Origin of the sequence: Acinetobacter sp. Swhac1 (assembly GCF_013390985.1) — a bacterium.
Taxonomy (GTDB): domain Bacteria; phylum Pseudomonadota; class Gammaproteobacteria; order Pseudomonadales; family Moraxellaceae; genus Acinetobacter; species Acinetobacter towneri.
The window spans coordinates 1-115343 of record NZ_JACASN010000009.1 but is presented as its reverse complement, the minus strand read 5'-3'; the positions used below and the strand labels follow the sequence as shown (position 1 = coordinate 115343).

Genomic DNA, 115343 nt, shown 5'->3' with positions numbered 1-115343 from the left:
GGAAAAAGGTAAACCCTTTGTGCGCAATATTTGTATGGCCTTTGATTTGCGTTTAAAACGCCGTATGCCGAATAATCGTATTTTTTCGATGACGATTTAAGTAAGTTGAGTAGAAATTATTTAATTCAAAAATTAAAAGGTGACTCAGAAGTCACCTTTATCATACATGTGCGCCATGCGTTCGTGTTTGGTTTGCAAATATTCTTCATTGAATGGATTTAGACCCACAGTTAAAGGCACACGGTCTACCACCGTAATCCCTTGTTCCTGTAATGCTTGAATTTTCAAAGGGTTGTTGGTGATTAAGCGCACAGCTTTAACCTGCAAATGATCTAGCATAATGCTGCACATATCATAGCGACGTGCATCGGCAGGTAAATTCAGCATTAAATTGGCATCCACCGTGTCATGTCCTTGATCTTGCAGGGCATAAGCACGAATTTTATTGGTCAAGCCAATCCCGCGACCTTCTTGGCGTAAATATAAAATCACACCTTGTCCTGCGTCATTAATCAGACGTTGAGTGGCTTGAAGCTGTGGGCCACAGTCGCATTTTAAAGACGCGAAAGCATCGCCAGTTAAACATTCTGAGTGAATCCGTACCAGAACGGGCTGGGTTGGCGCAGTGTCCAAACCTTTGGATAATGCCACGTGTTCTTCGCCAGTTTCAGGATCTTGAAATACCGTAATGTTGAATTCACCAAATGCGGTCGGTAATCGTGAGGTTGCGACAAACTTAATCGGCACTGTTTAACTCGTGAAATAGTCGATAAATTGTTTAAAGTATAGCGTAATGCTCAGACATTAGTAGAATAGCGAACACGAATTTATACAGAAGATTTTCTTTTTTGTATAAAGCGCACGATAATGGTTGATAAATAGTTAGATTATTCAGGATAATCTACCCACCCAACGTGTGCCCAACTGAAATCACTGCTCAAAACTACATCGCTAGAAATGTGGCTGATTGAAGGTAATACCATTCGGTTATATGATCGAGTAATTCCCATTGACCTCGCTTAGGATTTGCCAGGCTTTAGAAGGCTTTGCCACATATGCTGTATACAGAAATTCCAACTCAACGCCCTGTAACACCATTGCTCGATGCGATTGACCATCCGCAGCAATTACGTTTACTCGCGCAAAGCCAGCTTCCTCAGGTGGCAGATGAGTTACGTCAATTCATTTTGTATGCCGCAGGTCAAAGTGGAGGACACTTTGGCGCAAACTTAGGCGTGATCGAACTGACCGTTGCGCTGCATTATTGCTTTAATACCCCACACGACCGCTTAATTTGGGATGTCGGTCATCAGGCTTATCCGCATAAAGCCCTGACAGGACGCCGCGAGCAACTCACCACCATTCGTGCCAAAGATGGTTTGGCTGCATTTCCTGCACGTGAAGAATCTATTTTTGATACCTTTGGCGTTGGTCACTCCTCAACAGCTATTTCTGCTGGTTTGGGGATGGCGTTGGCACGACGTTATCAGCAAAACCCATGTGAGGTTGTTGCCATTATTGGCGATGGTGCTATGACAGCAGGTATGGCTTTTGAAGCCATGAATGATGCAGTGGCTCACCAAGCCGATATGATGGTGGTGCTGAATGACAACGATATGTCAATTTCATGCAGCACAGGCGGCTTTGCTAAACATCTTGCTGCTATTTGGGAACGTGGTGAATCGGTTTATGTCAGTGAAACTGGCGAAGCTTACGTGCAGCCACATCCGAAATGGACGTATAACTCGCGTTTACACTGTGCTGCCACTGAAGCTGCAGACAATTTATTTAAAGCGATTGGGTTTGATTATTTCGGCCCTTTCGATGGACATGATGTTGAACAACTCACACACGTGTTTAATGCGCTGAAAAAACGTAAAGGCCCACGTTTAATTCACGTTTACACTAAAAAAGGCAAAGGCTTTGCGCCTGCAGAAGCTGATCAAATTAAATATCATGCCATTGGTAAAATTCATGCCAAAGCTGCACCAGTTAGCGCACCTAAATATTCTGATGTATTTGGGCAGTGGTTATGTGATCAGGCAGAACAAGATTCACGATTATTGGCAATTACGCCAGCCATGTGCGAAGGTTCGGGCATGGTGCAATTTGCCAAACAATTCCCAGAACGCTATTTTGATGTCGCGATTGCCGAACAGCATGCGGTGACTTTGGCTGCGGGTATGGCCTGTGAAGGTTTGAAGCCTGTGGTGGCGATTTACTCTACCTTCTTGCAGCGTGGTTATGACCAACTGATTCATGATGTCGCTTTGCAAAATCTGGATGTTACTTTTGGTATCGACCGTGCAGGTTTGGTGGGTGAAGATGGCCCGACCCATGCAGGTGCTTACGACTATGCCTATATGCGTACCGTACCGAATATCGTGATTATGGCACCAAAAGACGAAAATGAATGTCGTCAAATGCTGCACACGGCTTATTTATATAACGGCCCTGCAGCAGTGCGTTATCCACGCGGGCATGGTTTGGGTGTCGAAATTCAGCAGCAGATGACTGCAATTCCATTAGGACAAGCTGAAATTGTGGCGCAGTTCAATCCACAATATGATGACTATATTTCAGTGCTGGCTTTTGGTAGCCGTGTGCAAGCGGCAGTTGAAGCGGCTGAAGCGTTTGCTCAGCAGCATGATGTCGCAGTACGTGTGGTGAATATGCGTTTTGTGAAGCCATTGGATGAAAAGCTGTTAGCTGAGATTTCAGACAGTACTGTATTATTTGTTACTGTTGAAGAACATGCGATTATGGGTGGTGCAGGCAGTGCCGTGAGTGAATACTTGGCAAAGGCACAAATTGTTAAACCAATTATTCATTTAGGTTTAGAAGATAGCTTTATGCAACAGGCGACACATGGTCAAATGCTGCAACAGGCAGGTTTAGATGCACAAGGCATTGAAAAATCAATGCAAAATGCTTGGCAAAAACTGCATCAATCTATATTGAATTAATTTTTAGCAACACTTCTTCCCCAAAAGCCTCAATATTTGCTAAAATATTGGGGCTTTCATGCATTATTCTTTATCAATCTCTTCAAATTTGTAGTGGGTGTTCAATGGAACCTATGGTGGTGATGGCTGCGCGTGCGGCTCAAACAGTTGGTCAAGAGCTTTTAAAAGCGCATCAGAATCGTCATAAACTCGATCTACAAGTCGAAGAAAAAGGCATTGATGGTCCTGTAACGCGCGTAGATCGTTACCTCGAGCAATTGACCATTGATACTTTACGTAAAAGTTATAAAAATCACAGCTTCTTGGGCGAAGAATTTGGTATGCAGGAAGGTAAAGGTCACGATGCCGACTGGTGTTGGGTGATTGATCCTTTGGATGGCACTTTAAACTTTGTTCACGGTTTCCCTCATTTTTGTATTTCGATTGCAGTGCAACACAAAGGTGTGACACAGCACGGTGTTATTTACGATCCTGTAAAAGATGAGTTGTTCTCTGCGAGCCGTGGCCGTGGTGCGATGATGAATCAACGTCGTATTCGTGTAAATGTAAAAGACAGTTTAGACAACACCTTCTTGGCAGTGGGTCATGCTTATCGTGCTAAGCGCGATGGCGAAATTGTTTCTTATGCCAAAAACCATTTTGAAAGTTTATTGAATGTGACAGAAGCAGGCGCTCAATACCGCCGTGCAGGTTCTGCTGCATTAGACTTGGCTTATGTGGCTGCAGGTCGTTTAGATGGTTATTTTGAACTTGGCTTAAAACCGTGGGATATTGCTGCGGGTGAGTTAATTGTGAAAGAAGCGGGCGGTACTGTGGTCGATGCACGTGGTGGCAGCGACTCTATGGAAAATGGGCAAGTTTTGGCATGTTCAATGAAAATGTTAAAACCACTTATGAAAGCGGTTGTGCCTGCTTGGGGCGAAGCAGCGAAATAATCAGCTGATCATATTTATACTTAAATAAGACACTTAGCAAAGCTCTCATCCTGAGGGCTTTTCTTTTACCTAACGGTCTAAAACTGCTGGTTTTAAATCTGTTGTTATCGTCCATATACTAGCCATAAAAGCAGAATCTATCACTGTTTACACAAAAAACAGCAAAAGTCGATTAAATAAGGTGACTTTTAAAATAATCCTGCTATAATCCGCGCACGCACTTAATTTCTGTTCATTACCTGAACATTTCTCTTCTAATCATTGTGTATGCGCGTGCGGTCCAAAGAGAGGACGATATCTCGCGCCCCAATCGCTAAAGCGATTCCTTCAGGTTAAGCCGTAATCATGCGTGCGTTATATCACATCGTCGTTACTCGGATCGCCGCTGAATCTTAAATTGTCAGCGATAATTGCTGTACCGCTTTTTGCCGATGTCCATCTGACTTTATTTAATGGAGCACCCATTTTCAGGGTGAAAATCTCTATGAGCAAAACTTTTGCTGATTTTTCTTTACATGAATCTTTACAACAAGCTTTAGAAGGCTTGAACTTTACTACGCCGACTCCTGTTCAAGAACAATCGATCCCAGCGGCACTTGAAGGTAAAGACTTATTGGTATCTAGCCAAACAGGTTCTGGTAAAACTGCTGCATTTTTACTCCCAACTTTAAACGTATTGGCGAGCCAAGACACTTTCGTACCATTTAAAGAGCGTATGAAAGCTATTACTCAGCCTTCAATTTTAGTGCTTTGCCCCACACGTGAATTGGCTCAACAAGTTAGCCAAGACGCGATTGCATTTGTACGTCACATGAAAGGTGTACGTATTGCAGCAATCATGGGTGGTATGCCTTTTGGTAAGCAAATCCAACAATTAAAAGGTGCGCAAGTGGTTGTAGCGACTCCAGGTCGTTTACTTGACTTGGTGAACCGTCGTCAAATCAAACTTGATAAAGTTGATGCCTTAATTGTGGACGAAGCTGACCGTATGCTCGATTTAGGCTTCTCTGAAGACCTAGAAGCGATTAGCGATTTAGCTGCTAACCGTAAGCAAACCTTGATGTTCTCTGCAACTTTTGCAAGCCGTATTATCACACTTGCAGAACGCATGATGAATGAGCCTGTACGTATTGCGATTGAAACAGGTCACTCAACGAATATGGACATCACCCAGACTTTACACTGGACTGATGGTTTCGAGCACAAGAAAAAATTATTGTCACACTGGTTATCTGATGAAGGTGTAGATCAAGCGGTTGTATTCGCATCTACTCAAGAAGATACCGATATGCTGGCTGAAGAATTGGCTGAAGCGGGTCACTCGGTTGTTGCACTACACGGTGCAATGCCACAAACCGTTCGTAACCGTCGTTTACGCAGCATTCGCGAAGGCCGTGCAAAAATCTTGGTTGCAACAGACGTTGCAGCACGTGGTTTAGACGTACCAACTATTTCTCACGTGATTAACTTCGGTTTACCAATGAAAAATGAAGACTATGTACACCGTATTGGTCGTACAGGTCGTGCGGGTCGTACTGGTAACGCGATTACTTTGGCAACTTACCGTGAGCGCGGCAAAATCCGTGCGTTGGAAGATTTCTTAGATGCACGTTTAAGCGTTTCTGAAATTGAAGGCTTAGAGCCATCTCCACCTCCAGCACGTTCTGGTCGTGACGGTGGTCGTGGTCGTCGTGATGGCGGTCGCGGTGGTCGTGGCGGTTTTGGTGGCGGTCGTCGTTTTGAAGGCGAAAGCAACTTTAAACGTCGTGAAGGCGGTGATGAACGTCCACGTCGCAGCTTTGATGACAAACCACGTGGTGAACGTCCTGCATTTGGTGAAGATCGTCCGCGTCGTGAGTTCAACTCAGACCGTCCACGCCGTGAAGGTGGTTTCGGTGACCGTCCACAACGTTCATTTGAAGATCGTCCGCGTCGCGAGTTCAACTCAGACCGTCCGCGCCGTGAAGGTGGTTTCGGTGATCGTCCACAGCGTTCATTTGATGACCGTCCACGTCGTGAATTTAATTCAGACCGTCCGCGTCGCGAAGGTGGCTTCAACGATAAGCCGCGTTTTGATGCGAATGATGACAACCGTGGCAACCGCGTAGACTACAAACCACGTCGTGAAGGTAGCTTCGGTGATCGTCCAAAACGTGATTTTGGTGATCGTCGTGAGGGTGGTTTTGGTGACCGTCAACCACGTTCGTTTGATGATCGTCCTAAGCGTTCTTTTGGTGGTGAAGATCGTCCACGTCGCGAGTTCAATTCAGATCGTCCACGCCGTGAAGGTGGTTTTGATCGCCCACGTCGTAAATTTAACGACTAAGATCGCGATAGCAATTTGTATAAAGAAAAACCAGTGCTCAGCACTGGTTTTTTTATGTTAAATATTTTTGTTTTAGATAAATAAAATGTATAATAAGTCACGTTTTTAACTCTATTTGCTAATTATGAACATCAATAGCTTACGATTGCTCATGCAGACGAGAGAGGGAATGATGCCGTATATTGGTTTAGCACTCATCTTATGCAATTTAATGTATTATATTATTTCTTCTTACTTTTAAATTGTTGCTGTCCTAAAAGTGATTTAAATAACAATAATAAGACTGCTTGAACAATACGTGCACAGTTTTTAAAAATTTGCTAGATAACATTTTGCGCTTCAATCCTTTATAGTATGCGTGCTGAAAAAATGCAGGAAGACCCTCAGCTATGAATAATCCAATGCCTCAACATGAGCCGTCATTGATTGAAGTCAATGAACTGAGCTTTAAACGAGGGAAACGTGTCATTTTCGAAAATGTCAGTTTAAAGATTCGCCGTGGTCAAATTACTGCCATTATGGGACCTTCAGGTACTGGTAAAACCACGTTATTACGTTTGATTGGTGGTCAGTTGACTCCCGATCATGGTGATATTTTTCTGGATGGAAAAAATCTTGCGCAAATGTCGCGTCAGGAGTTGTTTGCTGCGCGCGCACGTATGGGCATGTTATTCCAAAGCGGTGCATTATTTACCGATATGAGCGTATATGAAAACGTCGCGTTTCCATTGCGTGCACATACCCAGTTGCCTGAACATTTAATTGCAGAACTGGTGGCTTTAAAACTTGAAGCAGTCGGTTTGCGTGGTACAGAACAACTTATGCCTGCAGAACTCTCAGGCGGGATGAACCGTCGTGTGGCATTGGCACGTGCGATTGCGTTAGACCCTGAATTGATCATGTATGATGAACCATTTGCAGGGCAAGACCCGATTGTAAAAGGTGTGTTGACCCGTTTAATCCGTTCCTTGCGAGAAGCGTTGGATTTAACCACCATTATCGTCTCGCATGATGTTGGCGAAACTTTATCAATTGCCGACTACATTTATATTATCGCGGAAGGCGTGATTCAGGGCGAAGGTACACCTGCAGAATTAAAACAGCATGAATCGGCATTTGTGCGTCAGTTCTTAACAGGCGCTGCCGAAGGGCCTGTCGATTATCAATTTAGCCATCAGGCTTATTTAAGTGATGAGGTGCGTTCATGAATGCTATTGCCGCATTAGGTCAACGCGTCATTGAGCGTGTTCGTGGCATTGGTGTCGCCACCCAAATGTTGTTGCAAATCTTATTTTCCATGCCAACTTGGCTTGGGGTAAAACTGTTTGTTTACCAGATGTACCGTGTAGGCGTTATGTCCCTACTCATTATTGCGGTCTCGGGTTTATTCATTGGTTTGGTTTTAGGCTTACAAGGTTACTCCATTTTGGTCAATATTGGCTCGGAAGCCATGCTTGGTACCATGGTGTCTTTAACCTTGTTACGTGAACTCGCCCCTGTGGTTGCAGCATTGTTATTTGCAGGACGTGCAGGCTCTGCCTTAACCGCTGAAATTGGTCTGATGAAAGCTACAGAACAATTGGCCAGTATGGAAATGATTGGGGTAGACCCACTCAAGCGTATTGTGTCACCACGTTTATGGGCGGGTATTGTTAGCCTGCCAATGCTATCCATTATTTTTGCTGCGATTGGCATTATGGGCGGCAAAATGGTTGGGGTAGATTTTCTGGGTGTAGATGAAGGTTCTTTCTGGGGTGGCATGCAAAGCAGCGTGCAATTCTATAAAGATATTTTTAATGGCACCATTATTAAAAGTTTTGTTTTTGCATTAATTTGTACCTGGATTGCAGTGTATCAGGGCTATGCCTGTGTGCCGACCTCAGAAGGCATTGCAACGTCGACCACGCGCACCGTGGTGTATTCTTCATTATGTGTTTTAGGTTTTGATTTTGTGTTGACTGCGGTCATGTTCGGAGGTGTTTAATGAAATCACGTACTAGTGAGCTGGCCGTAGGTGTTTTTGTCATTCTGACAGGCATTGCATTGTTTTTCTTGGCGATGAAAGTCAGTGGATTGGTCGGAACCAATTTACGTGACAGCTATAATATGACCGCAACGTTTGACAATGTGAATGGTTTAAAACCACGTGCTAAAGTCACCATGAGCGGTGTGACCATTGGGCGTGTGAATGACATCACCTTAGACCCTGTATCACGTTTGGCCACTGTTGAATTTGAGTTGGATGGTAAACTGACCAGTTTTAATGCTGAGCAATTAAAAACAGTGCAAAATTATGCAGTTGAAGAATTGCGTTACAGTGCTGAATACGAACAGGCAAGTCCTGAGCAACAAAAAGAAATGGAACAACAACTGTTGAGTAACATGAAATCCATCACCAGTATTGATGAAGATGCTTACATAATGGTTGCAACCAATGGTTTGTTGGGTGAGAAGTATCTCAAAGTTGTTCCAGGTGGTGGTTTGAACTTTGTGAAACGTGGCGAAAGCATTGCCAATACCCAAGGCACCATGGATTTAGAAGATTTAATCAGTAAGTTTATTACTGGCGGTGCAGCGAAAACATCCAATGCAGCGTCAGACACAGATACAGCGACAGCTGAAACAACAGATGCAGAAGTGTCATTTGTTGAGTAATTGAGGAGATTGTCCGTGAAAACACTTTTAAAGCAAACTCTGGCGGTAAGTGTGCTTTCTACCATGTTGGCAGGTACTGCATTTGCTGCACCCGCAGAAGCGCCACCAGCTTTTGTGAAAAAAGTTGCCGATAGCTTGATTACACGTTTAAAAGCAGATCATGCTAAATTGCAGAACAATCCAGCATTGGTGAAAACCATTGTGCGTCAGAACCTTGACCCGTATGTAGATGCGCAAGCATTTACCCGTATTGTGATGGGGACTTATGCAACCAACCAATACAGCTCAGCGGCACAACGTGCACAGTTTGAGAAAAACTTCCGTGAAACCTTAATTGAGAACTATGGTACAGCGTTTGCGAAATTCAGTAACCAAACCTATACCATGCGTCCTTATAAGGCGACCAACAGCAAGAACCCTGTAGTGACCATCGACTTTGTTCACAATGGTGAAAAAATTCCTGTGTCATTCCAGTTGGCAGATAAAGGCAGCCAATGGAAAATCCGTAACATCAACGTTTCGGGTATTGATCTAGGTTTGCAATTCCGTAACCAGTTTGCGGCAAACGTGAAGCGTAATGGTGGCAATATTGATAAAGCTATTGCAACCTTTAAGCCAGATGCAGAAGCTGCGGTTGAAAAGAAAAAATAGGTTAGGTGTGGCGTGATTGAATTATCAAATCAGGAATTATGCGTTTCTGGAAAAATAGATTTCAGTAATGCTGAGCAATATTACCAAAAAGGCATACAGTTGATTCGTCAACAGCAACTACCTTTGGTAGTGAATTTGGCAAATCTGGAACAAGGCAGCACTTTGGCTTTGGCTGTTTTGGTGCAATGGTTGCGTCAGACACCAGAAGCCAAAGGCTTACAGTTTAAAGCTGTTCCTGAAAAAATGATGAAAATCATTCAAGCGTGTCATTTGCAAGATGATTTAAAACTGATCGCCTAAAACTGAAACCACAAAAAAGCACCTACTTGTAAGGTGCTTTTTTTATTGCGTTAATTTCCTTTCTTTACTAAAGGGAGGTTATGAGTGGTTGCAAACCTCTCTAACCCGCTGCTAAAAGGAGAAGAAAAATTGCAAACCTTTCTAACCCGCTTCTAAAAGGAGAGAAAAGATTGCAAACCTCTCCCTAACCCTCTCCTAAACCTAAAAAGAGAGGGAATAAAAGGCATCAAATCCATTTTTTCCATCTAAAGTAAATTAATGGGCCAATAAAGAAGCCAATTAAAATAATACTGACCACTATAAAACTGGTGGTGCCTTTGGCAAAAGGTAACACGTCGGTGTTCATACCATAAACACTGGCAACTAACATCGGTGGCGCTAACATACTCGGCAAAATCGAGAATCGACGAATCGTGTCGTTCTGTTCGGTGTTAATGAAGCCTGAAGTGGTATCGAGCAAGAAGCGCACTTTTTGGAATAAGAAGGCATCGTGTTCGACCAGTGAGCGTACATCTTCACTGAGTTCTCGAATGTCGGCATCGTAAATATGACTGCCCAACGCACGCGGACGTGCCAAAAAGGTCAGGACACGACGTAAATCAATCAAACACAATTGCGCTTTTCCAAGCATGTCTTCTAATTGTGCCAGTCGGGTAATCATGTCATCGAGGTCTAAAATTTGCTCACGATGACGGTTATTCAGAACTTCTGTGGAATACTTTTCCAAGTCCTTGTGGATATCTTCTAAGATATCCGCAAGTTCGTCCAGTTTGGCTTCAAGCAAGCCTAAAAGCACCCAAGTCGGGTCTTTATAATCAATTTCGTAGTCGTTACGTCGTGCCCGTGCCCGAAATGCCCGAAATGCCACTAATTTTTCACCGCGTAGGGTAAACAGGTGTTCTTTATGTAAGATAAAGGCAACGGTTTGTACTGTGGCTAAAATACTGGAATTGTCTTCAGTTTCACCATCGACTTGATAGTTTTTATTTTTAGTTAAAAAATAGGTGCTAATGTGTAAAATACCGTCATCATCACGGTAGAATCGCGCTGAAGATGAAATATCTTCCAAAGATTTTAAGGTTGGTAAATTTTGTGAGTATGCGTCTAGTACCCATTGCTGTTCTTCTTGTGAAGGGGCAATCAGGTCAATCCAGACCAGATCTGGATGCAAATCAAAACCACCGTTAATGGTGGCATCTTCCAGACTACCGCGCTCTGTGGCATAAAAGGCTTCAAGCATTCGTCTTTTCTCCTTGCGCAGTATGGGTTTTGTGGATGGGTGTATTTTAGACAAGGATCTTACTAAATACACTGCTCAGAATGCTATTTTATTTAAAAATCTCCCTGAAGTTTAATTTTATGGCATGACAGCCAGATAACATGGTGAAAAAATGATGTCGTCAATTGCTATTTTCTGTGGTTCTGCCCCAGGAAAAGATTCAGTTTTTGTTGAAAATGCACGAAAAGTGGGTGAAACATTGGCTGCACAAGGCAAAACTTTAATTTATGGCGGTGGACGCTCAGGCTTAATGGGTGTGGTGGCAGATAGTACTTTGGCCGCAGGTGGGCGTGCAATTGGTGTCATGCCTGAAAGTTTGGCAGAGCATGAATTGGCGCATCCGCATTTGACCGAATTACACATCGTAGAAAACATGCATGCCCGCAAAATAAAAATGTCAGAATTGGCCGAGGGCTTTATTGCTTTGCCGGGTGGTTCTGGAACTTTAGAAGAAATTTTTGAGCAATGGACGTGGGCACAATTAGGAATTCACTCAAAACCCTGTGCCTTTTTTAATGTAGCTGGCTTTTATGATGATTTGCTGAAGTTTTTAAGACAGACCTCTGAAAAAGGTTTTACTCAGCCACGTTTTTGTGAGGCATTGATTGTATCGAATTGTATTGACAATATTTTGCAGCAATTTGAACAATACCGTGTTCCTGAAATGAAATGGTGAGTGCCTGAGCTAGAGTGGGTGCAGCAGGAACTGGCGAAATAAAATGGCTGAGATCAACAACATCATTACCGTTGCAGCTGCAATTATTTTAAATGTCAAACAGCAGTTATTGGTGGTGCGTAAACAGCATACCGCGTGTTTTATGCAGGTCGGTGGCAAATTAGAACCCAATGAAGCGCCTGAAACGACCATGTTGCGAGAAATTGCCGAAGAAATTGGCTGTCAGGCGCAAATTCAACAATTTATTGGACGCTATGAAACAGCAACGGCCAATGAGCCCGACTGCCGTTTGGTCAGTTATGTGTATTGGGTTCAGCTTGATCAGGCACCAAAAATTGCTGCTGAAATTGCCGAAATGAAGTGGGTAGATTTGGATGATCAAGATACTTTGTTGGCACCGCTGACCCGTGAAGTGGTGATGCCGTGGTTAAAACAATATTTACAACAAAATTAAGAGCAGTTGATCATTCTTCTATATTTTAAGTTCAACTTTTTAATGCGTTGAGCATATTCAACCGAATAGTTTTTTTATTCAGCACTGGCGAGACAAACCGCCTCGACTTTTTGACAGCCGAGCTTGAGCAACTGCTGTTTGAGTGCATGAATTGAACTGCCCGTCGTGACCACATCATCCACAATTAAAACCCGACGAAAACGGATTTTAGGCGCATTCTGAATTTGAAATTGCTGTTGGATGTCTTCCAATCGTTCTAAGCGACTTAAGCCTTTTTGCGCGTGCTGTTGTAAGCGGGTCACAGGTTGCCAAATCGGGACATTTAAATGCCGCGCTAGTCCTTTTGCTAACAATAAAGATTGATTGTAGCCGCGTTCAGTCAAGCGGGCAGTGGAAATTGGCATCGGTACAATGGCTTGGATTTTAGGATAAGACAGTTGTTTTAGCGCGCCTACTAAAAGCAGTTGGTAATGTAACTGCTGTTCATATTTAAATTGTTGAATGATGCGATTAATTGGATAGTGATAATCAAAAGTGACTTGAATCTGCATTTCTTGTCGTTGTACCGCTTGGCTACGCCACGGCAATTGTTGCCAACAGGTTTGACAGACCGAATGTTGCCATTGCGTGTCGCTATGGCAGAGCTGACACGGTTGCAGTTGGCGCAGCCATTGTATGCCGCATTGTAGTAGATTGATCGGCTGAGTCATCTTAGGACTGCAATCCGTTTAAACATAGGCATAACGTGGTGCCTCAGGCAGCCAGCGTTTTAGCAAAGCTTCGGCATGTGTAGGATAATCGTTTAAAATTTGCTGTGCCACATGATGCGCCTGTGCCAGCAAATGATCATCCCGTTCTAATTTAGCCACCCGAAAGCCCATATCTCCCGTTTGTTTGGTTCCTAAAAGTTCCCCAGGGCCACGCAGTTCTAAATCTTTTTCTGCAATCACAAAACCATCGTTGGTTTCGCGCATAATCCGCAAGCGTTCTTGTCCATTTTGCGAAAGTGGATTTTTATACAACAAGGCACAAAAACTGGCTTTGGCACCCCGTCCGACTCGTCCACGTAACTGATGCAGCTGTGAAAGTCCTAAACGCTCGGCATTTTCGATCACCATAATTGAAGCATTGGGTACATCGACCCCGACCTCAATTACTGTGGTGGCAATCAGTAATTGTAGTTGATTGTCTTTAAATTGCCGCATGACGGCTTGTTTTTCATCGGCTTTCATTTTGCCGTGTACCAGCCCAATATTCAGTTCAGGAAAGCGTTCTTTAATTTCAGCAAAAGTCGCCTCGGCAGCTTGCGCATCTAAGGTTTCCGACTGTTCCACCAAGGTACAGACCCAATAGGCTTGTTTGCCTTCGGCACAATTGCTGGCAATGCGTTGTAATACTTCTTCACGCCGATCTAGCGGAATGGTTACCGTTTGAATAGGCGTACGTCCTGGCGGTAGTTCATCAATCACCGAAGTATCCAAATCGCCATAGGCGGACATGGCTAAGGTACGTGGAATAGGCGTTGCAGTCATCACCAATTGATGCGGTGTAGTATGATTGGCACCCTTATTGCGCAAAGCCAGACGTTGATCGACCCCAAAACGGTGTTGTTCATCAATAATCACCAAACCCAATTTTGCAAATTGCACATTGTCCTGAAATAACGCATGTGTCCCAACCACCAAATTGGCGCTGCCATCTTGAATACTTAGTTCGGCTGCTGCGCGTGCTTTACCTTTTTGTTTGCCAGACAACCATGCCACCGTTAAGCCCAACGGCTCAAACCATTTTTGAAAGTTCAGATAATGTTGTTCTGCCAAAATTTCAGTGGGTGCCATCAGCGCGACTTGCCAACCTTCTTCTAGCGCATGACACGCTGCGACTGCAGCGACCAAGGTTTTACCTGCACCTACATCACCTTGTACCAAGCGCAGCATGGGTTTATTACGCTGCAAATCCTGCATGATTTCTTGCGAAACCCGTTGCTGTGCGCCTGTCATTTGAAATGGCATGTTACCGAGTAACGCAGGTGCTAGTTTTTGACTTGGGGAAAATGCAGGTGAGGCAATTTGCTGAATATAAGCCCGTCGGGTTAGTAAACTGACTTGATGCGCCACCAATTCTTCAAAAATCAGGCGTTGCTGTGCAGGGTGAGAGCCTTGTGCCAATTGCAGCATATTGGCATTTAAAGGTGGATGGTGAATATAATCCAGCGCCTGTTTGAGTGCGTAGCCATTGGTCATTTTTTCAGGCAAGAGTTCAGGCAAATCATCGCTATGCTGTGCCAAAGCTTGTTTGACGTATTCACGTAATTTGGCTTGGGTCAGCCCATCGGTGCTTGGGTAAATAGCGGTCAGTTGGGTTTTAGGCAGTGGGGTATGTTCAGTAATCAGTTGTAATTCGGGGTGATACATTTCCAGACCACGTGCTCCAACCCGTACTTCGCCAAATACTCTTAAACGATTGCCAAGTTTGGCACGATCTGTAATACCTTTATAAATATGATAAAAACGTAAGGTAATTTTGCCAAATTCATCTTCTAAATTGACAGCCATCGACTTGCGTTTACCTGGTGGAAAATCGACCCCTTTGACCACACCTTCGAGTAAATAGCTACTTCCCACGTTTAATTGGTTCATGGGGATGATCGTGCTACGATCTTCATAGTCACGCGGTAGATGAAACAACAAGTCATCTGTGGTGAAAATATTTAGTTTTTCGAGTAATGCGGCAGAGGCAGAGCCTACCCCTTGCAACTGATGGACTGCAGCCATGTCCCCTCAACTTCAAATGCTATGATTAGGTGCTGAATGCATATTCTATTTATTGGTTATGGTAAAACATCGCAGCGTGTTGCAAAACAACTATTTACGCTCGGTCATCAAATTACCACAATTAGCCGCAGTCCGAAAACAGATCCTGATATGACGCATCTGCTTCAGGATATTCAACAGCTCGATTTATCACAGATTCAACCTGTGGATGCAGTTTATGTATTACTTGCACCATCTCGAAATACGGTTTTGAGTTCTGTAGAAGCGTATCAACAGACTTATGTAGATTCTGTGCAGCCGATTGTTACTGCATTAAAAGATCATCCTGTAAAGCGAATTATTGTGGTGTCATCTACACGGGTTTATGGTGAAAACGCAGGTGAATGTATTGATGATGATACTGTGCCTAAGCCGAGTGATGTGCAAGGTCAGTTGTTGTTGCAGATGGAACACTTGTGGCAACAGGCTTATCCTGAACAATGTGTGATTGTGCGTCCTTCGGGTATTTATGGTACTTCGACAGCACGCATGCTCAAACTTGCGGAAAGCACGCAAAGTTACCCGAATATACATTGGTCAAATCGAATTCATATTGATGATTTGGCGGGCTTTTTGGTACATTTACTTCACGTGGAACATCCAGAACCATCATACATCTGCAGTAATAACCAAGCTCAGCCTTTGCATGAAATGATTTTAAAGATTCAGCGTGAATTAAATTTACCTGAGTTGGTGTTGGAAAGTGAGCGTGAAACAGGGAAAAGGATTTTTGCCCAGAGGATGGTGGCGAGTGGATTTGAATTATTCAATGTGTAATCATTTATCAAATGGAGCGTAAAACTCTGTCCTTCAGGTCAGAGATATAAGCGACACGACATGAAGTGTCGTTTGATTTAACTAAGGACTATTTTCCTTGAGTTTTGATTGTTAATATAAGTACATGAAAACCCTTAAATTACGTATAAAAGACAAACATTGCAAGGTGTTAGACCAACTAGCATCAGAAGTGAACTTCGTCTGGAATTATGTCAATGATTTAGGGTTTAGGCATTTGAAGCGGAAAGGTGAATTTCTCTCTGCTTTTGATATTGCCAAATATACGAAAGGCACATCCAAAGAATGTAATTTACATAGTCAAACCATTCAGGCTGTAACTGAAGAATTAGTCACCCGAAGAAAGCAATTTAAAAAGGCAAAGCTGAAATGGCGTATCAGCAATAAAAAATCAGCAAGGCGCTCTTTGGGATGGGTTCCCTTTAAAAAGGTGGCTATCAAATATGCCACTGGATATGTCCAGTATGGAAAACACCAATTTAAGCTTTGGGATAGCTACGGTTTAAGCAAATACACGTTAAAAACAGGTTCATTTGTAGAGGATAGCCGTGGGCGTTGGTATGTATGTCTTGTTGTTGAATCGCCTAAGCAAGATAAATCGACAGCAACCAAAGCGATTGGTATTGATCTAGGCTTAAAAGATATTGCCACCTGTTCTGATGGCACTGTAATTTCAAATCCAAAATTCTATCGAAAATATGAGCAGACATTAGGTATTGCTCAGAGAGCCAGGAATAAGAAGCGTGTTCGTGCATTACACGCCAAGATTGCAAATAGTCGAAAAGATCATTTGCATAAAGCAAGCACCAAGCTTGTGAATGAAAATGCATTGATTATTGTAGGTGACTTGAGTGCTAAAAAATTAGTAAAAACCAAAATGGCAAAATCTGTTTTGGATACAGGATTTTCGGCACTAAAAACAATGCTCAAGTATAAATGCGAGAACGCAGGCGTATTGTTTGAAGAAGTCCAAGAAGCCTATACCACCCAAATCTGTTCGTGCTGCGGTGAGATCACCTCAAGTAGTCCCAAAGGTAGTACAGATCTTGGAATAAGAGAATGGGAGTGCATGAGCTGTGGTACAGCTCATGATCGAGATATAAACTCAGCTCTAAACATTCTTGCGCTTGGGCATAAGCGTCTAGCTGTAGGAATCACCCTCTTTTAAGGGGGGGAGGATGTCAAAACCTCAAAACCGAGCACATGATTTTACTGCATCGACCTCACCCTGAAAATGAAATCAAAGGTGGGGCATTGAAAGCTGTAAAGCAGGCACTCAAGCAGGAGGGTTTTTTATGAGTTATTTTAAATACAAAGGTTATCTCGGGACGATTGAACCAGACCTTGAAACAGGTGAGTTGTTTGGAAAATTGGCGTTCATTCGAGATCTTATTACTTATGAGGCTGAAACCTTAAAAACACTTGAGCAAGCTTTTCAGGAATCGGTAGATGGATATTTAGATTCTTGTGCAGAATTAGGGAAGAAACCTGATCAGCCATTCAAGGGAACATTTAATGTTCGTATCAGTCCTGAATTACATCGCAAAGCTGTTTTAGCTTCGGAGGAGAGTTCTTTGAATGCATTTGTGAGTGATGCAATTCAAGAGAAATTAATGCGCTTAGGTGTATGATTTTATCAATGCTATAAACTTTATTCTATATTCAATTTAAAGCATAGCGACCTATTGCTATACAGATCGCTATGTTTTTTTGTGTGAAAATTACTTCTTCTTACGTTTTAAGCGTTTCTTCGCCTGTTGTGCAGCAAGAGCCTCTAACGCCTCACGCAATTCTTCATCGCTAAAGGTGGTGATGTGTTGCAGCATCTGTAAAGTCACATCATCCAACACCAAATTGGCGTATTGTGCGACGTTTTTAAAGTTATCATCAAACACAATCGCATTGTCACTGTTGGTGCTGATATAACCTTGCTGAGTTAAGACTTTAATAAAGCTTTGGAACAAGGCTTTGTCAAAGAATTCAGGTGAGTTGAATTCATACAGCACCGACAAACGCTGACCGACCAAATGGCTGAGTTCTTCGACCTGACGTGCCGAAATATTGCCTGAGCCGCGTTGTGTAATCAGCGCCAGTGTCATGTAATAACGCTCTAAACTCTGCATTACAGGTGCAGCCAATACTACCAACTGGTTATGGTCTTCACTATTTGGTGCAGGTGAAATTAAGTTGCCTTCCGCATCTTCAGAAATCAATTTGGCCTGAATTAACGCTTCTACATAGGCACAAATCCGTTCTTTGAGTTCCTGATCTTGCCATTTCAAGAACAACTCAGCTTTCAGGAACGGATATAAAGTACGAATGACGTTGATTAAATCACCACGACGAATCGAACCATTATGTTTCACCAATGCTGCAATTAAAGATGGTAAGACAAAGGCATGCAAAATATTGTTGCGGAAGTAGGTGAGTAACACCGCCTGATGGTCTTCAATCGCGATAATATCGCCCAAAACGTGCTGCACTCGTTTAATCAGTTTGAGTTTTAAGCCGTAGGCAATAATTTCTTTACCTGATAATGGTGTGACTTGAGTGCGCTCATCATAAGGCAGGGCAGTGAGCAGATTACGGTAAGTGTCTAACTGCTTCACACAAATTTCTTCATCCAAGGTATGTTTTGGTGTTGCCAGTAAAATCAGCGATAACAAAGATACCGGGTTAATTACCGCAGCACGGTTAATGTTTTCCAAAATCGCATGTGCTGAAGTATTCACTGCATCTGACACTTGTGGTGGAATAGGATCATCATTTTTTTCAATGCTGATGTGTTCGGCATCGTGTTGTTTTAGAATATCATCTAAAAACACAGGTTCGCCAAAATTGACATGCACCTTGCCAAAAATCCGTTCAATCTTGCGCATGGTTTTTAAAATGCCCATTAGCGATTCAGATTCTTTTGGCTTGCCTTGCATTTCACCGACATAGGTTGAACCTTCCATCAGGCGTTCATAACCAATATAAGTTGGCACAAAAGCAATCGGTTTAGCACGACCACGCAAATGACTGTGAATGGTCATGGCGAGCATGCCTGTTTTTGGTGGCAACAAGCGGCCTGTACGTGAACGTCCACCTTCAATAAAGTATTCAAGCGGCGTGTTACGCGACAAAATACTGAATAAATATTCTTTAAAGACGGTTGTGTATAAGCCGTTGCCACGGAAAGTACGACGGATAAAAAACGCACCGCCACCACGAAGCAATTGACCTACAAATGGCATATTCAGGTTATCGCCCGCAGCAATGTACGGCACCATCATGCCGCGTTTGTAAATCACATAAGACAGCAATAAATAGTCGATATGACTGCGGTGACATGGGGTGTAGATAATTTCATAGTCTTTGGCCAGTTCGCGCACGGTACTAAAATTATGCACTTCCACGCCATCGTACAATTGTGTCCATAAGCGGGTCAGTGCCATATCGGCAAAGCGTACCGCAGCATGAGAATAGTCCGACACAATTTCATTTAAATAACCAATCGCACGACGCTCGGCTTCAATCACGCTAATTTTACTGCGTAAACTTTCACGACGAATAGCATCTTGCACATCGGGAGATTTAATCAGACTGAGCATGACATTGCGACGGTCAGACAAGTCTGGGCCAAGCACGACTTCACGCTGCCCATCTAAGTAATTATTTAGCGTGTTGACAATAAAGGTCGCAGGCGACAGGTTTGGATGCTCAGTTTTGGCATGTTCAATTAAAGCGCGTAATGATTGTGGTTCGTGAAATTCCAAATAAGACTGACGACCATGCACCCCAATATTCATTAACTGCTTGACTGTGCCAGGCGTTGCCCACGTATCGGTAAACAGTAGTTTAAACCACGAATCCTCTTTGTCTGGAGAACGTCCCCACAACACGGTCACAGGTACCAATTCAATATCAAGTTCTGGGTGTTGTTCTAATTGTTCAATTAAACGTAACAAGCGTGGCGGAAAAGCATAAGGTGGTGGATTGAGTAGGTTGTTCTCATCGTGATGCTGTAAAAACAGAATCGAGGCTTTTTCTTTATGTGAACCCATCACCAATGGATCAAGCGCAGGCGTGAGTTTTAAGCGACGTGTTTCGCCATCGACCACCAAGGCATTGCTGCGTGAGTGATTTTGCAATACGTAGCAAGTTATCTTGGTGCGAGTGGCATTTGAGTCTACACTTTGCGCATCCTTGACAGGGACTTCACCCAAAACATGCGGTGTCACCACAAGGTCAAGCAGCTTACCAGAAAGCTGACGATACATTTGACCAAAACCACGCTTGGACATACTCACTCCTACTTCATCACCTAAGTCCCTAGCCAGTAGGGAATTTATTTTGCGTCATTGTATCTAATAATCGCGCTGCATTTTTAGATAATTTGCATGAATATTGTTAGATTTTATCGTTAAAAATCGTATTTTTAGCAAAATTGATCGGCTAAGTTGTGACACAGCGGTCAGTCTTTGATGGGTAAAAGATGCAGAATCTATGGCAAAATAGCAGGCTTAAAATAGTCAGTTTATTTTGACGATTTATTTTTTCATCGACTTCGATCCCGCATCCCCAATTTCCGCCATACATAGGTTAGTTATGAACGCACTCACACAAGAGCTGGTTGAACTTCTTTGTTTAGAAAAGTTAGAAGAAAATATCTACCGAGGTATCAGTCGTAACTTGGTGGGTAAACGTGTTTTTGGTGGACAGGTTTTGGGACAGGCTTTACGTGCTGCATCTTATACCACTGATCGTCCTGCGCACTCATTGCATGCCTATTTCTTGTTTGGTGGCGATGTCAACGCACCTATTATTTATGAAGTTGACCGTTTGCGTGATGGTAAAAGTTTTTCTAGCCGTCAAGTACGTGCCATTCAGCATGGGCGTACCATTTTTACTGCGATGGTGTCCTTTGCGCCGTTGGAAGACGGTCTGAATTATCAAATTTCAGAGCCAAACTATCCTGCAGCAGAAGCTTTAAAAAACGAAGCGGAACTCAAACAGCATATTGTCGAGTTTGTACCTGAAAATGTGCGTGCCAGTTTTATGCGTGATCGCTTGGTGGAGATTCGCCCGATTAATCCGAGCAATCCATTTTTACCGCAGCCTGAAGCACCTGCTTATGCACACTACATTCGTACCCATGACAGCATTTCACCAGAGGTGGATGAAGTGTCTTTGCATCAGGCAATTGCGGCATTTTATTCAGACTTCACGTTAATGACCACAGCACTGCGTCCGCATGGTTTGAGCTATTTATCACCAAGTTTGCAGTGTGCCAGTATTGACCATGCCATGTATTTCCATAAACCGTTCCGTGTGGATGACTGGATGCTGTACGACATGGAAGCCACCATTAGCACTAGTTCGCGTGGTTTGAACTTTGGGCGCATGTGGCAAAATGGTGAATTGGTGTGTAGCACCAGTCAGGAAGGCTTGATTCGTTTACGTGAAATCGAAACGCAATAAAATATAGCCTTTAAAATCTACATTCATCAGCCGACATTCATGTCGGCTTTTTTACATCCTGAAGCACGATCTGAACCTAATCAAAGTGCGCTAGAAAAATAATACTCGATTCAATTTCAGCCACATGGCATAGTCCACACATCACATTAAAAAACTCAATTGCGTATGAGCCTCAATACACAAATTCTAATTGCCGCAATTTTGGGTGTGGTGTTTGGTTTTATTCTGAATCTATTTCCAGACAGCACATTTTTTAGCGCCAGTTTGTATGGCATTGGTTTAATGAGCAGTATTTTTATTGGTTTACTGAAAATGCTGCTGATCCCACTAATTTTTAGCTCAATTGTGGTCGGTGTGTCGAACTTACAGGCTGTAGGGCAATTGAGTCGAGTCTGGAAAATTACGTTGGCGTGTTGTGTCACCACCACGACTTTGGCTTTAATTTTAGGTTTGGCGTGTGCGCATTTATTTGCAGTGGGTAAAGGCGTAGATATTGTGATGTTTCAAGATGCTATGGCGCAGCATCAAAGCCCAGACACGCTTACGCCGTCTTCGTTTTTTACCAATTTCATTCAAAACACCTTAATCAATCCGTTTAAAGCTTTTGCCGAGGGTAATGTTTTGGCAGTGGTGATATTTGCCTTATTGGTGGGTGTGGCGCTGGTCAAAGGCGGGGAGCACTTTAAAACGGTACGTAAACTCAGTCAGCAATTTTTTGAAATTATGATGTTGATGATTGGCTGGGTAATGAAACTGGCACCTTTGGGGATTTTTGCTTTATTGGCTAAGTTGGTTGCAACCGAAGATATTTCAGTCCTGAGTCGTTTGGCAGAGTTTGCTGCAGTGGTCACGGGCACCACGATTTTTCATGGTGTGGTGGTCTTGCCTTTGCTGTTGTGGATATTTGGCAAAATGGATCCGATCACCTTTTTTAAAGGCACACGTGCTGCCTTAATTACGGCTTTTGCCACCAGTTCCAGTTCTGTCACTATGCCACTTTCGATGAAATGTGCGCAGGAAAATTTAGGTGTGCGTTCGCAAACTGCAGGCTTTGTGATCCCGTTAGGTACACAACTGAATATGGATGGAACGGCATTGTATGAAGCTGCAGCGGCTTTGTTTGTTGCCAATTTAATGGGGCTGGATTTAAGTTTAGGACAGCAATTAATTGTCTGTGCCACAGCCATGATCGCTTCTTTGGGCGCGCCTGGTATTCCAAGCGCAGGTATGGTTACGATGATTATGGTATTACAATCTGTGGGCTTGCCTGCAGAAGCGATTGCGATTTTATTGCCCATAGATCGTTTACTAGATACCGTGCGTACCGTGGTGAATGTGCAGGGCGATATGATGATCAGTGTGGTGGTTGATCGGCATACCCGTGAAGACCCTGCATTAAATTCTTAAATACTGTGCTTTACGCAATATTTCACTAAAGGAACGTATTTTTAGTAAAAGGTTTATTCCCAGCAAGGGCTATAAACGACTTCCCAAATATGACCATCTAAGTCCTGAAAATAGCCTGCATAGCCACCGTAAAAGGTGCTCTGTGCAGGTTTTAAAATTTTTGCACCTGCATTTTGTGCTTGCTTTAATACCTGATCTACTTCAAGTGGGCTATGTACATTATGGCCCAAAGTGATTTGTGCTGTGCCTTGTTCGGCAGGGGCGAAGCCAATATCCTGTTGTAAGCTGTGTTTAGACCATAACGCTAGTTTTAGACCCGCTTGCAGTTCAAAAAATACCACAGCACCTTGTTCAAATTCCTGACCGATAATACCTTCAGTGGCAAGCCCTAGACCGTCACGGTAGAACTCAAGTGCACGTTGTAAATCTTCTACCGCAAGGGTAATGACTGAAAGATGTGCCCGCATGTTTGATCTCCTTATCTGCTGTAATTGTTATTACTTTGACAGTAGGGTATTTCTTTATGCGTTGTAAAGTGCAACTTTGGTGGTGTAAGAAATCGCACTGACAGGTGTGAGGAAAAGCACAAACAAAAAGTCCTATTCGATATTGCACAAATAGGACTTTATTTTATAAAGCATTAGTCAGAGATTTAATCGATTATTTGATTTCTGCATCAGATGTGGTTGGATCGTTAGATTCTACAGCTACACACTGATCAACATCAACATCAACATCAACATCAACATCAACATCAACATCAACATCAACATCAACATCAACATCAACATCAACATCAACATCAACATCATCGCCAGTGGCTTCTGGAATGCTGTCTAAATCAAAGTGATGTGCTTGCTCTAAAGTAAAGTTTAAGCGTCCACCCATCACACTTGCCAGCTCTTCCAAGCCTTGCTTGTTGAGTGATGAAAACAATTGAATCGAGAAATCTAGTTTCATCTTTTTCAACTGTTGTTTGACTTCAAGCAATGCTTTGTTGGCAGGGCCACGGTTGAGCTTGTCTGATTTGGTGAGGAGTACATGCACGAATAATTTACGTGAATATGCCCATTCCAGCATCATGACATCAAAGTGTTGTAAAGGATGGCGAATGTCCATAAGCAACACCAAGCCTTGTAAGCTTTTGCGGTGAATCAGATAATTTTCCAATTCTTTTTGCCACACAATTTTCATGGCTTCAGGTACAGCTGCATAACCATAGCCAGGCAAATCGACTAGACGTTGATCAGGGTTGCCCAAACTAAAGAAGTTGATCATTTGGGTACGACCAGGTCTTTTAGAGGCACGAGCCAATTGCTTTTGATTGGTTAAGGCATTAATTGCACTAGATTTACCTGCATTGGAACGACCTGCAAAGGCAATTTCATAGCCTGTATCTTCCACGCAGAGGTTGAGTTTAGGTGCACTCATTAAGAACTCAGCTTTCCGCAACCAGTTCAGGGCGCGAACAGAGTACTCAGTAATGGCTGGATCAACTTTTTTCTCGTAGCTGATTTTTTGCCGTGGCTGTGCCGCTGCCTTACTGTTTTTCGATTTTCCTCTGCTGTGGTGCATAACTTAACTTCAATTCATGGTCTACAAACAGGCATTATAAAGCAAGTCATACAGGCAAGCGAACTTTGCGAATTGAAAGCTCTAAAAAAGCGAGTAGGTTTGCTTAATATCAGTGATTACCTTTTAGAGGTGAATCAGCGGAATAGGGGATTGGGTGCTGAGTTGTATATTTTGAGTGGGTTGTAGTACTTCGCCTAGGCTGTATTGGTCTAGGCTTTGGTAAAACTGTTCCATTGCCCGATTCAATATGCCTTTGAGTCCACACTGTGAGCGGAGTACGCACGGTGGGGTGTTACATTCTACAATCTGATTTTCCCCTTGTAGAACTCTGACCACATAACCTAAACGTAACGGGATTGCATCGGGATGCAGGCGAATTCCACCGCCTTTACCACGAGTGGTAATCAACCAGCCCTGCTTGCCCATAAAGTGGACAATTTTAACCAAATGGTTTTGGGAAACATGCAAATCCTGTGCGATTTCCGCAATGGTATAGGGTACATCTCGTGGTCGTGAGATATACATTAAAATACGCAGTGCATAGTCGGTGAATTTATTTAATTGCATGATCGCACAGATGTTTTTTCAAAAAATGAAGAAATTAAGGCTAGTCTAGCATAACTAGACTAGCCTTACCTATCTGCTTTTTAATGCTTTGGATTAGTGGCGCACACCACCTGTACCAAATGCTTCGCTATGGATTTGCTCATCTTTGATGCCACGCGCAAGTAAAGCTTTACGCTGTTCTGCCATGAATGGCATTGGACCACATAAGTAGTAATCTGCATCGGCTGGTAACAGCGCTGCATCTACAGTGCTGAGGTCTAAACGACCTGCAACATCGTAATCTTGACCCAGTACATCACCTTCGTTCGGGAACTCATACGCAGTCAACGTATGAATACGTGGACATTTTGCAGTTAAGTCTTGGAGATGCTGTTTCATGGCATGTACTTGTTTGCTACGACATGCGTGAATAAATGTCACAGGTTGTGGCACATCTAAAGTCACCAATTGATTCAACATTGCAATCATTGGCGTTAGGCCTACACCACCACTAATGAAGACATTACGTTTGTTGCTGTCGATGAGGAAGAAGTTACCTGTTGGTGCAGATACTTCAACTTCAGAACCTTCTGGTAAGCCATGAAGTGTGTTCGATACCCAACCTGCTACTTTATCTGCGCCATTGCCTGGTTCACGTTTTACAGAAATACGTAAGTAATCTTGTTGTGGGCTAGTCGATAGCGTGTATTGACGTGGTTGCTTCAAGCCAAGTTCTTCTACAAACACACGTACCGAAATATATTGACCTGCTTCGTAATTTGGTAAATCGCCACCATCTACTGGCTCGAAGTAAATAGAGGTGATTTCGTCACTTTCTACCACTTTCTTGGCAATTTTAAAGTTGCGCCAGCCTAACCAGCTACCTTTAGTTTGTTGATGCTGTTCGTAGATTGCACGTTCCGCATTAATAAATACCTCAGCCAATTGACCGTAGGCTGCTGCCCAAGCATCAATCAGTGGATCTTCCATCGAAATATTCAACACTTCACTAATAGAATGCAGCAGGTTTTCGCCCACAATATTATAGTCAGGTGCTTGAATGTTTAAGCTCACGTGTTTGTGGGCAATCAGCTCAATGACAGGAGCAAGTACAGATGGATCTTCAATATTTTCAGCATAAGCCAATACAGCACCTGCAAGCGCTTGAGCCTGCGCACCACTACGTTGGTGACCCATGTTAAAGGTTTCTTTTAGATCAGGATTATTCCCCAACATGCGATTATAGAAATAACCTGTGAGTGCGACACCATTTTCACGCAGTACAGGAACAGTTGCTTTTACAAGGTCAATTTGCTGTGGAGTCATGTTCGATCTCTCATGGCTGTTATTTATAAGATGTATTTAAAATATATCTTATAAGTAAGGATTGCAACCAATTTTTGGAAAAACCTTAAAAAAATTATGTATTATAAAAATATCCCATAATTTTTAAAGTTTTTATGGAGTTTGTAGATGTGACAGCGAGAGGTTTTTAAGTGTTCATTCAGGTTTTGGGTGGTGCATCCATGAATGAAATTTATACAAACCTCATCGTTTATAACATGCTATTTCTTACCAAATAATGACCCTAACAAACCTCGTACAATTTTCTGCCCAGTAGAACCGCCTAAGCTACGTGCTGCACTTTTGGCAAAGGTTCCCACAATATCCTGAGTCAGTTTTTCACGCTGTTTGGCAGCGCGTTCTGCTTCTTTTTGCTGTTCACGGGCTAGACGCTCTTGCTCGCGCGCTTGTTGTTTGGCGAGTGCTTCGGCTTCTTTAGTCTCTTGCTTGGCGCGAGCTTCAGCTTCCTTGGCTTCAATTTTTGCTTGTTCTGCTGCTGCCGCTTGTTGCTGACGTTGCTCAACTTTTTGTTGCAGCATTTCATAAGCACTTTCACGATCTAGCTGCTGCTCATACACGCCTGCAATGACACTTTGGCTGATACAGGCTTGTCGTTCTTCTGTGCTGATTGGGCTAAACGATGAGTAGGGCGGCATTACCCAAGCACGTTCTACAATTTGCGGTGTGCCTTGTTCATCTAAGCAGCTAATTAAGGCTTCACCTACCGCAAGTTCGGTAATGGCTTGTTCAACTTTAAAATCTGGGTTAGCGCGGAATGTATCTGCGGCAGTTTTTACTGCTTTTTGGTCTTTGGGTGTAAAAGCACGTAAGGCATGCTGAACGCGGTTACCCAATTGTCCCAATACGCTTTCAGGCAAGTCCAGCGGGTTTTGGGTCACAAAATAAATCCCCACGCCTTTAGAGCGAATCAGGCGTACCACTTGCTCAATTTTTTCTTGCAGGGCTTTGCTGGCATTGTCAAATAACAAGTGTGCTTCATCAAAAAAGAACACCAGTTTTGGCTTGTCCATATCGCCCACTTCAGGCAATTGCTCAAACAGTTCTGATAACATCCATAATAAAAAGGTGGCGTACAGTTTTTGCGTGTTCATGAGTTTGTCTGCAGCCAAAACATTAATATTGCCGCGTCCCTGACTGTCAGTTTGAATAAAATCCAAAATATCCAAACTCGGCTCACCAAAGAATTTATCACCGCCCTGATCAGCTAAAGCCAGTAAATTGCGCTGAATCGCACCCAAACTGGCTGGAGAAAGATTGCCATACTCAGCTTTAAATTCACTGGCGTGTTCGCTGACATAGGTCAGCATGGCTTTTAAATCTTTAAAATCAATCAGTAATAAACCCTGATCATCGGCAATACGGAATACCGCAGACAACACGCCCTCTTGGGTGTCATTCAGGTTCAGCATTTGCGCCAATAATAACGGGCCAATTTCAGAAATGGTGGTACGAATCGGATGACCTTGTTCGGCAAATAAATCCCAAAACACCACAGGAGATGCTGCAAACGGAATGCTTTCGATACCTAAGCTCTTAATACGTGCATCAAACTTTGGGCTGCTGCTGCCTGCTTTGGCTAGACTGGAAACATCGCCTTTGGCATCGGCTAAAAATACGGGTACACCAATTCGTGAAAAGCTTTCTGCCAAGACTTTTAAGGTGACGGTTTTACCTGTACCTGTTGCACCTGCAATTAAACCGTGGCGGTTGGCAAACTGTGAATGTAAAACCACGTCTTGTTGAACGTCGGCAGTTTTTTTACCAATAACGATTGCTGTACTCATATTTTTATCCTGATTTATATAGCTATTGTTAAAATGATGATCTGTGCTGCATTAGTCGCTGAAGCGTTGTAAGGCATTTTGAATATCGTGAATTAAATCTGCAGGATGTTCTAGCCCAATACAAAAACGCACCAATAATCCTTCAGCCAAGTGAGAGTGCTCTAGGGTACGCATGGACTTGAGATCATAAAGCATCACTAAACTTACAGGGCCGCCCCAGCTAAAGCCGAGCTTAAATAAAGATAAAGCATCGCAGAATTGACGTACAGCGGCTAAATCATATTCAGGCTTAAAAATCACACTGACCAAACCTGCACTGTGTCCATCGCGACAAATTTCTTTCCAATACGCATGCCCCGCAGATGTGGCATCGGCAGGATGCAACACCTGAGCAAATTGTGGTTGTAGTTTCAGCCAGTTGAGTAATTCAATTGTGCTTTTTGCTTGGTGCTCATAACGTAGTTGCATCGAAGCCAAACTGCGTTGTACTTGCGCGACATCATCGCCCGATACGCAAATACCTTGAATGGCATGCATACGAAACAGTTGATGATGTAAGTGTTGATCACGGGTCACGACAGACCCCATTAAAATGTCACCACCACCACTTGGGTATTTGGTCAGGGCATGGACGCTTATATCGACACTTAAATGTTCATCACCAAAATCGAAAGCATTAAACGCAAGTCCTGCACCCCAAGTATTATCTAATGCTGTGAGCATGTGATGTGATTTGGCTTTTTTGACTAATGCAGTTAGGTTTGGAAACTCTAGTGTGACCGAACCTGCCGCTTCTAGCCAAATCAGTTTGGCTTGGGCAGAAGGTTGAAAGCTATCGACATCAATTGGATTGTAGACTTGAACGGTGATGCCGTAACGCTGCTCTAAATTGCGTAAATGCTCCATGTTTGGGCCGTAAATATTGTCAGCCACCCAAACTTCATCGCCTTGACTTAAAAAGCAGGAATTCACCAAATTAATTGCTGATAGTCCGCTTGGTGCGAGTAAGCAGTATTCACCACCTTCTAATTGCGCAATCTGATCAGCGAGTGTGAATGTAGTCGGTGTGCCATGTGTGCCATAGCTATAATCATAAGCATCAGTCCAGTGTCGATTAAACAGTGCATCTGTGTTTTCAAAGATAATGGTCGATGCACGAAATAGGGGAGGCTGTACCGTTTGAATATATTGTGGGGCACGTCTTGGTGCATGAATTAAAGCAGTTTGAGCATTTTTCTTCACAGGTTCACTCAGAAAATAAGCAAATATTGAGTTTAGCTTAAGAGAAATACTGGCTTTAGGCTATAAAAAGCTGCACTACAAGACATGCCTTGAACTTGGCGCTATTTTTGCAGAAGCTGAAGTATAGAAAATACAAAGGATGATTAAGATGCAAGCGCCATTAAGAGTGCATTATTTTCAACATATTGCCGAAGAAGGTTTTGGGAGTTGCTATAGCTACCTGAAACAAATGCAGGCACACATCAGTGCCACCGAATTTTTTGCTTTGCCACCCGAACAAAATATTGAAATTGAAGCTTTGCCACGGGTCGAAGATGTCGATTTATTGATTGTGATGGGCGGCGCCATGAGTGTCAATGATGAGGCGAACTATCCCTGGCTAAAAATTGAAAAGCGCTGGATTCGACGTTATTTGGCTTCAGGCAAGCCTGCTATTGGCTTGTGTTTGGGTGGGCAGTTAATTGCCAATGCGTTGGGTGCAGCGGTCAGTCGTAATCCAGAACAAGAGCGTGGTTGGCATCCAGTCTATAAAGTCGAAAATACACCAGAAACCTGCTTTCAAATACCTGATCAAATCACAGTGATGCAGTGGCATGGTGAAACTTTTGAATTACCAAAGGGCGCGGTAAGACTTGCCAGTAATGCCGCCTGCGCTAATCAACTCTATCAAATTGGGAAAAATGTACTAGGATTCCAATTCCATCCAGAAATTACCCCACAAGCTTTGCAGCTGTTTTTAGGCAATGCAGAAATGAAACCAGCATTTTCGGGCATGTATGCACAACCCGCGCATGAATTAAAACAGATGTCTGCGGCACAATTTCAGGCAGGCAACCAATTAATGAATCGTGCAATAGATTATGTTTTAGCACAAAGCAAACTTCGAGAATAAAGTCATGGATTGTGGCGCAAACACAGAAAAGAAAGTTAGGTCAGGGCGATTACGATTTCTGCTGTCAGGGATGGTTGGAATGGTCAAAATGCAGATTGTCTAAATTTACACTCAATAAATGGATAGGAATGCTGCCTAACTCATATATAAAGTGCTAATCGTATATTTTAAAAAGAGAAATCGGCAGAGCGTGAAAAATAAAGCAATAAAGCCAAAAAGAGATTTGCTTATGCATTAAACAATCGTTATAATGGGCGACCCTTTATGCAAGGGGGTTAACTGCGAAGAAAGTAGTTAACATCGTGACAGTCGTGGCATCGATCATGACCTTAGTGATAATTCACTGCCTTTGACACTTGCCTTAAATTAGTGGGGTGAGATGCGTCAAGGGTGATTCTTTATATATTTGGCTTGGAGTTAACTGGTATGTCTAACCAGAGAATTCGTATCCGTTTGAAGTCTTTTGATCATCGTCTGATCGATCAATCTGCTCAAGAAATCGTAGAAACCGCTAAGCGTACTGGCGCACAAGTTTGTGGTCCAATCCCGATGCCAACTCGCATCGAACGCTTCAACGTTTTAACATCACCACACGTAAACAAAGATGCGCGCGACCAGTATGAAATCCGTACTTACAAGCGTTTGATCGACATTGTTCAACCTACAGATAAAACTGTTGATGCGTTGATGAAATTAGATCTAGCAGCTGGTGTTGATGTTCAGATTGCATTGGGTTAAGGCTTTCGGTTAATTAACACTCTAAGTTAATTAGGCCGCTTTTTTAGAGGTTTATGCACATGGCTATTGGTTTAGTCGGTCGCAAGTGCGGTATGACCCGTATCTTTACAGATGCTGGTGTTTCTGTACCTGTTACAGTGATTGAGGTTGATCCTAACCGCATCACTCAAATCAAAACGCTTGAAACAGATGGTTATCAAGCAATTCAGGTTACTACTGGTGAACGTCGCGAATCTCGCGTAACTAACGCTCAGAAAGGTCACTTCGCTAAAGCGGGTGTTGCTGCTGGTCGTTTAGTTCAAGAATTCCGTGCTACAGAAGCTGACCTTGAAGGTCGTGAAGTTGGCGGAACTATCGGTGTAGATCTGTTTACAGTGGGTCAAATTGTTGACGTTACTGGTCAGTCTAAAGGTAAGGGCTTCCAAGGTGGTGTTAAGCGTTGGAACTTCCGTACTCAAGATGCTACTCACGGTAACTCTGTTTCTCACCGTGTTCTAGGTTCTACAGGTCAAAACCAGACTCCTGGTCGCGTGTTCAAAGGCAAGAAAATGGCTGGTCATTTAGGTGCTGAACGCGTAACTACACAGGGTCTTGAAATCGTTGCTATTGACGCTGAACGTTCAGTTCTAGTTGTTAAAGGTGCGGTTCCTGGTGCTACTGGTGGCGACGTAACTGTTCGTCCTACGATCAAGGCCTGAGGGGAAATAACGTGAATTTAAAAACTGTTTCCGGCTCTGCTGTTGAGTTATCTGAAGTTGCTTTCGGACGTGACTTTAACGAAGCACTTGTACACCAAGTTGTTACAGCTTATTTAGCTGGTGGTCGTCAAGGCTCTAAAGCTCAGAAATCACGTGCAGACGTTGCTGGCGGTGGTAAAAAACCATTCCGTCAAAAAGGTACTGGCCGCGCTCGTGCTGGTTCTATTCGTAGCCCAATCTGGGTTGGTGGTGGTAAAACTTTTGCTGCTCGTCCACAAGATTGGTCTCAAAAAGTTAACCGCAAAATGTACCGCGGTGCAATGCAATGTATCTTAGCTGAACTTGTTCGCCAAGATCGTCTTGTATTGGTTGAAGAGTTTGCTGTTGAAGCTCCTAAAACTAAAGAGTTGCTTGCAAAACTTAACGACTTGAATGCAACTCGCGCATTGATCGTAACTGAAGCTGTAGATGAGAATCTATATCTTGCAGCGCGTAACCTTCCACACGTTGATGTGGTTGATGCTACTGCAATCGATCCTGTTAGCTTGATCGCGTTCGACAAAGTTGTAATGTCTGTTGCTGCTGCTAAGAAAATTGAGGTAGAACTCGGATGAACAACGAACGTTTATATCAAGTCCTACAAGGACCTGTATTTTCAGAAAAAGCACAAGTTTTAGGCGAAACTGCTGGTGTTCAAGTGTTCAAAGTTGCATTAAATGCAAACAAACTTGAAATCAAAAAAGCAGTTGAGCAATTATTTGGTGTGGAAGTTGTTAAAGTTAACACGACTATCACTAAAGGTAAGACTAAGCGCTTTGGTCGTACATTAGGACGCCGTTCTGATGTTAAAAAAGCATACGTCACCCTGAAAGCTGGCCAAGATGTTGAAATGGCTGACTTGGGCGATACCGCTGAAAGCGCAGCGGAATAAGGACGAAATTTATGCCGATTCAAAAATGTAAGCCAACGTCTCCAGGACGTCGCTTTGTAGAGAAAGTCGTTCACGACCATCTTCACAAAGGTGCGCCTTATGCGCCGTTGGTAGAAGCTAAAAAACGTACTGGTGGTCGTAACAACAACGGTCACATTACTACACGTCACGTTGGTGGTGGTCATAAGCAACATTACCGTATCGTAGACTTCAAACGTAACAAAGATGGCATTCCTGCTGTTGTAGAGCGTATTGAATACGATCCAAACCGTACTGCACACATCGCATTGTTGAAGTATGCTGACGGTGAACGTCGTTATATTATTGCGCCTAAAGGTTTACGTGCTGGTGATCAAGTTCAATCTGGTAACGATGCTCCAATTCGTCCAGGTAACTGTTTGCCACTTCGTAACATGCCAATTGGTGCTACTCTTCACAACATCGAACTTAAAATCGGTAAAGGTGCTCAATTAGCGCGTTCTGCTGGTACATCAGTTCAATTGTTGGGTCGTGACGGTTCATACGCTATCGTTCGTCTACGTTCAGGCGAAATGCGTAAAGTGCACGTTGAATGTCGCGCTGTGTTAGGTGAAGTATCTAACTCAGAAAGCAACCTTCGTTCACTTGGTAAAGCAGGTGCTTCGCGCTGGCGTGGTGTTCGTCCTACCGTTCGTGGTATGGCAATGAACCCGGTTGATCACCCGCACGGTGGTGGTGAAGGGCGTACTAAAGGTATCCAACCTGTAAGCCCATGGGGTCAAAAAGCTAAAGGGTACAAGACACGTACCAACAAGCGTACGACTAAGATGATTATTCGCGACCGTCGCGTTAAGTAACAAGTAAAGGAATCTGACAATGCCTCGTTCTCTGAAAAAAGGCCCATTCGTCGATGCGCACTTGTTCGCTAAGGTTGAAGCGGCAATCGCGGCTAATAACCGTAAGCCGATCAAAACTTGGTCGCGTCGTTCGATGATCCTCCCAGATTTTGTTGGTTTAACAATTTCTGTTCACAATGGTCGTAACCATGTTCCAGTGATTATCTCTGAACACATGGTTGGTCATAAACTCGGTGAATTCGCGCCAACTCGTACCTATCGTGGTCACGGTGTTGACAAGAAGTCTAAACGTTAATAGGTGCTATGATGGAAGTAACTGCTAAATTACGCGGTGCCGCTATCTCGGCACAAAAAGCACGTTTGGTTGCAGATCTTATCCGCGGAAAATCTGTTGCGCATGCACTTAACATTTTAAACTTCAGCAACAAAAAAGCTGCTGTTTTAGTTAAGAAAGCATTGGAATCTGCAATTGCAAATGCTGAACACAATAACAGTTTAGATGTAGACGACCTTAAAGTATCTACGATTTACGTTGATGAAGGCATGAGCCTTAAACGTATTATGCCACGTGCTAAAGGCCGTGCAGATCGTATTACTAAGCGTACTTGTCACATCACCGTTAAGGTAGGGGTTTGATATGGGTCAGAAGGTTCATCCAATCGGTATCCGCCTAGGTGTTGTGAAACGTCATAACGCTAACTGGTATGCGAATCCGAAACAATACGCTGAATACTTGCTTAAAGACCTTCAAGTTCGTGAGTTTTTAACTAAAAAACTTAAGAACGCAATGGTAAGCAATATTCTTATCGAACGTCCAACGGGCGCTGCTAAAGTAACAATTAGCACTGCGCGTCCTGGTATCGTAATCGGTAAAAAAGGCGAAGACATTGAGAAATTACAACGCGAATTAACATCTATTATGGGTGTTCCTGCGCAAGTAAGCATCAACGAAATTGACCGTCCAGACTTAGATGCACGTTTAGTTGCTGAAGCAATCGCTTCTCAATTAGAAAAGCGTGTAATGTTCCGTCGTGCTATGAAGCGTGCGGTACAGAACTCTATGCGTGCTGGTGCTAAAGGTATCAAAGTTGAAGTTTCTGGTCGTTTAGGTGGTGCAGAGATTGCACGTACTGAATGGTATCGTGAAGGTCGTGTACCTTTGCATACACTTCGTGCGGACATCGACTATGCAACTATGCGTGCTGAAACTACTTACGGTACGATTGGTGTTAAAGTTTGGGTATTCCGTGGTGAAATCTTGGGTGGCATGAAGCAAGTCATGAACCCAGCACCTGCTGAAGAACGTCCAGCTAAACGCGGTCGCGGTCGTGGTGAAGGTCAAGAGCGTCGTGGTCGTCGCAATGATCGTTCTGCTGAAAAAGGAGAATAATCCATGTTGCAACCTAAACGTACTAAATTCCGTAAGGTGCAAAAAGGCCGTAACACTGGCTTAGCGCACCGTGGTAGCTCAGTATCTTTCGGTACTATCGCTCTTAAATCAGTTGAACGTGGTCAAATGACTGCGCGTCAAATTGAAGCGGCACGTCGTACAATCAGCCGTCGTATTAAGCGTGGTGGTAAGATCTTTATCCGTGTATTCCCAGACAAACCAATTACTTCTAAGCCTCTTGAAGTGCGTATGGGTAAAGGTAAAGGTTCTGTGGAATATTGGGTTTGTCAAATCAAACCAGGTAAAGTCTTGTACGAAATTGATGGTGTGAACGAAGATTTGGCACGTGAGGCATTTACGCTTGCTGCTGCTAAACTTCCGTTTAAAACCACTATCGTGACTCGGACGGTAATGTAATGAAAACTAAAGATCTACGTGAAAAGTCGGTAGAAGAGTTGACAGCTTTGCTTGATGAGCAACAGCTTAACCAATTCCGTCTTCGTATGGCGAAAGCAACTGGTCAATTGGGTAAATCGCATGAAGTTGCGCTTACTCGTAAAACTATTGCACGCATCAAGACCCTCCTTACCGAAAAACAGGGGAACGGGCAATGAGTCAAAATACAGTCCGCACGTTAACTGGCAAAGTTGTAAGCGACAAAATGGAAAAATCTATTGTTGTCCTTATTGAACGCCAAGTTCAACACCCGTTGTATGGCAAATTGATTCGCCGTTCAACCAAATTACACGCTCATGATGAGAACAATACCGCCAAGATTGGTGATGTTGTAACCATCAAAGAAAGCCGCCCAATGTCTAAAACTAAGTCATGGACTTTAGTTGAAGTTGTTGAAGCTGCTGCTGAGTAATTAACGTTCTTGTTGCATCATCGGTCAATTTCGAGTACTCTTTGAGCCTTTCGAAATTGTGACCGGTGATGCTCGGTTTTGGAGTAGGGCAATGATTCAAACCGAAACGATGCTTGACGTAGCTGACAACAGTGGTGCTCGCCGCGTACAATGTATTAAAGTACTAGGTGGTTCACATCGTCGTTATGCTTCTGTTGGCGACATTATTAAAGTTACTGTAAAAGAAGCTATTCCACGCGCACGTGTTAAAAAAGGTGACGTGATGAATGCTGTTGTTGTACGTACAAAGTTCGGTATTCGTCGTCCAGACGGTTCTGTGATCCGTTTTGATGATAACGCTGCTGTTATTTTGAATAACAACAAAGCACCGATTGCAACTCGTATTTTCGGACCAGTGACTCGTGAACTTCGTACTGAACAGTTCATGAAAATCATTTCATTGGCTCCTGAAGTTCTATAAGAGGCAATCATGGCTAAGATTAAAAAAGGCGATCAAGTAATTGTGATCGCAGGTAAAGAAAAAGGCAAACAGGGTACTGTTCTGTCAGTTTCTAATGACCGTGTTAAGGTCGAAGGTCTTAACTTGGTTAAGAAGCACCAGAAGCCAAACCGTGCTACGGGCGCTGAAGGCGGTATCGTAACGCAGGAAGCTTCGCTTCATATCTCAAACGTGGCAATTTTTAATGCTACAACCCAAAAGGCTGACCGTGTTGGTTACCAAACGATTGATGGCGTGAAAACTCGCGTTTATAAATCGAATGGTGAATCAGTGGCGGTGGCGAAGTAATAGGTTGAAATAGGCAATGGCCAGACTTAAAACACGTTACAACGACGAACTTAAGGCTCAATTACAAGAACAATTGGGCGTTAAGAATGTGATGGAGATCCCTCGCATCACTAAAATTACCATCAACATGGGTGTTGGTGCTGCAGCTGCTGACAAGAAATTGTTAGATGGCGCTCTTTCTGATATGCAAGCTATTGCTGGTCAAAAACCAGTTTTAACATTAGCTCGTAAATCAATCGCTGGTTTTAAAATCCGTGATGGTTGGCCGATTGGTTGTAAAGTTACTTTACGCGGCGAACGTATGTACGAATTCTTAGACCGTTTGATCTCTATCGCGATCCCTCGTATCCGTGACTTCCGTGGTTTCTCTTCGAAATCATTTGATGGTCGTGGTAACTACTCTATGGGTCTCAAGGAACAAATCATGTTCCCTGAAATCGATTTCGATAAGATTGATCAAATTCGTGGTATGGACATCACCATCACTACGACTGCTCGCACCGATGACGAAGGCCGTGCGCTTATGCGTGCATTCGGCTTCCCGTTCAAATAAGAGGTCGATATGGCTAAGAAAGGTATGATTAATCGCGAATTGAAACGCGAAGCTACTGTTGCGAAATACGCTGCAAAACGTGCTGAATTAAAAGCAACGATTGCAAACGTAAATGCAAGCGACGAAGAGCGTTTCGAAGCGATGATGAAGTTACAAGCATTACCACGTAATGCGTCTCCAGTACGTCTTCGTAACCGTTGTGGTTTAACTGGTCGTCCTCATGGTTACTTCCGTAAGTTCGGTTTAAGCCGTAACAAATTACGTGACACAGTAATGCAAGGTGATGTACCGGGCGTTGTTAAGGCAAGCTGGTAAGGAGCACTATAAATGAGTATGCAAGATACCGTTGCCGACATGCTAACGCGTGTTCGTAACGCCCAAATGGCAAAGAAACAAACTGTTTCTATGCCTAATTCTAAGTTGAAGGTTGCTATTGCAAACGTACTTCAACAAGAAGGTTATATCGCAAATGTAGAAGTGGCTGACAACGAAGGCAAACCTACATTAACGATTACTTTAAAATACTATGAAGGCAAACCAGTTATCGAAACTGTGAAACGCGTAAGCCGTCCAGGTCTACGTCAGTATCGCGGTAAAGATGCTCTTCCAAGCGTTAAGCAAGGTTTAGGTATTGCAATCGTTTCTACAAGCAAAGGCATCATGACTGATCGCGCTGCACGTGCTGCAGGTATCGGTGGTGAAGTTATTGCTTTTGTTTCTTAATAATAGGTGATTCCTCATGTCTCGTGTGGCTAAAGCCCCAGTAACTGTACCTAACGGTGTTACAGTTACTCAGAACGGCCGGCAGGTCGAAGTGAAAGGCAGCAAAGGTACATTGTCTTTCAACCTGCATGCGCTGGTCGAGCTAAAACAGGAAGACGGTATTTTAGCTATTGCTCCTAAAGCTGAGTCGAAAGACGCTTGGATGCAAGCTGGTACTGCTCGCGCTGTGCTTAACAACCTTGTAAAAGGTGTGAGCGAAGGCTTCGAACGTAAGTTGCAATTGATTGGTGTTGGTTATAAAGCTGCGGTAAAAGGTAACGTTGTTAACCTTAACCTTGGTTTTTCACACCCAATCGATTACACCCTTCCTGAAGGTGTGACTGCAGAAACTCCAACTGCAACTGAAATTATCCTTAAATCTGCTGATAAAGCAGCTTTAGGTCAAGTTGCTGCGGATATCCGTGGATACCGTCCACCAGAGCCATATAAAGGTAAAGGTGTTCGTTATTCGGATGAAGTTGTTCTTCGTAAAGAAGCTAAGAAGAAATAAGGCGCGAGGTTCTTATGAACGAAAAGAAACAATCCCGTTTGCGTCGTGCGAAAAGCACACGCTTGCACATCCGTGCATTGGGTGCGACTCGTTTGTGTGTAAACCGCACGCCGCGTCACATCTATGCTCAAGTTATTTCAGCAGATGGTGGCAAAGTTTTAGCGCAAGCTTCAACTTTAGATGCTACTTTACGTGCTGGTACAACTGGTAACGTTGAAGCAGCTCAAAAAGTAGGTGCTTTAATTGCAGAACGCGCGAAAGCAGCTGGCGTAACTAAAGTTGCGTTTGACCGTTCTGGTTTTAAATATCATGGTCGTATCAAAGCCTTGGCTGATGCTGCTCGTGAAAACGGCTTGGAGTTCTAATCATGGCTAAAGTTGAACAAAACGAAGGTCTTGTTGAAAAGCTGGTTGCCGTTGATCGCGTAGCCAAAGTTGTTAAAGGTGGTCGTATCTTCTCTTTCACAGCATTAACTGTTGTGGGTGATGGTAATGGTCGCGTAGGTTTTGGTCGTGGTAAAGCACGTGAAGTTCCAGCTGCTATTTCTAAAGCACTTGAAGCTGCACGTCGTAACATGATCACTATCGAATTGGCAGATGGTACTTTACAACACCCGATTCATGCGCGTCATGGTGCAAGCCGTGTTTACATGCAGCCAGCATCTGAAGGTACTGGTGTAATTGCGGGTGGTTCTATGCGTGCAGTTTTAGAAGCTGCAGGTGTACGTAACGTATTGACTAAATGCCGTGGTTCTACTAACGCTGCAAACGTAGTGAACGCAACTTTTAACGGTTTGCGTGACATGACAACTCCTGAAAAGGTTGCTGCGAAACGTGGTCTTTCAGTAGAACAAATTCAAGGGTAATCAATCATGAAAACGATTAAAGTTACCCAGACTAAATCTGCATCGCACCGCTTGAAAAATCACAAGCTTAGCCTTAAAGGTTTAGGTCTGCGTCGTATTGGTCATACTGTAGAAGTGCAAGATACGCCTTCTAACCGTGGTATGATCAACCAAGTCTACTATATGGTTAGTGTAGAGGAATAAGCCATGACTCTGCGTTTAAATGAACTTGCACCTGCAGAAGGTGCTAAGCGTGAAGCCCGTCGTCTAGGCCGTGGTATCGGTTCTGGCGTTGGTAAGACTGGTGGTCGTGGTATCAAAGGTCAAAACTCACGTAAGAGCGGTGGTACACGTCCTGGATTCGAAGGTGGTCAAACTGCGTTATATCGTCGTTTACCTAAATTCGGTTTCACTAGCCAAATCGCTTTGAAAACTGCTGAAGTACGTTTATCTGAGCTTGCTAAAGTGGAAGGCGACATCGTTAGCCTTGAAACTTTAAAAGCAGCGAACGTTGTACGTAAAGATATGGCTCGTGCTCGTATCGTACTTTCTGGTGAAATTACTCGCGCATTCACTATTCAAGGTGTTGCTGTGACTAAAGGCGCTAAAGCTGCTGTTGAAGCGGCTGGCGGTAAAGTCGAGGAGTAATCCCCAGTGTCTATGTCTCCTAGTTCTTCAGGTCATGTTCACATGATGAAAGGCCAACCATTTCACGTGAAATACCGTGAAATTATACGCCGAATGATGTTTCTCATTGGTGCGTTGTTGGTATTTCGACTAGGAGCGCATATTCCAGTACCAGGCATTAATAATGCCGCACTTGAACAATTGTTTAATGCAAACCAAGGAACAATCCTTGGTTTGTTTAACATGTTTTCGGGTGGTGCATTAGAGCGGATGTCGATTCTTGCTTTAGGGATCATGCCATACATTTCTGCTTCGATTATCGTACAGTTGATGTCTACCGTGGTTCCTTCGCTTGAAGCTTTGAAAAAAGAAGGCGAGCAAGGTAAACGCAAAATTAATCAATATACGCGCCAAGGCACATTGTTTCTTGCACTTGTGCAAGCGATTGGGATGTGTGCAGGTCTGATTGGTCAAGGTATTACCTTAACGTCAGGTCTGGCTTTTTACGTTCCAGCTGTTACCTCTTTGGTTGCAGGCACAATGTTCCTAATGTGGTTGGGTGAACAAATTACCGAACGCGGAGTGGGCAATGGTATTTCCATGATCATTTTCGCAGGTATTGTTGCAGGCTTGCCTAATTTAATTATGCAATCCTTCACATCTATTGATAGTGGCCAGTCAAGCCTGATTGGTTTGGCAATTTTTGGTTTATTGTCTTTGGGTGTACTTGCAGCAATTGTGTTTATTGAGAAGGCGCAGCGTCGTATTCCAGTAAACTATGCCCAAAAACAACAAGGTCGTCGTGTATTTACTGCTCAGCAAACGCATTTGCCATTAAAAATTAATATGGCAGGTGTGATTCCAGCAATTTTTGCCAGTTCATTGCTTTTGTTCCCAGCGAGCTTAGGTCAATGGGTCGGCAGTGCGGACCCTAATGCTGGATTAATCAAGCGTAGTCTACAAGACTTGGCATTGGTATTGTCGCCTGGACAACCGTTGTATTTGGTGCTCTTTGGTGCGTTAATTATCTTTTTCTGTTACTTCTACACTGCGCTGGTTTTCAGCCCTAAAGAAGTTTCGGAAAACTTGAAACGCAGCGGAGCTTATGTGCCTGGTATTCGCCCAGGTGAGCAAACTGCTCGTTACTTAGATCATATTCTCAGTCGTTTGACCTTTATTGGCGCGATTTACATCACTGTAGTCTGCTTAATGCCGATGATTCTACAAAGCTCATTTGGAATTCCATTTAGCTTAGGTGGTACATCATTATTAATCGTTGTAGTGGTTGTGATGGACTTTATGGCTCAGCTTCAAGCACATCTCACCTCGCACCAGTACGATAATCAAACGTTAATGAGAAAAACGACTGCTCATCCTAAGGGATAAGCGCACTTAGAGGTTTCATCATGAAAGTACAAGCTTCTGTAAAGAAAATTTGTGGTAGCTGCAAAGTTATCCGTCGTAATGGGGTTATTCGCGTAATTTGCAGCGCAGAACCTCGTCATAAGCAGCGTCAAGGTTAATTTGATTAAGACCTGTTGATTTCAGTAGGCTAATTAGGTTATTATCCGCCCCTCAAGATTTTTGTGGGGCGGTTGATTATCTTAACTGCCTTTTTGGAGAAAATTGAATGGCTCGTATTGCCGGTGTAAACATTCCGGATAACAAGCACGCTGTTATCTCTCTCACTTATATCTTTGGTATTGGTCGCCACACTGCTAAGACTATCTTAGCTGCTGCTGGTATCGCACCAACAACAAAGATCCGTGAATTAGATGACGCTCAGCTTGATGCGATTCGTGCAGAAGTTGCTAAGGTTCCGACCGAAGGTGACTTACGTCGCGAAATTTCCATGAACATTAAACGTTTAATGGATTTAGGCTGCTACCGCGGTCTTCGTCATCGTCGCAGCTTGCCTGTCCGTGGTCAACGCACCAAAACTAACGCACGTACCCGTAAAGGTCCGCGCAAACCGATTAAGAAATAAGATTTCTGGAAGCTAAAAGATGGCTAAAGATACTCGCACACGCAAGAAGGTCACTCGTACCGTCTCTGAAGGTGTTGCACACATTCACGCTTCTTTTAATAACACCATTGTGACCATTACCGATCGTCAAGGTAATGCACTGGCTTGGGCTACCTCAGGTGGACAAGGCTTCCGTGGATCACGTAAATCAACTCCGTTCGCTGCTCAGGTAGCTGCTGAAGTTGCTGGTAAAGCTGCTTTAGATTACGGTTTGAAAAACTTGGACGTCCTTGTTAAAGGTCCTGGTCCAGGTCGTGAGTCTGCGGTTCGTGCATTAGGTGCAGTGGGTTATAAAATTAACAGCATTACCGATGTGACTCCAATCCCTCACAACGGTTGCCGTCCACCTAAAAAACGTCGCGTGTAAGGAGAAACATTCATGGCTCGTTATATTGGTCCAAAATGCAAACTCTCTCGCCGCGAAGGGACAGACCTGCAACTAAAATCTGGCGTTAAACCATTTGACGTCAAAACTAAAAAACACGCTAAAGCTCCTGGCCAACATGGCGGGGCTCGTGGTGGTAAGCAATCTGAGTACTCACTACAATTACGTGAAAAACAAAAAGTACGTCGTATGTACGGTGTTTTAGAACGTCAATTTAGTAACTACTATAAAGAAGCTGCTCGTGTGAAAGGCGCAACAGGTGAAAACTTGTTGAAATTGCTCGAAAGCCGTCTTGATAACGTTGTTTATCGCATGGGTTTTGGTTCTACACGTGCAGAAGCTCGTCAGCTTGTATCTCACCGTAGCATTACTTTAAATGGTCGTCGTGTTAACATTGCGTCTATTCAAGTTAAAGCTGGTGATGTAATTGCAGTTCACGAAGGTGCAAAACAACAATTACGTATTAAAAACGCAATTGAATTGGCTGCTCAACGTGGTATCCCTTCATGGATGGAAGTTGACCATTCTAAATTTGAAGGTACGTTTAAAGCTGCACCAGATCGTTCTGATTTACCTGCTGAAATCAACGAAAGCTTGATTGTAGAATTGTATTCTAAATAATCCTTGAGGTAGCAATAATGACGCGTACTGCAAATGAGTTTCTTACTCCGCAAGCGATCAAGGTCGAAGCGGCAAGCGGGACCTCGGCAAAAGTTATTCTAGAACCATTAGAGCGTGGCTTTGGTCATACTCTTGGTAATGCTTTACGTCGCATCCTTCTTTCTTCTTTACCTGGCGCAGCTGTGGTAGAAGTTGAAATTGAAGGTGTCGAGCACGAGTACAGTACTTTGGAAGGCTTGCAGCAGGACATCGTCGAGCTCTTGCTGAACCTGAAAGGATTGTCTATTAAGCTGTTCGATCAAAATGAAGCTTATTTGACATTGGAAAAACAAGGTCCAGGCGATGTAACAGCTGCAGACCTTCGTTTACCGCATAATGTTGAAGTGGTTAACCCTGAACACTTGATTGGCACTTTAAGTGCTACAGGCAATTTAAAAATGCGCCTGAAAGTTGCTCAAGGTCGTGGTTATGAAACATCTGACTCACGTTTCCCAGAAGGCGAAACTCGCCCTGTAGGTCGTTTGCAGTTAGATGCTTCTTATAGCCCAATCAAACGTGTGTCTTACATCGTAGAAAATGCGCGTGTAGAACAACGTACTGACCTTGACAAGTTGATCATTGATCTTGAAACCAATGGTACAGTTGATCCAGAAGAAGCGATCCGCAAAGCGGCAACAATCTTGCAACAACAAATTGCAATTTTTGTTGATCTTCAGAAAGATCAAGCTCCTGTTGCTCAAGAGCCTCGTGAAGAAGTTGACCCAATCTTGCTTCGTCCAGTAGATGATCTAGAGCTTACTGTTCGTTCTGCTAACTGTTTGAAAGCAGAAAATATTTACTACATTGGTGATCTTGTACAGCGTACTGAGGTTGAGCTACTTAAAACGCCTAACTTGGGTAAAAAATCGCTTACAGAGATCAAAGATGTTCTGGCTTCTAAAGGCTTACAGCTCGGCATGCGTTTAGAGAACTGGCCACCGGCTAGTCTCCGTATGGACGATCGTTTCGCCTATCGTAGCCGTTAATTAAGTAGGACTATCACCATGCGTCATCGTAATAGTGGTGTGAAATTAGGCCGTACAAGCAGCCATCGCAAAGCGATGTTCCAAAACTTGGCTAATTCTTTGTTCGAACACGAGTTAATCAAAACAACTGTTCCTAAAGCAAAAGAATTACGTCGTGTTGCTGAGCCTTTAATCACTTTAGCTAAAAACGATACAGTAGCAAACCGTCGTTTAGTGTTTGCTCGTACTCGTTCAGCAGCAACTGTTGGTAAATTATTTACCGTTCTTGGCCCTCGTTACAAAGAGCGTAACGGCGGTTATCTACGTGTTCTTAAAGCGGGCTTCCGTGCGGGTGATGCTGCACCGATGGCTTACGTTGAGCTTGTAGATCGCGAAGTTAAATAATTTCGCCAAGAATAACGCACGTTGTTCAGAAAAAGACCGGTTTTACCGGTCTTTTTTTATGAAAAAAATATATTGAATCTCAATAAATGATGAAATTGTCCCGAATTGATATAAATTTTAGTAACTTTTGCTAAACTTGACATTGTGTATTGTCAAATTTATGATTTAATAAAAAACATCATTCAAGCTGGACAATAAAACATGGATAAGCAGGTTGATATATTAATTATTGGGGCAGGGATTTCGGGCATTGGTGTAGCAGCACATTTAAGTCAAAACTGCCCACAGCGTTCTTTTGAAATTATTGAGCGTCGTCAAAGTTTTGGTGGCACTTGGGATTTATTCCAATATCCGGGCATTCGTTCAGATTCGGATATGTCGACTTTTGGTTATAATTTTAAGCCTTGGAAAAAAACCAATGTACTTGCCGATGGCGCATCTATCAAAGACTATCTAGAAGAAGTCATTCAAGAAAAAGCCTTACACTCAAAAATTCATTTTCAGCATCGTGTGTTATCTGCCAATTATGACTCTCAAACACGTAAGTGGACGTTACGTATAGAAAATGCAGTGCAACAGATTGAAACTTGGGTGGCTAATTTTGTTTTAGGTTGCACAGGCTATTACAATTACGATCAAGGTTTTCAGCCTGACTTTCCGAATCAACATGCGTTTAAAGGTACATTTATTCACCCACAGCATTGGCCTGAAAATTTAGATTATCGTGGTAAAAAGGTCTTAATTATTGGTAGTGGTGCAACCGCCATTACCTTAGTACCTGCTATGTCAAAAGGTGGTGCAGCGCATGTCACCATGCTACAACGCTCGCCGACTTATATTGCTTCAGTGCCTGCAATGGATTTTGTTTATCAGCAAATGCGTAAAGTTTTGCCTGAAGATGTTGCTTACAAAATCACGCGCGCACGTAATATTGGCATGCAACGCGCCATTTATGCTTTAGCACAAAAACAGCCGAAATTACTGCGGACTTTGTTGCTGAAATCTATCCAAATGCAGCTCAAGGGCAAGGTAGATATGAAGCATTTCACGCCACATTATAATCCGTGGGATCAGCGTTTATGTGTTGTGCCTGATGGTGATTTATTTAAGATTTTACGCGAAGGGCATGCCTCGATTGAAACCAATCAAATTGCAAGTTTTACTGAAACAGGTGTGCAATTAAAATCGGGTAAACATTTGGATGCCGATATTATTGTGTCTGCGACTGGTTTGAATATTCAGATCCTAGGCGGTATTCAAGCCACAATTGATGGTGTGCCTTTAGACACCTCCAAACACATGCTATATCAAGGTGTGATGATCAGCGATGTACCGAATATGGCGATGATTATTGGCTATATTAATGCCTCTTGGACGCTTAAAGTGGATGTGGCTGCGGATTATATTTGTCGTTTGCTCAATTATATGGATCGACAAGGTTATGACGAGGTAATTCCTCAAGGTGACCAAACAGAGTTATTGGAAGATACGGTGATGGGCAGTTTGAGTTCGGGCTATATCGCGCGTGCTGCTGATGTGATGCCAAAGCAAGGCAAACATGCGCCATGGCGAGTGACCAACAATTACTTAGAAGATCGCAAAACTTTAAAACAGGCAAGTTTTGAAGATGGTATTTTAAAATTCAAACAAGCTGTGCCTGCACAGCAGCGTAAACCTAAATTAGTGTCTTAAATCGTTGGGTGCAAAAATAATATGGCACAAGAAATTTAAAATTGCTTGCGCCATTTTTATGTTGAGGTGGAAATTTTATAAAGAACGTGAAATCAGCTCTTTCATAATTTCATTGGTGCCTGCATAAATACGATTGGCCCGATTGTCTAAGTAAGCACGTGCAATTGGATACTCAAGCATATAGCCATAACCACCATGCAGTTGTAGACATTCATCCACCACTTTGGAGTACATCTCTGAAATTTTATATTTGGCGGCCGCTGCAGCTTCAACACTGAGCTGATCTTGAAGTTGTAACTGCATACATTGATCTAAAAAAGCACGACAGAAATCAATTTCGGTGCGTAATTCTGCCAGTTTAAAGCGCGTATTTTGAAAGCTATGAATACTTTTGCCAAAGGCTTGACGTTGCTGAGTATATTGCAATGTATGTGCAAAAGCAGCTTCTGCACCTGCTTGGCAAATAATCGCGACAATTAAGCGTTCCCAAGCCAGTTCTTTCATCAGCATGATAAAGCCCATCCCTTCTGCACCCAATAAATTGCTGCGAGGCACGCGGACATTATCAAAAAATAATTCGCAAGTGTCCTGACCTTTCATACCAATTTTATTCAGTGGTTTGCCTTTGCTAAATCCCGCACGGTCTGCTTCTACCAATATTAAAGACAGATTGGCTGAACCTTTGTCTGTGTTCGCTGTTTTACATACCACAATCGCCATGTCGCACAAATAGTCGTTGGTAATAAAAATTTTAGCACCATTAATTACGTATTCATCGCCATCCAATACCGCAGAGGTACGCACAGCTTGTAAGTCTGAACCTGTACCGGGTTCGGTCATGGCAATCGCGGTGATGACTTCACCTGTGGCCATGCGGGGTAACCAGTGTTGTTTTTGTTCAGTTGTGCCAAAGTTATTAATGTAATTGGCGACAATATCTGAATGCAGTGAAAAACCGGTAGCACTGTCACCTGCATAGGCTTGTTCTTCAATCAAAATCATGCTGTATAAGCGGTCTACCCCTGAACCTGCATATTCTTCAGGCATGGTGCTACACAGCAAACCCAAAGTACCTGCTTTACGCCATAGCTCACGGTCTACATGCTGCTGCGCTTCAAATTTTTCAGTATGGGGGATGACTTCCTGCAAATAGAATTTTCGTACCAAATCACGAAAACTGTCGTGTTCAGCACTGAATAAGGTGCGCGGTAACATATTGGCAATGGGGCGAATTGCGGCAGATTGCATGGTTTTATCTTCCTGATGTTGTTATTTTGAATTCACCTTAGAAGAATTTATAGGGGGCAACAAGGTGCAAAAGTTTCAATTGCAAATGAAAGATGATGCTTTTGGTCAATGCTGCATAAAAGTCATCGAAACTTTAAAAGGGGTCGGTTAAACTAGCCTGAGTTTAATTTTAATGGGGAAACCGCATGAGTGATGACATCAGCTTAGAAGAACGCAAAGTGATTTACCGTGCCCGTCGTGGTTTAAAGGAAATTGATGTCTATTTTGACCCGTATGTGAAAAATCATTATTTGACTGCCAGTGCGGAAGAAAAACAAATGTTTGCCGATTTGGTTGAGCAGGAAGACCCAGATTTATTGGATTGGTTTATGGAAGTGTCTGAGCCACCACGTCCTGAGTTGAAAGATTTTATCCGTAAACTAAAGCATTATGTGCATGGCTAAACAGCAGTTTCAGCTGAAACCTAGTGTCATCGCAATAGTGTTTCAGCTGATGATCGCTCTACTCATCGTTTGGCTTTTACTACAAGTGTTAAAGCCATGGCTTAGCGTTGTATGTATTGTCATTATGGGCTGGACATATTTTAAATTTGTTCGTGCAAACCGAATTGTTGGTTTAGATCAATTAGATGACCGTGAATGGTCAATTTCCTATCTCGCGCCTCGTGTAGTATCACAACAGATTAAAAGCACAGCTCGCCAAATTGAAATTCAGCGTGTGCAACTGCGTCAAGTGATAGATCATCAAATTTATATCGTCATGGAATTTCAGCAAGCCTTTAAACCTGTGGTGATTTGGTGTGATCAGGTTTCCAAGGCGGAATGGAAGGCTCTAAAAGTATTGGCGAAAATGCTCTAATTTACAGACAGCTGTATATTTTTATAATAATAAAAAACTATAAGTATCATAAAGATAAAATTATCATCTATTTTTCGTGTCCTGATCAGTCATTTTATATTGGCATAAAAGATTACACATATCCCTATTTTCAGTTATATTCATTCCAGACAAGTGTAGATCAATACAAATCAGATTCCTGAAATGTGCAGATTTAAATTTAGTCGAAAGATTTTTTAAGATAAGCCCGAATTGGGCATCAGTTAATAAGTAGCATGTGCTGAACCGTCGCAATGCTACTTTTTTTTGCCTAAATTTTGTCGGATGACAGATTTCAGTCAATTTTAGTCACTTTAAAACATGGCAAAGTTATCCATCTGAAGCAGCAAGTAGACGCTTTTATTCAGATATTGCTTCTGCTATGTTTGTTGCAATGGACATAAACACAATTATAGAGGACAGGAAAATGTCGCAAGTCCAAAAAATAGGCCAGGGTGTGGCCGTATTTGCAATCACAAGTTTATTATTATCAGGTTGTTCACAAGTGATCAAAACAGGTGCCAATGTCGCACTTGGATTTACTGAAAAACATATTGTGCCGCCAATTTTAGCGATGGAAGATGCTGAAATGGTGTGTAATTCTGGTAACTCCTTAACCCCTGCCATTATGGCGACTAAAGATATGGGCGCAGACCCAACCCGTGTTGCGGTACTAATGTATTCGGCTGCGGGTATTTGTGCCGAAGAAAAAGCTTTGGATGCTGAATTGCGTTATTTACGTGCAGCAAAAGCAGGGCAAGTGGGCGAAGCGCAAGATGCGCGGATTCAGCAAAAACGTTGGGCGGCTTTGGCGGCACAGCGCCAATACACAGGCTATCAATTGTTTCAGCATCGTTGGGAAAAGAAATATCGGAAACCTTTGGGCGAAGGTTGTCCAAAAATGAACAGTGATATTGATCAAACTGTGTATATGTTGGGGATGTTGAGTGGCTTGCAAGCCATGACCAATGATATTAATTCAGGCGGGGCAGTGCATGTGCCTAAAGATATTGCCGCGATTGTTGAACGTGGTATGACCTGTTTAAACAATGAAAAATTCTGGGGCGCACCAGAGGCTACACGTGCCGTAATTTGGACTTTGCTTCCAGGTGCGGGAGATGGCAAACCTGATCCGTATCAAACCTTAAAGCAGTCGATGCAAATTGGTGAAAATAAAGGCGTGCGTTTATCACACGCTTTATATGCGGTTGCTGCCCAAGCCAGTGGTGAAGATGCCAAAATCCGCGATGCACTCAAAGCCTTTTCTAATGCACGCAGTGACGAAAAACCTGTAAATCCACAATTTAAATTGATTGATGCCATGGCAGGAAGCATGGTACAAGGAATTTCAGACCGTTACTGGACTGAACATACAGGTGTGCGTACTGGTGATCAGCAACGTTTCTGGGATGAACAAGATGATTCATCTGAATTAGATGATTTATTTAATGAGGATACGGCAGCTCAATTGTAAAAATATCAAGATTGCCCAATTCAATATAGACAAGAAGTTTTAGGATTGGGCAATCCGTTTGCCGAAGCACATAACAAGAATAATTTGGAGGATGCAAGCGCCTATGCAATATTCATCTCAATTTCTCAGTCGAAAAATTGTGTTTATTGCGGCATGTATGTCGGTTTCGGCATGTTTGCAGATTTTTGCAGAGCATTTTATTTATTGGTCTACACATTTATTGGATGAATTTTGGCGCTTATGGACAGGGCATTGGGTGCATGTGGGCTGGATTCATTATTTACTCAATATGATCGCGTTTGCCTGTTTACCTTTTATTTTTCCGCATGCCAAAGTATGGCACTTTGTGGCGCTTTTGTTGGTACTACCGCCAGCGATTAGTCTGAGTTTCTATTACTTCCTTGCCGATATTGATGCCTATGCAGGACTTTCTGGGGTGTTGCATGGTGCTTATGTGGCGGTGGCATGTGTGCATTTGCTTTATAAAAAAGAACGTGGCTTTGCCACATTGGTCTTGCTGCTTATTTTATCTAAACTGATTTGGGAAAATACCGTGGGCAGTTTGGGTACAGCAGAATTAATCGGGAGTCCTGTATTAGTTGAGGCACATTTATTGGGGGTGATTTGGGGAGTAATTTTTGCACTGGCTTATATTATTTGGGCCTATTGCATTGATCCGTATTAAAATTACATCAAAATGATGGCAAAAAGGGCTCACAAAAAATCTCACAATTGACCATTTTTACTTAAAAGAAAATCTATATTGTCATTTTAAAAATAACGACGCTCATGCACATTTAAACTGAATACAAAAATGCTCAATGGAAGATGGACATTCCGTTGAATAAGGATAGACAGAAATTCGAGAGTCTCGGTTTCTGCGCAGAATAAAAACAGGAAAATATATGCACAATAACGGACAACGCAGGTCTGGCTTGGCTTTGCTCAGACATATATGGACAGAATGGATTTCTACATTCGTTATTTTGATCTTGTTGTTACTGACCCTCATTATTGGTACAGGTGAAATGGTACATGGTCAGTTGTTGCGCATGGGTGAACGCCTATATGGTGACCCTGCAACAGGTATGCAATATTCATTTTTACGTGCCGAACCCACTGCACCTGACTGTGAACGCAACCCCGATGTCGATGCGCAAGTACATGCCCAAATGCAAGCCAATGCTGCTGATGAGTTTGCCGATATTTTTGGTACTGCCTCTGAATCAGATGTCCGCGCTTCCATTTTAGCAGCCAAACAAATTTGTGAAGAAAAATTTCAATTTCATGATCAGGCGATTCAGCATATTCAAGCCCATCCAAGCTTGAAAATGTATCGAACCATTGAAACCTCTTTCTTTGGCATTTTTAAATTTGGTACTGAAAACCGTGCCATTTTATTGGTGTTGATGGTGGTCTTTGCCGCAATCAGTGCCACTTTAAAAACCCATCACATTGGTTTACGTGGCCCTGCGACCAAAATTGACTTCAAGGTGTACTCGACCTTAATGGTGGTGGCGAATGGTTTCTTAACCTCGTCAAGTATCAGTCAATATCGTTCAGTACTCGATTCGGGCGTACCGATGAGTGGCGAAACACAGGTCATTTACTGGATGTGGATGATTCTGTTTGCAACCCTGACTTTGATTAGTTTATTCCAGCTCATTAAGCCACCTGCACCAACCCGTGAAGGCGGCAGTTTAGGTCTTGCGTTCCTGAGCGTGCCTTTGTATGCCTATATGGCAATTAGTACAGGTTTCTCCTTTACTTTCCTAATGGATTATCCGATGGGGCAAGGGATTTACTTGGGGCAACTTGTCGAATTCTCCAGTATTTTCCTGAACTTGGCTTTGTTTGTTTGGGCGGGGATGTTGCTCAAACAAACCCGAATTGTGGATTTGTTCCTGAATATTCTACGTCCGTGGAATTTGGCACCTGAAACCTTAACCTGGCTGATTCTGATTGCCGCTGCATTGCCGACAGCTTATACCGGTGCATCGGGGATTTTTGTTATTGCTGCAGGTGCGATCATTTATAAAGAAGTTTGGAATGCGGGTGGACGACGTCAGTTTGCACTGGCGGCAACAGCTATGTCGGGTTCAATGGGGGTCGTGCTTCGTCCATGCCTATTGATTGTTGTGGTGGCATCGCTGAACAAAGAAGTTACAACAGACATGCTGTATCACTATGGTTTGTATGTGTTCCTCTTGACTTCAACCCTGTTTTTAGTGATTTCGTTGTTCTTTGCTGAAAATAAATTCCGCATTGCTGCACCGCGTATAGCTGCGCCATTGTCCTTACGTGCTTTTGGCCCAGTATTGCCATATATCCTCATTTTTATGTTGATTTGGTTGTTCTATAAATATGCTTTAGACACCAATATGAATGAATTTACTGCACCTGTAATGATGCCAGTTATTTTATTGATGATGGTGTTGTTTGATAAATTGCGCCATGAACCTGCGCCTATTCCAGCGATGGGGCAGTGGGATCAGAGTTTAGATCATAAGCCTGTAGCACAACAGACAGCAGCTTCATCTGAGCGCTCATTATTGACTGCACCTGATTCACCATTGCGTCAGTATGGTTTCTTCAAAGCACTGCATTTATCGACCAGTGAAACGGTGGGACATATTGGGGCATTGGTAATTTTGATGGCACTTTCAGTCAGTGTAGGTGGCTATTTAGAACGCATTGAAATTATGGAAGCGTTCCCAACCGACATTAGCAGCATCTTTATTGTGATTAGCCTGATTGTTGCCCTGATGATTTTTGTGGGCATGATTATGGATCCATTCGGTGCGGTGATTCTAATTTCTGCAACGGTTGCGCCTGTGGCTTATCAATATGGGATTCATCCTGTGCATTTCTGGATGATTACCCTAATTGGTTTTGAACTAGGCTATGTGACGCCACCTGTAGCGCTGAATCACTTATTGGCAAGGCAGTCGATTGGAGATGAAGAAGTCGCTGCAGCCGATGCAGAAGTTCGTCATAAATCGTTCTATTATCGCTTTGAGCGTTGGATTTTGCCTATGATTGTGATGCTTCCTGCGATGTTGATTATTGCCTATGCACCGTATGTGTTTAAGCTATTCGGTTGGTATGAATAAGCATACTTAATCACAGTCATCTTATTGTTTAACAGCACCCTGTAGCTCGCTATGGGGTGTTTTTTTAATAGGTTGATATGCAGGGAATACAAAAACAGCATTAAGAATGCGGGGAGTGATGATTCAGGTGTTTTTGTAACAGTGGACTGCATAAAATAATGGCAAGCAAAATTAGGGCAAAACCAATCAAACTAAATAAGTCTGGCGTTTCATGCCAAAAGCTAAAGCCCCAAATCCCTGCAAAAATAATCGCAATGTAATTTACAGGGCCAATTTGTCCTGCAGGGGCAAGACGGTAGGCATTGGACATAAAGATCTGACTGATATTGGCCAGTAATCCAGCACCAATTAAAAAACTCAATTCTTTTAAGTTGTAGGGGCGCCATGACCAAAACATAGGTACAACAGAAATGAGTGTACCAATCATGCAAAAATAAAACACAATGCGTTCAGGAGGTTCTGTTTGAGTCAGGGCGCGTACTGTGACAAAAGCCATGGCTGCTAAAAAACTGGCACTGAGTCCAATCGCGGACATGCTATTAAACATACCTGCATCGGGTTTGGCGACAAATAACACGCCAAATAAACCAATGAACGCAGCCCATAACATTGGTTTGGTGATTTTTTCTTTAAGGAACAGCCATGCAATTAGGGGAATAAAAATAGGCGATGAATAGGTAAAGACCATTGCATTGGAAAGTTTTAGATTGGCAATTGCGTAGAAAAAACCATACATGGCGGTTAAGCCGACCACCGAACGCCAAGTGTGCATCCATAACTTTTCAGTTTTAAAAAAGCCCAAGCCTTTATTGAAAATGAGCGGGATAAAAATAAACAAACCAATAAAATTACGGAAAAATACCACCGTGGCATTATCTACCGTTTCTGAGGCGTAACGAACGCACACCCCCATGAGCGAAAACAGAAAGGCAGAACAGGTTAGCAGCATAATTGCTTTGAGCAAATTTTGTTGAGCAGAACCAGAAGATGTCATACAAATAAAGCCAGAATAACCTCTGGCTATTCTAGCTTAAATTGGCTACAACACTGACCCTTTATCGTATTTTAAAATGACTGATGTGAAGCAGAGGAGGCTTACTGTGCCAGTTGGGCTTCCAGTATTTTGATTTGTTCTTCTTTCAGTTTAATCAATTCATCGGCATCGTTATGTTGCTGTTTTAATAAGGCACGTTGATCATTCAGCTGATTTTGAATGTCATCTAATTTAGCCACTTCTTCTTTGGCAAGCGCTGCATTCTCAGATATAGGTGCTTTGAGTAAATCTTCTGTGACCAACTGTTTTGGTGCTGCTTCATCTTCTTGCAATGGCGTTGCTTCAGCAGGTACAGCTTTCGCTACAGACGCCGTAGTTGGGGCAGTTTCTATAGGCGCAGTATTGTCGCTATCGCCCATCCATTGAAAGATAAATACGGCAATAATGACAATAATTAACCCACCCGTAATCGCCCATAAAAGCTTAGGGTTATGTCGTTGATCTTCAGTCATGCGTTGTTGAACCTTATTGTTTTACTTTGACTGACGCGGCTTAAACTGGATCACCCCAATTTCATCTGAAACCTCTGGGATTTCAGGTTCATCAATATGTGTTGGACGGTTTTCCGTATAATCACACTCGATACATTCGATCCATTCAGCTTCGTCAGCGGTGAGCATGACAACCCGATCCATCGCCTGACATTTCGGACATTTTGCGCCTGCAATGAAACGACGTTTAATGGTCATCACGACTCCCCTAACTTCATCTAAAGTTCTTAGTTTAAGCGTTTTTGACTATGTTCGTCCAACCTTGATGACGTAATAGTGCGTCTATTTTTGGCTCGCGTCCGCGGAAATTGATAAATGCATCAAGCGCTGAATCTTTTCCGCCAACTGCTAGAATAAACTGTCTAAACTGCTTGCCAGTTTCGGTGTTAAATAGCCCTTCATTTTCAAAGCGATCAAAGGCATCGCTGGCCAAAACCTCTGCCCATTTGTATGAATAATATCCTGCAGCATAGCCGCCTGCGAAAATATGGCTGAAGCTGTGCTGGAAGCGGTTGTAAGCTGTAGTTGGCGCAACGGCATAGTTTTGACGAATATCATCTAGCATGGCTTGAATCTGTTCCGCATTTAAAGCAGGGTTGCTGCGATGAATACTTAAATCGAACAGGGCAAATTCAATTTGGCGCAGGCTCTGCATTCCCGACTGGAAGAAACGTGCATCTAACAGCGCTTTAAGCAGATGTTCAGGCAGGGTGTCTTGGGTTTCAATATGCGCACTCAGCATATCTAAACTGTCTTGATCCCAAGTCCAGAATTCCATGAATTGGCTTGGTAATTCCACCGCATCCCAAGCGACACCGTGTGTACCTGCCACAGCAATATTATCTACTTCAGTCAGCATGTGATGTAAGCCATGTCCAAATTCATGGAATAGGGTGATGACTTCATCATGCGTTAAAAGCGCGGGTTGATCTGCCACAGGCGGGGTAAAGTTACACACCATATAGCAAATTGGTTTTTGTAAACCTTGTGCCAATTGCATGCGTGAACGGAAACCACTCATCCATGCGCCGCCGCGTTTGCCTGTACGGGCATATAGATCAAAGTAAAAACCACCAATCACTTGACCTTGATCTTCAAGTTCAAAATAACGTGCATCAGGATGCCAAACAGGGGCAGCGCGCTCAATAATATCGACATCGTATAAACGCTTGACGATGCTAAATAGACCTTCAACCACTTTCGGTGCAGGGAAATATGGTTTTAACATTTCTTGTGAAAGGTTAAATTGCTGTAATTTTAATTTTTCAGAATAGTAGCCTGTATCCCACGGTTGTAAGGTATCAATCCCATCTTGGGCGGCAATGGCTTTGAGTTCGGCAATTTCTTGTTCTGCAGGTGCTCGCGCATGTTCTGCCAGTTCACGCAGGAATTGATCGACTGCTTCGACACTTGGTGCCATTTTGCTGGCAAGGGATAATTCTGCATAGTTGTTAAAACCGAGCAATTGCGCCATTTCTTGACGTAAACGCAAGATTTCTTCCATGATCGGGGTGTTGTCAAATTCAGACTGGGCTGATTGATCGGACGCGCGAGTAGTGTATGCCTGATACAAGGTTTCGCGCAAAGCACGATGATCGGCATAGGTCATAATGGCTAAATAGGCAGGAATATCCAGTGTTGCCACAGCTTGTTCTAATTCGCGTTGCTGACCATATTGTTTCAGCAATTCAACGCTGCTTGGCGGTAAACCTTTGAGCTGATCTTCGGACAATACTTTGTAATAGGCTTGGGTGGCATCCAACACATGATTGGAAAAGTCTGATGACAGTTGCGATAAACGCGCTGAAATTTCAGCATAGCGTTTTTTAGCTTCACCTTCTAAGGCCACACCTGACAGTTTAAAGTCGCGCAATGCCAGTTGAATTGCGCTTTGTTGTGCAGCAGGCAAATCTTTAAAGGTGTTGGCGTCGTGAATATGTTGATAGCTTTGATACAACACCGTGTGCTGACCCAATTGAGTGTAGTAGTCGCTTAAACTTGGTAACAGCGCTTGATACACTTCGCGGGTTTCAGGATTATTCATGACCGCATTTAAATGTGACAGCACGCCCCATGCTTCGCTCATGTTATTTTCGAGCTGATCAATCTGTTCTAAAACATTTAATTGCGCCGTCGTATTTTCAGGTACTGCAGTCAGATTATTTAAAAAGTTTTGTCCCTGCTGAATGGCATGCTCAATTTTTTGTTTTAAATCTGCCAGTGTAATTTGATCAAATTGGGGAACAGGTAAAGTTGCTTGCTGTAATTTCATTTTTTGAGTGCCATCTAAATTTCTTTCATGATTTATAGATGTAGGGCTTTTGAGGGCTGAAATCAAGGCATAAGCGCAGATTTAGCTAATCAAGGTGATAAATTCAGCACAATACGGCTGTTTGACGCGATCCCCAAAAACAAAAAGAGCCGTAGCTCTTTTTGAAGTTGTTAGAAAGAAGTTGAAAATAGTTGATGCTAGTCCAATTTAGACTTGGCATTGGCTTTTTTCTTTTTCACCTTGGTCTTTTTTTTGGCTTTGTCTTTCGGTTTAGCTTCCGACTTCGCTGAGGTTTTTTTACCGTAAGAGCTCGGTTTGCTTTTTGGCTTTTTCTTCGGCACAGGTTGCTCACCGTTTTCACTTAAAGTCGCCTTGCTTGGACGCTCAGAAAAAACTTCTTCAGTGGCTTCACGGCTGAACGGTTTTGCCACGCGCGGTGCGCGCATACGAATAGCACGACCTGCATGGGTGAGTTGTTGCATAAGTTCAAAATCAATTTTGCGGTCTTCTAAATTCACAGCCGCCACTTTAATTTTGACTTCATCGCCTAAGCTAAAGCTTTGACCACGTGCTTGTCCAATTAGACTTTGACTTGCTTGATCAAATACAAAGAAGTCATCGCCTAACTGGCTGACATGAATCATGCCATCGACATAAAGGTCTTTGAGAGTAACAAATAGACCGAATTCTGCCACTGCAGAAATTATGCCCACAAATTCTTCACCTAAATGCTGCTGCATATAGTGGCATTTTAGCCATGTGGTGACAGAGCGCGAAGCTTCATCGGCACGACGTTCGGTTGCAGAATAATGCTCGCCTGCATTATCTAAAGCTGCGCCCGAAAGTGGGGATGGCTTGTGTTGTAAATGTGCTTTAATGGCACGGTGTAATAACAGGTCAGGGTAGCGGCGAATTGGTGAAGTGAAATGCGTGTAGGCATCATAAGCTAAACCAAAGTGTCCTGCATTGTTGGCACCATAATAGGCCTGCATCATGGAACGTAATAACACCGCGTGAATACTTGGCGCATCAATACGATCTTTAGTGGCTTCAATCACCGCTTGATAGTCGGCCTGAGTTGGTTGTTCTGGGAAATGTAGCCCAAGTAATTTGACAAAATCACGGACTTTTTGAATACGTGAAAACTCTGGCGGTTCATGCACACGGTACAGTATCGGCACATCATGTTTGAGTGCATATTCTGCTGCTGCGACGTTGGCGAGTAACATACATTCTTCAATCAGTTTATGCGCATCGTTACGGGTGCGCGGCAAAATTTCCTTAATTCCACCTAACTCATCAAAGGTCATGTAGGTTTCAACGGTTTCAAACTCCATGGCATGACGTTCAGCACGTAAACCTTTCAGCACTTGATACAGTTGGAACAGGGTATTTAATGATTTGCGCACCTCCCGATTTTCTGGAATTGCCGCACTATCACCCTCAAAATATTGTGCCACTTGGGTATAGGTTAAACGTGCTTTGGAATGCATGACCGATGGATAGAATTCAAAACCTGTGACTCGACCTGCGCGTGACAGTTTTAAATCGCAGACCATACATAAACGGTCAACCTGCGGATTGAGCGAACATAAGCCATTCGATAAAGCTTCAGGCAACATTGGCAATACAAAATGTGGGAAATACACCGAAGTCCCACGTTGCTGAGCTTCATGATCTAATGGTTTGCCTGGGCGGACATAATGGCTGACATCGGCAATGGCGACCACGACACGGTAGCCACCGCCTGGACGTTTTTCGGCGTACACCGCATCGTCAAAGTCGCGGGCATCTTCACCATCAATGGTGACTAAGGGTAAATCGCGTAAATCAATACGTCCTTCACGATCTTGGGCAGTCGGTTCCTGAAAGCTTTCAGCTTCCTGAATGACATCTTCAGGAAATTCATAGGGCAAACCAAACTCTAAAATGGTTTGCGGGATAATAATTTCAGTTTCAGCTTTGTCTGCCATCGACTGAATAATATGTCCTGTGGCAAATTCTTCACGGGTTGGATAGTCGTCAATGGCAATGCGAACAGAATCTCCCAGTTTGACTTGGGCATGTTCAATTAATTCTTTTTCAAGGGTAATGGGTTGATGGCTATTTGGTTGAGCAGGCTGAATAAAATATTCACCATCGTATTCTGACAATTTACCAATGATTTGTTTGACACGACGCTGAGTGACTTCGGTAATAAAGCCCCATGCCTTGCCCTTACGATCTACCGAAGTCTGGCGGACTTTGACTTGATCGCCATTAAACACCAAACGTAGTTCACGTTCAGGCAATAAAATATCTTCATGACCTGCAATATTGGCTGTGCCTAAACCTTTACTGTTGATGTACACCGTGGCGTCATGAGTCGGTTGTTCTGCAGCCAGCTGGAACTTGAATCCATCTTTCATAAGCTGACCATCACGCACCATGGCAATTAAACGATGGCTTAACGCATCAATACTTTTTTGATCGGCAATGGCGAAATGCTCAACCAAGTCTGCATGTGACTGTGCCGCTTGCAGTGTTTCAATGGTTTCTAAGATTAAGGTACGGCTTGGAATAGGATTTTCGTAACGTTCGGCTTCAGCTTTTGCTTCAGGATCGACCCAATTTTTCATCATGGAATAAACTTCGTGTCAGAAGATAGGTTTAGCATAAGTCATGTACGTGAAGACTGCACGTAAATGATTGCAATAATGTGTTTTCTGTCGTTATTTTACGATGTTTCTGGTTTTTGTGTAGTGATTGCCAAAAGTTCAGGCGCAATTCTGGTGATGAATCCTGAAAATTGTTTAAAAAATATTTAATTGAGCAAAAATATGCAAAAATTGTGGTGTCTAAGCTTGCAGTGCTAGCACTTAATTTGTATTATGGCGGCACGTTACGGTGAGATGGGTGAGTGGCTGAAACCACGTCCCTGCTAAGGACGCATACGGGTAACTGTATCGAGGGTTCGAATCCCTCTCTCACCGCCACGCTTTACTTATGTCGCGCTCATAGCTCAGCTGGATAGAGCACTTGGCTACGAACTAAGGGGTCGGGAGTTCGAATCTCTCTGAGCGCACCAATAAGTAAACTGAACAGTAACGTATCGCCTAAATTGGCAAACAAGTAATGCGCTCATAGCTCAGCTGGATAGAGCACTTGGCTACGAACTAAGGGGTCGGGAGTTCGAATCTCTCTGAGCGCACCAACTTGAACAATCAACCGCTTAAATGCGGTTTTTTTGTGCCTGAAATTTAGTAAACTCAAACAATAATCAGTTTATTAAAAAGAATAGCGTACTCATGGTTTTACGTTAAAATTCTTTTGAATCGTCCAATATCTGTGCATTTGATTGCAAAATGATGAATTAATACTTAACAGCCAGAAAAAAACACGTATAATGCACCCCATCAAGTCGTCGCGCTCATAGCTCAGCTGGATAGAGCACTTGGCTACGAACTAAGGGGTCGGGAGTTCGAATCTCTCTGAGCGCACCAACTTGAAATAAAAAACCGCACTTTTGATGCGGTTTTTTTGCATCTACACTATCTAAAAATGATGAAATTTCTGTGTCAAAAGCATGACCATTGTTTTACGTCTGGCTTTGAGCGAATAAACACGAAAAAAATAAGGAAAGTGCTCAATCTAGTGTAAGATTTAGCTCAATTTGAATGACTTGATGATGAGCTTATGTCTGACACGCAGCCAGCATTGTCTTTGCGCTATTTTTTAAATTTAGAAGAATCTCAAGACGGCTTTGCCCTTGCGACTTTTGGTAAAAAACAATTTACCCGTTTTATTACACCGTTGATTAGTGTGGCGATTATTGCTTGGGGCTTTTATTTGGGCTTCGATGGGGTAGGTCGCTATTATGTTGCACTCGGTGCTTTCTTTTTAATCTTGCAAACTTTAATGCGTTATTGGTTTTTGCCAATGATGTTTAAACGCCAGTTTGTAAAATACCAATTTGGAAAAAGCGAGCAAGGCATTGATTTATTTCAGGACTATGCCGAGCTGTATGCCAATGGTCGTAAACAGGTATTTCATTATAACGAGGTGCAAAATTTCGCTGTGGGTAAACTCACCTATATGCTGGAATTAAAAAATCGTACAGTGGTGATTGTACCGAAACGTGCATTTAATCTGCCTGCAGAACAAACGGTTTTTGAAAATACTTTTAAAAAGTAAGTTTTAATTTTCCCAATTTACGAGTTATTTGAGGATGATCATGAGTACACGTCCATCTAAAATTGTCTGTGTCGGTCGCAGTTATGCAGACCATGCCAAAGAATTAGGTAATGCTGTACCTGATCATCCTGTGTTATTTATTAAACCGCCAAGCAGTTTACGCAGTTTAAGTGATGGGATTACGTGGAATAAGGTCTGGGGCAATTGTCACTATGAATGTGAATTGAGTTTACGCATTGACCAGCCTTTAAATGCAGACACAGATCCTGCCAAAGTATTGGATGCTGTAAGTGCAGTGACTTTGGGCTTGGATTTAACTTTGCGTGAATTGCAGGATGAACTCAAGAAAAAAGGACAGCCGTGGGAACGAGCCAAAGCGTTTGACGGTTCTTGTGTGTTGGCAGATTGGGTGGATGTATCGGAAATTCAGGACTGGAAAAACGTGCAATATCGTTTGGACATTAATGATGAATTACGTCAGCAAGGCGATACCAGTTTATTGATTTTTGATATTGCGGCATTGTTGGCAGATATTAGTCAAGTATTTAGTTTAGAACCTGGTGATGTGGTAATGACTGGTACACCTGCAGGGGTGGCAGCATTACAGTCGGGCGATCAGTTGAAGATGACCTTACAAGGACGTACTCAGGCATTTGTCTGGACGACTTTTGTGAAATAAATAGCGGTGTAAACGGTGATGCCCCAAAAGATGAGCATCACCGTTTTATAATTGCTTTTAAATCCGAAGGTTATACTTTGATTAAATGCTGAAATTTACTGCGTAATTTATTCAGTTTCGGTGGTATGGAAAAATTGCAGTAGCCCTGATTTGGATTTTTGGCAAAAAAATTCTGATGATAGTCTTCCGCAGGGTAAAATTCAGGGGCTGCACTGAGTTCAGTCACAACATTCACACCTTCAGCTTGTAAGGCTGCAATCATCTCGGCGGCAGCTTGTTGCTGTGTAGCATCTAAATAATAAATCACAGAGCGGTATTGTGTGCCAACATCATTGCCCTGACGGTTTAATGTGGTTGGGTCGTGTGTGGCAAAAAACACCTCAAGTAATTGTGAATAGCTGATCTGCTGCTCATCAAAATCAATCAAAATGACTTCTGCATGTCCGCTGTCGCCACGGCAAATATCTTCATAGCTTGGGTGTAAGGTATGTCCACCTGCATAACCGCTGGTGACTTTTTCTACGCCTTGCAGTTGTAAAAATACGGCTTCGACACACCAGAAACATCCGCCACCAAACAATGCTTGTTGCATGATTTTGTCCTTATATTTTATGAATAAACCATTTTAAGCCTATTTATGGTTAGACTTAGACATTAACGTACAGCCGTTGGTGTTTCAAATTGAATGAGTAAATTTCCATGACGATCTAGCAATTTTAGAGTTTTGCCATAGACCTGATAATGTGTCACTTTATTGAGGGCTTCATGAAATTTCTGATCTAAGTTGTTGTTATTTAAGCAAGCCATTCGCGTGGTCGCCAATTGACCCAATTGTAGGGTGTCACGTCCTGCGGTATAGCTAGCGTTGATTCGGTTACAACTATCTGAACCTGAGACTGTTTGTGTGGTGGCATCAAAGTTTAAATATGGCAAGTTTTGGCGGTTTGCTTCTGTTTTTAACATGCTGTTGCCCAATTGCGTAGCAGTCCATGTACGTTGTACTAAGTTGGCTTGATTGATTGCGCTAATTTGGCTTGCACTCGTTTGAGTTGGCATAGTTTCACATCCTGATAAAGCAATCATTGCACCCAATAAGGTGATCCCGAAGTATTTTTTTAGCATGGAATGATCTCTAATTTTTTGAAATTGTTGCTATCTAAACAAATTATGCGCCGTGGCTCTAGTTAAATTTGTATGTTTGCTGCAACTTTTTCCAAGATATGGTGGGGTTTTTTCTCTGAATTGATTGTATCTGCGCAAAATGACCAAAATAGGTCAGGGCAGCACTTTGTTCTGATAAGTCGGATGCGAATAAGGCGTGCTGATGTTTGCTGAAGAATCGAGCTGCACGCCTTGTCGAATGAGCGCGGAAAAGTCTTGGCTGTGGATATCTTTTAAGTTTTCCACACGTGGGTTAATGTGGGCACGTTGATACCAAGTTTGCATATCCCAACGATGATCCAGCGCATGCAAATCATATAAATAATTGGGTAAATAACCCGAAGCAAACAGACGATAGTCGGCAGGGAAACGTTTTTGAGATACTGCCTGAATCATGTCAAACAGCAGCGTGGTGCAATTACTGGTCAACGTATTATACCAACGCGCTTTGGCGGCTAAAGCATCGGCTTTATGCAGATATTCCTGAAACAGTGCTTGTGCTTCTTGTGGATTGAGCTGGATCGGGAAAAAATAAACTTGCTCACCCCGAATATTGCTGCGGGTGTAGATGATATCTTTTTCATCGGCAGCGACAAGGCTGAGTTCATATTGCCGAAAGAAGCCACCAATCGCAGAAAACTCTTCGTGTTTTTCTTTGCGAATTTCAATGGAAAAGGTGAGTGGCGCTTGATCGGCAAAGTCAAAACTGACTAAGGTATGCGCAATTTTTGGCCCCATCCAGTAAGAGGTGATGATATTCACCCCCGTAATCTGTTTCAGGTTAAATTGGCGGGTTTCCCAACGTTCGGTATAGCGACCATCGGCATGCCAGTCAAAATTGCGGACATTGTGCAGCGTGACCTGATCTTGTACTTGTTCATAATGCAGCATACGGGCTACTTCAGGGTTCCAGTCACGGTCTTGCTTGGCATCCATCCCAAAATACCAAAACAGCCCCAAGGTAAAACCCAAAAGATAAACCAAAATATCCTGATTGCGACTGAGCAAATGCTGAGTGATATAAATGCCCAAAATGCTGAGGGTGAAGGCTAGCCAAGTCCCAATCAGCACACGGCTCATTAACCAACCCAAAGGCTGATGAATCCATAAGGCCATACTCAGCCAAATAGAAGAAAGAATGACACCTAAACTGAAGATGAAATGCAGCATCCGCCATTCCTGAGACAAGTTAAATTCCGTTTAAGTCATCATAATCAAAGATTGCCAAGGCTGTCAGCATTATTTTTGGTAGCGGGCAAACTCAAAGGCAATGCCTGATTTTTCATCGACATGCTGTTCAGAGGCTACTTTTTTAAATTCGGCAGGAATGGCAGGGTAATGCGCATCTCCCTGCACATCCAGCTCAATATGCGTCAGTTCCAGACGGTCAGCAAGCGGCATGGTTTGGCTAAAAATTTCACCGCCGCCAATAATAAATAAAGTGTTTGGTTTTTCTGAGGCGTGTACATCTGCAACAGCTTGTTGCAACGCATCTTCAATACTGTGTGCGACTTTTGTGCCTTCAAATGACCAGTTTGAATCGCGGGTAATCACCCAATTCACACGCTTAGGGAGAGTGCGTCCCATCGACTCCAAGGTTTTGCGTCCCATAATCACCACGCCACCTTGGGTGATTTCTTTGAAGTGTTTTAAGTCTGCCGAAATATGCCACGGCAATTGGTTACCTTGACCAATGCAGCGTTGTTGATCCATAGCGACCACGTGTACAACTTCTAAATTTTGAAATGACATAATTCGGCTCGTATTTTCTTAGTCTGCAAAGTGTTTTAGGGATGTTCAGATCCTTTAAATGTTGAGATGCTAAATCTAGCAACAGGTAATTAAACTGCGACAGGCGCTTTAATTGCAGGATGTGACTCATAGCCAACAATTTCAATATCTTCAAATTTAAAGTCGAAAATATCCTTGATTTCAGGATTGAGTTTTAACTGACATAAAGCCAATGGTTCACGGCATAGCTGTAACTGTGCCTGTTCAAAGTGGTTGGCATATAAATGCGTATCGCCACCTGTCCATACAAAATCTCCGACTTCTAAATCACAGACTTGTGCGATCATGTGGGTCAGTAAAGCATAGCTGGCAATATTAAAAGGTACACCTAAAAACACATCGGCACTGCGTTGATATAACTGGCATGAGAGTTTGCCGTTGTGCACAAAAAACTGGAATAAAGTATGGCAAGGCGGTAAAGCCACTTGTCCTGCTTCATTCGGGTTCCAGCCTGACACGATTAAACGACGTGAATTTGGATTGGTTTTAATTTCATTGATTAGCCATGCAATTTGATCAAAACCATCTTGCTCATATAACCCATCGGCTTTTTGTGTTGCGCCAAAATTACGCCATTGATGTCCATACACTGGACCAAGTTCACCTTCAGGACGACCAAAGCGTGCGGTTTGTTCTGCGGTAGACCATTCATCCCAAATACTGACTTTATGTTCTTGTAGATATTTGACGTTGGTATCGCCTTTTAAAAACCATAACAGCTCAATCACGATAGAGCGGAAATGCACTTTTTTGGTGGTCAGCAGTGGAAAACCTTGCGCAAGGTTAAAACGCATTTGATGCCCAAATACAGAACGCGTACCTGTTCCGGTACGGTCACCTTTGTCGCCACCATGGTCAAGAATATGTTGGAGTAGGTCTAAATACTGGCGCATAGCGTTCTCTGGTCAAGCAAAAGTGAATATTTTTGGTTGGGCGATTCGATGCCCAGTAAATCAGAAAGAATAATAGCAGAGTTTTTAAAGTTATGACTTTATTGTGAGTCGGAAGTGTGATGTTGATGCAGCAATGACAGTGGTGAAAACAGGCAAATTGCCAAAGCGGTAAAGCCAATGCCTTGTGCACCCGACAGTAAAATTTCACCGTGTTGAATCTGCATAAAAATCAGTGCGAGTAACAACGCTAGCGGAATCCAAGTCAATAATCGTGCTAACCAACCTGTTGGATGTTGGGCAGTAAAATGAATTTTGCAGTAACGACAAATTAAAAAAACAAGACCTGCCGCTAGAAACATTAAAATCGCATCGAGCTTTAAGGGTTCTAAGAAATATAACGCTGCAGTGACCAGCGCGATCAGCATTAGCAGGGCAATTTTCTTTTTGACGGTAATCTGTGGGTTAAACCAAAATTCAAGCATGTGAGATATTGATGTCTGAAAAGTGTAAGTAATAGATAGCACTGTAGCATAAAAAAGGCGAAGATTGACTTCGCCTGAATGGATGAAACCTGCATTTAAATGGGTAGTAGCTTAGCTGTTTTTTTGCGGCCCCCAATCATAAATTTTCTTTTGATAGGCATACCACATCATCCAGAAACCGACCAAAATCATTGGTAAGCTCAGGAATTGTCCCTTACTCATCCATGCAATAAAGAGCTGACCATGATCGGGTTCGCGGAAAAATTCGACAACAAAGCGCGCCAAACCATAACCAATCAGGAATAGGGCAGACACTGCCATGCGTGGACGTGGCTTTGAACTAAACCACCACAGTACAATAAACAGGATTAGACCTTCACATAAGGCTTGATACAATTGCGATGGATGACGTACCAATTGTAAAGGATCGGTCGGGAAAATCATCCCCAATGCAAAGTTAGGATCAGTCACAGGGCGACCATACAACTCGCCCCCAATAAAGTTACCAATACGACCAAACATTAGACCTGTAGGTACACATGGGGCAATAAAATCCAAAGTTTGAAACCACGTCATTTTGTATTTTTTACACCAGAACAGCATGGCTAAAATCACGCCCAGAAAGCCGCCATGGAAACTCATGCCGCCTGTCCAGACTTGGAATAACCACAGTGGATTTTCCAAAAATTGTTCAAAGCCGTAGAAAAACACATAACCGACACGTCCACCAATCACCACGCCCAAAGCGCCGTAAAAAATCAGGTCGGAAACCATGTCTGGTGTCCAGCCACGTTGTTTGGCACGGTAAGTTGCCAAACCCCATGCAAATAAAAATGCCAGTAAATACATCAAGCCATACCAATGGACTTGTAAAGGCCCGAGCGAAATAGCAACGGGGTCAATATTTGGATAGGTGAGCATTCCTGTTCCTTGTGATTCTGTTTTGCACAGATTTTAGCTGAATGTGATGAAAAATGTTGTACATTCAATGTGTAAAGATCAAGAGTTTAAATTATGTGTATTGTGGCATTGGCTTGGCAGGTCTTGACAGACACACCACTGTGTTTGATTTCAAATCGAGATGAGTTCTATCGGCGTCCGACAGCAGCACTGGCAGCATGGTCTGATAGTCCAATTGTTGCAGGGCAAGATTTAGAATCGGGCGGTACGTGGATGGGCATTACCCCATCGGGACGCTGGGCTGTGATTACCAATTATCGTGATGCGAATGATGTTCGTGAATATCCAACTTCACGTGGGCATATTATTCAGGCTTTTTTAGAATCTGAGCAAACACCTATCCGTTTTGCGCAAGCCTTAGAAAAACAGCAATGTGAATATGCAGGTTTTAATTTATTTGTGGGTGACACCACTCAAGCGGTGTACATGAGTAACCGTGGAGAAGCACCGCAGGTTTTAGCTAAAGGCGTTTATGTGGTGTCGAATGGATTGATGAGTGACCCTTGGGAGAAAACTGCACGCTTACGCAAACGCTTTACGCAGGAGTTTTTACCGATGCTGCAATTGCCTGATCTTGCAACGGCAGAGCTAAATGCTGCGGCGTGGGATATTTTGCAAGATGAACGCAAAGTTGCATCTGAATTGTTACCGCAAACAGGGATTTCATTGGAGATGGAAGCGTTGTTGTCATCGACTTTTATTCAAAGTCCACTTTACGGTACACGTTGTTCCAATTTTTTACGTATGCAGGCGCAGCAATTTACATGGCTGGAAAAAACACAATATGGTGAGCAAAAGGGAGATATTGTGCAGCAACAGTTGAACATTGAGGCATAAAAAATGCCGACGTGATGTCGGCATTTTTAATTTATGGATGTTATCCAGCAATTGCTTTGCCGTCTTTACGGGTGATGACAACCGTTGCTGAACGAGGACGTGCAGTTTTATTGTTCATGTCAGTTTGTGTTGCAGGCCAATGGCTGCTTGGCGCATCAAAACTCTTTGAATCTTCACCTGGGTGCTGAACGTTAATAAAGATTGCTTTGTAGTCAGGTGTCATGGTTACACCTGTAATTTCACATTCTTTTGGCCCAACAAGGAAGCGACGTAAGTTTTTATCGGTGACTTGAGCACCAGCAATTGTACTTTGATCACCAACAGTTTTTACAACACCGCCATCACCAACTTGACCAGGTAGTGCTGCTAACATCATACAGTTTGTAACATCTGTATATGCGCCATCATCTGTTTGAATCCAAAGAACACCACGTGGGTCAAACCACATACCATCTGGACTTGAGAAGTCGTTTGCATCGCTTAAATTAGAAAGGTTAATTGTCGGATCCATACTTGCTTCAGCACCAAATAGATAGATATCCCATTCAAATGATGTTGCTGCAGTATTCTCTTCTTTAAAGCGGATAATATGACCATTGACGTTACCTTTACCACCTTCAGGATCGGTGTAGTTACGTGGGTTTGCAGGATCTGTTGCATAGCTTGAACCACGGTTCGAGTTATTGGTTAAAGTCACGTACACTTCACCATTTTCAGGGTTTACAGCAACCCATTCTGGACGATCCATTTTTGTAGCTCCTACAGCATCTGCTGCAAGACGAGCAAAAGTAAGGACATCCGCTTGTGAGCTAAATGGGTAAATAGCGTTTGTTTCGGTTAAGCCATTTTTACCATAAGCCAGTTCAATCCACTCTCCTGTGCCTGATGCATTAAATTTAGCGACATAGAATTTCCCTGAATTCATATATTTGTCGCCAGCTCGATAACCACCATTCACATCTTTAGGATCCCATGTTGCATCTGATACAAATTTGTAGATGTACTCACCGCGCGAGTCATCGCCCATATAGAATGCAAATTTTTGCCCTTCAATTGCGCGGCTGGCGCGACAGTCTTCGTGAGCAAAACGACCTAATGCAGTACGTTTTACTGGGTTTGAGCGGCTATCGAATGGATCAATTTCTACAATCCAGCCAAATGTATTTGGCGCATTACGATAGTCTTGAGTTGCAGACTCTTTGGTTACGTTAGCAGCCCAACGATCATACATGTCTTGAGATTCAAAACCAGCTTCTGCTGTTTCCCAACCATAGCGTGAAGATTTATTCAAATACACGATGCGATCTTGCTCATCGCGTTCTGGAATTTTTTTACCATCAGCATCTAAAATATAAATGATGTTGTTTTTCGCATCACGTTTAACACTACCGTCTGCATTTTTTTCAGTTTGATAAGAGATCTCTAAGCCTAAGCCATAGCGTTTAAGTGCTATTTTTTCAGCTTCACTACGGGCTGAGTATTGGTCTGTACCTGAGCGTTGGAAATAACCAATAAAATTTTCTTCAGCAGTTAAATAAGTGCCCCATGGTGTATAACCATTACCACAGTTATTTTGTGTGCCTCGAGTTTGACGACCAGCGGGAGAGAATGCTGTGTGCAGTAATGGAGAACCAGCTACAGGCCCTGCAAAATCCATGACAGTCGAAGCTGTAATACGACGGTTAAATGGTGATGACTTCACAATCTCTACAGCTTGAGTTTCAGCATTTTTCTTAATATGAACGACTGAAACACCGTGTGCATTTACTTCACGAATCACTTCATCTTCTGGGCGACGTCCATCCTTTTTAGTTGCGCCTTTTGGATGTAAGAAGGTTTGGTTGATATATTCGTGGTTCAAAACCAATAAGCCATGATCTGATGCATTTTCATCATAACGACCAGTTTTAGTACTTAAGCCAAAATAGCTCATGCCATCGTGACAGTCACCAGAGCGGAATTGGAAACTTGGGCCAGATGGAACATCTGCATCTGCATTCCAATTGCTATAAGAAGGATTGATTGAGTCACCTAAAGCATATAATACAGTTGCTTGGTAACCTTCAGGAACAGTAACAATATCATTTAAATTTTTATCTACAGCTTTAAATGTTAATGTTTCAGGCTTGGTATAGGGTTCTTCTTTACTTGTTGGTGGTGTTACATTTGTATCTTCATCATCATCACTACATGCAGATAAAGAAGAAGCTAAAGCTAAAGCTGCTGCACCGCTTGCAGTTTTTTTAATTAAACTGCGACGGCTCATGCGTTGTTCTAGAATGTCACGAAAGTGCGTATTGTCTGAAGTGTTATTATCTAACTCTTGATCTTCATTGTAAGGCATAAAATCAGTCATTTTTTTTCCTAGCAAATTGCTTAGTCGTTTGAAAGTTATATGTAAATTAGTGGCTAAACATGACATGCGGGTTAAGCTTATGTGTCAAACTGATTAAATCCGTTCAGTTGTGATCTACACGCACAAAAAAAGAAGCAACCATGTGCTTCTTTTTAAAATTCAATATTTTAGATTAGCTGTGACTGACTCGGCGCTTCTCAATTAATTTGCCAAAAAACAAACCAATTTCAAACAGCATCCACATCGGAATGGCAAGCATGATCATCGATAAAGCGTCTGGCGGTGTGACAAACATGGCCACAAAAAAACAGCCAACAATAATAAAGCGACGTTTTTCAACCAAAGTTTGCGTAGACACGACACCAATCATAATCAGCAAAAGTGTGACAATTGGAATCTCAAAGGTAAAACCAAAAACCAAAAACAGCTTCAAACAAAACGTAAGATAGCTATTAATGTCGGTCATCGGGGCGACTGTTTCAGGGGAAACGCTAATGAAAAAGTGCAGAATGGATGGCAAGGCGACAAAGTAAGCAAAGCTAATTCCGATATAGAACAAGCAAATACTGCCGATCAGCAAAGGCAGCGCCAAACTTTTTTCTTTTTCATATAACGCTGGTTTTACGAATGCCCAAATCTGATACAAAATAAATGGCATCGCAATGAACAGCGCGACAAAAAAGTTTAGTTTAAACGGCGCCATAAAGGTTGCGGTAACATCAGTCGCAATCATGGTTGATGTATGTGGCAACTGTGCACGTAATGGTTCCGACAATACTTGATAAGTTTTATTGGCAAAGGGCAATAAACAGAAGAATAAGGCAAGAATAAGCCCTACAATTTTAAAAAGATGATTACGCAGCACCATCAAGTGCTTGGTAATTGGCATTTCTTCTAATGCGGCTTGCTCTGCCTTCACAGGCAAATGCGAAAGCTCAGAAGCGTTTGATTGGCTCATACTGCAACCTTCATTTCAGTATAGGGCGCTGTAGTATGTTGTAGCGCAGATAAATTTGAATGTGATGTCATTTTAGTTTTAGGGAGTAACACAGCAGAGGTTTTTTCAGTATTTAAAACCAAGGTGTAATGATGCTGTTGTAAGGTATTTTTTGATACGGCATGCGGGGAATGTGTGCTTTTTGCAGTTATATCTTCAAATATTTTTTCTTGCTGCATTTCATGCATTTGTGCTTGCATCTTTGCTTCAAGTTCCTGAATACGCGCCATTTCTTGCTGCATTTGCTCGCGTAATTCAGATAAACGCAATTCGCGGTCAATGTCATTTTGAACATTACTGACCATACGTTTAATTTTAGCGTACCACTTGCCGACAAAACGCGCTGCTTCAGGGAGTTTTTCAGGACCCAGCACCAATAATGCAATGATGCCGAAAATCAGCAGTTCCGTCATTCCAATATTGAGCATAATCTCAAACCCTCAGCCTTAGTGTTTTACTGTCGAATTGACATCACTGCTGTTGGCCTGATGTTCGATGGTACGCGGTTCTTTGAGTTGAGCGGTTTCAGCTTCATCGTCTTTAATTGATTTTTTAAAATCTTTGACTGCACCACCGACATCTTTACCCAAATTTTTCAGTTTAGATGTACCAAATAATAAAATGACCACAATTGCAAAAATCAGCACGTGCCAAATAGATAATCCTGCCATGATTTAGACCTCTCAATAGTTGAGCCTATCTCAACAGGTCTGTATGACAATGCGGTGACGAATGTGTTGCGATTTAAAGACAGGGGATTAAAGAATATAAATTTGGAAAAAGAAACAGCCTGTACATGACCGCAGGCTGTTGTATTTGAGCAATTAAGATTCGACTTAATAGATGTTCATGCAATTAAGCTTGTAGGCTATCTTTAAACTGTTGCATGGCCTGACCACGATGGCTGATTTTATTTTTTTCTGCTTTCGACATCTCAGCACTCGACACACCCAATTCAGGTAACCAAAACAGTGGGTCATAGCCAAAACCATTTTCACCACGGGTTTCTGCTAAAATTTCCCCTTTCCAAATCCCCTGAAATATTTTAGGGAGTGGGTCATCGGCATGTTCAACCAAGGCTAAAACACAGACAAACATGCCTTCAATGGCTTCACCATCTTGACGTAGTGGTTTGAGTTTATTGAGCAGTTTTTCATTGTTGGCAGCATCATTGCCGTGTTCGCCTGCAAAACGTGCAGAATAAATGCCTGGTGCACCACCTAAAATTGGCACACATAAACCTGAATCATCGGCAATGGCAGGCTTGCCTGAAATTTTTGCGGCATGGCGAGCTTTTAAAATGGCATTTTCAACAAAGCTCAAACCATCTTCAACCGCATCTTCAATATTCAATTGACCTTGCGGAATCACTTGCACAGGCAAGTCTAATTGCGCAAACAGGGTTTCAAATTCTGCAATTTTGCCTTTGTTGTTGCTTGCTAAAACCAAAGTGCCTTGAGCGCGCCAATCAGTTGCAGTCATAATTTAGATCTAAATTGAAAACAATAGGGCATATTTTAACGGATTTTTCAGATTTAAAAGGTTAATCTTGCATAGATTTATTTTTAAAAAGTAGAAGGGGGTAAGTGTGAGCAAGATTTCAGAACTATATCGTGATTCAAGTCAGCATCGCGCATTACTTCAGCAAAGTGAGCGTTGTGGTTGCTTTTATTGTCTTGAAATTTTTAACTATAGTGAAATTGAAGAGTGGTGCGATGACGAGCAAACCGCAATTTGCCCGCATTGTGGTATAGACGCGGTATTGGGTTCTGCATCGGTAGAAGCATTAACCCCTGAACTGTTACAGGCCATGCATCGTGCTTATTTTGAATAAAATATAAAAGCACCCGAAGGTGCTTTTAATGAAATTAAACGCGGTTGGATTTATTGCGCTTGAATCCACTTGTCGGCACGGTCACGTGCTTGACGAATTTGTTCTTGGGTCAAGTTCGCTGCCAATGCAGTTTTCTTACCTTCAGACAAAGAAATCACTTTGTTATCGAGCATGCCATCACGGGTAGATAATTCATACCACTGATATGCGCCCATATAGTTTTTCTTTTGTTCTTCCATCATGGCAAGGTTAAAGCTTGCGCGGTTGTCGCCGCGGCTGGCTGCTTTTTCAAAATATTGACGTGCCAAGACTTCGTCTTTTTTCGTGCCAATGCCATCTGCCAACATACGGCCTACATTCAATTGCGCTGCAGATAAACCTTGATCTGCCGCAGCTTTGTACCAAGCAAACGCTTGACGGCTGTCTTGCTGTACGTCTTTACCTTGTTGATATTTAGTCGCTAAGTAAAATTGTGCGCCTGCTTGACCTGCTTTGGCTGCTTTCGTTAAGCCGTTAATATCCATCACAGAATATTGTGCTGCTTGGCTTGCTACAGACGATGGTGGAACATAATCTGCATGGGCTTGAATGCTCAACAGTCCAACCAATAGCGTGGTGCTTAATAATAGTTTTTTCATAGAGCGCTCACTCGATAAATTGCGACTTCACCAAACAAATTAGGCAGATGCTTACTGAGTAAACTATCTTGTTGATTCCCATTCACGGCAAGTCGGTTAATGATGCGAATATTATTTTCGGCACAAAGTGCCTCAAAATCACGAAACGTACATAAATGAATATTTGGGGTGTTGTACCACATATAAGGTAATGCGTCTGAAACAGGCATTTTTCCTTTTAAGGCGAGAAAAGAGCGAGTCTTCCAATGCGCAAAGTTTGGAAAGGTAATAATTGCCTGTTTAGCCACACGCACCATATCTCTTAATAATACGTCAGGTGCATCTACTGCTTGCAAGGCTTGTGCCATGACCACATAGTCAAAAGACTGGTCGGCAAAGCGGCTAAGCCCCAAATTCAAGTCTTGTTGGATGATATTTAACCCGCGACTGATCGCAATTGCAATCTTTTCTTGATCAATTTCTAATCCGTATGCACGAATATTATGCTGTTTGCTCATGTGTGCCAACAGTTCACCATCGCCACAACCCAAATCGAGTACTTTAGAATTGGGTTTAATCCACTTTTCGGCAAGTTGCTGATCAAGACGCATTACACGGCCTCCTGTGGGGTTGCTTGAAGATGTTCTGTACCACCCAAAAATGCACGCATGGCTTTTACATATAGTGGAATTGGGAACAAGAACGAATCGTGTCCTTGTTCGGCATCAATATCTAAATAGCTGACAGGCTTATGATTGCTAATTAAGGCATCCACAATTTCCTGCGAACGCTCAGGACTAAAACGCCAGTCGGTGGTAAAAGACACCACTAAAAACTTGCATTTTGTGTTCGCCATGGCTTTTTGTAAGGACTGTTCATATTCACGTGCAGGATCAAAATAATCGAGTGCCTTGGTCATAATTAAATAAGTATTGGCATCAAAATTACGGCTAAATTGTTCGCCCTGATAGCGTAAATAGCTTTCGACCTGAAACTCGACATCAAAGCCATACATAAACTTGCCAGATTTTAAGTCACGACCAAATTTCTGTTTCATGGCTTCTTCAGACAAATAAGTGATGTGTCCAACCATGCGCGCCAAAATCAATCCACGTTTTGGATAGCTGTCATGTTCCAAATAACGCCCATGATGAAAATCTGGGTCAGATAAAATCGACTGACGCGCGACTTCGTTAAAAGCAATATTTTGTGCGGAGAGTTTTGGTGCACTGGCAATAATGACGCATTTTTTCAGACGATCAGGATAATCAACCGACCATTGCAAAGCCTGCATGCCACCTAAAGAGCCGCCAATAATTGAATACCAAACCTCAATGCCTAAACGGTCAGACAGCATGGCTTGGGTTTTGACCCAATCTCGCACCGTCACTAAAGGGAAGTCAGGGCCATAAGGACGGTTGTCATTTTCAGGGTTGGGTGATGTGGGCCCCGTAGAGCCGTTGCAGCCACCAATATTGTTTAAGGCCACCACAAAAAAGTGGTTGGTATCAATGGCTTTTCCTGGGCCAATACAGGCATCCCACCAGCCTGCTTTTTTATCGTCGGCATGATGATAACCTGCAGCGTGATGATGCCCTGATAGTGCGTGACAGATTAGAATCGCATTGGATTTATCGGCATTGAGTGTGCCATAAGTTTCGACCATGAGTTCAAAGCGGGGCAGAACACGACCACATTCGAGTTCTAAAGGTTCTTCAAATTGGAATTTTTTTGGAACAACAATGCCTACTGAGTCAGCTGGAAAAGACACGGGAATAATTCGCCTTAAATCCTGAGGATGAATAAATAAAAGGATACCACTTGGGGTATCCTTTTCAAAATGCTTTTACATGTTAGCGCAAGATTATACTGCTGCTGCAACCACTTGATCTGTGCTTAACACACCTTGTTCAATCAAGCGGTTGGTGCAGGCAATAATTGCATCAATAGATGAGGTCACGATGTTGTCATGTACCCCTGCACCAAAGGCAGATTTACCTGTGCCTTTCACTTGCAATTCAATTAAAGCCAACGCTTTTGCATGTGCGCCCGAGCTAATGCTGCGCTCTTCATAGTTCAAGACATCAATTGGCAATTGCAATGCATTCAAAATTGCTGAAATTGGACCATTGCCTTCGCCGCGTAAGCGTTGCGTTTCGCCGTTTACCACAACATCTAGTTCAATGACTTGATTGCCATTTTCATCAGACAATTTGTAGTTTTGCGTTGCATATTGCGCATCTTTTACCGCAACGTAAGTTTCTTTAAACAAGTTCCAGATTTCGCTTGCGCTAATTTCTGTACCTTGTTCATCGGTACGTTGTTGCACAATTTGCGAGAATTCGATTTGTAAACGACGCGGCAAAGTCACGTTGTAGTTCGATTCTAACAAGTAAGCAATACCGCCTTTACCCGATTGTGAGTTGACACGAATCACTGCGTCATAGTCACGACCTAAATCTTTCGGGTCAATTGGTAAGTAAGGCATATCCCAAATTTCTTCGTTTTTCTGGAACTCAAAACCTTTCTTAATTGCGTCTTGGTGTGAACCAGAGAATGCAGTAAAGACTAAGTCACCTGCGTACGGATGACGAGGGTGTACTGGCAAGCCTGTGCATTCTTCAACTGTTGCAATAATTTCGTTGATGTTTGAGAAATCCAACTCAGGTGCAACACCTTGGGTGTACATGTTCAAGGCAATTGCCGCAACGTCTACGTTACCTGTGCGCTCACCGTTACCAAATACACAACCTTCTACACGGTCTGCACCCGCCATGATGGCCAATTCAGAAGCGGCAATACCACAACCACGGTCATTGTGACAGTGTACTGAAATGATCACGCCATCACGACGCGCAATGTTGCGGTGCATCCATTCCACTTGGTCGGCATACACGTTTGGCGTAGACACTTCTACCGTTGCAGGCAAGTTTAAAATCACTTTATTGGTTGGCGATGCTTCCCAAATTTCAGTCACGGCATCACAAACATCTTTAGCCACTTCTAACTCAGTTGCAGTAAAACATTCTGGGCTGTACTGGAATACCCATTCTGTTTCAGGTTGCTTCGCTGCGTATTCTTTGACTTTGCTAGCTGCATTGATCGCCAATTGTTTGGCACCCGCAACATCAACATTCAAGACTTTGTTGCGGAAGGTTGGTGAGTTGGCATTATAAATATGCACAATCGCACGTTTAGCACCTTGTAAAGATTCAAAAGTACGTGCGATTAAATGGTCACGCGCTTGTACCAAGACTTCAATATACACGTCATCTGGAATATGACCTTCTTCAATCAATTTACGGGTGAAATCGAAGTCAACTTGAGATGCCGATGGGAAACCAATTTCGATGTGTTTAAAACCAATTTTCACAAGCATTTGGAACATTTTGAATTTTTGTTCGATGTTCATTGGCTCAAAGATCGCTTGGTTACCGTCACGTAGGTCGGTACTCATCCAGATTGGCGCTTTGGTAATTTCGTTATTTGGCCATTGGCGGTCTGGTAAGTCGACACGCTGGTACATACGACGGTATTTTTTGCTTGGATCTGCCAACATCATGTGAAAACTCCTTGAATAGTAGCGGTTGCATCGGTCGTGGATAACGGCAACTTACTATAAATATAGATTGTGTCTATTCTATCAATTTACAAGCTATTTCAGGAGACTATCGCTAAAAGTCGAATCATGGCACTTGTAAACCAATATCTGTATGTTAATGGATCTGCAAGGGTAATAATTCCCTGTTTTTTACAAATATAGCCTTAGCTGTGAAAATTTTTTCTGTTATTTGTTTTATTTCTGATAAATGTAACTGTTGTTAATCTGTTCGATGCAGCTTGTTCCCATGAGTGCCATACTCACTTCAAATTCTTCTTTTAAGAGCTTGATGCTATGTGCTGCCCCTAGTGCACCTGCAACTGCCAAGCCATAAATATATGGCCGTCCAATTAATACTGCATTTGCCCCTAAGGCCAATGCCTTAAAAATATCTGTGCCACGACGGATACCACTGTCCAATAGAATAGGGAAATCGTGCGGTAAAATTTTTCGCATCGTGCTTAAAACTTGAATTGGACTGACTGAGGTATCTAAAACTCGACCACCGTGATTAGACACAATAATCCCTTGTACGCCGTATTGATAGGCCTGTTGTGCATCGGCAGGGTGTAAAATTCCTTTGAGTAAAATAGGAAGTGGGCTGTGTTGGACTAGCCAAGCAATATCTTCCCATGTGGCGGCTTGCTGCATTAAGCCATCAAATAGAGCATGCTGATTGTCTTTGAGGGTTGCTGTACTCACAGGATGATGATGCACTGCCTGAATATGTGCGGGTAACTGAAAGTAAGCGCGACGTTCCCGATCTCGAATACCCATGTGCGGTGCATCAACCGTGAGTACAATGGCTTGATAGGCATAATGTTGCGCTTGAAAAATCAAATCCAAAGCGGCTTTACGACTGCCTTGCCAATACAGTTGAAACCATTTTGGCGCAGATGAAACCTGATCAAGCGTTGCCACTGAGGTGGTGCTTAAATGACTGAGAATCATGGGCGCTTGCATAGCGGAAGCTGCTTGTGCTGTGGCAATTTCCCCCTGCGGATGAAATAGCTGTTGATAAGCCACGGGGGCTAAAAAAATCGGGTGGGGATAGTGTTCGCCTAAAAGTTGAATCTGCGTATTGGCATCTTTAAAAGAATTTAAGTGACGTGGTAATAATTGAATATTGGCAAAAGCAGTTCGGTTATTATTTAGACTGTATTCATCGCCCGCAGCGCCTTCTAAATTGGCCCATGTGGCTGCATCCAAGTGTAGTTTCGCCTGTTTTTGATAGTCGGCAATCGTTTGTAAATGTGGGGGAATATGGTTTAAGGCTGCCAATGGTGCGGTATTCATAATTGACTCCATTGACGAATCAGATTGTGATAGTGCGCAGTCAGGGACAATACTTCTGCGGTATCACCAAGTTGTTGACGTAATTGCAGAATGGTCATGTCTAAATTGAACAACATACTGCGCTGCCAGTCATCTTTCACCATACTTTGACACCAAGTAAATGCCGCAATTCTTTGGCCTACTGTTACTGGTTCAACCCGATGTAAACTGGTGGCAGGGTATACGATGGCATCGCCTGCATTGAGTTTAACCGCATGGCTACCGTAACTATCTTCAATGATCAGTTCACCGCCCTGATATTCTTCAGGCTCACTTAAAAACAGGGTCATGGACACATCCGTGCGAATCGGACGTTGTACCTGTGCGCAATATTGCACGGCATTATCAACATGATTGCCATAGGCTGCTGTGTTTTGATAACAATTGAACATCGGCTGGAGGATATGCAAAGGGAGCGCGAACGACTGTAATAAAGTCTGTTGTTTCAGTGCGCTGAGGATGTCTTGTGACAGTGTTGCATAGCTCGGATGTTGCAGGTCAAACTGCAAATTCTGTTTAATTTTCTGTGCTTGTGCACCTGCACTGAGTTGACCATTTTGCCATGCAGATGCGGTGTCCAATTCAGCACGAATTTGTTGGACTTGCACTTTGCTGAGGACTTCTGGAATGTGAAGCATCATACCGATTCTTCCTGAAAAAGTTTGAATTCAAACTGCTGAACATTCTACACCGTTGTTCGGCATGCAAAGTTCGAGCAATAGATGGTATGAAAAATAATCTATCGCTCGAATCTAAATCTGTAGCCTGTTTTAAGCGGGCTACTACAGATTTGCTATAACTTAGAACTTGTAGTTTAAGCTGATTGCTGCCGAGCGTGGCTGCCCAAGAACGACGCGACCACCACCATTGTTTAACGTGCTGATGTATTCTTTATCGGCAAGGTTATAAAGGTTTAAATTTAACGAGGCATTTTTGTTGAAGTTGTAGCCTACCAATGCATCAAATACGACATAGCCTGGAATATTTGGCATGTTGGCAGGTGCGTTGCTGTCGGTCACAACTCGTTTTTGTTCATCGACATAACGCGCGCCCAAACCTAATTTAAAGCCCGCCCAGTCGTAGGTTGACCATAAACTTGCAGTCCATTCAGGCGACCAACGTTCCGATAAGGTTGTGGCACTTGATGAGCGTTGATTCAGTTGTTTCACTTTCATGTGTGCAACGCCTGCAGACAAATTCCAGTTATCGGTCATTTGACCAACGGCACTCAACTCAATGCCATCGACCCGTTTTTTACCCTCTTGTACAGCAAGCTGAGAAATTGGATCTATAGTCGATTGATTTTCATTTTCTGTACGATACGCTGCAGCAGCCAAAGCCAGCTTGCCTTGTAGTAACTCCCATTTGCTGCCTACTTCATAATGATGGGTTTCTTGAGGCTTGGCATTGATTGCGTCATTGCCCGATTCAGACAGGGTAAAGTTGGCGCTGCCGGGCGGAGTCAGCGATTTTGCATACGCAGCGTAAATGCTGCTATTTAACGTAGGCTTATACACAGCGCCAAGTTTCCAACTGAACAGCGTATCGTGGGTGCTCAGATCTGTGGCCACCAAAGCATTTCCCCCACGTGGCAGAGTAAGCCCTTGATAATCTGTTTCATAATAATCGACCCGTACGCCACCATTCAGTTGAAAACGCTCTCCAAATTTTAAAGTATCAAATAAATAGGCGGCTGCGGTTTGGGTTTCACCATCGGTATAACCACCGTTGTAAATCAGCTGCGGCATGGCTTGATTGCGGTCTGGGTGATAAAGATTGGCCCACGGTGTATCGGCAGTGGCTTCGCCAGGCATCTGGGTTGCCATGAGTTTGCTAGATTGCTGTTCTTTTAAAAACTCCATGCCTGCAACAACATCATGCTGTACTGCCCCCGTTTTGACACTCCAGTTTAAAGTGCTTTGATTGGCCAGAATCTTATTTTCCTGATCGACGCCTTGGCGGGAGCGATTCACTTCCCATTGTGCTGGGTCAGGTGAACCATTGGTTCTTAAACCACTAGCACCCGTATTGATCCCTGTCAGCACCCGATTCATCTGCGTTTTGCCTACACGGGTGATATTGGTCAGTTTGAGTTGATCGGTTAAATCACTTTCAATTTTTGCGGTGAACATATCAGCATCGACATCTTCATAGTCATTGACATGGCCATAAAAATTCTCCCGATTGACTTTAGGCGCAGTCGCTAACAGCGAGTCTGAGTTATAAAAGCCCTTCATGCCGATTGTTGGAATACCACCATCTGGAATATTGCGCTGTCTGATGTGTTGAGAATATAAATATAAACGAGTGGCCGTGTTTAATCCGAAAGCAAGAGAAGGAGCGATGGCATAACTGTTATTTTCGATATAGTCACGTCCTTCTACACCACCTTCTTGCCCCATCACGTTCAGGCGAAACGCCGTATTGGGGTTGATGACTTGGTTAATGTCTGCAGAGAGTCGGGCATGTTCTGCGGTGTTATAGCTGGCAGAAATTTCCTGACGGTTTTCACTTTGCGGTAATTTACTCACCAAATTGATATAACCCGAAGCCGCACCACGACCTGCTTCTGAACCTGATGGACCTTTGACCACTTCAATTTGATCAAGGTTAAAGACATCACGGCTGATAGCACCTAAATCGCGAATACCATCGACATAGGTTGAGGTTTGGGTAGAAAAACCTCGCATTTGGAAGGCATCGCCTGCACTGGTATTACCATTTTCACCAAGTTGCAGGGTAATGCCTGGGGTGTTACGCAAGGCTTCAACTAACGAGGTTGCACCTTGCTCCTGTAAGATTTCTTTTTTAATTACAGATATGGTTTGTGCAGTATCGAGTAAAGGCTGTGTGTATTTTGCAGAGCTTAAACTGTCTGCCTTGTATTTGCTTTCGGCTTCCGATTTAACCGTAATGGTGGGTAAGTGGGTGACGTCATCTTCAGGGCTTGCGGCATGTGCAAGTAGTGGAAGAGAGGCGGCTAAAGCCATCAGTTGCGCAGAGCGATTGTGTTTGCGGCTTTTGATCTGTACCATTTATGGTATTTCCCTAAATGTAAACCAACAGGAGGCCACGCTTTATTCAGCGTTTTTAGTTCAAAATGAATAAAGTGTGAAGTTGTTGTTATGACGTCTATAACAATTGTTGCTAATTGTATTGAGAATCATTATCAATAACAATGTGCGGAGTGGTGTTTTCTTTAATTCTTATTTGAAAATAATAATCATTATCAATATTATTATTTAATAAAACGATGTGAACGTGAAAGGCTTGGGGGGAGACTAGAAAACCCTGCCGAAGCAGGGTTTGAGATGAAGTTTAAGACTTAGAAGTCATAAGAAACAGAAAGCCAGTAGTTACGGCCTGCTAAATATGTACCTTCAGAACTGCGTCCGATAGATAGATATTTATATGCCTGTTGTGTATCACCATTGATATCGATGTAATCCATATTTTGGGTAAAGTCTTTATCTAGTAAGTTGTTTACTGCAGCATTAATACGAATGTGATCGTTAAATTGATAGCTTGTGCCTAAGTTAAAGAGGTTATACCCAGAGAACTCATTATTTGTTTGTACTTCAATGCTTTGTGAGCCGGCATCTGTTGGTTTGGCAGTAAAGCGAGGGCGACCAGATTGGTACTCATGTTGTAACCAAATATCAAATACATCATTAATATGCCAAGTTGAAGTCAAGTTAAGTAAATGTTTAGCAGTTGATTCTAAAGCATACCCTTTATCATCACCTTTGGTGATTTCTGATTCTGTAAAGGTGTAGGAGGCTTTGATATCCCATTCTGGGATAATTTGGTACTGCAATGAAGTTTCTAATCCGTAAATTTCCGCTTCATCAGCATTAAAGCTTTTACTAAAAGAGGTAACTTTGTTGCTGAAGTTAGAACAGTCATTGGTTTGACAGCTAAAGGTTTTAGAAATAATTTTATCTTCAACTTGGTTGAAGAATGCTGTTGCCGTTAAATTTAAAGCATCAGTCGGTTGATAATTAAAACCAAGTTCATAGTTGACTGAAGTTTCTGGATCTAGATCAGGATTTCCGAGACTTGGTGTTGCACCTTGTCCACTATAACCATTGATACCGTTATACAAATCTTTGGCTGATGGAGTTTTATAGCCTGTGCTGACGCCTCCTTTAATCGTTAAGTCATCGGTTGTATTCCATACCAAATATGCGCGCGGGCTAAACTGTCCGCCGAAACCGCTGTGATCCTCAAAGCGTCCACCAAAGGTGAAATAAAGATTATCTCTTAATTGCCATTCATCTTCAGCATAGAGTGACCATGTATCTTGAGTAAATTCTTTTCCAATACCTGCGATATCATCGGCAATAGTCGTGTCTTTATACTCGGTACCAATAGTCAGTTTGTGATTTGCAATTGGTGCGACTAAGTGTGAATCTATAACTAAATCAGTATTTTCTAATTTACGCGGTTGTCCTGCCAATGCGGGAAATGCATCTGTTGGAATGGTGCGTCCTTTGGTTTCAGTCGTATTGTGGCTGATATAAGTTTTCCATAAACCGAAGTCATATTGTCCATCATGACCTGCAGCAATTTGAACTCTATTAAATTCAAGCTCATCTTTATATCCAGCAATGCCACCACGTGAAATAAAGTTACCTAAACGTTGATCAGAGTTATCATATTTTTGTGTTGATGAAAAACCATCTACCCAAAAAGAGTTTTGATCATCCAGTTTAAAGTCTAATTTCGCGCCAACATCATAGTTATCTGCTTTGTTTGGACGAGGATCACGACCAGTAGATCCATCAACAATACGCTCTGAACGTTGACGGTCTAAATAACTACCACGTAGTTGTAAGCCTAAACGGTCGTTGATCAGTGGGCCATTGACGACAAAACTGGTTTTCCATGAATCGGCTTCGGCATTGTTTTCCATCACATTACCGCTGATAGTAACATTACCATTCCATTCATCTGACACTTTTTTGGTAATGATATTAATCACACCGCCCATTGCCTCTGAGCCGTAGCGCGTCGCCATAGGGCCACGAATTACTTCAATGCGTTCAATTGCGGCAAGTGGTGGCAAAAATCCATTTGATGTTTCACCAAAACCATTCGGGGTGACATCTGAAGATGTACTTTGACGACGTCCATCAATTAGAATCAGGCTGTAATCATTTCCAAGCCCACGCATTTTCACATTTAGCCCCGACGTTTTACCTACGCCTGAGCGAATATCAATTCCAGGTACATCGGCCAATAAGTCAGCAATGCTGGTGGCATTTTTCTTTTCAATATCTTCTTTTGTTACCACACTGATAGAAGCGGGGGCATTTTTTAGTTCTTGTTCAAACCCTGCCGCTGAAACCACAATCGTGGAAAGTTGATGGGTTGAAGTCGCATCGGTAGAGCTATTTGCAAAAACTGAAGTTGATGCTGCCCCAAGTAAAGCAAGACACAGCGGGTGTAGGTTAAACTTAGCCATAAAAATAAAATCTCTAATAATGAATTGATGATGCCAATTGGACCTAGATGGTAATTAGAATCATTCATGAAGAATTTGGCTAATAATAATGATAAGGATTCTTATTTACAACAATAAATATACAAAAGATGAAAAATTACAAAAAATAGCTCGCGAATGAAATAAAATTCAGTCGAGATCAGATCGTATTTTGTATATCCTTAAATGTTGTCATATAATGTGGCACTTTTTTATAAACTGTTATTACTAACTATATCGAGGAAGCCATGCAAGTAACTTCTGAAGCGGTTTCGGGCGTTGCCCGTCGTTTAAATGTATCTGTACCGACGAGCCGTATTAACGAGCAGTTTGAAGCTCGCTTGAAACGCACTGCCAAAACTGTGAAGATCAACGGCTTCCGTCCAGGTAAAGTGCCTGTAAACGTTGTGCGTCGTGAATACGGTGCGGGTATTTATCAAGAAGTGGTGAACGACATTATTCGTGACACCGTGTTTGAAGCAATCCAACAAGAAAAAATCAATGCTGTGGGTATGCCAAACATCGAAAAAACTGAAATGAAAGACGACGCTTTAGTATATGAAGCGACTGTTGAAGTTTACCCAGAAGTTGAAGTGAAATTTGACGGTTTGGAAGTTGAACGCAAGTCTTCTGAAGTAAATGATAGCGATGTTGAACAAATGCTTGAAAACCTTCAAAAGCAACGTGCTTCTTGGGTTGAAACCAAAGGCATGGCGAAAAAAGACATGCAAGTGACTTTTGACTTTGAAGGCACTGTAGATGGCGAGAAGTTTGAAGGCGGTGAAGCTGAAGACTTTAAACTGGTACTTGGTTCTGGTCGCATGATTCCTGGTTTTGAAGATGGTATCGTGGGCATGAAAAAAGGCGAAGAGAAAGTGATTGATGTAACTTTCCCTGAAGACTACCAAGCAGCGAACCTTGCAGGTAAAGCAGCACAATTCAAAATCACATTGAAGCTGGTTGAAAAGCAAAAACTTCCAGAAATTGATGCTGAATTCCTACAAATCTTCGGTATTTCTGAAGAAGAAGGCGTAGAAAAGTTAAAAGCTGACGTTCGTAAAAACATGGAACGTGAAGTGAAAAACGGTTTACGTAACCAAGTAAAAGGTGCAACTTTTGATGCACTCGTTGCGGCAAACGAAGTTGAAATTCCGTCTGCAATGGTTGCTCAAGAAATTGACCGTCAACGTCAACAAATGATTCAGCAATTCACACAGCAGTTTGGTGCGCAAGGTGCAAAAGCATTTGACTCAAGCATGCTTCCAGATGAATTGTTCAAAGAACAAGCTGAAAAATCTGTAAAACTTGGCGTATTGGTTAGCAAAGTATTAGAAAATGCTAAACTTGAAGTTGACCAAGCACGTGTAGATGCTTACATCGAAGATATGGCTTCTTCTTATGAAGATCCAAACGAAGTGATTGAATACTTCAAAAATGACAAACAACAGCGTTCACAAATCGAAGCAGTTGTTTTAGAAGATCAGGTTGTAGATCACATCTTGGCTTCTGCAAAAGTGACTGATACATCTGTAAGCTATGAAGACTTATTGAAAGAGCAACAAGCTCGTCAACAAGGCTAATAGGCTTTAGGTAAAAAAGGCGCTTTGTGCGCCTTTTTTATTGCATCGCAGTTTTTGGGTTTTTCACAGATCGACAACATTTAACTCAAAATATCTACGATTTAAGCTGTGAATATTTTGCAATTTAGACAATTATCCCTCATATTGTGAACATGAGTCGTGTCACAAGAATTTAGGAATAAATAACCATATGTATGTTCCAACAATTGAAAATGCTTTAGTGCCCATGGTGGTTGAACAATCCTCTCGTGGTGAGCGTTCTTTTGATATTTATTCACGTCTTTTACGTGAACGTGTCATTTTTTTGACGGGTGAAGTCGAAGATAATATGGCCAACTTAATTGTGGCGCAGATGTTGTTTTTAGAAGCAGAAAACCCGGATAAAGATATTCACCTATACATTAACTCACCAGGCGGTTCTGTGACTGCAGGTATGGCAATTTACGATACCATGCAATTTATTAAGCCTGACGTTGTGACTTACTGTATGGGACAAGCGGCATCTATGGGTGCTTTTCTGCTCAACGCAGGTGCAAAAGGTAAGCGTTATTGTCTTGAAAATGCACGTGTCATGATTCACCAGCCACTTGGTGGTTTCCGTGGTCAGGCATCTGATATTGAAATTCATGCACGTGAAATTCTATTCATTAAAGAGCGTTTAAACCGTTTAATGGCAGAACATAGTGGTCAGGACTATGAAACTGTCGCAAGAGATACCGACCGTGACAACTTCATGACTGCGCAGGCAGCGAAGGAATACGGTCTTGTGGATGAAGTTTTAACAAAACGTCCATAAGTTTTAAAGATTGAGATATTGGAGTGACTATGTCCGAACATCCTCAGGGACAAAAACATTGTTCATTTTGCGGTAAAACGCAGTCTGAAGTCGGGAAGCTGATTGCAGGCGAGGACGCATACATCTGTAATGAATGTGTGGACGTATGCTTAGACTTGGTTCAGACCAGTCAACAAGTTGAGTCGGGTGATTGGGCAACACGTCCATTGCCAAAACCACATGAAATTCGTGCTGCGCTTGATCAGTATGTAATTGGTCAAGATACTGCGAAAAAAACCTTATCGGTTGCAGTATATAACCATTACAAACGCCTAAAAGTGAGCAATCAGGCGCATAAAGCAGGCGATGCTGTCGAAATCTCAAAAAGTAACATCATGTTGGTAGGTCCAACGGGTTCGGGTAAAACCTTACTTGCACAGACCTTAGCACGTCTATTAGATGTGCCTTTTGCAATGGCAGATGCCACGACTTTAACCGAAGCGGGTTATGTGGGTGAAGATGTCGAAAACATCGTGCAAAAGCTGTTGCAAAAAGCCGATTACGATGTAGAAAAAGCACAAAAAGGCATTATCTACATTGATGAAATTGACAAGATCACGCGTAAGTCTGAAAACCCATCAATTACTCGTGATGTGTCTGGTGAAGGTGTTCAGCAAGCCTTGCTCAAAATGATTGAAGGCACGGTGGCTTCTATTCCGCCTCAAGGTGGACGTAAGCATCCGCAGCAAGAATTCATTCAAATTGATACTTCAAATATCTTGTTTATTTGCGGTGGCGCATTCTCTGGTTTAGAGAAAATTGTGCAGCAACGCCAAGAAAAAGGCGGCATTGGTTTTACGGCAGACGTGAAGAAAAAAGATGAAGGCAAGAAATTGTCTGATTTATTTCGTCAGGTAGAAGCAACCGATTTGGTGAAATTTGGCTTAATTCCAGAGTTCATTGGTCGTTTGCCTGTAATTGCAACGCTAGACGAGCTAGATGAAGATGCATTGATGCAAATTCTGACCGAGCCGAAAAATGCCTTAACCCGTCAATATCAATACTTATTCGAGATGGAAAATGTCGATTTAGTCTTTGAAGATGCGGCATTACGTGCAGTGGCGAAAAAAGCCCTTGAACGTAATACAGGTGCGCGTGGTTTGCGTTCAATTCTGGAAAATGCCTTGCTCGAAACCATGTACGACTTGCCAAGCCGTACCGATGTTGGCACAGTGGTAGTGACTGAAGCGGTGATTGAAGAAGGTGCTAAACCTGAATTTCAGACCGAACGTCAGCCTCAAACAGAAGAACCTGCAGCAGAAAAAATTGACTTAAAAGTATTAGACAGCAAAACTGCTTAATACGCTATTCGTCTGAAACGTGCCGAAACGCTAGGTTTCGGCACGTTTTTTATTGTCAAAAAAATCAAGGCAGTGTTAATCTTAGACCTAGGCGTGGATGCCCATTATTCAAAACAACAATTGCAAAATGAATTTGCAGCGTGATTTCAAAAACGTGATTTACAAAAATAAGAAACGCAGTGAGGGATAGACATGCGTGGTGTCGCAATCTTGGTCGTGACCAGTTTAATGTTGCTGGGATGTCATGGCAAAAAAAACGTGGTGCAACAAACGCAACCACCTAGTACCTTAAAAGTTTTAGATTTAGAACAAAAACCTGGTTTTGTAGAACAACACCGTTTGGGCATGATGACCATTGGTGGTTGGGTCAATCAAAAACTAGGGCAAAATTTTAAACCTGTTCAGGCACAACATGCCGATGCTGCCATCGTGTATTTATATCGTCCAGATTCTAAATGGAACAGACAGGAAATTGTCGCGGCTAGTATGTTTATCAACAAACATCGGATTCCAAGTTTATTGCACAATCATTATTACTGGGTTGAACTGGCACCGGGCGCGTATCGTCTGAGTGTGAGTCGTCCTTTGGGTGCATTACATTTCCAAAAACCAAAGTATTTGGATTTTCAGGTACAGGCAGGGCAGTCGTATTTTATTAAATATGATGAAGAAAACTTGAGTACCCGCAAAGAGGTTTCAGGGCCTTTAATTCTTATGCCTTCAAGTACGGCACAACAGGAAATAGCGTTTACTCAATTGAAAACCGAAAGCTATAACTTTGTCGCGGAAGATCAAACCACAGGTAAGTTGCGTAAAAAGCCACAAAAAATCAAGCATGAGAAATATGACCCTGCGGAAGATGTGCACTTAACCCAACCCTTTAAATTGTGGGATCCGAGAACGTGGTAAGGTTTTGCATCTTTATCTCATGCATTGCTTTTATTTATTTCCAGTAAGCATAAAAAAGCACCCAATGTTGGGTGCTTTTTCGCTTATTACTAAATTGGAATATTATTCTGCTGCAGCATCTACAACGGGAATCTTGCCAATTTTAGCTTGCCAGATTTTTGGTGCAATCGCGTGGATAGATGTACCATTGACATCTACCGCAACAGATACAGGCATATCTTCAACTTTGAATTTGTAGATTGCTTCCATACCTAAGTCTTCAAAAGCAACCACTTCTGCTTCACGTACTGCTTTAGATACGAGGTAAGCCGCACCACCTACTGCCATAAGGTAAGTTGCTTTATGGTCTTTAATAGCTTCAATTGCTGCAGGACCACGATCCGCCTTACCAATCATACCGAACAAACCAGTGTGTTCTAATACTTGGCGTGTGAACTTGTCCATACGTGTTGCTGTTGTTGGACCTGCAGGGCCAACCACTTCATCACCAACAGGATCAACTGGGCCAACGTAGTAAATGAACTTGCCTTTTAAGTCGACTGGTAATTCTTCACCATTGTTGATCATGTCGACCATGCGTTTATGCGCAGCGTCACGACCTGTGTAAATTGTACCGTTTAATAACAACGTGTCGCCCGGCTGCCAAGAGTTCATTTCTTCTTGGGTAATGTTGTCTAAATCTACACGTTTAGATTTAGATGAATCCCAAGTTACTTCTGGGTAGTCCTCAAGTTTAGGCGCTTGAATATGCGCTACACCTGAACCATCTAACTGGAAGTGTGCGTGACGAGTTGCCGCACAGTTTGGAATCATACCCACTGGTTTGCCTGCAGCGTGGCAAGGGTAGTCTTTGATTTTAATATCAAGAACTGTGGTTAAACCACCTAAACCTTGTGCACCAATACCAAGTGCGTTCACTTTCTCGAAGATCTCGATACGGAGTTCTTCCATTTTGTTTTGTGGGCCACGACGTAATAATTCGTCCATGTTGATTTCTTCCATGAGTGCTTCTTTTGCAAGCATCATGGCTTTTTCGGCAGTACCACCAATACCAATACCAAGCATACCCGGTGGACACCAGCCTGCGCCCATAGTCGGAACAGTTTTAAGTACCCAATCTACAATTGAGTCAGATGGGTTCAACATCGCCAATTTAGATTTGTTTTCTGAACCGCCACCTTTGGCAGCAACTGTAATATCTACTTTGTTACCCGGAACGAGTTTGTAGTGAATTACTGCAGGGGTGTTGTCTTTGGTGTTTTTACGACCAAATGCAGGATCAGCCAATACCGATGCACGAAGTACGTTTGAGTTTTCTAGGTAACCTTGACGTACACCTTCGTTGATCGCATCGTCCAAGCTCATCGTTAAATCAAATTTAACGTCTAAACCCACTTCAAGGAATACGTTTACGATACCAGTATCTTGACAGATTGGACGATGACCTTCTGCACACATACGTGAGTTAATTAAGATCTGTGCAATCGCATCTTTCGCAGCTTTGTTTTCTTCACGATCATAAGCACGGCTCATCGCTTGGATGAAGTCTTGTGGATGATAGTAGGAAATGAACTGAAGCGCGTCTTTGATCGAAGTGATCAAGTCATCTTGCTTGATAATAGTTGTCATATCAAAAATCTCTTGAGCGGGCGGATAGCTAGCGGGCTAAATTATAAGATAAAATGCAGCGATTGTGGGCACTTTGATCAAGCTTTGGGCGAAAGTTTAATATCAGTCGTTAGCTTGAGAGAATTTGTGAAATATCCATAAAATTATGTCGTCAAAACGGGCCATGATTTTGCTGTTTTGTTGGTGCAAATTCAGCTATGTTCAAAGACTTCTTTGGAATGATGTTTGGGGTAAATATGAATGATCACACGCATTTAGCTGCTCAGATTATCCCCATTTATCAACGGCATGCAAAAGCGTGGACAGACTTGCGCGGTCAGTTGTTATATGAAAAAACTTGGCTGGATCGTTTTCTTGCTTATTTGCCTGCGCAGGCCAAAATATTAGATTTGGGCTGTGGTTCGGGGCGTCCTATTGCTGCATATCTATTACAGCATGGGCATCAACTTACAGGAGTAGATAGCGCGGACAGCATGCTGGAGATGGCACGTGAACATTTTCCTGAACAGTGCTGGATTGAAGCCGATATGCGCTCAGTGAACTTGAATCGGTGCTTTGATGGTATTTTGGCGTGGGATAGCTTTTTTCATTTAACGCCAAACGATCAGCGCTGCATGTTCGAGAAATTTGCGCAATGGTCTACCGCCAATACAGTTTTAATGTTTAGCAGTGGACCTGCTGCGGGTGAGGCGATTGGGGAAATGTTTGGTGAAGCACTTTATCACGCCAGTTTGTCGCAGGATGAATATCGGCAATTGTTAAAAGATTATGGCTTTAAAGTTGTGAAAATGCTCGCGGAAGATCAGGACTGTGCAGGGCATACGGTGTGGTTGGCGCAGAGGTTGTGATTTAGTCATGCTAAATAATAATGTGGAACAATGATTGAGAATTGAGCGTGGAACGTGAAAAATCATAAAAAAAGCCCATTCGATGGAGAGTGGGCTATAAAATAGGTATTAACATATTGAATTATAACACAATTTCAAAAGCATTGCGTATAAGGTGTATTATGTAAATTGTAGAAGAGCTAATTAATGTTTTTACTCAAACAAATATTTAGAACAGAATAGTAGACCTCTTTCATAAGTCATTTTTCACTCAATTCCATATTATAAATCCCCGCGATTAAATTAAATCTCAGACCAAGTCTTTTACCTCTATTTCGGTAACGGTCAGCCAGAGTTTTAAAGGTCTTAAGGCGACTAAATACGTGCTCAATCCCGATTCTTCTTTTGTTGATCTCTTGGTTATACATTTTAAGTTTAGGATCTAACTTACAGTGTCGTTTAGCTTTTAACGGCAATAGACTATTAGCGTAAACAGCATAAATTCCCTGATAGCCTTTATCTGCAAGGATAAAAGCCCCTTTAGGAATTTGATTTAAATTGCGTTTGAATAGCTCGAAATCATGCACTGCACCGCGACTCGTACACAAGCTTAGGATTTGCTGAGTTCTATAATGAATGATCGCCTGTACCTTGAAAGTGTGACTCTTTCTCTTGCCACTATAGCTTTTCTTCTGTTTTTTTAGGTCTTTGTATTGGAATTTCTGTGGCATCTACGATGACAACATTCCAGTCTATGCCTTCACCTGTAGGTAAATTCTTCGGTAAATTGAACAGGTTTGACTGAATTAAGCAGTCTTCCACATGACGTACAATTCGTGAAGCTGTTGGCTCTGAAACACCATAGCTCGTTGCAACATGAAATAAAGTCCGATACTCCCTCCAATAGCTCAGGCATAGAAGAACCTGATCTTCTAAGCTTAGCTTGGGTGGTCTACCTTTAGCAGGAATTTTCTTCTTTAATTGTTCAACCATTAAATAAAAGGTTGACCATGAGATGCCTGTATATCGCTTAAACTGTGATTCAGAAAGCTTCTTTGAATCGATGTATTTCATCTGTAGATTATGCACCAATATGCAGAAAAATAGAGTGCAAATCTTCAGCGAAGGAGCGGTCTTTTTTTGATTTATGAAAGAATTCTAATGAAAATGTCGGTGAGTTGCATCGGGTGGATGCACAGGGAAATCGGATTAAACAACATTTTGCAACTTTGCTGGCGCAGAGGGTTTCACTGTAATTTATTTCACAATGGAAATTCCCTCTCCTTATTAAGGATGAGCGTAATTACGCGCAAGAGGGAGAGGATGAAATTAAAAAATACCCTTATCCTCAAGCCCCTCTGAAAATTGGTTGATAAATTTTCAATAAAGAGACTATGGTACTTGGTCATTTGGGTTCGTAAATGCCCCACAATTGGTATTGTGAACCCAGAATGATCGTGTCCCGACATAGTAGGTATGATAATCTTCAACTTCAAAATTATAGACATCAGCGAGATATGGAATATATTCACTTTCTCCTTGTTCATTCTCAGAATGATAAGAATTATAAGCAAACTTCCCATTTATCCTTCCTGTTTCTCTAATAGTATTCAAATCAAAAGCTGAACCATAGCCATCGCCTTCAGGGTCTAATGCCCATGCAATATGCGCTTCTTCTGTTTGATATAATTGCGTTGCATGTAACACGACAAAATATTTATTATTTGACTGAACAACATCGCCATTATTTAACTGATCAAGGCGGCTCCATCGTCCTTGAGTTAATACTAAACTATTTAACTCTCCAGCAATTGAAGCAATGCCACATACCCAGAAGGAGTGGTTAGCTGTTGCAATAATTTCGGAAGAAAGAGTTGGGTTGTTAATAAAATCAGCCACTAACTCTAAAGTACGCAGTACCCATACTGGTTTTTTATCTAGTTTAAAAGTATTAACTACAGGCTTATACTCCTGAATATCTGTACCATCTTCAGGTCTTGATAAAACTAAATCTCCGATTTGAATATCTTCAATCTGTTTCCACATTATATGTGGTAAATCAAGATTTCTTTGAACACGGATTAAAGTTCCGGCAATAAAACAACCAGTAAATGTTGTTATTTCTTTCAATTTATCACCCATAAAAATGCCAAAAAAAATACCCTAAGAACAAATGATCTTTTTATGTTAGAGGCTATTGATTATGAAAAAGATGTAGCATTCAAATTGTAACGTAAGCGTGCGCTGAACCCCATAGCTATTTTTTAATTTGAGTTGGATTTCCAGCGGTGTGGCAGTAATTCTTCAATCTGGGTCACTTTATGTGTCGGCAGCCTTTTCAGCACATCACTTAAATAGGCATACGGATCTAGCCCATTCAGCTTTGCTGACTGAATCAGGGTCATGACATTCGCAGCTCGCTGACCACTGCGTAGCGAGCCAGCAAACAACCAGTTCTTACGTCCCAATGCCCAGGGGCGCATTTGATTTTCGATCCAATTGTTGCAAATCGGTAGATTGCCATCATCCAGATAGCGACTTAAAGCTGGCCAACGCTTCAGAGTGTAATTGATAGCCTTGGCGATTGGAGAACTCGACGGCACCGTCAGATAATGTTGGTTGAGCCATTCATACAGTTGTTGCATCACCGGTTGACTATGCTGTTGCCGGTATTCGCAGCGTTGTTGCGCTGTACCATCCGTCTTTTTCCTGAGTTCTGCTTCTATGGCATACAGTTTCTGAATCAGCACTAATGCCTGTTCAGCGATCTGACTTTTCCCGGTCACATGCAATTCATGGAATTTACGACGCGCATGTGCCATGCAGCCCACCTCAATGACCTGGCCTGATTTAAAGCGTGCTTTATAACCACTGTAATCATCACAGACCAGATGGCCCTGCCAGCCATTCAGGAATTCTTCAGCATGCTGACCTGAACGACTATCTTGAAAGTCATAGATTACCGCCTGAATTGGATTATATTGGGTTGTTGCATAAGCCCAGACATAACCTTTCTTCGGTTTTTTATCTTTATCATCCATCCGCATGATGGTGACGGGTGTTTCATCTGTATGAATCACCGCTTGCTGTAGGATCACCTTTCTTAATGCATCGGTTAGGCGTTCTAACTCTACACCACAGCGACCAATCCAGTCAGATAGCGTTGATCTGGACAGATCAACACCTGCGCGTAGAAAGATCTGGCGCTGACGGTACAGCGGTAAATGATCTGCATACTTCGATACCAGTACATGGCTGAGTAATTCAGGACTGGCGATTCCTTTCTCAATCACATATGTCGGCATTGCTTGTTGGGTCAGTGTGTCACATTGATCACACACCCATTTGCCTCGAATATGCTGTTCCTTATAGAACTGTGCCGGTCTGAAATTCAATTTTTCACTGATATCTTCACCGATACGACGCAAGGTGCAGCCACAAGCACATTGGGTTGATGCAGGTTCATGCTCAATACGCAGAGTGAGTAGATGATCGGGTAGCGGTCGACGTGAACAGACACCGATTTTATAGACACTTTTTAGTTAGATAAAGTCTGAAATATGAGCTTATTTAACATAATGGTCGTTATACGAAATCTACATGTAACTCCAAAATAGAAATGTCCGGTTTCTCCAAAGTAAAAATGTCCGCTTTTAGAATATGCACTTTTGCAATTTCGTTAGCGGACGGTTTGATATGTTGGTGTCTATGTCGGATAAAGAACTTAAACGATTGTCGGTTTTGCAGGAAATCTGCGATCAACGCATAACTCAATCCCAGGCTGCTCAGCTACTTCATATCTCAGAACGTCAGATCAGACGCTTACTGCAGAAATACAAAGCTCAAGGCCCAGTTGTATTAGCCCATGCCGGTCGTGGCCGAACCAGCAACTCCAGGCTTCCTGAAGAAATCAGGCTCAAGTGCCTCAATCTTGTCGCTGAGCAACTGCATGGTTTCGGACCCACTTTAGCGCATGAAAAGCTCACCACTGTTCATGGATTTAAGATTTCAGTGGAAACACTGCGTTCCTGGATGATTGCAGCCAATTTATGGATTCCTCGCTCCAAGCGCCTGAAACGTCCATATCAGCCTCGTTACAATCGGGACTGTTATGGTGAACTGGTACAAATCGATGGCTCACACCATGACTGGTTTGAAGGACGCGCTGCTAAATGCTGCCTACTGGTGTTTATTGATGATGCCACAGGAAAATTGCAGCATTTACGCTTCTGTGAATCAGAATCAGCCTTTGACTATATGATTTCGACACGCTTGTATGTTGAACAGCATGGTAAGCCTTTAGCGTTTTACAGCGACAAACATTCAGTCTTTAGGGTGAATCAAAGCAGCAAGAAAGACACCAAGATTACCCAGTTTGGACGCGTACTCAGTACCCTGAATATCGATATCATCTTCGCTAACTCCCCTCAGGCCAAAGGACGTGTGGAACGGGCCAACAGGACACTTCAGGATCGTCTGATTAAGGAGATGCGTCTGGAAGGTATCAGTTCGATTGCCGATGCGAATAAGTGGTTGCCCTGCTTTATTGAGCAGTTCAATCTCAAGTTTGCAAAGATGGCCTTTAATCCTAAGAACTTACACCGCTCTGCCACCGAAACAGCTGAGCAATTAGATGATATTTTTACCTGGCGTGAACCCCGCAGAGTCACCAATAGCCTGACCATTACTTATGATAAATGCGTATATCTCCTAGAGAAGACAGAAGAAAATCAGAGGTTAATCGGTAAATATCTTGAGTTTCTGGAATATCCGGATGGTACTGTAGCCATCATGCATGATGGCCGAAAGATCAATTACAGCCTCTTCGATAAATTAAGTCAGCTGAATCAGCGAGAGATTGTTGAGAATAAACGGTTGGGTGCTGTTCTGAATCATATTCAACAACAGCATGAAGAACTGGAACAACAAAACAAACGCAATCGTTCTCAAAAGATGCCAAGCAGACGTGCACAGAAAACAGCAATCAAAGAACGAAATTTGAATCCTGTGCTTGACTTGGAAATGTCTGTATAGGACATTTCTATTTGGTTATTAGGTAGGACATTTCTACTTGGGAATAACACTACACATAAAAAACCACCCAATTTTTCAATCAGGTGGTTTGTAAAACTTAACTTTACGAATTATTGAGCTGCTTGTTGCTCTGCCTGAATCGCAGTCAATGCAATCGTGAACACAATGTCATCTACCAATGCACCACGTGACAAGTCATTCACTGGCTTGTTCAAGCCTTGTAGCATTGGGCCAACACTCACCACGTTAGCAGAACGCTGTACTGCTTTATACGTCGTGTTACCTGTGTTCAAGTCAGGGAAAATGAACACATTGGCGCGACCTGCAACTTGAGAGTTTGGTGCTTTAGAGCGACCAACACTTTCAACCGATGCTGCATCGTACTGTAATGGGCCATCAATCAGTAAGTCAGGACGACGTTGTTTCGCAATTTCAGTCGCTTTCGCTACTTTTTCTACGTCAGCACCTGCACCCGAAGTACCCGTTGAGTAAGAAATCATGGCAATACGTGGGTCAATACCAAACGCTTTTGCAGAGTCAGCAGATTGAATCGCAATTTCAGCCAATTGTTCTGCATCTGGGTCTGGGTTAATCGCACAGTCACCGTACACATACACTTCATCTGGTAACAACATAAAGAATACTGAAGATACCAATGAATAATCAGGTGCAGTTTTAATGAGCTGGAATGCAGGACGAACTGTATTGGCTGTGGTATGCACAGCACCAGATACCAAACCATCAACCTGATCAAGTGCCAACATCATCGTACCTAATACGACAGTATCTTGTAGCTGATCACGTGCTTGATCATCAGTCAGTTTGCCTTTACGCATCGCAACCATTTTTTCGACATAGTTTTCACGAATCAAGTCAGGATCAATGATTTCTAAGTCGTGTGGAAGCTCAATACCACGTGCTTTGGCAACATCAACTACGGCTTCTGGTTTTGCCAATAATACGCAGTGCGCAATACCACGTGATTGACAAATTGCTGCAGCTTGAACGGTACGTGGCTCATCACCCTCTGGAAGCACGATACGTTTTTTCGCTGCAATAGATTTTTGTACCAATTCATGGCGGAATGCAGAAGGCGATAAACGTGGTTTATGCGTATCGCTGATTAATTGGGTTAACCATTCTGCATTGATGTGACTGGCCACAAAGCGGGTAACTTGTTCTGCACGCTCAGTATCATCTACAGGAATCTCGTTGCTCAGGTTTAATACCTGTTGTGCAGTTTCAAAGGTGCTCAATTTAGTATGTAAAATTGGCAAGCCATTTTTCATTGCTGCTTGGCAGAACTCTAAAGCTTGTGCGCTTGGTGTTTGATGTTCAGTTAACACCAAACCTGCAAGTGGAATACCATTGCTGCTGGCTAAGCTACTGGCAAGCAATACATCGACACGGTCAGAACCACTGATAATCAGCTCGCCTGCAACGAATTTATGCATTTCGTGTTCAATATTCGATGCAATTAAGCTGCTGTGTAATACACGGCGCTGCGCTGCTTCACCTTGGTTAATCCATTCTGCAGAAATGTGTGCAGCCAAGTCCGACATGCGTGGCACACTTAAAGTATTGCTGAATGGCACCAAGCCAATCACTGGCATGCAATCTTTACCAATCATTGGATGTGTAGTTTGAATTTTGCTGACAAACTGGTTGGTGTCGCTAATTAAACGTAAGTTTGGATCAAGCGTAACAGGAATTTGTGCAGAATCTTCTGGTAAACCTTTGGTACGCATAAACAATACGCCCGCAGTACGCTCACAAGTTGCACCACCAAAGAAACGTAATTGATTGTCTACTTTTGACGCTGTTTTAACAGCATTGTTGATGTCGGCATTGCTGACAATAATGACTTTTGCATCAAGTGCTTTAGCCAAATTTGCATTCAATTCAGTTGCAAATGGATCACGTCCGTTTGGCAACACGCCTTCTACAATAATGATATCGTGATGTTTAGAAATTTCACGATGTAAACGAACTGCATCTTCAAGCAATTCGTCATTTTCATCATTTTTTAAACGCTCAGTCAGCGCAGTATAAGAAATCGGCTCAACTGTTTCATGCTTGAACAGGTGACGATACAACGCAGTTGTGCGGTCTGCTTCAGGTTGTAATTCTTGTGAAAAAGGCTTTAAGAAACCTGCTTTTACGCCTTGGCATTCCAAAGCGTAAATTAAACCTAAACATGCTGATGTTAAACCAACACCAATTTCTGTAGGAACCAAAAGTATTGTTTTCATAATTTTTTCTAAATCGTAAAGGGACTGATTGAAAGTGGCTGAGCACTACGATTGCTTAAGCAATCGCAGCGTCACATTCAGACTTTTTTGCAGCTGACTTTAGCTCCTCTGCAACTTGCGCAGTTTCTTTAGCAATACGGCCTTCTTCGTCAGTTGGTACAACCCAAATTTGTGGGCCAGTACCAGCATCAATACGACCTTCAGTACCGCGTTTTAAGCTGTCATTGCGTTCTTTGCTGAAGTTAAAGCCAAAGTGTGGCAAGTAAGATACAGTTTTTTCACGGATGTACGCAGAGTTTTCGCCAATACCACCTGTGAAGAATAAGCCATCTAAGCGTGGTAAACCACAGCTAAGTGCAGCTAAAGATTTAGCTAAACGGTAGCAGAATACTTCAATTGCAAGCGTTGCATCTTCGTTGCCTTGTTCAGATGCTTCAATCAGGGTACGCATGTCGTTCGATAAGCCTGACAAACCAAGTAAACCACTTTGGCTGTTTAGCATTTTGTCAATTTTGTAGATATCCCAACCTAAGTTGCTTGCAAGGAAGCTGTGTAAGCTTGGGTCTACATCACCACTACGAGTACCCATCACCAAACCTTCAAGTGGGGTTAGGCCCATCGATGTGTCTACACTTTGACCATTCCAGATTGCACAAGTCGAGCTACCGTTACCCAAGTGAGCAGTTAACCAGCCACCTTGTTTGAAGCTGCCAGCCAACTCTGAACCGCGCTCTGAAACGTATGCGTGACTTGTACCGTGGAAGCCATAACGACGTACGTTGTGGTCGGTATATAAGAATTTAGGCACTGCATAACGGTAAGCGTGAGAAGGCATCGTTTGGTGGAATGCAGTATCAAATACAGCCACTTGCGGAAGTTCTGGGAACAAACGCATTGTTGCTTCAATACCCACCAAGTGTGCAGGGTTGTGTAAAGGTGCAAGCGGAGTTGCTTCACGAATACGTTGCACGATTTCTTCAGTTAATAATTCTGCTTTGGTTAAAGTACCGCCGTGTACAACGCGGTGACCAATGGCTTGTGGCTTATATTGAGATAAGCGACCAAGAATAGTTTCCAATGCTTTTTCATGGTCAGCATGTGGAATAGAAAGTTCGAGCGGCTCACCACCTGCGGTAATGCCTTTAATGCGCGCATCAGCAGAACCTAGATTTTCTGCCAAACCAAAGATACGATCTCCAACGCTTTCAGATACAAGCGCATATTTGATAGAAGAAGATCCGCAGTTAATCACTAATACTGATGTAGTCACTTTTATGTACCCGAATTCTAATTGAAGTTATCCCTAGTCAATCAAGCTGCATTGCAAGATATGGCAAACGGCAATCTATTGTGTTGCAATCTTGATCATTACGTATGTTTTATCATGGGTTTTTTATTGCTCCTAGATAGACTTTAGGAGATTAGACTTAAGCATTATCGACCATGAAATCAGAAATAATTAAAATTTATCAGCCCGAAACTTTCATTTTTTCATGAAATGATGGTCTAAAATTTCTGCTTAATTCCTGTTGTATTCTCTTAACATAGCACACTTCATTCTGCAGGCGAGTGGCAAACTGTTTTAAATTATTTCCTCAATCTTTGTCGGTTTATTTTGATTTGGCAGCGTATTTAATTTCCGACCAACGGACAATCACATAAGCAATCAGTGCCACCATAAAAAACACCAACATCATCCACGCCAAGCCTTGTAAGGTTTCAATAATGGTGCGGTAAATTTCCAATACCCAGCGTTCTTGCGTCAGTTCAATCACAATTCTTTTGTCATTTTCGGCATAGGTGAGTGGGGTAATGTATTTTTCCATATCGTAAATACGAATGCCTGAAGATGTGCCGACCACCATGCCAGCAAATTTGGTGTACTTTGCCCATGCTTCATGAATTGGGTCGTGGATGATACGCGCCAAAATTGCATTGATGGAGCTGGAAAACAGACGCATGACAATGAACGACACCAACAGTGCTAAAGCAAAGGTACTAATAATCAAATAATAAAACATAAGCATCGCCACTCTTTTTGATGATTTTTCTAATCTTGATGGTGTTTTTATTTTAAGTGAGCGTGAGGCAGAAATGTGTAGTGGAACTGTGTCTTAAAACAATGTCTAAAAAATAGAAGGGAATAATGTTCAGCTTCCTGTGAAACTGAACATTATATTTGGATATTGCAAAATTACAGATGGATTTTATTGGCGGATTTGACCATCGCCAAACACGATCCATTTTTGTGAGGTTAAACCTTCCAAACCGACAGGGCCACGGGTATGAATTTTATCGGTAGAGATTCCAATTTCAGCACCTAAACCATATTCAAAACCATCAGCAAAGCGTGTAGAAGCGTTAATCATGACTGAACTAGAATCTACCGCAGCCAAGAATTGACGCGCCAAACTAAAGTTTTCAGTAATAATGGCATCAGTATGATGTGAACCATATTTATTGATATGTTCAATTGCCTCATCAATTCCTGAAACCACTTTAACTGCCAAAATTGGGCCTAAATATTCGGTGTACCAATCTTCTTCGGTTGCTGTTTTAACACTTGTACCCAAAATCTTTTGGGTTGCAGGACAGCCGCGTAATTCGACTTGTTTTTCTGCATATAGCTCGGCAATACGTGGCAAGAATTGTGCGGCAACAGCCTCATCGACCAACAAGGTTTCCATAGCATTGCAAACACCATAACGATGAGTTTTGGCATTTAGTGCAATTGGTAGCGCTTTTTGTAAATCGGCCTGTGCTTCTACAAATACGTGACAGTTACCATCTAAATGTTTAATCACTGGTATACGTGCTTCATTGCTGATGCGTTCAATCAGGCTTTTACCGCCACGTGGCACAATTACATCCACATATTCAGACATGGTAATCAGTTGCCCGACTGCAGCACGGTCTGAAGTGTTAATCACTTGCACCGAAGTTTCTGGCAAACCTGAAGCTTTTAAACCGTGTTGAATCGCAGTTGCAATGGCTTGATTGGATTCCAATGCTTCAGAACCACCACGTAAAATAATGGCATTGCCTGATTTTAAAGCCAAAGATGCAGCTTCAAGGGTCACGTTCGGACGTGATTCGTAAATCATGCCTACCACACCCAGTGGCACACGCATTTTGCCTAGTTGAATACCAGATGGGCGATAGGCCATATCGGTAATTTCACCAATAGGGTCCATTAAGCCAATCACATCTTTCAGGCCTTGTAACATACCTTTAAAACGTGCGGGGTTGAGTTCTAAGCGATCTAGCAGTGCGCTATCCAAGTTATTGTTACGACCTTTGGTCATATCAATTTGGTTGGCAGCTAAAATAGCAGACTCGCTATTTTCCAATGCCGTATAAATAGCCGATAACGCATTGTTTTTAGATTGGGTAGAAGCGCTTGCTAAGACACGAGAGGCTTGGCGTGCTTGTTGTCCTACCGTTTGCATATATTGTTCAATAGACTCTTGCATAGCGGTTTGATCACTTAGAAATTTCTATCTGATATTAACAGTCTGTGCCTATACAATGAAGCATCTAGGCGGAAAATTGACTAAATTGTTCAATCTTTAAATATTTTGTAATCTATTCATCTTTAAAAGTAGATGAGCGGTCATGGAAATTGTTGCGTATAAAATCAGCACCTGTATAGAATGATGCGATAAGACAATGATGTCATTCACAACAATAAGCAGGATGCCACTTCGGTAAAGATGGCAATCGTTCTATTACGAACACTTGCACAATAAAAATAAAATGCGCATGGAGGTAAGGAATATGAATTCCATGATCCAGATGGACACGGACGTACAGGACTCAGGGTCTCATGTCTGCTTTTTTGATATTTACGATAAACACAGTTTTAAACAACCCGCTCGCACCACTTGGATCAATGGCTGGAAAGTGGAATACATGGCGATTGCACAGCCTGAAACTGCTCATTTAACTCCTATTGTGATTGTTGGCGGGGCATTCCAGAATTTTAATTCTTATAAATACTGCGTAGAGCAACTATTTCGTGCTGGCCCGATTATTTTAATTGATATGCCTTCTATGGGGGCTAATCAGCAAATGACCAATGTTGAAACAGGTGAGTCTGCAGGAACGTTGGAACTGCATGACTTGGGGCACATGCTGGGTGACTGGTTGGATATAGTCGGTTTAGACAAAGTCTCGGTGATGGGCATGTCACTCGGTTCAGTGGTGGCGTCCTGTTTGGCAGATCAGCGCCCTGAATTGATTGACCGCATGATTTTAATGGGGGTGATGCAAAAGACCCGTAAAAGTTGGCGTATGTTGCTTGAAGAATCGCTGCATTTAATGAAAGAACAGCGCATGGATGAGTTTGGTCAGGCGGTGATTTTGTACTTGGTGAATCATGCCAAAATGGAACAAACCCGTATGTCGCCTACCGCAAAGCGTCTGTTTTACCGACAAATGGCAGATTTTACTGCCACTGAGCAAGAACGCTACGATGTGAACTGCAACCGTTTATTGCGCTTGACTGATGTGCCTATTCCTCAATGTAAAGTGCTGGTGGCGTGTGGGCAATATGACAGTTTTACCTTGCCACATGAAAATGCCAACTTTGCCTTACAGTGCCCGAATATGGAATTTGCCATGATTGCCAATGCCGATCATGTGCCGCAATTACAACGCCGTAAAGAAACCATGAATTTATTTGCGACTTTTTTAAGGGATGAGCCTATACAGGAATTAGAGGGTATTATTCCCATGACACGTGCGCAGCTTCTGACAATGGAACGTCGTGGTGAGGCTCGCATTGCTGTACAAAACCCGCATAGTCATTTGCAGCATCGTCATTCTGATTTGAATGTTGCCACACACATTGTCGATTTAAACTTCTTTGGTGTGTTACTTGATTTTGAAAATCCAACGTTGTCTGCACAGGCAGCACAATTTGAACGGGATATGGCCTTGCAGCTACAAGATGAAGAAGGCAGCTTTAGCATAGAGTGTTTAATTTTTGAAAGTGAAGGGTCGCAACTGCGTGCATTGTTTAAGCATGGTAGTTTTGATGTAGCAGAGCGTTTGTTGCGCTATGTAGCGTGTCAAAAAGCGCTTGCCCAAAATTTAGAATATGCCTGCTAGGTATATTGTGATTTCATAGAGCTGAAATTACTTGAATAAGAAAGAATGAAAATAGCGTGCTAAGCCACGCTATTTTTTTTGTAGGCATGAATCATCCAGACTAGATCGCCTAGATGTTCTTCATTTGAATTGTCTAGCGGGGCGCTGGAAAAATATAACTGTGGCTGTTGTACCTTGACTTGCTCAAAACCTGCACTTTGAAAAAACTGTGACAATTGCTGTGGAGATTGAAAATGGAAAGTGAAGGCACTGCGTGACATAAACTTCAGTAAGCGACTCGAACTCCAAATAAAACTGGCCAATTTGTTCTTAATGGGTTCAGGGTAAATGTCAGTTAAATAATGCAGCTCTGGAAAGTTTTGCGTGTAGTTACACATGCCTTGTAATAGCTGTTGCAGCATGTCTAAGTTAAAGTAGTTAATCAAGCCTTCACTAATAATGACCAATGGCTGCGAGTGGTCAAAATTTTCAAAAATGTCTTGGAAAGATTCACTGAAAATGTCACCTGTGAGCACTTTAGGCGCATCGGGATTAATTTGTTGCAAAGCTTGAGTCTTAATTTTTGCCATATCTGGCAAATCAAGTTCACGGTAATTCAATTCAGGAAATTTTTGTCGGAAGTTCCAACTGCGTGGCGACAATCCAGACGCAATTTCGAGTACTTGTAGTTGTGGATGCTGCTGAATCAGTTGGCTCAAATGTGCATCAATCATTTGGTGACGTTGTTTGAGTGTACTGCGCATACTTCCGCCAACATGACGTTCTGCCCAGTTTTCTAGAGGATGCACCAATTTGGCTAAAAATTTGCCTTTGCGGGTTGCAAATACAGGGTGTGATATACCCATTTGATACCAGATATAACCCGTATAATGTGCAGTAAAAGAAATATGGCGATGCTTAGATAGCGGTGGTGCTACAGGGGGAGTATTTGAACTCTGCGAGTGATCTTCTTGGGAAATTACGGTTCTTGTCATACGAATTTGGACCTTAGTTTTTTATATGGTGGTCATGTGGTTTCACAGCTATTTAGAAATAAACTCAGGTCAAAATCCTGAATGTAAGCCATGCTGAAAATATGAGAAATTTTATCATAATCAAAAAGAGACACGCTGTCGTGTCTCTTTATCGTAAAAGTAATGCTCAGATTCTCAAATGAAGTGCAGGTTGAGTTTGGTTTAACTGCACTATTTGTACTGCTTATCTAAATTGTATAAGCGGTTGGGTCTCGACTGGCTTGCGCTGGCAATAAGGCTGCGCTTTGTTCTTTAAAGGTTAAGATGCGATCACGCACTGTACGCCATTCATCACCCAAGTCGAGGGTTTCACGCAACTCAACTGTGTTTAGGGCAGGAATTTTGCCACGCATACGTTCCAATCGAGCTTGATTAGGCAAAGGAAAATCCGTAATCGCATTTAAAGCCAGTTGTTGCGCTGCACGGTTGTTGCAGACCAAGCCCATATCACAGCCTGCAGCTAAGGCTGCACGCAAACGGGCATCGGCATCGCCTGCAACACAGGCTGCTTGCATGCTTAAATCATCTGAAAAGAGTACGCCATCGTAACCCATATCTTGACGCAAGACTTGTTGTAACCAAAATTCAGAAAAACCAGCAGGGTTTGGGTCGACTTGATCATAAATCACATGTGCAGGCATTAAGGCATCTAGCTGATTTTGCAACTGGATAAAGGTTTGCAGGTCATGCCGCTGAATTTCTGCAAAGGTACGTGAATCGATGGCGGCTGCCACGTGAGAATCCGCTTTAACCGAACCATGTCCAGGAAAGTGCTTGCCTGTGGTAGCCATACCTGCACGGTGCATTCCGCGTAAAAAGGCATCTGCCAAAGCAATAATGTCGGCAGGTTGTTGAGCAAAAGCACGATCTCCAATCACATCGCTGATGTCATTTAAATCCAAGACGGGTGCAAAACTAAAATCAATACCTACAGCCAGCACCTCGGTGGCCATTAACCAGCCACACTCTTCGGCAAGTTTCAGCGCACGTTCTGGTTCAGTCTGGTACAGTTCACCAAATCTACCCATAGCAGGCAATAAGGTAAAACCTTGTTTCAAGCGTTGAACTCTGCCACCTTCCTGATCCACTGCAATTAAAATATCTGGACGGACTTGGCGCATGTGATCGGTTAAGGCACGAACTTGAGCAGGTGACTGGATATTTCGGGCAAATAAAATTACGCCACCGACTTGCGGAGCGCGTAATAGTTCAATATCTTCTTGGGTAAGCTCTGTACCTGCAATGTCGAGCATCAATGCGCCAATCATAGTGGGTGTCCGTATTCGATTTTTATCAATAAAAAAACAATACCCGAATTCTGCAATGATTTGCTACATTTTGACAGTACAGATTATGATAAAACTACACGACAGAACCTAATTAAGTTATATAAGATTTTGAATCTGCTCGATTCGCATTGAAAAGCAGAGATTGGTCAAAAACCAAGGACGTAAATATTTTTATGAAACTTCAAACCATCGCTTGTGCGGTTGCTATTGCAACTGGCGGTTTTTTCTTTTCTCACGCCATTAATGAAGCGATTGCAGCCAATAACACCGCTGCAGTGGCCAACAGTATTGTGCCGACGCAGGAACAAGCTTTGGTTTCGCGTCAATTGGCGACCTTGGTCGATCGTCAGCATTATTTAAATCAGCGTTTGGATGCGTCTACATCTCAGCGTATTTTTGATTTTTATATCGACAGTCTAGACCCAGACCACACCTTGTTTTTGGCAAAGGAAGTTGAACAGTACCGTAAACAGTATGCGGCAACTTTTGGTGCATCCTTAAAAGCGGGTAATTTGGCTGGGCCGTATCAAATTCATACGCAGTACCGTGAGCGTTTAAAACAGTTTTATAATTTCATGTTGGCAGAGCTGAAAAAACCACAAAATTTAAAACAGCCAAATGTCAGTATTGAAACAGATAGAGAAAAAGCACCGTTCTTTAAAACAGAAGCAGAAATGCGTGCGCACTGGCAAAAAATGCTGGTATCTCAGCTGATTAACCTCACCATCAGCAAAGAAGAAGAACTGGCAAAACAAAAAGCCATTAAAGACAATCCTGAGTTGACCAATGGGCAAGATTTGGCTAGTCCTGAAGATTTGACTCCAGTGCAAACGCTAACCAAACGTTATACACGTCAGTTAGAGCGCATGAATCGTTTAAAGAGTGATGATGTACTGGACAAAACTTTAAATGCGATGATGCTGACTTACGATCCGCACAGTAACTACTTCCCACCAGTCGATGCGATGGAGCTAAACCGTCAAACGACTTTACAGTTGGAAGGGATTGGGGTGTCGATTCGTCCTGAACGAGGCAATGAAGATTACACCAAAATTGAAACCATTGTTGAGGGTGGCCCTGCCAGTAAAACAGGACAGGTGAAATCGGGTGACCGCATTATTGGTGTGGCGCAAGATGGCGAAAAAATGGTGGATGTTGTGGGTTGGCCGAGCAATGAAATTGTGGGGCTGATTCGCGGTAAACGTGGCACCAAAGTCACTGTGCGTTTGTTGGGTGCGGGTGCGGCGATGAATCAGGCGCGTAATGTGACCATTGTGCGTGATGTGATTCAGGAAGAAGATGCGGGAGTTCGCTCACGAACGATTGACATCAAACGTGATGGTCAAACTTATACCTATGGTGTGATTGAAATTCCATCGTTTTATTTGAATTACCGTGCGCGTCGTGCAGGTAATGAATATCGCTCGGTGTCGGAGGATACCAACAATGCCCTGAAAAGTTTGGCGGCCAAAAATGTCGCAGGGATTATTGTCGATTTGCGTAACAACCCTGGCGGTTCATTGGAAGAAGTGGCACGTATGCTTGGGCAAGTAATCAAATCAGGCCCTGTGGTGCAAATTCGTGATGGCAATGGCAATGTCAGCGTGTTTGAAGATGACGATGGCGGTGCACAGACTTATGCAGGCCCATTGGCGGTGATGATTAACTTAGCTTCAGCCTCTGCTAGTGAAATTTATTCTGCCGCTATTCAGGATTACCAGCGCGGGATTGTGATTGGCAGCACCACCACGGGTAAAGGCACGGCACAAGTGCAACTAGACACTTTAGCTTATGGGCAAGCGACTTTAACACAGCGTAAATTCTACCGAATTACAGGTGGCAGTACCCAAAACAAAGGTGTGATTCCAGATATTAAACTGGTGGATATTTACAATGAGGAGTTTGGTGAGCGTAAAGCTAAAAATGCCTTGAAGTGGGATACCATTCCAACTGCGCCATTTAAGCGTGAAGGTTCAGTACAGCCGTACATCACCAAGTTGGGTCAATTGTCACAGCAACGTGTCACGCTTGATCCACAATTTCAATATTTGGAACAACGTAAGCAAATTGCCAAACAAACTGAAGATCGCAAAAGCATTGTGTTAGATATTGAACAACGCAGAGCAGAGTTGTTAGCTTTGGAGCAACAAACGCTGACTGCGGAAAACAAACGCCGTCAGGAAACAGGTTTGAAACCATTTGCTAATTGGGAAAGCTATCAGGCATCTATTGATGCTTTGGCAGAAGCGCGTGCCAAAATGAAAGCGGCACAACGCCCTGCTTTACCTGAGGAAGAAGCTTTTGTGATTGAAGCAGCGCAGGTGTTGCAAGACTATGCCATGTTACAAAAAGGTGTTTCTGAGCCGAATCAACCTTAAAACAATGTTAGAATCTTAATCAAATAGAACCAGCAGCGAAAAGTTGCTGGTTTTTTTCATCCTAAAGCGAAAAGTAAAGTGACAAGATGCATATAGCTTTGAGTCAGACAGCTATTTTTAGCAGTTTTGAATTGCCATTATTTCATGATGACATATTATATATTTGACTATTGACCAAAGCGGAATAGTATTAGACTCTTAAGTCAATGCAGTCTTTGCTAGATCAATCCGTCGTTCAGGTTGCTTTTTAGTTATTATTTATAAGAGAGTGTGAGATTGAGTAGCCGAAAAACAATAAAATATGACAGAGATGGATACATCTAATGATGCATGTACATTATGATCTGAGCTTGGTAATTGGCTCGGTAGCAATCTCAGTATTGGCCTGCTATTTTGCAGTGTCTGTTGAGCAAATGCTTTTTCAAAATGTACAACAACAACTAAAAAAAATTGCATTAATCATGAGTGGTTTGCTGCTGGGTGCGGCAGTGTGGAGTATGCATTTTGTGGGCATGTTGGCATGCCAGTTACCTGCACCGTATCAATTTGATCTTAGCTTTACGACCCTATCTTTTGTTATTGCATTTATCGCCTCTACGTTTGCTGTTTGGCTGACCACGCAATCGACCTTGCCTGTGGCGCGTTTGATCCTGAGCGGCATTTTAATGGGGTTGGGTATTTCAGGCATGCACTATACGGGCATGATGGGAATTCAGGTAGAAGGCTACCGTAGTTATTATGATCCTACCATTGTTTTGCTGTCTGTATTAGTGGCCATTGGCGGTGCAATACTTACCTTTTGGTTTATGTTTCATTCCAAGTGCAGAATGGGGCGTCAGGCACAATATAAAATTTTCATTGCGGTGCTCATGAGTCTGAGCATTGTTGCCATGCACTATATAGGCATGGAAGCACTGCATTTTTACTCTACAGCAGATTTGCCTCAATCAGGGCACTTCCAGATCGGGCAAGGGCCAGCTCTGTTGGTGGTTATTTTAGTGACCAGTCTGATTTTTGCTGCTGCGGTGGGCGTATCTCTGCTGGAGCTGCGCTTAGAAGAAAAAAGCAGACAATTGTCTTTAGCCAACCGTGAATTGGCCAATCAGGCAGTCAAAGATAACCTGACCAAATTGCCCAACCGTTTATATTTAGCTGAATATGCACAATTGCTTTTTTCTGAGCATCGGCAAAAAAACACTAAAATTGCATTTTTGTATATCGACTTAGACCGCTTTAAAGCGGTGAATGACGTATTTGGGCATCATGTTGGCGATCAATTGCTGATTCAGTTGTCTAAACGTGTGCAATCCCACTTGGGCGAAAATACCCAATTATTAAGAATTGGTGGCGATGAATTTCTTTTGGTGATTGAACATACCGACATTGCAGAAGCCACTGTCATTTCTGAAAAAATATTAGAACTGATTCAGCAAAGTTTCTTAATTGCAGGCAAGGTCATTAATATTTCAGGCAGTATTGGCATTGCGATGTATCCAGAGCATGGCACCAATTTGCAAGATATTTTAATGAATGCTGATGCGGCGATGCTGACCTCTAAATATCAGGGGCGTAACACCAGTTCAATATTTAATTATGATCTGGAGTTACTTGAGGCTAAAAGCCAAAGTAAGTTGATTAATGATTTATATAAAGCAGTTGAACAACAACAATTTGCGTTGTTCTATCAGCCAAAGTTTAAAGCCGCTGACCATAAAATTTGTGGCGTAGAAGCTTTAATTCGTTGGTATCACCCCGTACATGGTTTACTTACCCCAAATATGTTTATTAAAGGAGCTGAAAAGACGGGGTTGATTATTCAAATTGGCTATTGGACGTTAGAGGAAGCCTTTAAACAAATTCAAATTTGGGAAAGATCAGGTGCACCGTTATTTCCTGTGGCTGTGAATTTATCGGCAGTGCAGTTTGAACATAAACACTTATTTTCGACTTTAGAAAACTTGTTTAAACGCTATGAGATTCAACCCCATCACCTGATGATTGAAGTGACTGAAAGTACAGCAATGCATCATATTGAATCGAGTATTCGTAGTTTTGAGCGTTTGCGTCAAATGGGGATTCAATTGGCGATTGATGATTTTGGCACAGGACATTCGAGTTTCTTATATTTGAAAAAATTGCCAGTCGATGAGTTGAAAATTGATCGTGCTTTTATTTTAGATTTGTGTTTGGACAGCAAAGAAGAATTAATTTTAGAAAGTATTATTCAGTTGGCGATTAAACTGGGTTTAACTGTGACCGCTGAAGGGGTGGAAACGCCGTTACAAGCAGAAATTTTAACCCGTTTAGGCTGTCAGCAGTTGCAAGGTTATTTATTAGGCTTACCTATGGATGTTGAGCGTTTAGAAGAGTTGTTTAAACATTCGGCTTAAGTTAGTGGCATATAAAAATGATCACTGGCATGAACATGGAATCAGCTATTATCAAAAACAGATGATTGAAGATTTTTATGAATATATGCAGTTGATAGGTGGTAAGGTTGTTTTGAAAAATGAGTTTATACGGTAATTTCTTTTATTTTTTAATAAGTTTATAAATATTAGTGTTTTGATGAATAATTCTGGTGCGCACTGAGGGAATATGAAATACCAACCGCCTTATACTATCACCTCAAAAATCATTCATTTGATTGCTCAGATCAGTGAGAATATAGGGCGTTTGACTGTTTTAGAAGAAATCCAAGAAAATTTAAAACTTAGAAAAGCTAATCGTATTCGTACCATTCAAGGTTCACTTGCGATTGAAGGTAACACGCTTAGCACTGAGCAAATCACGGCAATCCTTAATGGTAAAACAGTAATTGCACCTCCAAAAGAAGTACAGGAAGTGCGTAACGCTATCAAAGCCTATGAAGCATTTCAGCAGTGGCAACCGAGCCAAGAAGCAGACCTATTACAAGCACATCAAGTTTTGATGACAGGCTTGATTGATGAAGTCGGTCAATATCGTCATGGTGGTGTCGGTGTAATGTCAGGTGATCGTGTGGTGCATATGGCGCCACCTGCGAATCAGATCAATCGTCTTATGGCTGATCTACTTGGTTGGTTGAATGATAGTGATGTGCATCCACTCATTCAAAGTTCAGTATTCCATTATGAGTTTGAGTTTATTCATCCATTCGCAGATGGTAATGGGCGGATGGGAAGGCTGTGGCAGACATTGATTTTGAGCAGGTGGAATCCAATCTTTGCTAATATTCCTGTTGAGAGTTTGATCTATCAAAATCAAAAAGCCTACTATGATGCTTTGCAAGCAAGTACAGACCGAACAGATTCAGCCCCATTTATAGAATTCATCTTACAGATGATTTTAGATGCCATTCTTAGTTCAACCGATACCGCTCAAGACAGCGATCATGCTACCGCTCAAGCTGGCGATCATGTTCAACGGTTAATTTCAGCAATGAAGCAAGGAGACTATACTTTCGCTGAGTTGATGCAATTGGTCGGATTGACTCATCGAGCAACGTTCCAAAAGAATTACTTGAATCCTGCTATAGAAGCTGGCTTGATTGAGCGTACTATTCCAGATAAACCGAAAAGTCCGAAACAAAAGTATCGTCTTAAACCATGATTTAGCTTGAAAAATATTTTATTACATCTTTGCTTAAGTAGTTAGACATGAATGATAATCAAAAAGCGTAAAGTAAGTTTTTAAATGAATAATTTATTATTAATCAATAATTTATTTAATATTTTTCTTGATTGTGCTATTGGGGTTTGGTAAAAATAAAATCATTACCAAGTGTGAGATCGGTGTGATGAGTACTTTTGAAATGCAAGGTCTGACATGGAAGGCAAGATCGAAGTATCAACAAGATGCCATATTGATTGAAAATAAGGTTATTCAACATAATGGGCTGATCAGTAAACTTTACAGCCATTCTGAAACAGAATTATGGTGTGTTGCTGTAGCGGATGGGATTAGTAATAGTCCAGTAGCTGAGCAAGCATCCTATACGGTCTTAAAAGCTTTAATACAAAATAAAAAGATAGAACCTTGTCAAGCATTTACCATTCAGCAGTATCTTGTTGATCAATTAGCAAATAAAAAAAGTAGTTTTGGCGCCAGTTCAACACTCGCACTCATTCATCACGGTACAAGACAAGGTTTTGTAACCATTCAACATATTGGTGATAGCCGAGTTTATTTGTTTAGTCAGCATGATCAAAAATGGCACTGTCTGACGAGTGACCATAATTATCTTGAACAGTTAAGAGCAAATGGAGAAGTAAAAGCTGGAGAGAACTATGCCAGTATGTATGGTGCATTATTACAATACTTTTGTGCTGATCCCTTGCATGAAGTGATGGATTTTACAATAGCTGAGGAATTCTTAACTCAGAATGATGCCCTATTAGTCTGTACGGATGGCGTACATGATGTGATGGAGTGTACAGAATGGCCTCCATTAAAAGTAGATATGGAGCTTCGAACATGGTTACTCAATATGAAAGCGTCATTAGATTCAAAACAGGCGTATGACAATATCAGCATGGTCTTAGTACGAGCAAAAATTTAATTCATTGAGAATGGGGAAATTATGCAATCAGATGATCTTTTTGAACGTGCCAAATTATTCACAAAGGAAGTGGGTGTCGTTTCTGTATCGAGTTTACAACGCCATTTTTTAATTGGGTATTCTCATGCAGAACAACTACTTAGCCAGTTAATTGAAGCAAGTATTTGTGAATCTACAAAAACTTTTGTTCTAGATTATGGGTATGGCTATAAATTGCATCAAGGTATGAAATAACAACTTTAATAATTAAAAAATTTTATTTTTAGGATAATTTTTTATGGCTCAGCATCAAGTTGATCAACTGAAAACAGGAATTTGGTCAGTAAAAGAATTACTCTTAATTTTAGATCAACTCAGAATTCCTGATTATCAGCGTCCTTACAAATGGACAGAAAAAAATTTAAATGCCCTCGTCAATGATATACAGGAACATAAAGATAAATCTGCATATCGATTGGGTACTATCGTATTACACCGTGATAAAAATAATACGAGCCTTAAAAATATAAATATTGTGGATGGACAACAACGAACTTTAACTTTAATACTCCTTGTTTGGGCGGTTATTCAGAAGCAAGAATTAGATTTAGAACGAGAGGATCTGAAAACAGTTTTGAATGAAATATCGAATCAAATTAATGTCTTTATGGATGTGCAAAAATTTAATAGTGATATTAGCCATTACAATATTTATCAGAACTTTAATGCCGCTAAACGGATCGTTGCAGTAAACTTTTCCGAACAAGATATTGATTTTTTACTCAATAATTGTCAGGTTGCGGTTTTTATTTTAGATGATATTTCAGAGGCATTTCAGTTTTTTGATTCACAAAATGCACGTGGTCGTGATTTAGAACCGCATGATCTTTTAAAAGCTTATCATCTACGAGAATTTTCTGAACAGGAGCAACATTTAGAAGCGCAAACTGTTGCGCATTGGGAAAGTTTAGACTCGGCTCATTTGGCAAAGTTATTTTCGAACTATCTATTCCGTATTCGTCTTTGGTCAAGAGGAAAGTCCGCAAGATTTTTCAATAAAGATCATGTGCATCTTTTTAAAGGTATTCATCTTGGGCAATCAGACCATCATCCATATTTAGAACCATTACGCATAGCGCATTATTTTATTGATGACTATAACGCACAATATCAACGGCAAATAGATCGACAAGAAATGAGTTTCCCATTTCAGCTTGATCAAATGATCATAAATGGTCGTCGATTTTTTGAAATGGTTGAGCACTATGAAAAACAGATCAGTAAAGTGGTGGATCATCAAGATCAGTCTGAGAAGATCTCTATGTTTGGTGCAATATTACAAGATAGAGCAAATAGAATTATCAAAAGTTTGAATAAATTTCATGGTGCAAGCCATCGGTCAGGTGATGGCTATGTGCGAACCTTGTTTGATTCTGCATTGATTTTTTACATCGATAAATTTGCTACCGATCGGTTATCTGAGGCGATTGAAAAGATTTTTATTTGGGCATATCACAGTCGTATTAGTCAATATTCGGTGCAATTAGCAACGATAGATAATTATGTCATAAAAAATAATATATTCAGTTTACTGAAATATGCTCAATCACCCAGTGAGTTAATAGGATGGTCTCTCCCGATAGTTGATAAACAGGAAGGCACTAAAGTTGAGCCTTTGATCGAATTATTTAAAGAATTAAATTATATCAAACAGGAAAATCATAATGACAAATGAGTCAATCCAAGCTCTTAATGTTCAAGCCTTATTCGAGAATAAACAAACTTATATTATCCCGATGTATCAGCGTAATTATGCTTGGGGTGAGAAAGAAATTGATCAGTTAATTTTGGATATTCAAGATTATCAAAAGCAAACTGATCAATTAAATCAAGGACAGACTCAAGAAAATAAAAAATACTATATTGGAACTTTGGTTGTTTTTGAGCGTAGCAATAGCACTTATGAAATTATCGATGGTCAGCAACGATTTACCACTTTAACCTTGTTAGCGATTTGCCTGAAACGATTATCCAAAGAAGAAAAAATTGTTCTTGATATGTCTTGGTTTAATCAATTCAATCTTGATTTTCATAGTCGTCCAAAGTCTTCTTTAACCTTTCAGGCTTTACTCAGAGGCGATCATCTACAACATTTAAAATCATCCGAATATAACGCGGATTTAGTTCAGGGGTTTGAGTTGCTACAACGTGCAATTCAAAAAATCATCAAACAGGGTGACTTGAGTGTTTTTTGCAAATATTTATTTGAAAATGTAGTCATCACACAAGTTTTAGTTCCGAAAGATACTGATCTCAATCATTATTTTGAGGTTATGAATAACCGTGGTGAACAATTAGAAAAGCATGAAATTTTAAAAGCGCAATTGATGAGCGTATTGAATCAAATCAAAGATGAAGCAGATAAAACATCAAGCATGACACTATTTACGAGTATTTGGAACGCGACTGCCAATATGGAGCGTTACGTTCAATATGGTTTTTCCACAACACAGCGTGATGTGATTTTTGGAAAGGATTGGGGTGATTTTGTTCCTGAAAATGCTTCTAGCTTGCTCGAAATTTTTAGCAAAAATGTAGAATCACAAGAACAAACAAATTCGGAAAACAATTTTCAATCTATTTCTGAAATGTTAAAAAAAGTGCCTGAGCGTATTAGAAATAAAGATACAAAAGAAGAAAAGCCTGAACGATTCAACAGTATTATCAATTTTCCGAATTTCTTATTACAGGTTTTACAAATTTGGCTAAGTCAAACGATGCGTAATGAAAAAGTGGCATTGGATGATAAGCAACTGATTGATCAATTTGAAAAACATATTCTTTTAAAAGGGCAGGGAAACCCAGAGCATGAAAGGGTTATTGAGAATGTAAAAGGTTTTATGTTTACCTTGCTGAAGTGCAAATTTATATTTGATCAATACATTGTTAAGTTGACAAAAATAACTAATCATGCGAAAAAGCTTTTTTAGTTAACAGATGTTCACACATGCCTCGAATTGTTTCTGTACCACTTAGTTTAGAACAGCGAGAACGACTCATTTTTCTGGCCAAGCATGCAAAACATTGGCGTGAAAGACAACGTGCCCAAACTATTCTCTGGCTTTCTGAAGGTA

General features: G+C 42.3%; 115 protein-coding genes, 4 tRNA genes and 4 pseudogenes (1 of these 123 running past the window's edge). 75 read left to right on the top strand and 48 right to left on the bottom strand.

What is annotated here, in order from left to right; translation table 11 throughout:
• A protein-coding gene (gene hemN, locus HX743_RS06715) for an oxygen-independent coproporphyrinogen III oxidase (protein ID WP_004974631.1) crosses the window boundary here: on the top strand, positions 1–100 show its 3' end. It extends 1274 nt beyond the left edge of the window; the window shows 100 of its 1374 coding nt (coding positions 1275–1374); its start codon lies beyond the left edge, outside the window; the stop codon is at positions 98–100.
• A gap of 44 nt (positions 101–144) precedes the next feature.
• Here the strand turns inward: hemN and ribA are convergent, their stop codons facing one another.
• Positions 145–747: a GTP cyclohydrolase II gene (ribA, locus tag HX743_RS06710; RefSeq protein ID WP_004974633.1), complete on the bottom strand. Its 603-nt coding sequence runs from the start codon at positions 745–747 to the stop codon at positions 145–147.
• Between the two features lie 308 nt (positions 748–1055).
• Between ribA and dxs the strand changes: the two genes are divergently transcribed.
• From dxs to HX743_RS06670, 8 genes are all read left to right on the top strand, one after another.
• Positions 1056–2966 (top strand): 1-deoxy-D-xylulose-5-phosphate synthase, encoded by a 1911-nt coding sequence (gene dxs / locus HX743_RS06705; RefSeq protein ID WP_178318818.1) that lies wholly within the window; start codon positions 1056–1058, stop codon positions 2964–2966.
• A gap of 104 nt (positions 2967–3070) precedes the next feature.
• Positions 3071–3901: an inositol monophosphatase family protein gene (locus HX743_RS06700; protein ID WP_019836885.1), complete on the top strand. Its 831-nt coding sequence runs from the start codon at positions 3071–3073 to the stop codon at positions 3899–3901.
• Between the two features lie 484 nt (positions 3902–4385).
• Positions 4386–6227, top strand: a complete 1842-nt coding sequence (locus HX743_RS06695; protein ID WP_178318817.1) for a DEAD/DEAH box helicase — start codon at positions 4386–4388, stop codon at positions 6225–6227.
• Positions 6228–6616: 389 nt separating this feature from the next.
• On the top strand, positions 6617–7435 hold the full coding sequence (locus tag HX743_RS06690; protein WP_178318816.1) for an ABC transporter ATP-binding protein: 819 nt from the start codon (positions 6617–6619) through the stop codon (positions 7433–7435).
• The gene (mlaE, locus tag HX743_RS06685; RefSeq protein WP_168419184.1) at positions 7432–8211 is read left to right on the top strand and encodes a lipid asymmetry maintenance ABC transporter permease subunit MlaE; all 780 of its coding nucleotides are present in this window, start codon (positions 7432–7434) and stop codon (positions 8209–8211) included. The genes HX743_RS06690 and mlaE overlap by 4 nt, the downstream gene beginning before the upstream one ends.
• Positions 8211–8882 carry an outer membrane lipid asymmetry maintenance protein MlaD gene (locus HX743_RS06680; RefSeq protein WP_168419183.1) on the top strand — a complete coding sequence of 224 codons (672 nt, stop codon included), beginning with the start codon at positions 8211–8213 and terminating at the stop codon, positions 8880–8882. The genes mlaE and HX743_RS06680 overlap by 1 nt, the downstream gene beginning before the upstream one ends.
• A gap of 15 nt (positions 8883–8897) precedes the next feature.
• A complete protein-coding gene (locus HX743_RS06675) occupies positions 8898–9533 on the top strand; it encodes a phospholipid-binding protein MlaC (protein ID WP_178318815.1) in 636 nt (211 codons plus the stop codon).
• A gap of 12 nt (positions 9534–9545) precedes the next feature.
• Positions 9546–9833 (top strand): lipid asymmetry maintenance protein MlaB, encoded by a 288-nt coding sequence (locus HX743_RS06670; RefSeq protein WP_168419182.1) that lies wholly within the window; start codon positions 9546–9548, stop codon positions 9831–9833.
• A gap of 226 nt (positions 9834–10059) precedes the next feature.
• On the opposite strand, the gene HX743_RS06665 is transcribed toward HX743_RS06670, so the two are convergent.
• On the bottom strand, positions 10060–11073 hold the full coding sequence (locus HX743_RS06665) for a CorA family divalent cation transporter (RefSeq protein ID WP_096901036.1): 1014 nt from the start codon (positions 11071–11073) through the stop codon (positions 10060–10062).
• Between the two features lie 154 nt (positions 11074–11227).
• Here HX743_RS06665 and HX743_RS06660 point away from each other — a divergent pair, with 154 nt between their 5' ends.
• The gene (locus tag HX743_RS06660) at positions 11228–11788 is read left to right on the top strand and encodes a TIGR00730 family Rossman fold protein (protein WP_178318823.1); all 561 of its coding nucleotides are present in this window, start codon (positions 11228–11230) and stop codon (positions 11786–11788) included.
• 43 nt (positions 11789–11831) lie between these two features.
• A complete protein-coding gene (locus HX743_RS06655; RefSeq protein WP_004974664.1) occupies positions 11832–12242 on the top strand; it encodes an NUDIX domain-containing protein in 411 nt (136 codons plus the stop codon).
• A gap of 74 nt (positions 12243–12316) precedes the next feature.
• On the opposite strand, the gene HX743_RS06650 is transcribed toward HX743_RS06655, so the two are convergent.
• Together HX743_RS06650 and recG are read right to left on the bottom strand one after the other, a co-directional pair.
• Positions 12317–12952, bottom strand: a complete 636-nt coding sequence (locus HX743_RS06650; protein WP_136144659.1) for a ComF family protein — start codon at positions 12950–12952, stop codon at positions 12317–12319.
• Positions 12953–12970: 18 nt separating this feature from the next.
• Positions 12971–15016, bottom strand: a complete 2046-nt coding sequence (gene recG, locus HX743_RS06645; RefSeq protein WP_178318814.1) for an ATP-dependent DNA helicase RecG — start codon at positions 15014–15016, stop codon at positions 12971–12973.
• A gap of 36 nt (positions 15017–15052) precedes the next feature.
• Between recG and HX743_RS06640 the strand changes: the two genes are divergently transcribed.
• The 3 genes from HX743_RS06640 to HX743_RS06630 all read left to right on the top strand — a co-directional run bounded on the left by HX743_RS06640 (position 15053) and on the right by HX743_RS06630 (position 17481).
• Positions 15053–15832: an NAD(P)H-binding protein gene (locus HX743_RS06640; RefSeq protein WP_178318813.1), complete on the top strand. Its 780-nt coding sequence runs from the start codon at positions 15053–15055 to the stop codon at positions 15830–15832.
• 124 nt (positions 15833–15956) lie between these two features.
• Complete coding sequence (locus HX743_RS06635; protein WP_178318812.1) at positions 15957–17018, top strand: RNA-guided endonuclease TnpB family protein; 1062 nt, start codon at positions 15957–15959, stop codon at positions 17016–17018.
• Positions 17019–17145: 127 nt separating this feature from the next.
• Entirely contained in the window at positions 17146–17481 is a 336-nt protein-coding gene (locus HX743_RS06630; RefSeq protein ID WP_004974672.1) for a type II toxin-antitoxin system HicB family antitoxin, read from the top strand.
• Positions 17482–17571: 90 nt separating this feature from the next.
• On the opposite strand, the gene plsB is transcribed toward HX743_RS06630, so the two are convergent.
• Entirely contained in the window at positions 17572–20136 is a 2565-nt protein-coding gene (gene plsB / locus HX743_RS06625; RefSeq protein ID WP_178318811.1) for a glycerol-3-phosphate 1-O-acyltransferase PlsB, read from the bottom strand.
• 304 nt (positions 20137–20440) lie between these two features.
• Here plsB and HX743_RS06620 point away from each other — a divergent pair, with 304 nt between their 5' ends.
• Complete coding sequence (locus HX743_RS06620; protein WP_004974677.1) at positions 20441–21313, top strand: acyl-CoA thioesterase II; 873 nt, start codon at positions 20441–20443, stop codon at positions 21311–21313.
• Between the two features lie 165 nt (positions 21314–21478).
• Positions 21479–22720, top strand: coding sequence for a dicarboxylate/amino acid:cation symporter (locus HX743_RS06615; RefSeq protein ID WP_178318810.1), 1242 nt, complete (start codon positions 21479–21481; stop codon positions 22718–22720).
• Between the two features lie 53 nt (positions 22721–22773).
• On the opposite strand, the gene HX743_RS06610 is transcribed toward HX743_RS06615, so the two are convergent.
• The 6 genes from HX743_RS06610 to HX743_RS06585 all read right to left on the bottom strand — a co-directional run bounded on the left by HX743_RS06610 (position 22774) and on the right by HX743_RS06585 (position 29232).
• Entirely contained in the window at positions 22774–23187 is a 414-nt protein-coding gene (locus tag HX743_RS06610) for a VOC family protein (RefSeq protein WP_178318809.1), read from the bottom strand.
• A 193-nt stretch (positions 23188–23380) separates the two neighbouring features.
• Entirely contained in the window at positions 23381–24295 is a 915-nt protein-coding gene (gene yihA, locus HX743_RS06605) for a ribosome biogenesis GTP-binding protein YihA/YsxC (RefSeq protein ID WP_178318808.1), read from the bottom strand.
• Between the two features lie 123 nt (positions 24296–24418).
• Positions 24419–24862, bottom strand: a complete 444-nt coding sequence (locus tag HX743_RS06600) for an Rrf2 family transcriptional regulator (RefSeq protein WP_168459975.1) — start codon at positions 24860–24862, stop codon at positions 24419–24421.
• A gap of 93 nt (positions 24863–24955) precedes the next feature.
• Entirely contained in the window at positions 24956–26167 is a 1212-nt protein-coding gene (gene hmpA / locus HX743_RS06595) for an NO-inducible flavohemoprotein (RefSeq protein WP_178318807.1), read from the bottom strand.
• A 239-nt stretch (positions 26168–26406) separates the two neighbouring features.
• Positions 26407–27990 (bottom strand): helicase HerA-like domain-containing protein, encoded by a 1584-nt coding sequence (locus HX743_RS06590; protein ID WP_178318806.1) that lies wholly within the window; start codon positions 27988–27990, stop codon positions 26407–26409.
• Between the two features lie 51 nt (positions 27991–28041).
• A complete protein-coding gene (locus HX743_RS06585; protein ID WP_178318805.1) occupies positions 28042–29232 on the bottom strand; it encodes a PLP-dependent transferase in 1191 nt (396 codons plus the stop codon).
• Between the two features lie 148 nt (positions 29233–29380).
• Here HX743_RS06585 and HX743_RS06580 point away from each other — a divergent pair, with 148 nt between their 5' ends.
• The 30 genes from HX743_RS06580 to HX743_RS06435 all read left to right on the top strand — a co-directional run bounded on the left by HX743_RS06580 (position 29381) and on the right by HX743_RS06435 (position 45802).
• The gene (locus HX743_RS06580) at positions 29381–30124 is read left to right on the top strand and encodes a type 1 glutamine amidotransferase (RefSeq protein ID WP_178318804.1); all 744 of its coding nucleotides are present in this window, start codon (positions 29381–29383) and stop codon (positions 30122–30124) included.
• 426 nt (positions 30125–30550) lie between these two features.
• Positions 30551–30862, top strand: a complete 312-nt coding sequence (gene rpsJ, locus HX743_RS06575; protein WP_000070912.1) for a 30S ribosomal protein S10 — start codon at positions 30551–30553, stop codon at positions 30860–30862.
• 59 nt (positions 30863–30921) lie between these two features.
• Positions 30922–31560: a 50S ribosomal protein L3 gene (rplC, locus tag HX743_RS06570; protein ID WP_178318803.1), complete on the top strand. Its 639-nt coding sequence runs from the start codon at positions 30922–30924 to the stop codon at positions 31558–31560.
• An 11-nt stretch (positions 31561–31571) separates the two neighbouring features.
• On the top strand, positions 31572–32174 hold the full coding sequence (gene rplD, locus HX743_RS06565; protein WP_168418780.1) for a 50S ribosomal protein L4: 603 nt from the start codon (positions 31572–31574) through the stop codon (positions 32172–32174).
• Positions 32171–32491 carry a 50S ribosomal protein L23 gene (gene rplW, locus HX743_RS06560; RefSeq protein WP_004974703.1) on the top strand — a complete coding sequence of 107 codons (321 nt, stop codon included), beginning with the start codon at positions 32171–32173 and terminating at the stop codon, positions 32489–32491. Before rplD ends, rplW begins: the two co-directional genes overlap by 4 nt.
• Positions 32492–32502: 11 nt before the next feature.
• Entirely contained in the window at positions 32503–33327 is an 825-nt protein-coding gene (rplB, locus tag HX743_RS06555) for a 50S ribosomal protein L2 (protein ID WP_004974706.1), read from the top strand.
• Between the two features lie 19 nt (positions 33328–33346).
• Positions 33347–33622: a 30S ribosomal protein S19 gene (gene rpsS / locus HX743_RS06550; protein WP_004673001.1), complete on the top strand. Its 276-nt coding sequence runs from the start codon at positions 33347–33349 to the stop codon at positions 33620–33622.
• 11 nt (positions 33623–33633) lie between these two features.
• A complete protein-coding gene (rplV, locus tag HX743_RS06545; RefSeq protein ID WP_001982638.1) occupies positions 33634–33963 on the top strand; it encodes a 50S ribosomal protein L22 in 330 nt (109 codons plus the stop codon).
• Position 33964: 1 nt separating this feature from the next.
• Positions 33965–34717 carry a 30S ribosomal protein S3 gene (gene rpsC / locus HX743_RS06540; protein WP_004974711.1) on the top strand — a complete coding sequence of 251 codons (753 nt, stop codon included), beginning with the start codon at positions 33965–33967 and terminating at the stop codon, positions 34715–34717.
• Positions 34718–34720: 3 nt separating this feature from the next.
• On the top strand, positions 34721–35134 hold the full coding sequence (gene rplP / locus HX743_RS06535) for a 50S ribosomal protein L16 (RefSeq protein ID WP_178318802.1): 414 nt from the start codon (positions 34721–34723) through the stop codon (positions 35132–35134).
• Positions 35134–35331 carry a 50S ribosomal protein L29 gene (rpmC, locus tag HX743_RS06530; protein ID WP_004650482.1) on the top strand — a complete coding sequence of 66 codons (198 nt, stop codon included), beginning with the start codon at positions 35134–35136 and terminating at the stop codon, positions 35329–35331. The genes rplP and rpmC overlap by 1 nt, the downstream gene beginning before the upstream one ends.
• Positions 35328–35585, top strand: a complete 258-nt coding sequence (gene rpsQ, locus HX743_RS06525) for a 30S ribosomal protein S17 (RefSeq protein WP_004974714.1) — start codon at positions 35328–35330, stop codon at positions 35583–35585. The genes rpmC and rpsQ overlap by 4 nt, the downstream gene beginning before the upstream one ends.
• Before the next feature lie 91 nt (positions 35586–35676).
• A complete protein-coding gene (gene rplN, locus HX743_RS06520) occupies positions 35677–36045 on the top strand; it encodes a 50S ribosomal protein L14 (protein WP_001982634.1) in 369 nt (122 codons plus the stop codon).
• A gap of 9 nt (positions 36046–36054) precedes the next feature.
• On the top strand, positions 36055–36372 hold the full coding sequence (rplX, locus tag HX743_RS06515; protein WP_004974717.1) for a 50S ribosomal protein L24: 318 nt from the start codon (positions 36055–36057) through the stop codon (positions 36370–36372).
• A gap of 16 nt (positions 36373–36388) precedes the next feature.
• Positions 36389–36925, top strand: coding sequence for a 50S ribosomal protein L5 (rplE, locus tag HX743_RS06510; protein ID WP_004974719.1), 537 nt, complete (start codon positions 36389–36391; stop codon positions 36923–36925).
• A 9-nt stretch (positions 36926–36934) separates the two neighbouring features.
• The gene (gene rpsN / locus HX743_RS06505) at positions 36935–37240 is read left to right on the top strand and encodes a 30S ribosomal protein S14 (protein WP_004825185.1); all 306 of its coding nucleotides are present in this window, start codon (positions 36935–36937) and stop codon (positions 37238–37240) included.
• A gap of 12 nt (positions 37241–37252) precedes the next feature.
• Entirely contained in the window at positions 37253–37648 is a 396-nt protein-coding gene (gene rpsH / locus HX743_RS06500; protein ID WP_004974720.1) for a 30S ribosomal protein S8, read from the top strand.
• A gap of 16 nt (positions 37649–37664) precedes the next feature.
• On the top strand, positions 37665–38198 hold the full coding sequence (gene rplF / locus HX743_RS06495; protein WP_004974722.1) for a 50S ribosomal protein L6: 534 nt from the start codon (positions 37665–37667) through the stop codon (positions 38196–38198).
• A gap of 14 nt (positions 38199–38212) precedes the next feature.
• Positions 38213–38563, top strand: a complete 351-nt coding sequence (rplR, locus tag HX743_RS06490; RefSeq protein ID WP_004281497.1) for a 50S ribosomal protein L18 — start codon at positions 38213–38215, stop codon at positions 38561–38563.
• Positions 38564–38565: 2 nt separating this feature from the next.
• On the top strand, positions 38566–39063 hold the full coding sequence (gene rpsE / locus HX743_RS06485) for a 30S ribosomal protein S5 (protein ID WP_004974725.1): 498 nt from the start codon (positions 38566–38568) through the stop codon (positions 39061–39063).
• A gap of 6 nt (positions 39064–39069) precedes the next feature.
• Complete coding sequence (gene rpmD / locus HX743_RS06480) at positions 39070–39246, top strand: 50S ribosomal protein L30 (RefSeq protein ID WP_004786899.1); 177 nt, start codon at positions 39070–39072, stop codon at positions 39244–39246.
• A 3-nt stretch (positions 39247–39249) separates the two neighbouring features.
• Positions 39250–39690, top strand: a complete 441-nt coding sequence (gene rplO, locus HX743_RS06475) for a 50S ribosomal protein L15 (RefSeq protein WP_004974728.1) — start codon at positions 39250–39252, stop codon at positions 39688–39690.
• 45 nt (positions 39691–39735) lie between these two features.
• Positions 39736–41055: a preprotein translocase subunit SecY gene (gene secY / locus HX743_RS06470; protein ID WP_171257418.1), complete on the top strand. Its 1320-nt coding sequence runs from the start codon at positions 39736–39738 to the stop codon at positions 41053–41055.
• Between the two features lie 20 nt (positions 41056–41075).
• On the top strand, positions 41076–41192 hold the full coding sequence (rpmJ, locus tag HX743_RS06465) for a 50S ribosomal protein L36 (RefSeq protein WP_000867907.1): 117 nt from the start codon (positions 41076–41078) through the stop codon (positions 41190–41192).
• Positions 41193–41299: 107 nt separating this feature from the next.
• Entirely contained in the window at positions 41300–41656 is a 357-nt protein-coding gene (gene rpsM / locus HX743_RS06460) for a 30S ribosomal protein S13 (RefSeq protein ID WP_004974734.1), read from the top strand.
• Positions 41657–41675: 19 nt separating this feature from the next.
• The gene (gene rpsK / locus HX743_RS06455; protein ID WP_001040166.1) at positions 41676–42062 is read left to right on the top strand and encodes a 30S ribosomal protein S11; all 387 of its coding nucleotides are present in this window, start codon (positions 41676–41678) and stop codon (positions 42060–42062) included.
• Positions 42063–42074: 12 nt separating this feature from the next.
• A complete protein-coding gene (rpsD, locus tag HX743_RS06450; protein ID WP_004974744.1) occupies positions 42075–42701 on the top strand; it encodes a 30S ribosomal protein S4 in 627 nt (208 codons plus the stop codon).
• Between the two features lie 17 nt (positions 42702–42718).
• The gene (gene rpoA, locus HX743_RS06445) at positions 42719–43726 is read left to right on the top strand and encodes a DNA-directed RNA polymerase subunit alpha (RefSeq protein WP_004974745.1); all 1008 of its coding nucleotides are present in this window, start codon (positions 42719–42721) and stop codon (positions 43724–43726) included.
• A gap of 18 nt (positions 43727–43744) precedes the next feature.
• A complete protein-coding gene (gene rplQ, locus HX743_RS06440; RefSeq protein ID WP_178318801.1) occupies positions 43745–44110 on the top strand; it encodes a 50S ribosomal protein L17 in 366 nt (121 codons plus the stop codon).
• Positions 44111–44311: 201 nt separating this feature from the next.
• Positions 44312–45802, top strand: coding sequence for an NAD(P)/FAD-dependent oxidoreductase (locus HX743_RS06435; protein ID WP_178318800.1), 1491 nt, complete (start codon positions 44312–44314; stop codon positions 45800–45802).
• 75 nt (positions 45803–45877) lie between these two features.
• Here HX743_RS06435 and HX743_RS06430 read toward each other — a convergent pair whose 3' ends face one another.
• Positions 45878–47050 (bottom strand): acyl-CoA dehydrogenase family protein, encoded by a 1173-nt coding sequence (locus HX743_RS06430; RefSeq protein WP_178318799.1) that lies wholly within the window; start codon positions 47048–47050, stop codon positions 45878–45880.
• A 185-nt stretch (positions 47051–47235) separates the two neighbouring features.
• Here HX743_RS06430 and HX743_RS06425 point away from each other — a divergent pair, with 185 nt between their 5' ends.
• From HX743_RS06425 to HX743_RS06405, 5 genes are all read left to right on the top strand, one after another.
• On the top strand, positions 47236–47493 hold the full coding sequence (locus tag HX743_RS06425) for a succinate dehydrogenase assembly factor 2 (protein WP_004974752.1): 258 nt from the start codon (positions 47236–47238) through the stop codon (positions 47491–47493).
• Positions 47486–47908, top strand: a complete 423-nt coding sequence (locus tag HX743_RS06420) for a protein YgfX (RefSeq protein ID WP_131260582.1) — start codon at positions 47486–47488, stop codon at positions 47906–47908. Before HX743_RS06425 ends, HX743_RS06420 begins: the two co-directional genes overlap by 8 nt.
• Before the next feature lie 445 nt (positions 47909–48353).
• Positions 48354–49400, top strand: coding sequence for a hypothetical protein (locus HX743_RS06415; protein WP_004974758.1), 1047 nt, complete (start codon positions 48354–48356; stop codon positions 49398–49400).
• Between the two features lie 103 nt (positions 49401–49503).
• Positions 49504–50085: a rhombosortase gene (gene rrtA / locus HX743_RS06410; protein WP_178318798.1), complete on the top strand. Its 582-nt coding sequence runs from the start codon at positions 49504–49506 to the stop codon at positions 50083–50085.
• Positions 50086–50305: 220 nt separating this feature from the next.
• Positions 50306–52513 (top strand): TRAP transporter large permease subunit, encoded by a 2208-nt coding sequence (locus tag HX743_RS06405; RefSeq protein WP_178318797.1) that lies wholly within the window; start codon positions 50306–50308, stop codon positions 52511–52513.
• Between the two features lie 100 nt (positions 52514–52613).
• Here HX743_RS06405 and HX743_RS06400 read toward each other — a convergent pair whose 3' ends face one another.
• The 5 genes from HX743_RS06400 to rnr form a co-directional block, all read right to left on the bottom strand.
• Complete coding sequence (locus HX743_RS06400; RefSeq protein WP_004974770.1) at positions 52614–53507, bottom strand: DMT family transporter; 894 nt, start codon at positions 53505–53507, stop codon at positions 52614–52616.
• Between the two features lie 101 nt (positions 53508–53608).
• Complete coding sequence (locus HX743_RS06395) at positions 53609–54019, bottom strand: hypothetical protein (RefSeq protein WP_004974772.1); 411 nt, start codon at positions 54017–54019, stop codon at positions 53609–53611.
• Between the two features lie 21 nt (positions 54020–54040).
• Positions 54041–54250, bottom strand: coding sequence for a YheV family putative zinc ribbon protein (locus HX743_RS06390; RefSeq protein ID WP_171324836.1), 210 nt, complete (start codon positions 54248–54250; stop codon positions 54041–54043).
• A gap of 40 nt (positions 54251–54290) precedes the next feature.
• On the bottom strand, positions 54291–56330 hold the full coding sequence (locus HX743_RS06385) for a M3 family metallopeptidase (protein ID WP_178318796.1): 2040 nt from the start codon (positions 56328–56330) through the stop codon (positions 54291–54293).
• 197 nt (positions 56331–56527) lie between these two features.
• Positions 56528–58951 (bottom strand): ribonuclease R, encoded by a 2424-nt coding sequence (rnr, locus tag HX743_RS06380; RefSeq protein WP_178318795.1) that lies wholly within the window; start codon positions 58949–58951, stop codon positions 56528–56530.
• A gap of 264 nt (positions 58952–59215) precedes the next feature.
• Here rnr and HX743_RS06375 point away from each other — a divergent pair.
• From HX743_RS06375 to HX743_RS06350, 6 genes are all read left to right on the top strand, one after another.
• Positions 59216–59305: transfer RNA gene (locus tag HX743_RS06375), tRNA-Ser, on the top strand.
• 15 nt (positions 59306–59320) lie between these two features.
• Positions 59321–59397 (top strand) — tRNA-Arg (locus HX743_RS06370).
• Positions 59398–59446: 49 nt separating this feature from the next.
• Positions 59447–59523, top strand: a tRNA-Arg gene (locus HX743_RS06365).
• Between the two features lie 212 nt (positions 59524–59735).
• Positions 59736–59812: transfer RNA gene (locus HX743_RS06360), tRNA-Arg, on the top strand.
• Between the two features lie 193 nt (positions 59813–60005).
• On the top strand, positions 60006–60503 hold the full coding sequence (locus HX743_RS06355; protein ID WP_096901373.1) for a YcxB family protein: 498 nt from the start codon (positions 60006–60008) through the stop codon (positions 60501–60503).
• A gap of 40 nt (positions 60504–60543) precedes the next feature.
• Positions 60544–61182 carry a fumarylacetoacetate hydrolase family protein gene (locus HX743_RS06350; RefSeq protein ID WP_154320311.1) on the top strand — a complete coding sequence of 213 codons (639 nt, stop codon included), beginning with the start codon at positions 60544–60546 and terminating at the stop codon, positions 61180–61182.
• Positions 61183–61252: 70 nt separating this feature from the next.
• Here HX743_RS06350 and msrA read toward each other — a convergent pair whose 3' ends face one another.
• The 7 genes from msrA to lgt form a co-directional block, all read right to left on the bottom strand.
• Positions 61253–61774: a peptide-methionine (S)-S-oxide reductase MsrA gene (msrA, locus tag HX743_RS06345; RefSeq protein WP_178318794.1), complete on the bottom strand. Its 522-nt coding sequence runs from the start codon at positions 61772–61774 to the stop codon at positions 61253–61255.
• 62 nt (positions 61775–61836) lie between these two features.
• Positions 61837–62304, bottom strand: coding sequence for an META domain-containing protein (locus HX743_RS06340; RefSeq protein ID WP_178318793.1), 468 nt, complete (start codon positions 62302–62304; stop codon positions 61837–61839).
• Positions 62305–62457: 153 nt separating this feature from the next.
• Entirely contained in the window at positions 62458–63513 is a 1056-nt protein-coding gene (locus HX743_RS06335; RefSeq protein WP_178318792.1) for a DUF4105 domain-containing protein, read from the bottom strand.
• A gap of 69 nt (positions 63514–63582) precedes the next feature.
• The gene (locus HX743_RS06330) at positions 63583–64095 is read right to left on the bottom strand and encodes a dihydrofolate reductase (protein ID WP_178318791.1); all 513 of its coding nucleotides are present in this window, start codon (positions 64093–64095) and stop codon (positions 63583–63585) included.
• Between the two features lie 89 nt (positions 64096–64184).
• Entirely contained in the window at positions 64185–65027 is an 843-nt protein-coding gene (gene thyA, locus HX743_RS06325; protein ID WP_178318790.1) for a thymidylate synthase, read from the bottom strand.
• 98 nt (positions 65028–65125) lie between these two features.
• Positions 65126–65509, bottom strand: coding sequence for an AzlD domain-containing protein (locus HX743_RS06320; protein WP_178318789.1), 384 nt, complete (start codon positions 65507–65509; stop codon positions 65126–65128).
• Positions 65510–65620: 111 nt separating this feature from the next.
• Positions 65621–66430 (bottom strand): prolipoprotein diacylglyceryl transferase, encoded by an 810-nt coding sequence (gene lgt / locus HX743_RS06315; RefSeq protein ID WP_096901379.1) that lies wholly within the window; start codon positions 66428–66430, stop codon positions 65621–65623.
• Positions 66431–66523: 93 nt separating this feature from the next.
• Between lgt and HX743_RS06310 the strand changes: the two genes are divergently transcribed.
• Complete coding sequence (locus HX743_RS06310; RefSeq protein ID WP_004974805.1) at positions 66524–67306, top strand: NRDE family protein; 783 nt, start codon at positions 66524–66526, stop codon at positions 67304–67306.
• 40 nt (positions 67307–67346) lie between these two features.
• Here HX743_RS06310 and HX743_RS06305 read toward each other — a convergent pair whose 3' ends face one another.
• The 5 genes from HX743_RS06305 to rdgB form a co-directional block, all read right to left on the bottom strand.
• Positions 67347–69662: a PhoX family phosphatase gene (locus tag HX743_RS06305; RefSeq protein WP_178318788.1), complete on the bottom strand. Its 2316-nt coding sequence runs from the start codon at positions 69660–69662 to the stop codon at positions 67347–67349.
• A 172-nt stretch (positions 69663–69834) separates the two neighbouring features.
• Complete coding sequence (tatC, locus tag HX743_RS06300; RefSeq protein ID WP_004974811.1) at positions 69835–70620, bottom strand: twin-arginine translocase subunit TatC; 786 nt, start codon at positions 70618–70620, stop codon at positions 69835–69837.
• Entirely contained in the window at positions 70617–71087 is a 471-nt protein-coding gene (gene tatB, locus HX743_RS06295) for a Sec-independent protein translocase protein TatB (RefSeq protein ID WP_167846331.1), read from the bottom strand. Before tatB ends, tatC begins: the two co-directional genes overlap by 4 nt.
• A gap of 18 nt (positions 71088–71105) precedes the next feature.
• Complete coding sequence (gene tatA / locus HX743_RS06290; protein WP_104852566.1) at positions 71106–71330, bottom strand: Sec-independent protein translocase subunit TatA; 225 nt, start codon at positions 71328–71330, stop codon at positions 71106–71108.
• A 184-nt stretch (positions 71331–71514) separates the two neighbouring features.
• Positions 71515–72141, bottom strand: coding sequence for an RdgB/HAM1 family non-canonical purine NTP pyrophosphatase (gene rdgB / locus HX743_RS06285; RefSeq protein ID WP_168541527.1), 627 nt, complete (start codon positions 72139–72141; stop codon positions 71515–71517).
• 106 nt (positions 72142–72247) lie between these two features.
• Here rdgB and HX743_RS06280 point away from each other — a divergent pair, with 106 nt between their 5' ends.
• Positions 72248–72493 carry a cytoplasmic protein gene (locus HX743_RS06280; protein WP_178318787.1) on the top strand — a complete coding sequence of 82 codons (246 nt, stop codon included), beginning with the start codon at positions 72248–72250 and terminating at the stop codon, positions 72491–72493.
• Between the two features lie 50 nt (positions 72494–72543).
• On the opposite strand, the gene HX743_RS06275 is transcribed toward HX743_RS06280, so the two are convergent.
• The 8 genes from HX743_RS06275 to HX743_RS06240 form a co-directional block, all read right to left on the bottom strand.
• Positions 72544–73131, bottom strand: coding sequence for a tetratricopeptide repeat protein (locus HX743_RS06275; protein ID WP_104852563.1), 588 nt, complete (start codon positions 73129–73131; stop codon positions 72544–72546).
• Complete coding sequence (gene metW, locus HX743_RS06270) at positions 73128–73721, bottom strand: methionine biosynthesis protein MetW (protein ID WP_104852562.1); 594 nt, start codon at positions 73719–73721, stop codon at positions 73128–73130. The genes HX743_RS06275 and metW overlap by 4 nt, the downstream gene beginning before the upstream one ends.
• Positions 73721–74881 carry a homoserine O-acetyltransferase gene (locus tag HX743_RS06265; protein ID WP_019836832.1) on the bottom strand — a complete coding sequence of 387 codons (1161 nt, stop codon included), beginning with the start codon at positions 74879–74881 and terminating at the stop codon, positions 73721–73723. The genes metW and HX743_RS06265 overlap by 1 nt, the downstream gene beginning before the upstream one ends.
• A 93-nt stretch (positions 74882–74974) precedes the next feature.
• Positions 74975–76672, bottom strand: coding sequence for a 2-isopropylmalate synthase (gene leuA / locus HX743_RS06260; protein WP_178318786.1), 1698 nt, complete (start codon positions 76670–76672; stop codon positions 74975–74977).
• Positions 76673–76906: 234 nt separating this feature from the next.
• Positions 76907–78007, bottom strand: a complete 1101-nt coding sequence (locus HX743_RS06255) for an alpha-hydroxy acid oxidase (RefSeq protein ID WP_178318785.1) — start codon at positions 78005–78007, stop codon at positions 76907–76909.
• On the bottom strand, positions 78004–78687 hold the full coding sequence (locus HX743_RS06250; RefSeq protein WP_178318784.1) for a Fe2+-dependent dioxygenase: 684 nt from the start codon (positions 78685–78687) through the stop codon (positions 78004–78006). Before HX743_RS06250 ends, HX743_RS06255 begins: the two co-directional genes overlap by 4 nt.
• A gap of 159 nt (positions 78688–78846) precedes the next feature.
• Positions 78847–81081 (bottom strand): catecholate siderophore receptor Fiu, encoded by a 2235-nt coding sequence (locus tag HX743_RS06245; protein ID WP_178318783.1) that lies wholly within the window; start codon positions 81079–81081, stop codon positions 78847–78849.
• A gap of 290 nt (positions 81082–81371) precedes the next feature.
• Entirely contained in the window at positions 81372–83513 is a 2142-nt protein-coding gene (locus tag HX743_RS06240) for a TonB-dependent receptor domain-containing protein (RefSeq protein ID WP_136144413.1), read from the bottom strand.
• Positions 83514–83779: 266 nt separating this feature from the next.
• On the opposite strand from HX743_RS06240, the gene tig reads away from it, so the two are divergent.
• The 4 genes from tig to HX743_RS06220 all read left to right on the top strand — a co-directional run bounded on the left by tig (position 83780) and on the right by HX743_RS06220 (position 88156).
• Positions 83780–85111 (top strand): trigger factor, encoded by a 1332-nt coding sequence (gene tig / locus HX743_RS06235; protein ID WP_178318782.1) that lies wholly within the window; start codon positions 83780–83782, stop codon positions 85109–85111.
• 190 nt (positions 85112–85301) lie between these two features.
• Positions 85302–85907 carry an ATP-dependent Clp endopeptidase proteolytic subunit ClpP gene (gene clpP, locus HX743_RS06230; protein ID WP_004974855.1) on the top strand — a complete coding sequence of 202 codons (606 nt, stop codon included), beginning with the start codon at positions 85302–85304 and terminating at the stop codon, positions 85905–85907.
• A 29-nt stretch (positions 85908–85936) separates the two neighbouring features.
• Entirely contained in the window at positions 85937–87247 is a 1311-nt protein-coding gene (gene clpX, locus HX743_RS06225) for an ATP-dependent protease ATP-binding subunit ClpX (RefSeq protein ID WP_004974856.1), read from the top strand.
• Between the two features lie 192 nt (positions 87248–87439).
• Positions 87440–88156, top strand: a complete 717-nt coding sequence (locus tag HX743_RS06220) for a DUF2846 domain-containing protein (RefSeq protein WP_070153234.1) — start codon at positions 87440–87442, stop codon at positions 88154–88156.
• A gap of 102 nt (positions 88157–88258) precedes the next feature.
• Here HX743_RS06220 and HX743_RS06215 read toward each other — a convergent pair whose 3' ends face one another.
• Positions 88259–89785: a fumarate hydratase gene (locus HX743_RS06215; protein ID WP_004974861.1), complete on the bottom strand. Its 1527-nt coding sequence runs from the start codon at positions 89783–89785 to the stop codon at positions 88259–88261.
• 236 nt (positions 89786–90021) lie between these two features.
• On the opposite strand from HX743_RS06215, the gene HX743_RS06210 reads away from it, so the two are divergent.
• Complete coding sequence (locus HX743_RS06210) at positions 90022–90633, top strand: class I SAM-dependent methyltransferase (protein ID WP_178318781.1); 612 nt, start codon at positions 90022–90024, stop codon at positions 90631–90633.
• Between the two features lie 239 nt (positions 90634–90872).
• Here HX743_RS06210 and HX743_RS06205 read toward each other — a convergent pair whose 3' ends face one another.
• The gene (locus tag HX743_RS06205) at positions 90873–91343 is read right to left on the bottom strand and encodes a transposase (RefSeq protein ID WP_158660395.1); all 471 of its coding nucleotides are present in this window, start codon (positions 91341–91343) and stop codon (positions 90873–90875) included.
• Positions 91291–91686: a transposase family protein gene (locus HX743_RS06200; RefSeq protein ID WP_171287389.1), complete on the bottom strand. Its 396-nt coding sequence runs from the start codon at positions 91684–91686 to the stop codon at positions 91291–91293. The genes HX743_RS06205 and HX743_RS06200 overlap by 53 nt, the downstream gene beginning before the upstream one ends.
• 86 nt (positions 91687–91772) lie before the next feature.
• On the opposite strand from HX743_RS06200, the pseudogene HX743_RS06195 reads away from it, so the two are divergent.
• Positions 91773–91868, top strand: a pseudogene (locus tag HX743_RS06195) (tellurite resistance methyltransferase TehB); the annotation flags it as partial.
• A 136-nt stretch (positions 91869–92004) separates the two neighbouring features.
• Here the strand turns inward: HX743_RS06195 and HX743_RS06190 are convergent.
• Together HX743_RS06190 and HX743_RS06185 are read right to left on the bottom strand one after the other, a co-directional pair.
• A complete protein-coding gene (locus tag HX743_RS06190; RefSeq protein WP_178318780.1) occupies positions 92005–92754 on the bottom strand; it encodes a hypothetical protein in 750 nt (249 codons plus the stop codon).
• 122 nt (positions 92755–92876) lie between these two features.
• Positions 92877–94121: pseudogene (locus HX743_RS06185) on the bottom strand (IS66 family transposase); the annotation flags it as partial.
• A 199-nt stretch (positions 94122–94320) separates the two neighbouring features.
• Between HX743_RS06185 and HX743_RS06180 the strand changes: the two are divergent.
• Complete coding sequence (locus HX743_RS06180; protein WP_081403899.1) at positions 94321–95646, top strand: ISNCY family transposase; 1326 nt, start codon at positions 94321–94323, stop codon at positions 95644–95646.
• 110 nt (positions 95647–95756) lie between these two features.
• On the opposite strand, the gene pta is transcribed toward HX743_RS06180, so the two are convergent.
• The 4 genes from pta to HX743_RS06160 form a co-directional block, all read right to left on the bottom strand.
• Positions 95757–97898: a phosphate acetyltransferase gene (pta, locus tag HX743_RS06175; protein ID WP_178318779.1), complete on the bottom strand. Its 2142-nt coding sequence runs from the start codon at positions 97896–97898 to the stop codon at positions 95757–95759.
• A gap of 55 nt (positions 97899–97953) precedes the next feature.
• Positions 97954–99168, bottom strand: a complete 1215-nt coding sequence (locus HX743_RS06170; RefSeq protein ID WP_178318778.1) for an acetate/propionate family kinase — start codon at positions 99166–99168, stop codon at positions 97954–97956.
• Between the two features lie 340 nt (positions 99169–99508).
• Positions 99509–99919, bottom strand: a complete 411-nt coding sequence (locus HX743_RS06165; protein WP_026438428.1) for a hypothetical protein — start codon at positions 99917–99919, stop codon at positions 99509–99511.
• A 186-nt stretch (positions 99920–100105) separates the two neighbouring features.
• Entirely contained in the window at positions 100106–101371 is a 1266-nt protein-coding gene (locus HX743_RS06160) for a glutamate-5-semialdehyde dehydrogenase (RefSeq protein ID WP_178318777.1), read from the bottom strand.
• 304 nt (positions 101372–101675) lie between these two features.
• Between HX743_RS06160 and HX743_RS06155 the strand changes: the two genes are divergently transcribed.
• Positions 101676–103010 (top strand): alpha/beta fold hydrolase, encoded by a 1335-nt coding sequence (locus HX743_RS06155; RefSeq protein ID WP_178318776.1) that lies wholly within the window; start codon positions 101676–101678, stop codon positions 103008–103010.
• Positions 103011–103069: 59 nt separating this feature from the next.
• Here the strand turns inward: HX743_RS06155 and HX743_RS06150 are convergent, their stop codons facing one another.
• On the bottom strand, positions 103070–103984 hold the full coding sequence (locus HX743_RS06150; RefSeq protein WP_178318775.1) for a class I SAM-dependent methyltransferase: 915 nt from the start codon (positions 103982–103984) through the stop codon (positions 103070–103072).
• Positions 103985–104211: 227 nt separating this feature from the next.
• Positions 104212–105291 carry a beta-N-acetylhexosaminidase gene (gene nagZ / locus HX743_RS06145; RefSeq protein WP_178318774.1) on the bottom strand — a complete coding sequence of 360 codons (1080 nt, stop codon included), beginning with the start codon at positions 105289–105291 and terminating at the stop codon, positions 104212–104214.
• Between the two features lie 194 nt (positions 105292–105485).
• Here nagZ and HX743_RS06140 point away from each other — a divergent pair, with 194 nt between their 5' ends.
• From HX743_RS06140 to HX743_RS06105, 8 genes and pseudogenes are all read left to right on the top strand, one after another.
• Entirely contained in the window at positions 105486–107690 is a 2205-nt protein-coding gene (locus HX743_RS06140; protein ID WP_178318773.1) for a carboxy terminal-processing peptidase, read from the top strand.
• Between the two features lie 323 nt (positions 107691–108013).
• Positions 108014–110080, top strand: coding sequence for a bifunctional diguanylate cyclase/phosphodiesterase (locus HX743_RS06135; RefSeq protein ID WP_178318772.1), 2067 nt, complete (start codon positions 108014–108016; stop codon positions 110078–110080).
• A 208-nt stretch (positions 110081–110288) separates the two neighbouring features.
• Positions 110289–111281, top strand: a complete 993-nt coding sequence (locus tag HX743_RS06130) for a Fic family protein (RefSeq protein WP_178318771.1) — start codon at positions 110289–110291, stop codon at positions 111279–111281.
• A 187-nt stretch (positions 111282–111468) separates the two neighbouring features.
• Entirely contained in the window at positions 111469–112230 is a 762-nt protein-coding gene (locus HX743_RS06125) for a PP2C family serine/threonine-protein phosphatase (RefSeq protein ID WP_178318770.1), read from the top strand.
• Between the two features lie 21 nt (positions 112231–112251).
• Positions 112252–112464 (top strand): DNA translocase FtsK, encoded by a 213-nt coding sequence (locus HX743_RS06120; RefSeq protein WP_178318769.1) that lies wholly within the window; start codon positions 112252–112254, stop codon positions 112462–112464.
• Positions 112465–112507: 43 nt separating this feature from the next.
• Positions 112508–113944, top strand: coding sequence for a DUF262 domain-containing protein (locus HX743_RS06115; RefSeq protein ID WP_178318768.1), 1437 nt, complete (start codon positions 112508–112510; stop codon positions 113942–113944).
• A pseudogene (locus tag HX743_RS06110) lies at positions 113934–115181 on the top strand (DUF262 domain-containing protein); the annotation flags it as partial. The gene HX743_RS06115 and the pseudogene HX743_RS06110, both read left to right, overlap by 11 nt.
• A gap of 35 nt (positions 115182–115216) precedes the next feature.
• Positions 115217–115343: pseudogene (locus HX743_RS06105) on the top strand (helix-turn-helix domain-containing protein); the annotation flags it as partial.

Excerpts from the sequence above, each read along its gene's own strand:
- dxs (WP_178318818.1), top strand. The coding sequence starts at position 1,056 with ATGCTGTATACAGAAATTCCAACTCAACGCCCTGTAACACCATTGCTC.
- HX743_RS06700 (WP_019836885.1), top strand. The coding sequence starts at position 3,071 with ATGGAACCTATGGTGGTGATGGCTGCGCGTGCGGCTCAAACAGTTGGT.
- HX743_RS06695 (WP_178318817.1), top strand. The coding sequence starts at position 4,386 with ATGAGCAAAACTTTTGCTGATTTTTCTTTACATGAATCTTTACAACAA.
- HX743_RS06690 (WP_178318816.1), top strand. The coding sequence starts at position 6,617 with ATGAATAATCCAATGCCTCAACATGAGCCGTCATTGATTGAAGTCAAT.
- mlaE (WP_168419184.1), top strand. The coding sequence starts at position 7,432 with ATGAATGCTATTGCCGCATTAGGTCAACGCGTCATTGAGCGTGTTCGT.
- HX743_RS06680 (WP_168419183.1), top strand. The coding sequence starts at position 8,211 with ATGAAATCACGTACTAGTGAGCTGGCCGTAGGTGTTTTTGTCATTCTG.
- HX743_RS06665 (WP_096901036.1), bottom strand. The coding sequence starts at position 11,073 with ATGCTTGAAGCCTTTTATGCCACAGAGCGCGGTAGTCTGGAAGATGCC.
- HX743_RS06660 (WP_178318823.1), top strand. The coding sequence starts at position 11,228 with ATGTCGTCAATTGCTATTTTCTGTGGTTCTGCCCCAGGAAAAGATTCA.
- HX743_RS06655 (WP_004974664.1), top strand. The coding sequence starts at position 11,832 with ATGGCTGAGATCAACAACATCATTACCGTTGCAGCTGCAATTATTTTA.
- HX743_RS06650 (WP_136144659.1), bottom strand. The coding sequence starts at position 12,952 with ATGACTCAGCCGATCAATCTACTACAATGCGGCATACAATGGCTGCGC.
- recG (WP_178318814.1), bottom strand. The coding sequence starts at position 15,016 with ATGGCTGCAGTCCATCAGTTGCAAGGGGTAGGCTCTGCCTCTGCCGCA.
- HX743_RS06640 (WP_178318813.1), top strand. The coding sequence starts at position 15,053 with ATGCATATTCTATTTATTGGTTATGGTAAAACATCGCAGCGTGTTGCA.
- HX743_RS06635 (WP_178318812.1), top strand. The coding sequence starts at position 15,957 with ATGAAAACCCTTAAATTACGTATAAAAGACAAACATTGCAAGGTGTTA.
- HX743_RS06630 (WP_004974672.1), top strand. The coding sequence starts at position 17,146 with ATGAGTTATTTTAAATACAAAGGTTATCTCGGGACGATTGAACCAGAC.
- plsB (WP_178318811.1), bottom strand. The coding sequence starts at position 20,136 with ATGTCCAAGCGTGGTTTTGGTCAAATGTATCGTCAGCTTTCTGGTAAG.
- HX743_RS06620 (WP_004974677.1), top strand. The coding sequence starts at position 20,441 with ATGAACGCACTCACACAAGAGCTGGTTGAACTTCTTTGTTTAGAAAAG.
- HX743_RS06615 (WP_178318810.1), top strand. The coding sequence starts at position 21,479 with ATGAGCCTCAATACACAAATTCTAATTGCCGCAATTTTGGGTGTGGTG.
- HX743_RS06610 (WP_178318809.1), bottom strand. The coding sequence starts at position 23,187 with ATGCGGGCACATCTTTCAGTCATTACCCTTGCGGTAGAAGATTTACAA.
- yihA (WP_178318808.1), bottom strand. The coding sequence starts at position 24,295 with ATGCACCACAGCAGAGGAAAATCGAAAAACAGTAAGGCAGCGGCACAG.
- HX743_RS06600 (WP_168459975.1), bottom strand. The coding sequence starts at position 24,862 with ATGCAATTAAATAAATTCACCGACTATGCACTGCGTATTTTAATGTAT.
- hmpA (WP_178318807.1), bottom strand. The coding sequence starts at position 26,167 with ATGACTCCACAGCAAATTGACCTTGTAAAAGCAACTGTTCCTGTACTG.
- HX743_RS06590 (WP_178318806.1), bottom strand. The coding sequence starts at position 27,990 with ATGAGTACAGCAATCGTTATTGGTAAAAAAACTGCCGACGTTCAACAA.
- HX743_RS06580 (WP_178318804.1), top strand. The coding sequence starts at position 29,381 with ATGCAAGCGCCATTAAGAGTGCATTATTTTCAACATATTGCCGAAGAA.
- rpsJ (WP_000070912.1), top strand. The coding sequence starts at position 30,551 with ATGTCTAACCAGAGAATTCGTATCCGTTTGAAGTCTTTTGATCATCGT.
- rplC (WP_178318803.1), top strand. The coding sequence starts at position 30,922 with ATGGCTATTGGTTTAGTCGGTCGCAAGTGCGGTATGACCCGTATCTTT.
- rplW (WP_004974703.1), top strand. The coding sequence starts at position 32,171 with ATGAACAACGAACGTTTATATCAAGTCCTACAAGGACCTGTATTTTCA.
- rplB (WP_004974706.1), top strand. The coding sequence starts at position 32,503 with ATGCCGATTCAAAAATGTAAGCCAACGTCTCCAGGACGTCGCTTTGTA.
- rpsS (WP_004673001.1), top strand. The coding sequence starts at position 33,347 with ATGCCTCGTTCTCTGAAAAAAGGCCCATTCGTCGATGCGCACTTGTTC.
- rplV (WP_001982638.1), top strand. The coding sequence starts at position 33,634 with ATGGAAGTAACTGCTAAATTACGCGGTGCCGCTATCTCGGCACAAAAA.
- rpsC (WP_004974711.1), top strand. The coding sequence starts at position 33,965 with ATGGGTCAGAAGGTTCATCCAATCGGTATCCGCCTAGGTGTTGTGAAA.
- rplP (WP_178318802.1), top strand. The coding sequence starts at position 34,721 with ATGTTGCAACCTAAACGTACTAAATTCCGTAAGGTGCAAAAAGGCCGT.
- rpmC (WP_004650482.1), top strand. The coding sequence starts at position 35,134 with ATGAAAACTAAAGATCTACGTGAAAAGTCGGTAGAAGAGTTGACAGCT.
- rpsQ (WP_004974714.1), top strand. The coding sequence starts at position 35,328 with ATGAGTCAAAATACAGTCCGCACGTTAACTGGCAAAGTTGTAAGCGAC.
- rplN (WP_001982634.1), top strand. The coding sequence starts at position 35,677 with ATGATTCAAACCGAAACGATGCTTGACGTAGCTGACAACAGTGGTGCT.
- rplX (WP_004974717.1), top strand. The coding sequence starts at position 36,055 with ATGGCTAAGATTAAAAAAGGCGATCAAGTAATTGTGATCGCAGGTAAA.
- rplE (WP_004974719.1), top strand. The coding sequence starts at position 36,389 with ATGGCCAGACTTAAAACACGTTACAACGACGAACTTAAGGCTCAATTA.
- rpsN (WP_004825185.1), top strand. The coding sequence starts at position 36,935 with ATGGCTAAGAAAGGTATGATTAATCGCGAATTGAAACGCGAAGCTACT.
- rpsH (WP_004974720.1), top strand. The coding sequence starts at position 37,253 with ATGAGTATGCAAGATACCGTTGCCGACATGCTAACGCGTGTTCGTAAC.
- rplF (WP_004974722.1), top strand. The coding sequence starts at position 37,665 with ATGTCTCGTGTGGCTAAAGCCCCAGTAACTGTACCTAACGGTGTTACA.
- rplR (WP_004281497.1), top strand. The coding sequence starts at position 38,213 with ATGAACGAAAAGAAACAATCCCGTTTGCGTCGTGCGAAAAGCACACGC.
- rpsE (WP_004974725.1), top strand. The coding sequence starts at position 38,566 with ATGGCTAAAGTTGAACAAAACGAAGGTCTTGTTGAAAAGCTGGTTGCC.
- rpmD (WP_004786899.1), top strand. The coding sequence starts at position 39,070 with ATGAAAACGATTAAAGTTACCCAGACTAAATCTGCATCGCACCGCTTG.
- rplO (WP_004974728.1), top strand. The coding sequence starts at position 39,250 with ATGACTCTGCGTTTAAATGAACTTGCACCTGCAGAAGGTGCTAAGCGT.
- secY (WP_171257418.1), top strand. The coding sequence starts at position 39,736 with ATGAAAGGCCAACCATTTCACGTGAAATACCGTGAAATTATACGCCGA.
- rpmJ (WP_000867907.1), top strand. The coding sequence starts at position 41,076 with ATGAAAGTACAAGCTTCTGTAAAGAAAATTTGTGGTAGCTGCAAAGTT.
- rpsM (WP_004974734.1), top strand. The coding sequence starts at position 41,300 with ATGGCTCGTATTGCCGGTGTAAACATTCCGGATAACAAGCACGCTGTT.
- rpsK (WP_001040166.1), top strand. The coding sequence starts at position 41,676 with ATGGCTAAAGATACTCGCACACGCAAGAAGGTCACTCGTACCGTCTCT.
- rpsD (WP_004974744.1), top strand. The coding sequence starts at position 42,075 with ATGGCTCGTTATATTGGTCCAAAATGCAAACTCTCTCGCCGCGAAGGG.
- rpoA (WP_004974745.1), top strand. The coding sequence starts at position 42,719 with ATGACGCGTACTGCAAATGAGTTTCTTACTCCGCAAGCGATCAAGGTC.
- rplQ (WP_178318801.1), top strand. The coding sequence starts at position 43,745 with ATGCGTCATCGTAATAGTGGTGTGAAATTAGGCCGTACAAGCAGCCAT.
- HX743_RS06435 (WP_178318800.1), top strand. The coding sequence starts at position 44,312 with ATGGATAAGCAGGTTGATATATTAATTATTGGGGCAGGGATTTCGGGC.
- HX743_RS06430 (WP_178318799.1), bottom strand. The coding sequence starts at position 47,050 with ATGCAATCTGCCGCAATTCGCCCCATTGCCAATATGTTACCGCGCACC.
- HX743_RS06425 (WP_004974752.1), top strand. The coding sequence starts at position 47,236 with ATGAGTGATGACATCAGCTTAGAAGAACGCAAAGTGATTTACCGTGCC.
- HX743_RS06420 (WP_131260582.1), top strand. The coding sequence starts at position 47,486 with ATGGCTAAACAGCAGTTTCAGCTGAAACCTAGTGTCATCGCAATAGTG.
- HX743_RS06415 (WP_004974758.1), top strand. The coding sequence starts at position 48,354 with ATGTCGCAAGTCCAAAAAATAGGCCAGGGTGTGGCCGTATTTGCAATC.
- rrtA (WP_178318798.1), top strand. The coding sequence starts at position 49,504 with ATGCAATATTCATCTCAATTTCTCAGTCGAAAAATTGTGTTTATTGCG.
- HX743_RS06405 (WP_178318797.1), top strand. The coding sequence starts at position 50,306 with ATGCACAATAACGGACAACGCAGGTCTGGCTTGGCTTTGCTCAGACAT.
- HX743_RS06400 (WP_004974770.1), bottom strand. The coding sequence starts at position 53,507 with ATGACATCTTCTGGTTCTGCTCAACAAAATTTGCTCAAAGCAATTATG.
- HX743_RS06395 (WP_004974772.1), bottom strand. The coding sequence starts at position 54,019 with ATGACTGAAGATCAACGACATAACCCTAAGCTTTTATGGGCGATTACG.
- HX743_RS06385 (WP_178318796.1), bottom strand. The coding sequence starts at position 56,330 with ATGAAATTACAGCAAGCAACTTTACCTGTTCCCCAATTTGATCAAATT.
- rnr (WP_178318795.1), bottom strand. The coding sequence starts at position 58,951 with ATGATGAAAAATTGGGTCGATCCTGAAGCAAAAGCTGAAGCCGAACGT.
- HX743_RS06355 (WP_096901373.1), top strand. The coding sequence starts at position 60,006 with ATGTCTGACACGCAGCCAGCATTGTCTTTGCGCTATTTTTTAAATTTA.
- HX743_RS06350 (WP_154320311.1), top strand. The coding sequence starts at position 60,544 with ATGAGTACACGTCCATCTAAAATTGTCTGTGTCGGTCGCAGTTATGCA.
- msrA (WP_178318794.1), bottom strand. The coding sequence starts at position 61,774 with ATGCAACAAGCATTGTTTGGTGGCGGATGTTTCTGGTGTGTCGAAGCC.
- HX743_RS06340 (WP_178318793.1), bottom strand. The coding sequence starts at position 62,304 with ATGCTAAAAAAATACTTCGGGATCACCTTATTGGGTGCAATGATTGCT.
- HX743_RS06335 (WP_178318792.1), bottom strand. The coding sequence starts at position 63,513 with ATGCTGCATTTCATCTTCAGTTTAGGTGTCATTCTTTCTTCTATTTGG.
- HX743_RS06330 (WP_178318791.1), bottom strand. The coding sequence starts at position 64,095 with ATGTCATTTCAAAATTTAGAAGTTGTACACGTGGTCGCTATGGATCAA.
- thyA (WP_178318790.1), bottom strand. The coding sequence starts at position 65,027 with ATGCGCCAGTATTTAGACCTACTCCAACATATTCTTGACCATGGTGGC.
- HX743_RS06320 (WP_178318789.1), bottom strand. The coding sequence starts at position 65,509 with ATGCTTGAATTTTGGTTTAACCCACAGATTACCGTCAAAAAGAAAATT.
- lgt (WP_096901379.1), bottom strand. The coding sequence starts at position 66,430 with ATGCTCACCTATCCAAATATTGACCCCGTTGCTATTTCGCTCGGGCCT.
- HX743_RS06310 (WP_004974805.1), top strand. The coding sequence starts at position 66,524 with ATGTGTATTGTGGCATTGGCTTGGCAGGTCTTGACAGACACACCACTG.
- HX743_RS06305 (WP_178318788.1), bottom strand. The coding sequence starts at position 69,662 with ATGACTGATTTTATGCCTTACAATGAAGATCAAGAGTTAGATAATAAC.
- tatC (WP_004974811.1), bottom strand. The coding sequence starts at position 70,620 with ATGAGCCAATCAAACGCTTCTGAGCTTTCGCATTTGCCTGTGAAGGCA.
- tatB (WP_167846331.1), bottom strand. The coding sequence starts at position 71,087 with ATGCTCAATATTGGAATGACGGAACTGCTGATTTTCGGCATCATTGCA.
- tatA (WP_104852566.1), bottom strand. The coding sequence starts at position 71,330 with ATGGCAGGATTATCTATTTGGCACGTGCTGATTTTTGCAATTGTGGTC.
- rdgB (WP_168541527.1), bottom strand. The coding sequence starts at position 72,141 with ATGACTGCAACTGATTGGCGCGCTCAAGGCACTTTGGTTTTAGCAAGC.
- HX743_RS06275 (WP_104852563.1), bottom strand. The coding sequence starts at position 73,131 with ATGAAAAAACTATTATTAAGCACCACGCTATTGGTTGGACTGTTGAGC.
- metW (WP_104852562.1), bottom strand. The coding sequence starts at position 73,721 with ATGCGTCTTGATCAGCAACTTGCCGAAAAGTGGATTAAACCCAATTCT.
- leuA (WP_178318786.1), bottom strand. The coding sequence starts at position 76,672 with ATGATGTTGGCAGATCCAAGCAAAAAATACCGTCGTATGTACCAGCGT.
- HX743_RS06255 (WP_178318785.1), bottom strand. The coding sequence starts at position 78,007 with ATGAATACCGCACCATTGGCAGCCTTAAACCATATTCCCCCACATTTA.
- HX743_RS06250 (WP_178318784.1), bottom strand. The coding sequence starts at position 78,687 with ATGATGCTTCACATTCCAGAAGTCCTCAGCAAAGTGCAAGTCCAACAA.
- HX743_RS06245 (WP_178318783.1), bottom strand. The coding sequence starts at position 81,081 with ATGGTACAGATCAAAAGCCGCAAACACAATCGCTCTGCGCAACTGATG.
- HX743_RS06240 (WP_136144413.1), bottom strand. The coding sequence starts at position 83,513 with ATGGCTAAGTTTAACCTACACCCGCTGTGTCTTGCTTTACTTGGGGCA.
- tig (WP_178318782.1), top strand. The coding sequence starts at position 83,780 with ATGCAAGTAACTTCTGAAGCGGTTTCGGGCGTTGCCCGTCGTTTAAAT.
- clpP (WP_004974855.1), top strand. The coding sequence starts at position 85,302 with ATGTATGTTCCAACAATTGAAAATGCTTTAGTGCCCATGGTGGTTGAA.
- clpX (WP_004974856.1), top strand. The coding sequence starts at position 85,937 with ATGTCCGAACATCCTCAGGGACAAAAACATTGTTCATTTTGCGGTAAA.
- HX743_RS06220 (WP_070153234.1), top strand. The coding sequence starts at position 87,440 with ATGCGTGGTGTCGCAATCTTGGTCGTGACCAGTTTAATGTTGCTGGGA.
- HX743_RS06215 (WP_004974861.1), bottom strand. The coding sequence starts at position 89,785 with ATGACAACTATTATCAAGCAAGATGACTTGATCACTTCGATCAAAGAC.
- HX743_RS06210 (WP_178318781.1), top strand. The coding sequence starts at position 90,022 with ATGAATGATCACACGCATTTAGCTGCTCAGATTATCCCCATTTATCAA.
- HX743_RS06205 (WP_158660395.1), bottom strand. The coding sequence starts at position 91,343 with ATGCCACAGAAATTCCAATACAAAGACCTAAAAAAACAGAAGAAAAGC.
- HX743_RS06200 (WP_171287389.1), bottom strand. The coding sequence starts at position 91,686 with ATGAAATACATCGATTCAAAGAAGCTTTCTGAATCACAGTTTAAGCGA.
- HX743_RS06190 (WP_178318780.1), bottom strand. The coding sequence starts at position 92,754 with ATGGGTGATAAATTGAAAGAAATAACAACATTTACTGGTTGTTTTATT.
- HX743_RS06180 (WP_081403899.1), top strand. The coding sequence starts at position 94,321 with ATGTCGGATAAAGAACTTAAACGATTGTCGGTTTTGCAGGAAATCTGC.
- pta (WP_178318779.1), bottom strand. The coding sequence starts at position 97,898 with ATGAAAACAATACTTTTGGTTCCTACAGAAATTGGTGTTGGTTTAACA.
- HX743_RS06165 (WP_026438428.1), bottom strand. The coding sequence starts at position 99,919 with ATGTTTTATTATTTGATTATTAGTACCTTTGCTTTAGCACTGTTGGTG.
- HX743_RS06160 (WP_178318777.1), bottom strand. The coding sequence starts at position 101,371 with ATGCAAGAGTCTATTGAACAATATATGCAAACGGTAGGACAACAAGCA.
- HX743_RS06155 (WP_178318776.1), top strand. The coding sequence starts at position 101,676 with ATGAATTCCATGATCCAGATGGACACGGACGTACAGGACTCAGGGTCT.
- HX743_RS06150 (WP_178318775.1), bottom strand. The coding sequence starts at position 103,984 with ATGACAAGAACCGTAATTTCCCAAGAAGATCACTCGCAGAGTTCAAAT.
- nagZ (WP_178318774.1), bottom strand. The coding sequence starts at position 105,291 with ATGATTGGCGCATTGATGCTCGACATTGCAGGTACAGAGCTTACCCAA.
- HX743_RS06140 (WP_178318773.1), top strand. The coding sequence starts at position 105,486 with ATGAAACTTCAAACCATCGCTTGTGCGGTTGCTATTGCAACTGGCGGT.
- HX743_RS06135 (WP_178318772.1), top strand. The coding sequence starts at position 108,014 with ATGATGCATGTACATTATGATCTGAGCTTGGTAATTGGCTCGGTAGCA.
- HX743_RS06130 (WP_178318771.1), top strand. The coding sequence starts at position 110,289 with ATGAAATACCAACCGCCTTATACTATCACCTCAAAAATCATTCATTTG.
- HX743_RS06125 (WP_178318770.1), top strand. The coding sequence starts at position 111,469 with ATGAGTACTTTTGAAATGCAAGGTCTGACATGGAAGGCAAGATCGAAG.
- HX743_RS06120 (WP_178318769.1), top strand. The coding sequence starts at position 112,252 with ATGCAATCAGATGATCTTTTTGAACGTGCCAAATTATTCACAAAGGAA.
- HX743_RS06115 (WP_178318768.1), top strand. The coding sequence starts at position 112,508 with ATGGCTCAGCATCAAGTTGATCAACTGAAAACAGGAATTTGGTCAGTA.